This is a genomic window from Stenotrophomonas sp. S4, assembly GCF_054187805.2.
The window spans coordinates 1,415,225-1,527,828 of record NZ_CM196188.1 but is presented as its reverse complement, the minus strand read 5'-3'; the positions used below and the strand labels follow the sequence as shown (position 1 = coordinate 1,527,828).

Annotated in this window: 99 protein-coding genes and 3 tRNA genes (2 of these 102 running past the window's edge); 60 read left to right on the top strand and 42 right to left on the bottom strand. The window is 67.4% G+C overall.

From position 1 onward, the window contains the following. Both rlmKL and ACUZUJ_RS06965 read right to left on the bottom strand, forming a co-directional pair. Positions 1–1,605: the 5' portion of a bifunctional 23S rRNA (guanine(2069)-N(7))-methyltransferase RlmK/23S rRNA (guanine(2445)-N(2))-methyltransferase RlmL gene (rlmKL, locus tag ACUZUJ_RS06970; protein WP_049446164.1), read on the bottom strand. Its footprint begins 534 nt before the window's first position; the window shows 1,605 of its 2,139 coding nt (coding positions 1–1,605); its start codon is at positions 1,603–1,605; the stop codon falls past the left edge of the window. Positions 1,606–1,750: 145 nt separating this feature from the next. Further along, a complete protein-coding gene (locus tag ACUZUJ_RS06965; protein ID WP_014036558.1) occupies positions 1,751–2,278 on the bottom strand; it encodes an alpha/beta hydrolase in 528 nt (175 codons plus the stop codon). Positions 2,279–2,350: 72 nt separating this feature from the next. On the opposite strand from ACUZUJ_RS06965, the gene ACUZUJ_RS06960 reads away from it, so the two are divergent. Continuing rightward, entirely contained in the window at positions 2,351–2,917 is a 567-nt protein-coding gene (locus ACUZUJ_RS06960) for an N-acetylmuramoyl-L-alanine amidase (protein WP_119007591.1), read from the top strand. A gap of 352 nt (positions 2,918–3,269) precedes the next feature. Here the strand turns inward: ACUZUJ_RS06960 and ACUZUJ_RS06955 are convergent, their stop codons facing one another. The 3 genes from ACUZUJ_RS06955 to ACUZUJ_RS06945 form a co-directional block, all read right to left on the bottom strand. Next, positions 3,270–4,172 (bottom strand): sulfurtransferase, encoded by a 903-nt coding sequence (locus ACUZUJ_RS06955; protein ID WP_458220066.1) that lies wholly within the window; start codon positions 4,170–4,172, stop codon positions 3,270–3,272. After that, positions 4,169–4,972: a CoA pyrophosphatase gene (locus ACUZUJ_RS06950; protein WP_049446173.1), complete on the bottom strand. Its 804-nt coding sequence runs from the start codon at positions 4,970–4,972 to the stop codon at positions 4,169–4,171. The genes ACUZUJ_RS06955 and ACUZUJ_RS06950 overlap by 4 nt, the downstream gene beginning before the upstream one ends. A gap of 125 nt (positions 4,973–5,097) precedes the next feature. Then, positions 5,098–5,799, bottom strand: a complete 702-nt coding sequence (locus ACUZUJ_RS06945) for an FKBP-type peptidyl-prolyl cis-trans isomerase (protein WP_005408797.1) — start codon at positions 5,797–5,799, stop codon at positions 5,098–5,100. 167 nt (positions 5,800–5,966) lie between these two features. Between ACUZUJ_RS06945 and ACUZUJ_RS06940 the strand changes: the two genes are divergently transcribed. The 3 genes from ACUZUJ_RS06940 to nth are packed head-to-tail and all read left to right on the top strand — an operon-like array spanning position 5,967 to position 7,799. After that, entirely contained in the window at positions 5,967–6,749 is a 783-nt protein-coding gene (locus tag ACUZUJ_RS06940) for an enoyl-CoA hydratase/isomerase family protein (RefSeq protein WP_458220067.1), read from the top strand. A 4-nt stretch (positions 6,750–6,753) separates the two neighbouring features. Beyond that, positions 6,754–7,107 carry a hypothetical protein gene (locus tag ACUZUJ_RS06935; RefSeq protein ID WP_075674892.1) on the top strand — a complete coding sequence of 118 codons (354 nt, stop codon included), beginning with the start codon at positions 6,754–6,756 and terminating at the stop codon, positions 7,105–7,107. Beyond that, complete coding sequence (gene nth / locus ACUZUJ_RS06930) at positions 7,107–7,799, top strand: endonuclease III (protein WP_101765206.1); 693 nt, start codon at positions 7,107–7,109, stop codon at positions 7,797–7,799. Before ACUZUJ_RS06935 ends, nth begins: the two co-directional genes overlap by 1 nt. Positions 7,800–7,880: 81 nt before the next feature. Here the strand turns inward: nth and ACUZUJ_RS06925 are convergent, their stop codons facing one another. Next, a complete protein-coding gene (locus ACUZUJ_RS06925; RefSeq protein WP_014036551.1) occupies positions 7,881–9,113 on the bottom strand; it encodes a porin in 1,233 nt (410 codons plus the stop codon). A 139-nt stretch (positions 9,114–9,252) separates the two neighbouring features. Beyond that, positions 9,253–9,456 carry a hypothetical protein gene (locus tag ACUZUJ_RS06920; RefSeq protein ID WP_458220068.1) on the bottom strand — a complete coding sequence of 68 codons (204 nt, stop codon included), beginning with the start codon at positions 9,454–9,456 and terminating at the stop codon, positions 9,253–9,255. A gap of 197 nt (positions 9,457–9,653) precedes the next feature. Here ACUZUJ_RS06920 and pstS (ACUZUJ_RS06915) point away from each other — a divergent pair, with 197 nt between their 5' ends. From pstS (ACUZUJ_RS06915) to rnt, 11 genes are all read left to right on the top strand, one after another. Continuing rightward, positions 9,654–10,670 (top strand): phosphate ABC transporter substrate-binding protein PstS, encoded by a 1,017-nt coding sequence (pstS, locus tag ACUZUJ_RS06915; RefSeq protein WP_014036550.1) that lies wholly within the window; start codon positions 9,654–9,656, stop codon positions 10,668–10,670. 592 nt (positions 10,671–11,262) lie between these two features. After that, positions 11,263–12,351, top strand: coding sequence for a phosphate ABC transporter substrate-binding protein PstS (gene pstS, locus ACUZUJ_RS06910; protein WP_075674896.1), 1,089 nt, complete (start codon positions 11,263–11,265; stop codon positions 12,349–12,351). 82 nt (positions 12,352–12,433) lie between these two features. Continuing rightward, on the top strand, positions 12,434–13,402 hold the full coding sequence (pstC, locus tag ACUZUJ_RS06905) for a phosphate ABC transporter permease subunit PstC (RefSeq protein ID WP_008267250.1): 969 nt from the start codon (positions 12,434–12,436) through the stop codon (positions 13,400–13,402). Next, complete coding sequence (pstA, locus tag ACUZUJ_RS06900; protein ID WP_006428262.1) at positions 13,402–14,265, top strand: phosphate ABC transporter permease PstA; 864 nt, start codon at positions 13,402–13,404, stop codon at positions 14,263–14,265. Before pstC ends, pstA begins: the two co-directional genes overlap by 1 nt. Positions 14,266–14,284: 19 nt before the next feature. Next, complete coding sequence (pstB, locus tag ACUZUJ_RS06895) at positions 14,285–15,115, top strand: phosphate ABC transporter ATP-binding protein PstB (protein ID WP_005408788.1); 831 nt, start codon at positions 14,285–14,287, stop codon at positions 15,113–15,115. 65 nt (positions 15,116–15,180) lie between these two features. Beyond that, positions 15,181–15,888 (top strand): phosphate signaling complex protein PhoU, encoded by a 708-nt coding sequence (gene phoU, locus ACUZUJ_RS06890; RefSeq protein WP_014036547.1) that lies wholly within the window; start codon positions 15,181–15,183, stop codon positions 15,886–15,888. A 237-nt stretch (positions 15,889–16,125) separates the two neighbouring features. Continuing rightward, on the top strand, positions 16,126–16,479 hold the full coding sequence (locus ACUZUJ_RS06885) for a hypothetical protein (protein ID WP_458220069.1): 354 nt from the start codon (positions 16,126–16,128) through the stop codon (positions 16,477–16,479). Further along, positions 16,466–17,341, top strand: a complete 876-nt coding sequence (locus ACUZUJ_RS06880) for an HvfB family MNIO-type RiPP peptide maturase (protein WP_049446189.1) — start codon at positions 16,466–16,468, stop codon at positions 17,339–17,341. Before ACUZUJ_RS06885 ends, ACUZUJ_RS06880 begins: the two co-directional genes overlap by 14 nt. After that, positions 17,334–18,089, top strand: a complete 756-nt coding sequence (locus tag ACUZUJ_RS06875) for an HvfC family RiPP maturation protein (protein ID WP_049446191.1) — start codon at positions 17,334–17,336, stop codon at positions 18,087–18,089. Before ACUZUJ_RS06880 ends, ACUZUJ_RS06875 begins: the two co-directional genes overlap by 8 nt. A gap of 24 nt (positions 18,090–18,113) precedes the next feature. Continuing rightward, positions 18,114–18,635, top strand: a complete 522-nt coding sequence (locus tag ACUZUJ_RS06870) for an HvfX family Cu-binding RiPP maturation protein (protein ID WP_049446192.1) — start codon at positions 18,114–18,116, stop codon at positions 18,633–18,635. A 115-nt stretch (positions 18,636–18,750) separates the two neighbouring features. Then, positions 18,751–19,401, top strand: coding sequence for a ribonuclease T (gene rnt, locus ACUZUJ_RS06865; protein WP_458220070.1), 651 nt, complete (start codon positions 18,751–18,753; stop codon positions 19,399–19,401). A gap of 226 nt (positions 19,402–19,627) precedes the next feature. Here the strand turns inward: rnt and ACUZUJ_RS06860 are convergent, their stop codons facing one another. The 3 genes from ACUZUJ_RS06860 to ACUZUJ_RS06850 all read right to left on the bottom strand — a co-directional run bounded on the left by ACUZUJ_RS06860 (position 19,628) and on the right by ACUZUJ_RS06850 (position 24,975). Then, complete coding sequence (locus ACUZUJ_RS06860; RefSeq protein WP_458220071.1) at positions 19,628–22,654, bottom strand: two-component regulator propeller domain-containing protein; 3,027 nt, start codon at positions 22,652–22,654, stop codon at positions 19,628–19,630. Between the two features lie 176 nt (positions 22,655–22,830). Next, positions 22,831–24,240: an ATP-binding protein gene (locus ACUZUJ_RS06855; protein ID WP_049446197.1), complete on the bottom strand. Its 1,410-nt coding sequence runs from the start codon at positions 24,238–24,240 to the stop codon at positions 22,831–22,833. Positions 24,241–24,246: 6 nt separating this feature from the next. Further along, a complete protein-coding gene (locus ACUZUJ_RS06850; RefSeq protein ID WP_014036538.1) occupies positions 24,247–24,975 on the bottom strand; it encodes a response regulator in 729 nt (242 codons plus the stop codon). A gap of 204 nt (positions 24,976–25,179) precedes the next feature. On the opposite strand from ACUZUJ_RS06850, the gene ACUZUJ_RS06845 reads away from it, so the two are divergent. From ACUZUJ_RS06845 to ACUZUJ_RS06835, 3 genes are read left to right on the top strand one after another with little or no spacing between them, the layout of a single operon-like run. After that, positions 25,180–26,421, top strand: a complete 1,242-nt coding sequence (locus ACUZUJ_RS06845) for an efflux RND transporter periplasmic adaptor subunit (RefSeq protein WP_014036537.1) — start codon at positions 25,180–25,182, stop codon at positions 26,419–26,421. Further along, complete coding sequence (locus ACUZUJ_RS06840; protein ID WP_014036536.1) at positions 26,418–28,376, top strand: MacB family efflux pump subunit; 1,959 nt, start codon at positions 26,418–26,420, stop codon at positions 28,374–28,376. Before ACUZUJ_RS06845 ends, ACUZUJ_RS06840 begins: the two co-directional genes overlap by 4 nt. Before the next feature lie 2 nt (positions 28,377–28,378). Further along, positions 28,379–29,815: a TolC family protein gene (locus ACUZUJ_RS06835; RefSeq protein WP_424143731.1), complete on the top strand. Its 1,437-nt coding sequence runs from the start codon at positions 28,379–28,381 to the stop codon at positions 29,813–29,815. A gap of 94 nt (positions 29,816–29,909) precedes the next feature. Here the strand turns inward: ACUZUJ_RS06835 and rlmB are convergent, their stop codons facing one another. The 3 genes from rlmB to rnr all read right to left on the bottom strand — a co-directional run bounded on the left by rlmB (position 29,910) and on the right by rnr (position 33,896). Continuing rightward, the gene (gene rlmB, locus ACUZUJ_RS06830; protein WP_005408775.1) at positions 29,910–30,653 is read right to left on the bottom strand and encodes a 23S rRNA (guanosine(2251)-2'-O)-methyltransferase RlmB; all 744 of its coding nucleotides are present in this window, start codon (positions 30,651–30,653) and stop codon (positions 29,910–29,912) included. Positions 30,654–30,809: 156 nt separating this feature from the next. Next, entirely contained in the window at positions 30,810–31,292 is a 483-nt protein-coding gene (locus tag ACUZUJ_RS06825; protein ID WP_119007014.1) for a GFA family protein, read from the bottom strand. A 144-nt stretch (positions 31,293–31,436) separates the two neighbouring features. After that, entirely contained in the window at positions 31,437–33,896 is a 2,460-nt protein-coding gene (rnr, locus tag ACUZUJ_RS06820; protein ID WP_119007015.1) for a ribonuclease R, read from the bottom strand. 128 nt (positions 33,897–34,024) lie between these two features. Between rnr and ACUZUJ_RS06815 the strand changes: the two genes are divergently transcribed. Both ACUZUJ_RS06815 and ACUZUJ_RS06810 read left to right on the top strand, forming a co-directional pair. Beyond that, positions 34,025–34,109 (top strand) — tRNA-Leu (locus tag ACUZUJ_RS06815). A 206-nt stretch (positions 34,110–34,315) separates the two neighbouring features. Continuing rightward, positions 34,316–34,400 (top strand) — tRNA-Leu (locus ACUZUJ_RS06810). Between the two features lie 56 nt (positions 34,401–34,456). Here ACUZUJ_RS06810 and ACUZUJ_RS06805 read toward each other — a convergent pair. Continuing rightward, positions 34,457–35,203, bottom strand: coding sequence for a sulfite exporter TauE/SafE family protein (locus ACUZUJ_RS06805; protein ID WP_049446206.1), 747 nt, complete (start codon positions 35,201–35,203; stop codon positions 34,457–34,459). Between the two features lie 98 nt (positions 35,204–35,301). Between ACUZUJ_RS06805 and ACUZUJ_RS06800 the strand changes: the two genes are divergently transcribed. Together ACUZUJ_RS06800 and ACUZUJ_RS06795 are read left to right on the top strand one after the other, a co-directional pair. Continuing rightward, the gene (locus ACUZUJ_RS06800) at positions 35,302–36,201 is read left to right on the top strand and encodes a LysR family transcriptional regulator (RefSeq protein ID WP_049446208.1); all 900 of its coding nucleotides are present in this window, start codon (positions 35,302–35,304) and stop codon (positions 36,199–36,201) included. A 50-nt stretch (positions 36,202–36,251) separates the two neighbouring features. Next, a tRNA-Leu gene (locus ACUZUJ_RS06795) sits at positions 36,252–36,336 on the top strand. Positions 36,337–36,515: 179 nt separating this feature from the next. Here the strand turns inward: ACUZUJ_RS06795 and emrB are convergent. Genes emrB through emrR form a run of 4 tightly spaced genes read right to left on the bottom strand, consistent with a single transcriptional unit; the run spans position 36,516 to position 41,233 of the window. After that, positions 36,516–38,102, bottom strand: a complete 1,587-nt coding sequence (gene emrB, locus ACUZUJ_RS06790) for a multidrug efflux MFS transporter permease subunit EmrB (protein WP_014036530.1) — start codon at positions 38,100–38,102, stop codon at positions 36,516–36,518. A 7-nt stretch (positions 38,103–38,109) separates the two neighbouring features. Beyond that, positions 38,110–39,288, bottom strand: a complete 1,179-nt coding sequence (gene emrA / locus ACUZUJ_RS06785; protein WP_014036529.1) for a multidrug efflux MFS transporter periplasmic adaptor subunit EmrA — start codon at positions 39,286–39,288, stop codon at positions 38,110–38,112. A gap of 11 nt (positions 39,289–39,299) precedes the next feature. Beyond that, positions 39,300–40,793: a multidrug efflux transporter outer membrane subunit EmrC gene (emrC, locus tag ACUZUJ_RS06780; RefSeq protein WP_049446211.1), complete on the bottom strand. Its 1,494-nt coding sequence runs from the start codon at positions 40,791–40,793 to the stop codon at positions 39,300–39,302. Beyond that, on the bottom strand, positions 40,790–41,233 hold the full coding sequence (emrR, locus tag ACUZUJ_RS06775) for a multidrug efflux system transcriptional regulator EmrR (RefSeq protein ID WP_014036527.1): 444 nt from the start codon (positions 41,231–41,233) through the stop codon (positions 40,790–40,792). The genes emrC and emrR overlap by 4 nt, the downstream gene beginning before the upstream one ends. Positions 41,234–41,405: 172 nt before the next feature. On the opposite strand from emrR, the gene ACUZUJ_RS06770 reads away from it, so the two are divergent. Next, positions 41,406–42,287 carry a helix-turn-helix domain-containing protein gene (locus ACUZUJ_RS06770; protein ID WP_042358602.1) on the top strand — a complete coding sequence of 294 codons (882 nt, stop codon included), beginning with the start codon at positions 41,406–41,408 and terminating at the stop codon, positions 42,285–42,287. Between the two features lie 60 nt (positions 42,288–42,347). Continuing rightward, positions 42,348–44,591, top strand: coding sequence for a DNA topoisomerase IV subunit A (gene parC / locus ACUZUJ_RS06765; RefSeq protein ID WP_510468073.1), 2,244 nt, complete (start codon positions 42,348–42,350; stop codon positions 44,589–44,591). Between the two features lie 328 nt (positions 44,592–44,919). On the opposite strand, the gene bfr is transcribed toward parC, so the two are convergent. Then, positions 44,920–45,408: a bacterioferritin gene (gene bfr / locus ACUZUJ_RS06760; RefSeq protein WP_005408763.1), complete on the bottom strand. Its 489-nt coding sequence runs from the start codon at positions 45,406–45,408 to the stop codon at positions 44,920–44,922. Between the two features lie 124 nt (positions 45,409–45,532). Here bfr and ACUZUJ_RS06755 point away from each other — a divergent pair, with 124 nt between their 5' ends. Next, positions 45,533–47,860: a penicillin acylase family protein gene (locus ACUZUJ_RS06755; protein ID WP_049446216.1), complete on the top strand. Its 2,328-nt coding sequence runs from the start codon at positions 45,533–45,535 to the stop codon at positions 47,858–47,860. Between the two features lie 82 nt (positions 47,861–47,942). On the opposite strand, the gene ACUZUJ_RS06750 is transcribed toward ACUZUJ_RS06755, so the two are convergent. Both ACUZUJ_RS06750 and asnB read right to left on the bottom strand, forming a co-directional pair. After that, positions 47,943–49,331: a cation:proton antiporter domain-containing protein gene (locus ACUZUJ_RS06750; RefSeq protein ID WP_458220072.1), complete on the bottom strand. Its 1,389-nt coding sequence runs from the start codon at positions 49,329–49,331 to the stop codon at positions 47,943–47,945. A 99-nt stretch (positions 49,332–49,430) separates the two neighbouring features. After that, positions 49,431–51,122 carry an asparagine synthase B gene (gene asnB, locus ACUZUJ_RS06745; protein WP_049446221.1) on the bottom strand — a complete coding sequence of 564 codons (1,692 nt, stop codon included), beginning with the start codon at positions 51,120–51,122 and terminating at the stop codon, positions 49,431–49,433. A gap of 339 nt (positions 51,123–51,461) precedes the next feature. Between asnB and ACUZUJ_RS06740 the strand changes: the two genes are divergently transcribed. Next, complete coding sequence (locus ACUZUJ_RS06740) at positions 51,462–52,340, top strand: tetratricopeptide repeat protein (RefSeq protein ID WP_049446469.1); 879 nt, start codon at positions 51,462–51,464, stop codon at positions 52,338–52,340. Positions 52,341–52,406: 66 nt separating this feature from the next. Here ACUZUJ_RS06740 and dapE read toward each other — a convergent pair whose 3' ends face one another. Genes dapE through map form a run of 6 tightly spaced genes read right to left on the bottom strand, consistent with a single transcriptional unit; the run spans position 52,407 to position 59,309 of the window. After that, positions 52,407–53,543, bottom strand: coding sequence for a succinyl-diaminopimelate desuccinylase (dapE, locus tag ACUZUJ_RS06735; protein WP_049446223.1), 1,137 nt, complete (start codon positions 53,541–53,543; stop codon positions 52,407–52,409). Beyond that, on the bottom strand, positions 53,540–53,911 hold the full coding sequence (locus ACUZUJ_RS06730; protein WP_182474420.1) for an arsenate reductase: 372 nt from the start codon (positions 53,909–53,911) through the stop codon (positions 53,540–53,542). Before ACUZUJ_RS06730 ends, dapE begins: the two co-directional genes overlap by 4 nt. Before the next feature lie 31 nt (positions 53,912–53,942). Continuing rightward, a complete protein-coding gene (locus ACUZUJ_RS06725) occupies positions 53,943–54,809 on the bottom strand; it encodes a hypothetical protein (protein ID WP_049446226.1) in 867 nt (288 codons plus the stop codon). Positions 54,810–54,811: 2 nt separating this feature from the next. Further along, entirely contained in the window at positions 54,812–55,894 is a 1,083-nt protein-coding gene (gene dapD / locus ACUZUJ_RS06720) for a 2,3,4,5-tetrahydropyridine-2,6-dicarboxylate N-succinyltransferase (protein WP_049446227.1), read from the bottom strand. Further along, a complete protein-coding gene (locus ACUZUJ_RS06715) occupies positions 55,894–58,503 on the bottom strand; it encodes a [protein-PII] uridylyltransferase (RefSeq protein WP_458220123.1) in 2,610 nt (869 codons plus the stop codon). The genes dapD and ACUZUJ_RS06715 overlap by 1 nt, the downstream gene beginning before the upstream one ends. Before the next feature lie 20 nt (positions 58,504–58,523). Further along, a complete protein-coding gene (gene map / locus ACUZUJ_RS06710; protein ID WP_005412748.1) occupies positions 58,524–59,309 on the bottom strand; it encodes a type I methionyl aminopeptidase in 786 nt (261 codons plus the stop codon). 230 nt (positions 59,310–59,539) lie between these two features. Here map and ACUZUJ_RS06705 point away from each other — a divergent pair, with 230 nt between their 5' ends. The 16 genes from ACUZUJ_RS06705 (at position 59,540) to bamA (ending at position 77,319) form a co-directional block, all read left to right on the top strand. Beyond that, positions 59,540–60,070 (top strand): Csu type fimbrial protein, encoded by a 531-nt coding sequence (locus ACUZUJ_RS06705; RefSeq protein WP_049446232.1) that lies wholly within the window; start codon positions 59,540–59,542, stop codon positions 60,068–60,070. Continuing rightward, on the top strand, positions 60,070–60,819 hold the full coding sequence (locus ACUZUJ_RS06700) for a fimbrial biogenesis chaperone (protein WP_101765193.1): 750 nt from the start codon (positions 60,070–60,072) through the stop codon (positions 60,817–60,819). The genes ACUZUJ_RS06705 and ACUZUJ_RS06700 overlap by 1 nt, the downstream gene beginning before the upstream one ends. Positions 60,820–60,826: 7 nt before the next feature. Then, on the top strand, positions 60,827–63,193 hold the full coding sequence (locus ACUZUJ_RS06695) for a fimbria/pilus outer membrane usher protein (protein ID WP_101765192.1): 2,367 nt from the start codon (positions 60,827–60,829) through the stop codon (positions 63,191–63,193). After that, entirely contained in the window at positions 63,190–64,227 is a 1,038-nt protein-coding gene (locus ACUZUJ_RS06690) for a Csu type fimbrial protein (protein ID WP_014036511.1), read from the top strand. Before ACUZUJ_RS06695 ends, ACUZUJ_RS06690 begins: the two co-directional genes overlap by 4 nt. Before the next feature lie 172 nt (positions 64,228–64,399). Continuing rightward, the gene (locus tag ACUZUJ_RS06685; RefSeq protein WP_458220073.1) at positions 64,400–64,645 is read left to right on the top strand and encodes a hypothetical protein; all 246 of its coding nucleotides are present in this window, start codon (positions 64,400–64,402) and stop codon (positions 64,643–64,645) included. After that, positions 64,645–65,343 carry a fimbrial biogenesis chaperone gene (locus ACUZUJ_RS06680; RefSeq protein WP_458220074.1) on the top strand — a complete coding sequence of 233 codons (699 nt, stop codon included), beginning with the start codon at positions 64,645–64,647 and terminating at the stop codon, positions 65,341–65,343. The genes ACUZUJ_RS06685 and ACUZUJ_RS06680 overlap by 1 nt, the downstream gene beginning before the upstream one ends. Positions 65,344–65,563: 220 nt before the next feature. Beyond that, positions 65,564–66,370 (top strand): 30S ribosomal protein S2, encoded by an 807-nt coding sequence (gene rpsB / locus ACUZUJ_RS06675; RefSeq protein ID WP_005408748.1) that lies wholly within the window; start codon positions 65,564–65,566, stop codon positions 66,368–66,370. Positions 66,371–66,496: 126 nt separating this feature from the next. After that, positions 66,497–67,372, top strand: coding sequence for a translation elongation factor Ts (tsf, locus tag ACUZUJ_RS06670; RefSeq protein ID WP_049446244.1), 876 nt, complete (start codon positions 66,497–66,499; stop codon positions 67,370–67,372). A gap of 256 nt (positions 67,373–67,628) precedes the next feature. Beyond that, positions 67,629–69,167, top strand: a complete 1,539-nt coding sequence (locus ACUZUJ_RS06665; RefSeq protein WP_014036507.1) for a GGDEF domain-containing protein — start codon at positions 67,629–67,631, stop codon at positions 69,165–69,167. A gap of 121 nt (positions 69,168–69,288) precedes the next feature. Further along, complete coding sequence (gene pyrH / locus ACUZUJ_RS06660) at positions 69,289–70,017, top strand: UMP kinase (protein WP_005415854.1); 729 nt, start codon at positions 69,289–69,291, stop codon at positions 70,015–70,017. Between the two features lie 96 nt (positions 70,018–70,113). Further along, the gene (gene frr / locus ACUZUJ_RS06655; protein ID WP_014036506.1) at positions 70,114–70,668 is read left to right on the top strand and encodes a ribosome recycling factor; all 555 of its coding nucleotides are present in this window, start codon (positions 70,114–70,116) and stop codon (positions 70,666–70,668) included. Positions 70,669–70,673: 5 nt separating this feature from the next. Next, entirely contained in the window at positions 70,674–71,441 is a 768-nt protein-coding gene (uppS, locus tag ACUZUJ_RS06650) for a polyprenyl diphosphate synthase (protein WP_032956844.1), read from the top strand. Continuing rightward, the gene (locus ACUZUJ_RS06645) at positions 71,438–72,274 is read left to right on the top strand and encodes a phosphatidate cytidylyltransferase (RefSeq protein ID WP_014036504.1); all 837 of its coding nucleotides are present in this window, start codon (positions 71,438–71,440) and stop codon (positions 72,272–72,274) included. Before uppS ends, ACUZUJ_RS06645 begins: the two co-directional genes overlap by 4 nt. A 2-nt stretch (positions 72,275–72,276) precedes the next feature. Then, complete coding sequence (locus ACUZUJ_RS06640; RefSeq protein ID WP_014036503.1) at positions 72,277–73,467, top strand: 1-deoxy-D-xylulose-5-phosphate reductoisomerase; 1,191 nt, start codon at positions 72,277–72,279, stop codon at positions 73,465–73,467. A gap of 55 nt (positions 73,468–73,522) precedes the next feature. After that, positions 73,523–74,881, top strand: coding sequence for an RIP metalloprotease RseP (gene rseP / locus ACUZUJ_RS06635; protein WP_458220075.1), 1,359 nt, complete (start codon positions 73,523–73,525; stop codon positions 74,879–74,881). 74 nt (positions 74,882–74,955) lie between these two features. Continuing rightward, positions 74,956–77,319, top strand: a complete 2,364-nt coding sequence (gene bamA, locus ACUZUJ_RS06630; protein WP_049446256.1) for an outer membrane protein assembly factor BamA — start codon at positions 74,956–74,958, stop codon at positions 77,317–77,319. A 303-nt stretch (positions 77,320–77,622) separates the two neighbouring features. On the opposite strand, the gene ACUZUJ_RS06625 is transcribed toward bamA, so the two are convergent. Continuing rightward, positions 77,623–78,168, bottom strand: a complete 546-nt coding sequence (locus tag ACUZUJ_RS06625; RefSeq protein WP_458220076.1) for a hypothetical protein — start codon at positions 78,166–78,168, stop codon at positions 77,623–77,625. A gap of 540 nt (positions 78,169–78,708) precedes the next feature. Between ACUZUJ_RS06625 and lpxD the strand changes: the two genes are divergently transcribed. From lpxD to ACUZUJ_RS06585, 8 genes are all read left to right on the top strand, one after another. Continuing rightward, positions 78,709–79,731, top strand: a complete 1,023-nt coding sequence (gene lpxD / locus ACUZUJ_RS06620) for a UDP-3-O-(3-hydroxymyristoyl)glucosamine N-acyltransferase (RefSeq protein ID WP_458220077.1) — start codon at positions 78,709–78,711, stop codon at positions 79,729–79,731. Continuing rightward, positions 79,728–80,186 (top strand): 3-hydroxyacyl-ACP dehydratase FabZ, encoded by a 459-nt coding sequence (gene fabZ / locus ACUZUJ_RS06615; RefSeq protein WP_005415845.1) that lies wholly within the window; start codon positions 79,728–79,730, stop codon positions 80,184–80,186. The genes lpxD and fabZ overlap by 4 nt, the downstream gene beginning before the upstream one ends. A gap of 16 nt (positions 80,187–80,202) precedes the next feature. Continuing rightward, complete coding sequence (gene lpxA / locus ACUZUJ_RS06610; RefSeq protein WP_014036498.1) at positions 80,203–80,994, top strand: acyl-ACP--UDP-N-acetylglucosamine O-acyltransferase; 792 nt, start codon at positions 80,203–80,205, stop codon at positions 80,992–80,994. A 53-nt stretch (positions 80,995–81,047) separates the two neighbouring features. Beyond that, a complete protein-coding gene (gene lpxB, locus ACUZUJ_RS06605) occupies positions 81,048–82,250 on the top strand; it encodes a lipid-A-disaccharide synthase (protein WP_235434952.1) in 1,203 nt (400 codons plus the stop codon). Then, positions 82,247–82,912, top strand: a complete 666-nt coding sequence (gene rnhB / locus ACUZUJ_RS06600) for a ribonuclease HII (RefSeq protein ID WP_049446262.1) — start codon at positions 82,247–82,249, stop codon at positions 82,910–82,912. The genes lpxB and rnhB overlap by 4 nt, the downstream gene beginning before the upstream one ends. Positions 82,913–83,179: 267 nt before the next feature. Beyond that, positions 83,180–86,770 carry a DNA polymerase III subunit alpha gene (gene dnaE, locus ACUZUJ_RS06595; RefSeq protein WP_458220078.1) on the top strand — a complete coding sequence of 1,197 codons (3,591 nt, stop codon included), beginning with the start codon at positions 83,180–83,182 and terminating at the stop codon, positions 86,768–86,770. A gap of 64 nt (positions 86,771–86,834) precedes the next feature. Further along, on the top strand, positions 86,835–87,704 hold the full coding sequence (locus tag ACUZUJ_RS06590; protein WP_101765186.1) for a hypothetical protein: 870 nt from the start codon (positions 86,835–86,837) through the stop codon (positions 87,702–87,704). 113 nt (positions 87,705–87,817) lie between these two features. Continuing rightward, entirely contained in the window at positions 87,818–88,777 is a 960-nt protein-coding gene (locus ACUZUJ_RS06585; protein WP_049446267.1) for an acetyl-CoA carboxylase carboxyltransferase subunit alpha, read from the top strand. A gap of 313 nt (positions 88,778–89,090) precedes the next feature. Here ACUZUJ_RS06585 and ACUZUJ_RS06580 read toward each other — a convergent pair whose 3' ends face one another. Next, positions 89,091–89,546 (bottom strand): CopD family protein, encoded by a 456-nt coding sequence (locus ACUZUJ_RS06580; RefSeq protein ID WP_014036492.1) that lies wholly within the window; start codon positions 89,544–89,546, stop codon positions 89,091–89,093. 149 nt (positions 89,547–89,695) lie between these two features. On the opposite strand from ACUZUJ_RS06580, the gene ACUZUJ_RS06575 reads away from it, so the two are divergent. Both ACUZUJ_RS06575 and ACUZUJ_RS06570 read left to right on the top strand, forming a co-directional pair. After that, the gene (locus ACUZUJ_RS06575) at positions 89,696–90,286 is read left to right on the top strand and encodes a class I SAM-dependent DNA methyltransferase (RefSeq protein WP_049446269.1); all 591 of its coding nucleotides are present in this window, start codon (positions 89,696–89,698) and stop codon (positions 90,284–90,286) included. Between the two features lie 93 nt (positions 90,287–90,379). Next, a complete protein-coding gene (locus tag ACUZUJ_RS06570; protein WP_164118833.1) occupies positions 90,380–91,687 on the top strand; it encodes a polyhydroxyalkanoate depolymerase in 1,308 nt (435 codons plus the stop codon). A 115-nt stretch (positions 91,688–91,802) separates the two neighbouring features. Here the strand turns inward: ACUZUJ_RS06570 and ACUZUJ_RS06565 are convergent, their stop codons facing one another. Together ACUZUJ_RS06565 and ACUZUJ_RS06560 are read right to left on the bottom strand one after the other, a co-directional pair. Then, complete coding sequence (locus ACUZUJ_RS06565; RefSeq protein WP_049446272.1) at positions 91,803–92,792, bottom strand: sensor domain-containing protein; 990 nt, start codon at positions 92,790–92,792, stop codon at positions 91,803–91,805. Further along, the gene (locus ACUZUJ_RS06560; protein ID WP_010486360.1) at positions 92,789–93,154 is read right to left on the bottom strand and encodes a PadR family transcriptional regulator; all 366 of its coding nucleotides are present in this window, start codon (positions 93,152–93,154) and stop codon (positions 92,789–92,791) included. The genes ACUZUJ_RS06565 and ACUZUJ_RS06560 overlap by 4 nt, the downstream gene beginning before the upstream one ends. A gap of 136 nt (positions 93,155–93,290) precedes the next feature. Between ACUZUJ_RS06560 and ACUZUJ_RS06555 the strand changes: the two genes are divergently transcribed. After that, the gene (locus tag ACUZUJ_RS06555; RefSeq protein ID WP_049446275.1) at positions 93,291–94,187 is read left to right on the top strand and encodes a peptidylprolyl isomerase; all 897 of its coding nucleotides are present in this window, start codon (positions 93,291–93,293) and stop codon (positions 94,185–94,187) included. A gap of 586 nt (positions 94,188–94,773) precedes the next feature. Here ACUZUJ_RS06555 and ACUZUJ_RS06550 read toward each other — a convergent pair. Next, a complete protein-coding gene (locus ACUZUJ_RS06550; protein WP_032128339.1) occupies positions 94,774–95,646 on the bottom strand; it encodes a DMT family transporter in 873 nt (290 codons plus the stop codon). Between the two features lie 115 nt (positions 95,647–95,761). Here ACUZUJ_RS06550 and ACUZUJ_RS06545 point away from each other — a divergent pair, with 115 nt between their 5' ends. After that, positions 95,762–96,706: a LysR substrate-binding domain-containing protein gene (locus tag ACUZUJ_RS06545; protein ID WP_101765183.1), complete on the top strand. Its 945-nt coding sequence runs from the start codon at positions 95,762–95,764 to the stop codon at positions 96,704–96,706. A 68-nt stretch (positions 96,707–96,774) separates the two neighbouring features. Then, the gene (locus ACUZUJ_RS06540; protein WP_005415831.1) at positions 96,775–97,068 is read left to right on the top strand and encodes a hypothetical protein; all 294 of its coding nucleotides are present in this window, start codon (positions 96,775–96,777) and stop codon (positions 97,066–97,068) included. A 31-nt stretch (positions 97,069–97,099) separates the two neighbouring features. Here ACUZUJ_RS06540 and ACUZUJ_RS06535 read toward each other — a convergent pair whose 3' ends face one another. Together ACUZUJ_RS06535 and ACUZUJ_RS06530 are read right to left on the bottom strand one after the other, a co-directional pair. Beyond that, positions 97,100–97,876: a DUF4349 domain-containing protein gene (locus ACUZUJ_RS06535; RefSeq protein WP_458220079.1), complete on the bottom strand. Its 777-nt coding sequence runs from the start codon at positions 97,874–97,876 to the stop codon at positions 97,100–97,102. Positions 97,877–97,908: 32 nt separating this feature from the next. Next, positions 97,909–98,265 carry a GFA family protein gene (locus ACUZUJ_RS06530; protein WP_458220080.1) on the bottom strand — a complete coding sequence of 119 codons (357 nt, stop codon included), beginning with the start codon at positions 98,263–98,265 and terminating at the stop codon, positions 97,909–97,911. Between the two features lie 112 nt (positions 98,266–98,377). Between ACUZUJ_RS06530 and ACUZUJ_RS06525 the strand changes: the two genes are divergently transcribed. Continuing rightward, positions 98,378–100,186 carry a DUF885 domain-containing protein gene (locus tag ACUZUJ_RS06525; protein WP_014036483.1) on the top strand — a complete coding sequence of 603 codons (1,809 nt, stop codon included), beginning with the start codon at positions 98,378–98,380 and terminating at the stop codon, positions 100,184–100,186. A gap of 89 nt (positions 100,187–100,275) precedes the next feature. Here ACUZUJ_RS06525 and ACUZUJ_RS06520 read toward each other — a convergent pair whose 3' ends face one another. Further along, complete coding sequence (locus ACUZUJ_RS06520; protein WP_049446279.1) at positions 100,276–100,512, bottom strand: hypothetical protein; 237 nt, start codon at positions 100,510–100,512, stop codon at positions 100,276–100,278. A gap of 211 nt (positions 100,513–100,723) precedes the next feature. Between ACUZUJ_RS06520 and ACUZUJ_RS06515 the strand changes: the two genes are divergently transcribed. Further along, positions 100,724–101,722 (top strand): polysaccharide lyase, encoded by a 999-nt coding sequence (locus ACUZUJ_RS06515; protein WP_458220081.1) that lies wholly within the window; start codon positions 100,724–100,726, stop codon positions 101,720–101,722. A 9-nt stretch (positions 101,723–101,731) separates the two neighbouring features. Here the strand turns inward: ACUZUJ_RS06515 and agp are convergent, their stop codons facing one another. From agp to ACUZUJ_RS06500, 3 genes are all read right to left on the bottom strand, one after another. Further along, positions 101,732–102,943, bottom strand: coding sequence for a bifunctional glucose-1-phosphatase/inositol phosphatase (gene agp, locus ACUZUJ_RS06510; protein ID WP_458220082.1), 1,212 nt, complete (start codon positions 102,941–102,943; stop codon positions 101,732–101,734). Continuing rightward, on the bottom strand, positions 102,940–104,772 hold the full coding sequence (gene smrA / locus ACUZUJ_RS06505; protein WP_458220083.1) for a multidrug efflux ABC transporter SmrA: 1,833 nt from the start codon (positions 104,770–104,772) through the stop codon (positions 102,940–102,942). The genes agp and smrA overlap by 4 nt, the downstream gene beginning before the upstream one ends. A gap of 199 nt (positions 104,773–104,971) precedes the next feature. After that, positions 104,972–106,531 carry a serine hydrolase gene (locus ACUZUJ_RS06500; protein WP_510468072.1) on the bottom strand — a complete coding sequence of 520 codons (1,560 nt, stop codon included), beginning with the start codon at positions 106,529–106,531 and terminating at the stop codon, positions 104,972–104,974. Positions 106,532–106,641: 110 nt separating this feature from the next. Here ACUZUJ_RS06500 and ACUZUJ_RS06495 point away from each other — a divergent pair, with 110 nt between their 5' ends. The 3 genes from ACUZUJ_RS06495 to ACUZUJ_RS06485 are packed head-to-tail and all read left to right on the top strand — an operon-like array spanning position 106,642 to position 108,894. Beyond that, positions 106,642–107,085, top strand: a complete 444-nt coding sequence (locus ACUZUJ_RS06495) for a VOC family protein (RefSeq protein ID WP_049446290.1) — start codon at positions 106,642–106,644, stop codon at positions 107,083–107,085. Beyond that, the gene (locus ACUZUJ_RS06490) at positions 107,082–107,912 is read left to right on the top strand and encodes a DUF72 domain-containing protein (protein ID WP_458220085.1); all 831 of its coding nucleotides are present in this window, start codon (positions 107,082–107,084) and stop codon (positions 107,910–107,912) included. Before ACUZUJ_RS06495 ends, ACUZUJ_RS06490 begins: the two co-directional genes overlap by 4 nt. Before the next feature lie 34 nt (positions 107,913–107,946). After that, on the top strand, positions 107,947–108,894 hold the full coding sequence (locus ACUZUJ_RS06485; RefSeq protein WP_458220086.1) for a DMT family transporter: 948 nt from the start codon (positions 107,947–107,949) through the stop codon (positions 108,892–108,894). 30 nt (positions 108,895–108,924) lie between these two features. Here ACUZUJ_RS06485 and ACUZUJ_RS06480 read toward each other — a convergent pair whose 3' ends face one another. The 4 genes from ACUZUJ_RS06480 to ACUZUJ_RS06465 all read right to left on the bottom strand — a co-directional run. Beyond that, positions 108,925–110,085: an AAA family ATPase gene (locus ACUZUJ_RS06480; protein WP_075674952.1), complete on the bottom strand. Its 1,161-nt coding sequence runs from the start codon at positions 110,083–110,085 to the stop codon at positions 108,925–108,927. A 116-nt stretch (positions 110,086–110,201) separates the two neighbouring features. Beyond that, entirely contained in the window at positions 110,202–111,272 is a 1,071-nt protein-coding gene (locus ACUZUJ_RS06475) for a sensor domain-containing diguanylate cyclase (protein ID WP_135967676.1), read from the bottom strand. 135 nt (positions 111,273–111,407) lie between these two features. Then, positions 111,408–112,130 (bottom strand): pseudouridine synthase, encoded by a 723-nt coding sequence (locus tag ACUZUJ_RS06470; RefSeq protein WP_005408708.1) that lies wholly within the window; start codon positions 112,128–112,130, stop codon positions 111,408–111,410. Between the two features lie 34 nt (positions 112,131–112,164). Continuing rightward, positions 112,165–112,604: the 3' end of a sensor domain-containing diguanylate cyclase gene (locus tag ACUZUJ_RS06465; RefSeq protein ID WP_458220087.1), read on the bottom strand. The gene runs 1,225 nt beyond the window's last position; the window shows 440 of its 1,665 coding nt (coding positions 1,226–1,665); the start codon falls outside the window, past its right edge; the stop codon is at positions 112,165–112,167.

Below are 112,604 nucleotides of genomic sequence, written 5' to 3'. Positions count from 1 at the left end.
GAGGAACAGGCCGGTGTCCAGGTAGTCGAACAGGTTCACCTGCAGCAGTGCGTGGTTCTCGCGCACCACGATGAATTCGTCACGCTGCTCGAAGCGGCCGTACTTGCTGCCACCCTTGCCGCGCTCGCGCGACTTCATCGAGACCTGCTCCGGCGGCACGCCGAACACTTCGCGCGCAGCGGCCAGCAGCTCGTTGCGGCGGCGGCGCACGTCGTTCTCCGGAATCGCCGCCGGTGCGGCGTATTCCTGCACATGCAGGAAGGTACGCCGCTTGCCACCGTCTTCCTCGTAGACATCGATGGCCGCTGCGTACTCCGGCAGGTCGGCGTCGTAGGCGCGGAAGCAGGTGATGTCCTCGCGGGCACGCCAGCTCTTGAACTTCTTCAGGTTCTTGCGCAGGCGGTTGGCCACCATCTGCGCACCTTCGCTCAGCTCGCGCGGCTGCGCCGGATCGCGGCCCGGCACGGCGATCGGGTCGCAGACGATCAGCGCGCATTCCAGCGCACCGTTGAACATCTGGTACTTCTTGCCCGCGCGCAGGCCGGTGGCGAAGGCCAGTTCGTCGTTGCCGCACAGCAGGCTGGCGCGCCACTGCGGCACCGCCTTCTGCAGGGCGTTGCCCAGCGCGCGGTACAGTGCCGGATCAGCGGCCAGGCGCTCGTCGTACGGCGGGTTGCAGACCACCGCACCGATCTCCTGCTCCGGCGTGGCCAGGTCAGCCACATCGGCGCGGGTGAAGCGGATCGCGTGGGCGACGCCCGCCACCTCGGCATTCTCGCGCGCCGCCTGGATCGCGGTCGGATCGATGTCGCTGCCGTGGATGACGGGCTTCAACGCGGCCAGGCCAGCCGCTTCGCGGTCACGCGCCTCGCTCTGGAGGGTCTTCCAGGCCGCCTTGTCGAAGCCCAGCCAGCGGCTCGGCGGCAGGCTGCCATGGCGCATCAGGCCGGGAGCAACGTCGGCGGCCATCAGCGCGCCTTCGATCAGCAGCGTGCCGCTGCCGCACATCGGGTCCAGCAGGCCGCCACCAGCGGCGTGCAGGCGCGGCCACTGCGCGCGCAGCAGCAGCGCGGCGGCCAGGTTTTCCTTCAGCGGCGCTTCGTGGGCGGCGCCACGCCAGCCACGGCGATGCAGCGGGCCACCGCCGAGGTCGATCGACAGCGACGCACGGCCCTTGCGCAGCGACAGGTTGACGCGCACGTCGGGCAGATCGGTGTTGACCGAGGGGCGTTCCAGGCCCTCGTCGCGCATGCGGTCGACGATGGCGTCCTTGATCCGCTGCGCAGCGAAGCGGGCGTGGGTGATCTTGTCGCCGGACACGTGCGCGTCCACCGCCAGGGTCATCTCCGGCTTGATGTGCTCGTGCCACGGCAGCGCACGCACGCCGTCGTACAGGGCCTGCTCGTCCGGGCACTCGAACTCGTCGATCGGCCACAGCACGCGGCTGGCCAGGCGCGACCACATCACGATCCGCAGCGCCTGCTCCAGTTCGCCCTCGGCGTTGACGCCGGCAATGGTGGCAGTGGCCTTGCCAAGGCCCAGGGCCGACAGTTCATCGGCAAGCAGGTATTCCAGGCCCTTGGCGCAGGAGACGAAGAATTTCACGGGATCGGTTCGCAGGTGGTCGGGCGCGGCACAGGGGCCGGGCCAGTCGGAAAGGAGGGCCGTAGTCACGGCCGGCAGGCCCGCGCCAGGGGCGGCGGGGCTGCCATTGTAGTCAAAGCGGGCGGGCGCGCCGTGCGCCCAGGCTTCACAGCTGGCGCAGCAGGCGCTCGAAGGCCTGCGCGGAGGCCTCCACGTGGTGCTCCAGGCGGTGGCCATCGTCGACCAGCAGCAGCTGCGCCGAGCGCGCCTGGGCCCAGGCGATCACTCCGGCGGCCGGGACCACGTCGTCATGCCAGGCCTGGACCACGGTGGTCGGTACGGCGGCGGCGTCCAGCGCCGGCATCGGGCCCATGGTGGTCGGCGGCACCATCAGGAACAGGCCGGCCACCGGCACCTGCAGCGAGGCGATGGCAGAGATGTAGGCACCCAGGCTGGAGCCGGCCAGCACCACCGGGCCCTGCCGGGCCGCGATGGCGGTGCGCTCGACCAGGCGGCGCAGCCGGGTCGGCACGTCACCTACGCGGCTGACCTCGCTCATCGCGTCCAGGTCGGTGTAGTCCGGGCGCTCGTGGGTCCAGCCCAGCCGCTGCGCCACGTCGGCCAGCGCGGTGACCTTGGTCGCCTCCGGGCCGCTCTCGAAGCCATGCGACAGGATGCAGTGGCCGCGGCTCATGCGCGTGCTCCGTGCGAGCGGGCCAACGAGGAAAGGGAAGGCAGGTTCATGCCGCAATGCTAGCATCGCCGGATGCCCAACCCGCTCCTGCCCGGCCTGCAGCTGCAGCCCCTGCCCTACGAAGACCGTCTGCCACTGCGCGACCCGGCCACGCTGGAGATGGTGGTGATCCACTGCACCGAGCTGCCCGACCTGGCGATGGCCCGCGAGTACGGTGAGCGCGTGCTGTACGACAGCGGTGCCGGCAACAGCGGCCACTTCTACATCGACCGCAATGGCAGCGTGGTGCAGTACGTGGCACCGGAACGCGTGGCCCACCACGTGCGCGGCATGAACGCGCATACGCTGGGCATCGAACTGGTCAACACCGGGCGCTACCCGCACTGGTTCGACAGCCGCCAGCAGGCGATGGACGAGGCGTACACCGAAGCACAGCTGCAGGCGCTGGAACGGCTGCTGCTGGCGCTGGTGGCGCACTATCCGTCGCTGCGGCGGATTGCCGGACATGACCAGCTGGACCTGGAGCAGGTGCCGGCCAGCGACGATGCGACGCTGACGGTGGCGCGCAAGCGCGATCCGGGGCCGCTGTTCCCATGGGCGCGGATCCTGGCGAAGGTGCCGTTGCAGCCGGTTGGGTGAGGGTTTGCAGGGTTGCGCCCTGCACCTGCAGAAGCCTAAGCCAGAGCAACAGCAGAAGCTGACTTCCTGAGGGGAGGCGGGGTGGGTCCGGTTGCGGGGGGCGCTGCAAGTACGTCCATGTAAGCTCGGTCGCCGCATCCATGCGGCTCACGCCCCCGCAACCGGACCCACCCCGCCTTCGACAGATTCCCGCTGCTGTTGGTGGGTGCCGACCGTTGGTCGGCACGGGATCGAATCGATCGGAATAGACTTTTGTAGAGTCAAGCCGCGCTCGACTGCTCTTTGCGTGCGAATCGGGCACAAAGGGGTCAGAGCCGTTTTCCGTTGGAAAACGGATCCGACCCCGCGTTGCTCAGGCGCCGGTGGCGACCGGGCGGCTCCTGTCGCTCACCCAACCGCTCCACGAATCGGCGTAGATACGCGCGCCGGACAGGCCCGCCGTTTCCATCGCCAGCAGCAGGTGGCAGGCCGTCACGCCGGAGCCGCACATCAGCACCACCTGCTGTGGATCGCGATTGCCGATCACGCCCTGTAGTTCGGCGCGCAGCTCCTGTGGGTCGCGCAGGTGGCCGTCGAGTACGTTCAATGCGAACGGGCGGTTGACCGCGCCCGGCACGTGGCCGGCGACCGGGTCCAGCGGCTCGACCTCACCGCGGAAGCGTTCACCCGCGCGCGCGTCGACCAGCCAACCCGGCGCATGCTTCAGCCGCGCGCTGATCTCTTCGGCATTGGCGATCTGGGTGGTATCGAAACGGCCCGGGTAGGCCGGCAGCGACGCGACCATGCCCTGCCCCGCCGCCAAGGGATGACCGGCGGCCTGCCAGGCGGCGATGCCGCCGTCGAGCACGGCCACCCGGGGGTGCCCGATCAGGCGCAGCAGCCACCACAGTCGCGAGGCAGCCATGCTGCCGTCGCTGCCGTCGTAGACCACCACCTGGGTGTCGGGACCGATGCCCCACTGACCCAGTTTCTCGGCAAAGGCATCGCTGTCCGGCAGTGGATGACGACCATGGCCGGCACGGCCCAGGTCGGACAGATCACGGTTGAGATCGGCGTGCACCGCAGTCGGGATATGCCCTGCCAGGTACTGACCGTCCGCAGCCTGCGGGTCGGCCAGTGAAGCACGCGCATCGACCACGCGCACGGCGGTGCTGGCGGTAGCACGCGCATCAACGACGCGCACGCTTTCGCCCAGCGAAGCAGCAAGCGTGGCGACATCGACCAGGGTGGTCCACGGCGGATCGATCGGCTTCATTGCACTTGCTCCAGGCGGCGACGCAGGTTGTAGAGGATGGCGGCGGTCGCGCCCCAGATGCGCTGGCCCGGCCAGCCATACTCCAGGACGTGGCGGACGCGGCCGCGATGATTGATTTCGACCTGGTGCAGGTTGTCGGCCGCCATCAGGTACGCCAGCGGCACCTCGAACACTTCGGCCACTTCGCTGGGCTGCGGCACCGGCACGAAATCCGGATCGACCACCGCCACCACCGGCGTGACGCGGTAGCCGGTGATGGTGACGAAGGGATCGAGATACCCCAGCGCCTGCACCTGGCCGGGCGCCAAGGCGATTTCTTCCTGGCTCTCGCGCAGCGCGGCCGCCAGCGCGTCGCGGTCATCGGGTTCGGTGCGGCCGCCGGGGAATCCGACCTGGCCACCATGGGTGCGCAGTGTTTCGGTGCGACGGGTGAGGATCACCTGTGCGCCGTTGGCGCGCGGCACGATGCCGGCCAGCACCGCAGCCTCCACCGGGGGCCCGGGCGGCAGCAGGTCGATCAGCTCACTGCGGTTCCAGCCGTCGCCGGACGGCGGTTGGGCCAGGGGGTGCAGCGCGCGCATCAGTCGCTCGTGGTCGGCCAGTGAGCCACGCAGCGATTGCTGCAGCTGTTCGCGCAGGGGCTGCACGCGATGCAGGATGCGGCTGCGTTCCTCGTTGCTCATCGACGACCACCGCGCGATCTCATCGATATGCCGCCCGCAGCCGGTGCATTGCCGGTGCGGATCCAGCGTGCACACTCCGATGCAGGGACTTGCGACAACACGCGCCGTTTCTTCCATTGTTTGCACCCAGCAACAGTAGCGCGATCGGGCTGAATTTGCGCGCGATGTTGCGGCGCGCAGCGCACTGCGCAAACAAAAACGCGCCGGTGGGGTCACCGGCGCGTTTCGTTTGCTGCTTCGATTTACTTGACGCTGACCAGCTTGATCTCGAACTGCACAGCCACGTTCGGCGGGAACGGGGTGCGCGGGTCGGCACCGTAGGCCTGGTCCGGCGGCAGGGTGACTTCCCACTTCGAGCCTGCCGGCATCTGCAGCAGGGTCTCGCGCATGGCCTTCATTTCAACTTCGCTGACCTTGATCGACGGGATCTGCTGGGCCGGGCGGGCTTCGGTCGGGCGCTGGCCGTACGGGAACGGACCGGCCACTTCCAGCTGCACGGTGCTGGCCTGGGTCGGCTTGGCACCCTTGCCGGCTTCGATCACGCGGTACTGGACGCCGCTCGGCAGGGACTGCACGCCGGCCTTGGCCTTGTTCGCCGCGATGAACTGATCGCTCTTGGTCTTGTTTTCGGCAGCAGCCTTTTCGTACTCGGCCTTGGCGGCCTGGGCACGGCCCTGCTCGCGCTTCTGGAAGGCTTCAACGGCCGGCTTCAGCTGCTCGGCAGTGATCGCCGGCTGCTTCTTGGCGTAGGCATCCTGCAGGCCCTTCACCACCGAGTTGATGTCCAGCTGCTCACCACGACCGGTCAGCTCCGCCAGGTTGTTGCCGTAGTCGTAACCGAAGTAGTAGCTCAGCTTGCCCTTTTCGGACGAGACGTCCTGGGCGAAGGCATTGCCCGTCAGGGCCAGGGCCGCGACGGCGACCGCGATAGAACGCAACTTCATCAAACAGTTCTCCAGGGGTGGTAACTCAGGGACGTTCTGCGCCGCCCTGAGGCGACGGGTTAGGATAACGGGCGCAACGTGTAACCGCTACTCACGATGCAGGCTATGACCCGTCTGCGTTTGCAGAGTTCAATATCACTTTTTTTTAACGTTCCAGGAGTTTCCCCGTGGCCGATGCCCTGATCGCTGTCGCCGATGACGGCGCCATCCGCACCGTGACCGTCCAGCGCCCGGACAAGCTCAATGCCCTGAACGCCGCGACCCTGCAGGCGCTGGCCGATGCCTTCAGGGACGCCGCTGCCGATCCGGAAGTGCGCGTGGTGGTGTTGACCGGGGCGGGCCCCAAGGCCTTCGTGGCCGGTGCCGACATCGCGGAAATGAACACCCTCAGCGCCGTTCAGGGACGTGATTTCTCGTTGCTGGGCCAGGCCCTGATGCGCCAGATCGAACGCATGCCCAAGCCGGTCATCGCGCGCGTGAACGGATTTGCGCTGGGCGGCGGCCTGGAACTGGCGATGGCCTGCCATCTGCGCATCGCCGCCGATACCGCCAAGGTCGGCCAACCGGAAATCAACCTCGGCCTGATTCCCGGCTTCGGCGGCAGCCAGCGCCTGCTGCGCCTGTGCGGCCGCGCCGCCACCCTGGAGCTGTGCCTGCTGGGGGCGCCGATCAACGCCACGCGGGCGCTGGAACTGGGCATCGTCAACGAAGTCGTGCCGGCCGACGCGCTGGACAACCGCGTGCAGGACATTGCCCGCCAGCTGGCACGTTCGGCCCCGCTGGCCCTGCGTGGGCTGCTCGATGCGGTGCATGTGGGGGGCGAATGCAGCCTGGAGGCCGGCCTGGAGTACGAGAGTGCGCAGTTCGGCCTGCTGTTCGCTACCGAGGACATGCGTGAAGGCACCAGCGCCTTCCTGCAGCGCCGCCCGCCGGCCTTCCAGAACCGCTGACGCCATGGCATCCCGACCCAACCCCGCGCAGCTGTTCGCCCGGGTCCAGGCAGACGATCTCGATGGCGCCCTGCAGGCCGGGCTGATGGACTACGTCGCCCGTGCCGGCGACGAACAGCTGCTGCCTGGCCACCCGGACCTTCCACGACGCCTGCAGCAGGCGCAACAGCAGCTGCATGCCGCCTGGGCTGCACGCGAACGCTACCGCGCCCGTGCGGTGCGCCTGGCCCGCCGCGAGGCCGAGCGCGATGCGCGCCGCACCCCGGCCCCGGCGCCGGACGTGAAGCCCGCCCTGCCCGCTGCGGCTGCCGCGATTCTCGCCCGGGCCAAGGCCCGCGCCACCGGCAAGGAGCAGTAATGGCCACCGCAAGGAAGACCACCCGCGCACCGGCGCGACGCGGCGGCCGCATGCCGCGCGCCGACGTGGTGGAAATGTTCACCCGCCTGCGCGAGCTCAATCCGCACCCGAAGACCGAGCTGGAGTACAGCTCGCCGTTCGAGTTGCTGGTGGCCGTGGCGCTGTCCGCCCAGGCCACCGACGTGGGCGTCAACAAGGCCACGCGTCGCCTGTTCCCGGTCGCCAACACGCCGGCGAAGATCCTCGCGCTCGGCGAGGATGGCCTGAAGCAGTACATCGCCACCATCGGGTTGTTCAACGCCAAGGCGAAGAACGTGATCGCCACCTGCGCGATCCTGCTGCAGAAGTACGGCGGCGAAGTGCCGCGCGACCGCGAAGCGCTGGAAGCCCTGCCCGGTGTGGGCCGCAAGACCGCCAACGTGGTGCTCAACACTGCCTTCGGCGAGCCGGTGATGGCGGTGGATACGCATATCTTCCGCGTCTCCAACCGTACCGGCCTGGCCCCGGGCAAGAACGTGCGCGAAGTGGAGGACACGCTGGTGAAGGTGATTCCCGCCGAGTTCCTGCTCGACGCGCACCACTGGCTGATCCTGCATGGCCGCTACGTGTGCAAGGCGCGCAAGCCGGATTGCCCGGGCTGCGTGATCGCCGACCTGTGCCGGTTCAAGGAAAAGACCCCGGCCGAGGCGTGACGCGGATCGTGTTGTGACGAAACGAAGACGGCGGGCACAAGGCCCGCCGTCTGTGTTTCAGGACAAGGGTGTTTCAGGAGATCAGAACGACAGGTCGCCCCAGACGCCGAATTCCTTGGTCTTGTCGTTCTTCTTGTCGCCAGCGTTGGCCAGGTGCGTGTACTTGTACACGGTCGACAGCTTGAGGTTCTTCATGACCGGGAACTCGACGCCGACGTTCCAGTACTTGTCGCTCAGGGTCGGGTCCAGGGTCTTGCTGACGTCGGTGTCATCGTAACGACCGAACACGTTGATGCCGCCGTCGGTCACGCGCACGCTGCCCCACACCGACCAGCCACTGGTCTTGTCGGTGGCAACGGTCAGCACGTTGTTGAGGTTCTTGGCCTGGAAGTACTCACCACCGACGCGGAAGTTGCTGTCGGCGTAGGCCACCATCGCGTTGGCGCGGGTGTAGGTGTTCTCGGCGCTCTGGATGTCGGTTTCCTTGCCCAGCTTGCCGCTGTAGCCGCCGACGGCGACCACGAAGTTCTCGTTCGGGGTGTAGGCCACGCGGCCTTCCACGTCCATGCCCTTGCTGCGGGTCGGGTTCTTGTAACCGGCGCCGGACACCACCGAGACGGCGTAGTTGAAGTTGTTGCCCAGGTTGCCGAAGCCATGCAGGCCCCAGTCGGACGAGTTGCCGTACTTCAGGCGGTCGGTCAGGGTGTTCTCGACATAGCGCATGCCGTAGAACTTCTCGACGTACGGGATCCACGGCATGTCGGCGGCACCGACGCGCAGGTTGAAGGCCGGGTCGAAGCTGCCCTGCACGTAGGCCTTCTTGACGAACAGTTCGGTGTTGCCGATGGCCGAGCTGTACTGGAAGTCGGTGGTCAGGTTGGCCGACCAGATGTCGTTGAACTTGTGGTCGACGGTCAGGTAGAAGCGCTTGACGTCCAGACCGGTGCCGCTGGCGGCGGTGTCCTTGCCGTTGCTGGTCTTGTCGATGTTGGTCAGGTCGAAGAACATGCGACCGCCAATCTTGTTGTCATTGACCAGCTTGGCCAGCTTGTCGACGCTGGTCTGGGTCTTCTGTGCACCTTCCAGGGCCTGCGCCTGGGTGATGTTCACTTCGGACTGCGCATCGGACTGCGCCTGCAGCGCCTGCGAATCGTTCTGCAACTGCTGGACCTGGGCCTGCAGCGCGGCGATCTGTGCCTGGAGCTGCTGCAGCTGTGCCTGGGATACGCCCGAGCTGGCGGGGGCTGCGAAGGCGTCGGCGGAAACCAGACCGAGGCTTGCAACGACCGCGGCGGCGAGCAAATGGGAACGCATTTTGGATTTCTCCAGAGGGTTGGAATGGCTTGGGCAGAACGCCACGCCGGCAGGCCGGTCAAGCGTTTTGCGAACGTTCCGTTAAAACCATGACAGCCGAATGACAGATTGAGCCCCAACCACAGATTTCTTCGTGCGGTCATGCGTACGACTCATTTGCGGGCACATGCTCGTCGATCCCTTGCGGCATATGGCGTGCTGTATCCGCGCCGATACGCCAGCAGGCCGCCACACCGCCTTCGCCCGCCTCCCTGGTTTCGTGCGGATGACGCGGCATCGCTGCGGAATGCGCGGCCGCTGCACCCGCCTGCACCATCACCGACATATAGAACGGCACCGGCATGCAACGTCCCGGTCGGCCCGCGGCCGCACCGGGGCACGCGCACCCTTGGCGCGAAACCTTCACGCGCACGGCGGCGTGGCCGCCCGCCAGCGCTGTAACGGATGCGTCATACAACGGTCCCTGCGCTGTCATCGAACCGTTATGGAATGTGCGCCGGGCGGGTAACCCCGCATCCCAATCAACCCAGGAGCCACCCCGTGATCCACGCCTTCAAGTCGCGCGTTGCCGTTGCCGTCTTCGCAGCGTCGTCCGTGTTCGCCGCCAACGCCGCTGAAATCACCGGCGCGGGCGCCTCGTTCATCTACCCGGTGATGTCGAAGTGGTCGGCCGACTACAACGCTGCCACCAGCAACAAGGTCAACTACCAGTCGATCGGTTCCGGCGGCGGCATTGCGCAGATCAAGGCCAAGACCGTTGATTTCGGTTCGTCCGACGCCCCGCTGAAGCCGGAAGAACTGGCTGCTTCGGGCCTGGCCCAGTTCCCGTCGGTGATCGGCGGCGTGGTGCCGGTGGTCAACGTGGCCGGCATCGCCCCGGGCGCGCTGAAGCTGGACGGCACCGTGCTGGCCAACATCTTCCTGGGCAAGATCAAGACCTGGAACGACCCGGCCATCGCCGCACTGAACCCGGGCGTGACCCTGCCCAGCGCCAAGATCACCGTCGTGCACCGTTCGGATGGTTCGGGCACCACCTTCAACTTCGTCAACTACCTGTCCAAGGTCAGCCCGGAGTGGAAGAGCTCGGTCGGTGAAGGCACCTCGGTCCAGTGGCCGGCCGGCATCGGCGGCAAGGGCAACGAAGGCGTTGCTGCCTACGTGAAGCAGATCAAGGGTGGCATCGGCTACGTCGAACTGTCCTACGCACTGCAGAACAAGCTGTCGTACACCGCGATGAAGAACGCCGCCGGCAAGTTCGTGCAGCCGAGCGACGCGTCGTTCGCTGCCGCTGCCGCCAGCGCCGACTGGGCCAGCGCCAAGGACTTCTACCTGGTGATGACCAACGCCCCGGGCGCCGAGTCCTGGCCGATCACCGCCACCAACTTCATCCTGGTGCACAAGAAGCCGAAGAACGCTGCCAACGGCAAGGCCACCCAGGAGTTCTTCCGCTGGGTCTACAAGAGCGGCGACGCCCAGGCCCGCCAGCTGGACTACGTGCCGCTGCCGGACAGCCTGGTCCGCCAGATCGAGACCTACTGGTCGCAGAACCTGAAGTAAGCAAGCGCGTTCCCCCGCAGGAACGGGATCGGCGGGTCCTCTCTCCCCCGCCGATCCCACCCGGGCGCGAGATCCTCGAGATCTCGCGCTCTTCTTGTTTTTTCGGGGTTGGTCGTGAAGAGCGCTGCGCCTTCGCTGATCCATCGGTGAGTCGGTGGGCCAGGACGTGCAGGACACGCCGTAAACCCCGCTCCGCGGTCCGGCCCAGCCGCTGGCGGCTGTGCGTTCGTGCGCTTGCGAGGCAGTGCCTCGCAGGCAAACCGCCCTCACCCATGGGGGCTCGGCCACGGCATCCATGCCGTGGACGGTCCTGCACGCCCTGGCCCACCGCCTCTCGACAGTTCATCGCGGGCGCGGCGGGGTCATGAAAGGCAGGAGCAAAGGCAAGAGCGTTTGTAGAGCCACGGCCGTCATATCGGTGCGCAGATCCGGGGTCTCCGGGCGCCTCCCGGACCGCGGCCAACCCCGTGAAACCCTTGTCAGAACGTGATCCAGGACACCTCTGTCATGGTCGTAATACGGCTGTAACAAAAACATCATTTCATAGCCGCATCCGCCGACGACGTCGGCTCTTCCCCGCTATGGAGTGACCATGAAACTGCACTCGGCCGGCCTTGCCGCCCTTTCCCTGGCCATCGCCCTGGGCCTGTCGGCCTGCGGTGGCGACAAGCAGGCCGCGCAGCAGCCGGCTGCCGACGGTGCCGCTGCCCCGGCCGCTGCCGGTGCCAAGGTGACCGCCGAAGTGTCCGGCGCGGGCGCGTCCTTCATCTTCCCGCTGGTCTCCAAGTGGTCGGCCGACTACAACGCCACCACCGGTGCCAAGATCAACTACCAGTCGATCGGCTCCGGCGGCGGCATCGCCCAGATCAAGGCCGGCACCGTCGACTTCGGCTCCTCCGACAAGCCGCTGAGCAGCGAAGAGCTGGCCCAGGCCGGCCTGGCCCAGTTCCCGTCCGCCATCGGCGGCGTGGTGCCGGTGGTCAACATCGAAGGCCTGGAAGGCGGCAAGCTGCGCCTGAGCGGCGCCCTGCTGGCCGACATCTTCCTGGGCAAGGTCAAGACCTGGAACGACCCGGCCATCGTCGCCGCCAACCCGGGCGTGAAGCTGCCTGACGGCAAGATCACCCTGGTCCACCGTTCGGACGGTTCGGGCACCACCTTCAACTTCTCCAACTACCTGTCCAAGGTCAGCCCGGAGTGGAAGACCAAGGTCGGCGAAGGCACCTCGGTGCAGTGGCCGGACGGCGTCGGTGGCAAGGGCAATGAAGGCGTTGCTTCGTACGTGAAGCAGATCAAGGGCTCGATCGGCTACGTCGAACTGGCCTACGCGCTGCAGAACGGCATGCCGTACACCGCCATGCAGAACGCCGCCGGCAACTGGGTCGAGCCGAGCGCGGAAACCTTCGCCGCCGCGGCCGCCAGCGCCGACTGGGCCAGCGCCAAGGACTTCAACCTGGTCATCACCAACGCCCCGGGCGAGCAGGCGTGGCCGATCACCGCCACCAACTTCATGCTGATGCAGAAGCAGCCGAAGGACGCCAAGCGCAACCAGGACACCCTGGCCTTCTTCAAGTGGGCCTTCGAGAACGGCCAGGCACAGGCCAACGAGCTGCACTACGTGCCGCTGCCGGCCGAACTGGTCAAGCAGATCGAGGCCTACTGGGCGACCGACCTGAAGTGATGGACACGACGGTGCCCGCCCCCAGCGGGCACCGCTTCTTCCACGCCGTGCCACCCCGCCCCTTCCTGGCCCTGCCGTCCCCATGAATGCCATCGCCCAGCCTGTAGCCGCCCCGTCCACGCGTGATGCGCGTGATGCCCGCAACGACAAACTGTTCCGATGGGTGCTGGTCGGCACCGTCATCTTCGTCCTCATCGCCCTGGCCTGCGCCGCGCTGTCGATGCTGTGGGGCGGCCGCCATGCCCTGCAGATGCAGGGCCTTAGCTTCTTCTTCTCCGCCGACTGGAATCCGGTCGAAAACAAGTTCGGCGCCCTCGCCCCGATCTACGGCACCCTGGTCACCGCGCTCATCGCGATGGTCATCGCCGTGCCGGTCAGCTTCGGCATCGCCTTCTTCCTGACCGAAGTCGCGCCGCGCTGGCTGCGTGGCCCGGTCGGTACCGCCATCGAACTGCTGGCCGGCATTCCCTCGATCATCTACGGCATGTGGGGCCTGTTCGTGCTGGTGCCGGTAATGACCGAGTACGTCACCCCGTTCCTCAACGAGACGCTGGGCGAATGGCCGATCATCGGCCCGATGTTCCAGGGTCCGCCGCTGGGCATCGGCATGCTCACCGCCGGTTTCGTGCTGGCCATCATGGTCATCCCGTTCATCTCCTCGGTGATGCGCGAAGTGTTCCTGACCGTGCCGACCCGCCTGAAGGAGTCGGCCTACGCGCTGGGCTCCACCAAGTGGGAAGTGAGCTGGGACATCGTCCTGCCCTACACCCGCTCGGCAGTGATCGGCGGCATCTTCCTCGGCCTCGGCCGCGCCCTGGGCGAGACGATGGCAGTGGCCTTCGTGATCGGCAACAGCGTGCGCCTGTCGCCGTCGCTGCTGGAACCGGGCACCACCATCGCCGCGCTGATCGCCAACGATTTCGGCGAAGCCACTGAAACCTACCGCTCGGCCCTGCTGCTGCTCGGCTTCGTCCTCTTCATCGTCACCTTCGTGGTGCTGGCCATCGCCCGCCTGATGCTGATGCGCCTGTCCCGCAAGGAGGGCAACTGATGTCCACCACCGCTGATTCGCTGTACCTGCGCCGCCGCATCGGCAACGTCGTTGCGATCACCGCGTCCTGTGCCACCGCTCTGTTCGGCCTGTTCTTCCTGGGCTGGATCCTGTTCACCCTGGCCTCCAAGGGCCTGGCCGGCATCAACCTGGATCTGTTCACCAAGATGACGCCGCCGCCGATGCAGGAAGGCGGTCTCGCCAACGCCTTCTTCGGCAGCGCGGTGATGTGTGCGCTGGCGATCGGCATCGGCACCCCGCTGGGCGTGCTGGCCGGCACCTGGCTGGCCGAGTACGGCAACGCCCGCAAGGCCGGCACCGTGGTCCGCTTCGTCAACGACATCCTGCTGTCGGCGCCGTCGATCGTGCTTGGCCTGTTCGTCTACACCCTGTACGTGATGCAGACCGGCGGCAACTTCTCGGCGTTCGCCGGTGCGCTGTCGCTGGCCTTCATCGTGCTGCCGGTGGTGGTGCGCACCACCGACGAAATGCTGCGCCTGGTGCCCTCGCAGATGCGCGAAGCGGCCCTGTCGCTGGGCATCCCGCAGTGGAAGGTGATCGTGCAGGTGCTGTACCGCAGTGCGTCGGCCGGCATCATCACCGGCATCCTGCTGGCCCTGGCCCGCATCTCCGGCGAGACCGCACCGCTGCTGTTCACTGCCTTCGGCAACCAGTACTGGAACAACAACATCTTCCAGCCGATGGCCTCGGTACCTGTGGTGATGAACCAGTTCGCCGGCAGCCCGTATGAATCCTGGCAGGTGCTGGCCTGGGCCGGTGCCCTGGTGCTCACCGTCTTCGTGTTGCTGGTCAGCCTTGCCGCCCGCGGCATCCTGCTGCGCAACCGTATCTCCCATGACTGACCTTTCCGTGGATAACGCCATGAACGACCTTTCCAACGCCGTGCCGATGCAGCGCATCGCCGTGCCGTCCTCGCACGAGAGCCTGCACACGCCGTCGCCGGTGAAGCTGGCTGCACGTGGACTGGACTTCTACTACGACAAGTTCCACGCCCTGAAGGGCATCAACCTGGAGATCCCGGAGAAGCGCGTGACCGCGCTGATCGGTCCCTCCGGTTGCGGCAAGTCGACCCTGCTGCGCATCTTCAACCGCATCTATGCGCTGTACCCGAAGCTGGAAGCGCGCGGTGAAGTGCTGCTGGACGGCGAGAACATCCTGTCGCCGAAGTACCCGATGAACCGCCTGCGCAGCAAGGTCGGCATGGTGTTCCAGAAGCCGGTGCCGTTCCCGATGACCATCTTCGAGAACGTGGCCTACGGCATCCGCCACCACGAGAAGCTGAGCAAGGCCGACATGGCCGACCGCGTCGAGCAGGCGCTGCGCCAGGGCGCGCTGTGGGATGAAGTGAAGGACAAGCTGGGGCAGAGCGCACTGGGCCTGTCCGGTGGCCAGCAGCAGCGCCTGTGCATCGCCCGTGCCGTGGCCCTGCGCCCGTCGGTGCTGCTGCTGGATGAGCCGACCTCGGCGCTGGATCCGATCTCGACCAGCCGCATCGAGCAGCTGGTGGAAGAGCTCAAGCACGAGTACACGATCGTGATCGTCACCCACAACATGCAGCAGGCTGCGCGCGTGTCCGACTACACCGCCTTCATGTACCTGGGCGACCTGATCGAGCACGACCGCACCGAAGTGATCTTCTCGCAGCCGTCGCAGCGGCAGACCGAGGACTACATCACCGGTCGCTTCGGCTGATCGACGCTGTTCCTTCGCCACATGTTCCAGCCAGGCATGGCCTGGCTCTACCCGGATTGCAGACCATGAACCTTCCCAACGACCACATCGTCAAGAGCTACGACGAAGAGCAGCAGCGCCTGGTGGCCGAAATCGTGCGCATGGGCGAAATGGCCGTCGCCCAGCTCGAAGCGGCGATGGACGTGATCGAGAAGCGCGACGAGAACGCTGCCCATCGCATCATTGCCAACGACGAAGCGATCGATGCGCTGGAGCAGCAGATCAGCCACGACGTGATGCGCCTGGCGCTGCGTGGCCCGATGGCGCGCGACCTGCGCGAGATCCTCGCCGGCCTGCGCATTCCGGCCGACATCGAGCGCATCGGTGACTATGCTGCCAACGTCGCCAAGCGCTCGATCGCGCTGGGCAAGGTGCCGCCGCTGCCGCAGATCCAGGGCCTGCGTGCGCTGGGCCGCCTGGCCGCGCAGCAGGTCCGCCGTGCCATTGCCGCCTACCGCGACAACGATGCCGACGCCGCGCTGGAACTGCGCGAGGACGACGCCCGCCTGGACGCGCAGTACACCGCGCTGTTCCGCGAGCTGCTGACCTACATGATGGAAGACCCGCGCAACATTACCCCGTGCACGCACCTGCTGTTCATGGCCAAGAACCTGGAGCGCGTGGGCGACCACGCCACCAACATCGCCGAGAACGTGTGGTTCCTGGTGCATGGCGAGCAGCCGCTGCCGCCGCGTGAAAAGCGCGACGAGACCTCCAGCACCGGCCAGCCCTGACGCTGCGCTGCAACACCGGAGTCGACTCCAAGGTGGCCGCTGTCCTGGTGACAGCGGCCTTCTTTTTTGGGGTGTTCCACCCGTATTGTGGCCGCCGGGCCTGCCCGGTGCAGACCTGCCGGATGCTTCTGTAACAAATCTCACGAAAATTTGAGTTCTTGGCGAGGATTCGTTGAGTAGGATCGCTGCACCATCGATTCACCCCGGGCACCTGCCCACCACCCAGGAGTAAGACCGATGAGCAGTTCCAACAAGACCCTGTCCCTGCTGACCGCTACCGCCCTGGCCGCCGGCCTGGGCATGACCGCCAGCGCCTCGGCGCTGAGCATGAGCGACCTCGCCCAGGGCTACCTGGTGGCCGGCCAGGCAGCCAAGGCCAGCACCGACGCCAAGGCCGCCGATACCAAGATGGCCGCCGACGCGAGCAAGCACGCCGAAGGCAAGTGTGGTGCCGATGGCAAGAGCGGCGAAGGCAAATGCGGGGCCGACAAGGGCAAGGCCGCCGGTGCAGCAGGTGCCAAGGTCAAGGCCGGCGACAAGAAGTCGGCGGAAGGCAAGTGCGGCGAAGGCAAGTGCGGTGGCAAGCACTGACGTCCGCGCCAGCGTCGTCCACCCGCGGTCGCCGCTTCGCGCGGCGGCCGCCGGGTTGGGCCTGCGTCGGGCGCTGCTGCAGGATCTGCATGACGCCCCGGCAGGCGACTTCGACTTCCTTGAATGTGCGCCGGAGAACTGGATCCATGTCGGCGGCCCGGCCGGTGATGCATTGGCCGAACTGGCACAGCGCCATCCGCTGAGCTGCCACGGCCTGTCGCTGTCGCTGGGCGGCAGTGCGCCACTGGATACCCAGCTGCTGGAGCAGGTCGGCCGGTTCCTCGAAAAGCACCGCGTGCCGCTGTACAGCGAGCACCTGAGCTACTGCAGCGACGACGGCCACCTCTACGACCTGCTGCCGATTCCCTTCACCGACGAAGCCGTGCGCCATACCGCGGCTCGCATCGCCCGCGTGCAGGACCTGCTCGGTCGCCGCATCGCGGTGGAGAACGTCTCCTACTACCTGGCACCGGAACCGGCGATGGACGAACTGGCGTTCACCAATGCGGTGCTCGCCGAAGCCGACTGCGACCTGCTGCTGGACGTCAACAACGTCTACGTCAACGCCTGCAACCACGGCTACGACGCCGATACCTTCATCGCCGGGCTGCCCGCACAGCGCATCGTCTGCCTGCACGTGGCCGGGCACCTGGACGAAGCACCGGACCTGAAGATCGATACCCACGGCAGTGCGGTCATCGATCCGGTATGGGCGCTGCTGGCACGGACCTATGCGCGCATCGGCGCGCGCCCGACCCTGCTCGAACGCGACTTCAATTTTCCGCCCTATGCAGAACTGCAGGGCGAGCTGCAGACCATCCGCCGGCTGCAGGCCACGCATGCCGGGGCTGCACATGACTGATGCCGCCGATACCCTGCGCGCGCAGCAGCACGCATTCACCGCGCATCTGCGCGACCCGCAAGCAGTGCCTGCGCCGGCCGGCCTGGATCCACGCCGGGTGGCGGTGTACCAGCACCTGCTGTTCAACAACCTGCTCGGGCTCCTGAGCAACGGTTTCCCGGTCTGCGTTCGCCTGCTGGGCGAACCGGCCTGGAGCGCGCTGGTGCGCCACTACTTCGCCACCCATCGCTGCCAGACCCCCCTGTTCACCGAACTGGCCGCCGAGTTCGTGCAGTGGCTGCAGGCACAGCCGCAGCTGCCGCACCCGGCGCTGGCCGAGCTGGCGCACTACGAGTGGGTGGAAACCGCGCTGTATCAATTGCAGGCCGAGCCGCTTCCTGCCCCTGGCGATATCGATCCGCTGCGGGTGCCGCTGCAGCGTTCGCCGCTGGCATGGCCGCTGCTGTACCAATGGCCGGTGCACCGCCTCGGCGCAGAGGATGCACCGACCCAGCCGCCGCCCGAACCCACCGGCCTGCTGGTCCGCCGCGAAGCCGACGGTGACGTGCGATTCGCCGCGCTCAGCCCGTTGGCGGTGTACCTGCTGTCCAGCATCGGTGAACAGCCTGGGCTGGAAGGTCGTGCCTACCTGCACCAACTCGCCACCACGCATGGGCTGGCCGAAGACGCGCTGGCCGGCCCCGGTGCCGCACTGCTGCGGCAATTCCTGCAGGCCGGCGTGATCGGCCCGCTTACAGCCCCGCCCTGACACCCCCTTCGCGGAGATCCCCTGATGAACCTTCCGACCCTGGCCGCCGCGCGCGGCCAGCTGGACCGTCTCGCCCCCTGGTTGGCCCCGCTCGGCCTGCGCCTGCTGCTGGCCTGGGAATTCTTCGAATCCGGCCGCGAGAAGCTGCGCGGCCAGAACTGGTTCGCCGACCTGCAGGACGCCTTTCCATTCCCGTTCGACCAGTTGCCGGCCGCCCTGAACTGGCAACTGGCGACCTGGTTCGAACTGGTCGGGGCGGCATGCCTGCTGTTCGGGTTCGGCACCCGTTTCGCCGCCGCCAGCCTGCTGGTGCTGACCGTGGTGGCCACCTATGCGGTGCATTGGCCGATGGAGTGGAACTCGCTGGCCGACCTGGCCATGGGCTATGCGATCAGCGACCAGGGCTTCGGCAACTTCAAGCTGCCGGTGCTGTTCATGGCCATGCTGCTGCCGCTGATCTTCACCGGCGCCGGCAAGCTGAGCGTGGACGCGTGGTTGGCCCGGTGGTCTCCCTCGGCCACACCTGCGCGGCCAGCGGTTCGGTAGATGCCGACCTTGGTCGGCGCGCACCGTGCCAACCAAGGTTGGCACCTACCGGGTTCTGCTACCCGTGCACCACGGGCCAGCCGGGCGCTCAGGATCGCTCTGCTAGAATTCACGCATGACTGACCCCACCCCCGCACCTGCCGCCGCTCCCGAATCCGCAGTACCCCAGGCGCAGCGCGCGATGTCACAACGCTTCCGCGGCTTCCTGCCGGTGGTGGTGGATGTGGAAACCGGCGGCTTCGACAGCCAGCGCAACGCGCTGCTGGAAATCGCTGCGGTGCCGATCGAAATGGACGAGAACGGCCTGCTCTACCCCGGCCAGACCGCCAGTGCCCACGTGGTGCCGGCCGAAGGCCTGGAGATCGACCCGAAGTCGCTGGAAGTGACCGGCATCATCCTCGACCACCCGTTCCGGCTGGCCAAGGAAGAAAAAGCAGCGCTGGACCACATCTTCACTCCGGTGCGTGCGGCGATGAAGAAGTACGGCTGCCAGCGCGCGATCCTGGTCGGCCACAACGCCCATTTCGACCTCGGCTTCGTCAACGCCGCAGTGGCCCGCACCGGCCACAAGCGCAACCCGTTCCATCCGTTCAGCGTGTTCGACACGGTTACCCTGGCCGGTATCGCCTACGGGCAGACCGTGCTGGCGCGTGCGGCCACCGCCGCCGGGCTGGGGTGGGATGCGAATGAAGCGCACAGCGCGGTGTATGACACCGAACAGACCGCGCGCTTGTTCTGCACGATCGCCAACGCCTGGCCGCGGTAAGGCAGCCAACGGCGGAGCCCCTCGTAGCGGGAAGCGAATCATCGGTTGGGCCGGGCAGGTTGCTGACCGCCACGGAAAAATCAGAAAAAGCGGAAGCAACGGCGGGTCGCTGCGCTCGTTGCGGGCTGCCGATCACCGCTGTGGTGGGTCACTTCTCTGCTGGGTGCCGACCGTTGGTAGGGCAACACCCGTAGATCCACGCCATGCGTGGATGCTTTGCACTGGATCAACCAATGCTCGTACGATCCCGGCCATCGCTCTTGGCGCGGTACAGCGCACGGTCGGCGCGCTGGTACAGCAACGCCGGGGTGCGGTCGTCGGCATCCAGCTCCACCAGGCCCGCGCTGAAGGTCACGCGCAGGCCCGGCACTTCTGCCCAGTCGGGATGGTCATGGAACAGACCACGCAGGCGCGCGCACAGCTGTGCGGCTTCTTCCAGGCGGGTGTCGTTGAGCAGCAGCGCGAACTCTTCGCCGCCGGTGCGCGCCGGCAGGTCGGAGTCGCGGCAGGCCGCCGCGATCAACGTCGCCACCTGCACCAGCACCGCATCGCCGATGCTGTGGCTGTGACGATCGTTGACGTCCTTGAAGTGGTCGATGTCCAGCACCACCAGGCACAGCGGATGGCCACTGCGCTGCGAACGGGCGAAGTCACGCGCCAGCGTCTCGTCGAAGCCGCGGCGGTTGGCCAGGCCGGTCAGCGCATCCTCGCGGGCCTGGCGTTCAAAGGCCTCGGCCTGCCGCGCCAGGCGCTCTGCCAGTTCGGTCTTTTCCTGGTTCAGCGCCTGCAGGTGCACGGTCTTGGCCTGCAGGTCGAAGGTCGCTTCGTCCACCCGCCGCGCCAGGCGCAGGTTGCTGGCCTTCAGCTGCTGCAGCAGCAGCCGGTACAACGCCACCAGCCCGGCCAGCAGCAACAGCCCGGCCAGCACCTGCACGCTGCGGCGCTGCCACCAGAACGGCTCCACGGTGAAGCTCCATACCGCTTCCTGCTGGCCCCAGGCGCCCCCCGGATGTGCAGCCGCCACGTGCAGGGTGTAGTCGCCCGGCGGCAGGCCAACGAACTCGACGCTGCGCTGCGGGCCACGTTCGACCCAGCCAGCATCGAGGCCATCCAGCCGCGTGCGGTAGCGGATCCGGTCGGACATCAGGTAGCTCAGGCCAACATAGCTCACCGCCAGCCGGCGGCCACCGGGAATGTAATTGCGATCCGGTCCCTCCCAGTGCACCGGCGCACCATCCACCTGCACGCTCTCGATCGCCGCCGGCGGCGATGGCCGTTCACGGAAACGCTGCAGGCGCTGCGGGTCGACCGTGCTCAGGCCACCGGCGGTGACCACCCAGAACGTACCGTCCTGGCGCAGGATCGCCGATGGGCTGGAGCTGCCGTTGGCCTGTGCATTGGCCATGCCGTCGATCTCGTTGTAGCGCTCCACCACCACCCGCGGCGTGCGCCCATCGGCCACCGCATTGAGGGTGCCCATGTCGGTGCGCAGCACGCCACGGTTGCTGCTGATCCAGACATTGCCGAGGCGGTCCGGCACCAGCTGGAATACCGCGTCCACCGGCATGCCCTGCTCCAGGCCGACCCGAGCCAGCGCGCCGTTGCGCCAGCGGTACAGACCACGATCACTGCTGATCCACATCGCATCGCCCAGCTGGTGGAAGCCGAACACACTGCGGCCGCCGCCCAGCGGGGCCAGGTCGATCGACTGCACGTGGTCGCCGCGCAGCACGCGGATGCCCTCGATGGTGCCGATCCACAGGTTGCCCTGATGGTCATGCTCGAGCGCGGTGATCAGGCCGCCGGGCATGCCCGGCACGTTCGAGACCTGCACCCGGTCGCCGTCGATGCGCACCACGCCCTTCTGCGTACCGGCCCAGACCACGCCCTGCGGATCAACGCTGATCGCACGGATGTTGCCACCCGGCATGCCGTCGTCCGCCGCATAGCTGTGGCGCAGGTGGCCGTCGCGGCCCAGCCGGTAGACGCCGTCGCCGAACGTTCCCACCCACAGGTCACCGTCCGGCCCCTGCGCCAGGCTGAGGACCGAGGGTGCCTTGCCGCCACGGTTGTGCAGCGGCATTGCGCGGAAACGGCCGTCGGCGGTCTGCAGGTCAAGGCCACTGGCACTGCCGACCCACAGCTGGCGGTCGCGATCCTCGAACACCGTGCGCACGTAGTCGCCACTGAGCCCGTCGCGCTCGGTGTAGCTGCTGAAGAGTGTTTCGCGCAGGCGGTACAGGCCTCCGTTGGCCCCCACCCAGATGCTGCCCTCAGCATCCTCGCGCAGGCTGACCACGCGTCCACCCGGCAGGTTCAGGCCGGCCGGCAGCCGCTCCAGGCCATGCGCGGAGATACGCAGCAGGCCCTGGTTCTCGGTGCCCAGCCACAGGTCACCATGGCGATCCTGCAGCATCGAGGTCATGTGCAGCTGGCCCGGCAGGCGGTGCACCAGCACCAGCTGGTCGTCCTCCACCCGGTACAGGCGCTCGCCGGCGACGATCCACAGCGCGCCATCCGGTGCCCGGTACGGCCACGACAGGCCACTGCCGGCGCCCAGCCCCCATGCAGCGGGGGCACGCTTGAGCACGCCATCGTTGTCGCGCAGCACCAGCCCGTCGAGCGTGCCGACCCAGACCCGGTCCTGTGCATCGACCACCAGCTTGGTGAAGCTCATCGCCATCGGCAGGTCCGCCGCGGGCGCCTGGTAGACGATGCCGGCATCCGGCGTCAGATAGCCGATGCCCTTGCCTTCGTACAGCAGCCACAGCCGGCCCTGGCTGTCCATCTGCATGGACTGGATCAGCACCTGCGGTGTACCGGCCTGGTGCTCCCAGACCCGCCATTGCCCATCGCTGCCGCGGTGGCTGACGTTGCCGCGCGAATCGCTGATCCACAGCCCGCCCTGGCGGTCGACGAACAGCGCGCCGATGCCGTTGTCGCGCAGGCCCGGGCGCGTGCTGCGGTCGAACACGGTGAAGTCCAGGCCGTTGTAGCGCACCAGCCCTTCCCAGGTGGCGAACCACAGATGGCCCTCCGGCGTCTGTGCGATGTCGCGCAGCGAGTTGTGCGGCACGCCGTTGCGCGAGGTCCATACATCGATGGCGTAGTCGCGCAGCGGGGGCGCGCCCTCCTGTGCAGCCAGCGGCAGCGCGAGGGCCAGCAGCAGCCACAGCAGGCCCTGCCGCAGTGCCCGCTTGAATCCTGATGCGCGGCGCTCCACCCAGCGCCCCTCGTCCCCCTGCCCGCCCATCACCGCAACGGCGGCGGCCAGGTGCGGCTGCAGGGCGCGGCAGCGTGCGGGAACAACCGGGCAGCGCGCAATGGCATGCCGGCGGGAACGGGCTGGCTCATCGGGGGGAGACTGGGGAGATGCGCAGATGATAGGCCAAACCCCGGCCCCGGCGTCACCGTCCGCAGCCCGCCGGCTCAGCCGGCGCGGCCGGGCGCCACCACCTGGGCACTGGCCGGCCACTGCACCACCGCCTCCAGGCCACCTTCGGCCCGGTTGCGCAGCCACAACCGGGCACCGTCCTTCTCGGCCAGGGCGCGGGCGATGGTCAGGCCCAGGCCGGCCCCGCCGGTTTCGCGCGAACGCGAGGTTTCCACCCGCACGAACGGATCGAACACCGCCTCCAGCTGCTCCTCGGCCAGGCCGGGGCCGTCATCGGCCACCACCACGGTGATCGCACCGCCGCTGCGCTCGACCCGTACCCGCGCCCGCTGCGCATACATCACCGCATTGTCCACCAGGTTCGAGAACAGGCGATGCATCGCCAGTGGCCGCAGCATCAGTACCGAACCACTGCCGCCTTCGAAGACCACGTCGGCGCCGCCTTCGGCGGTGTCCTCGACAATGCTCTCCAGCAGCGAATCCAGGTCGAGTGCGGCGCGCTGCTCGGCACTTTCGGCACTGCGGGCCAGTTCCAGGCCCTCGCGCACCAGCGCCTGCATCGCCGCCAGGTCGCCGATCAGGCGCTCGCGCAGGGCTTCGTCGCTGACATTCTCCAGGCGCAGGCGCAGTCGGGTCAGTGGCGTCTGCAGGTCATGGGTGATCGCCGCCAGCATCTGCGTGCGTTCGGCCAGGTGCCTCTGCAGGCGGTGCTGCATGGCATTGAACGCTTCGGCGGCGCGCTGCACTTCACGCGGCCCGCGCAACGGCAACGGGTCGCGCTGCAGATCGTCGCCGAGGTCCTCGGCGGCGGCGGCCAGCTCCTGCAGTGGCGCACTGGCCATGCGCGCAACGATATAGGCCAGCACGGCAATCGCCAGCACCAGCAGGGTCAGGAACCACGGGTCCACGGCGAGGATGCCGTTGTGCGCCACCGCCGGCGAGTCCAGCGCCAGCTTCAGCAGCGTGCCGTCGTTGAGGGTCACGTCCACTGCGCGGCATTTGGGCGGGATGAACGCCGGGTCGCGTTCGCGCGGCGGCCGCCGGTGGCCCGGCGGTGGCGGCGGCAGCAGGTCCTGCAGCTTGGGAATGCAGGAGCGGAACGAAGCGAAATGCACATGCGCGCGCGACACCGGTCCGGGGCGGTCTTCCAGCACTTCCATCAGCGCCGTGTCGGCACGTCCGAGGCGGGCACCGGGCTGCAGCGCGCGCACGCTCGGCCCGCCGATCGCCAGCAGGCGCTCGCGCAGCTCCGGATTGCCGTCCAGCAGGTTGACGTAGCCCTGCAGGCGGTCGGCGATGCGGTTCAGGTTCTGCCGCTCGAACTCCTGCTGGCGCTTGGAGGTGGCCAGCATGGTCGCGCCGATCGCAGCCACCGCCATGCCCAGCAGCAGGATCACGAACAACCGCCCGACCATCGAGGACAGGAAATGGCGCAGGCGCTTCATCGCGGCTTATTCCAGGTTGACCGAGGAGGCCAGCACGTAGCCTTCGTTGCGCACGGTCTTGATCAGTCCGTCCGGGCCACCGTCGTCGCCCAGCTTGTTGCGCAGGCGGCTGACCTGCAGGTCGATCGCGCGGTCCTGCGCCTCGTAGTTGCGGCCACTGCTGAGCGCGACCAGCTGCTCGCGCGACAGCACCTTGTTGGCGTGGGCGATGAACACCCGCAGCAGGCGGAACTCGGCGCCGGACAGCACCACCACGCGGTCATCCGGATCGACCAGGTGGCGATGCTCCAGGTCGAACACCCAGCGCGAGAAGCGTGCGCGGCGTACCGCCAGTGGCTCCAGGTTGGCCGGCAGCGCTTCGGTCCGGCGCAGCACGTTGCGGATCCGCGCCAGCAGCTCGCGCGGTTCGAACGGCTTGGCCAGGTAGTCATCGGCGCCCATTTCCAGGCCCAGCACGCGGTCGATCGGCTCGGCGCGCGCGGTCAGCATGATCACCGGCGTGTTCGAACGCGCACGCAGGTCGCGGCACAGGGTCAGGCCATCCTCGCGCGGCAGGTTGAGGTCCAGCACGATCAGGTCCACGTGCTCGCGGTCCAGCAGCTGGCGCATGGCGGTGCCATCGGCCGCCGTGCTCACCAGGTAGCCGGCGCGGCCGAGCTGCTCGGCCAGCAGCGTGCGGATGTCGTTGTCGTCGTCGACGATCAGCAGTCGATGCATCGGGTTTTCAGTCTCCATGGCGCGATCATCCCGTGTCGGCAGCTGAACCGCATCCGGGGCAATGCGTACCAGTGTATCCACCTACGGGCGGGATACCTGTGGTTACGCGTATTCACCGACAGTGTTACATACAGACATACCCCGAGGATTGAGCCGTCCATCGCCCGGTCTTCACAATGCCCACCAACGCCGCACGCGCGGCCCCGAGAGTGAAGCCACGACGTGACGTTCCGCCTGCTGCCCGCGACCCGACGGAGTCGCCTGATACTGATCGCCCTGCTTGCCCTGATCGTCGCCGCGGCCGCCTGGTGGCTGCTGCGCAAGCCCGCGGCCCCGGCGGTGGCAACCTCACCGGTCAGCCGCGGCGACATCGAACAGACGGTGGATGCCACCGGCGTGATCGATGCCTACAAGCTGGTCAGCGTCGGTGCGCAGGCCTCGGGCCAGATCAAATCGCTGAAGGTGCAGCTGGGCGACACCGTGAAGGAAGGCGACCTGATCGCCGAGATCGACGCCACCACCCAGCAGAACCAGGTGCTCAACGCGCAGGCCTCGCTGGATCAGGTCACCGCCCAGCGCGCCGTTCAGCAGGCCACCCTGCGCCAGGCCGAACTGGAGTTCGCGCGCCAGCAGCAGATGCTGGCTGCCGAGGCCACCTCACGCCAGGAATACGATGCCGCCGAAGCGCAGCTGAAGACCGCCCGCGCCCAGCTGCAGTCCTACGAGGCGCAGATCAAGGGCCGCGAAACCGAGCTGGGCACCGCCCGCGCCAACCTGGCCTATACCCGCATCACCGCGCCGATGGATGGCACCGTGGTGGCGGTGGTGGCCGAGGAAGGCCGCACCGTGAACGCCAACCAGACCGCGCCCACCATCGTCATGCTGGCCCGGCTGGACGTGGTCACCGTCAATGCCGAGATCTCCGAGGCCGACGTGGTCAAGATCAAGGCCGGCATGCCGGTGTACTTCACCACGCTGGGCGACCCGGACCGCAAGTACCACGCCACGCTGCGCCAGATCAATCCGGCGCCGGCCTCGATCGCCAACGAGAGTTCGTCCAGTTCCAGCAGTTCGTCCAGTTCCAGTTCCAGCAGCGCGGTCTACTACAACGCGCTGTTCGACGTGGAGAATCCGGATGGCACCCTGCGCATCGACATGACCGCGCAGGTCTCGGTACTGCTGAAGCAGGCCAAGGGCGTGCTGATGGTGCCGGCGGTGGCACTGGGGCCGAAGCGCCGTGGCGACGAGCGCATGGTGCGGGTACTGGATGACAAGGGCCAGCCGCAGCCGCGCAAGGTCACCGTGGGCATCAACAACGGCGCCTCGGCCGAGATCCTGTCCGGGCTGAAGGAAGGCGAGCGCGTGGTGGTCGGCGAAGCCAGCGCCGCCGCGGCCGGTGCCGGCGGCGGCAACCGCGGCGGCATGCAGATGCGGGTCGGCGGCCCGGGCATGGGGCGACGATGAGCACGACGGCGCCGCTGCTGCGCCTGCGCGACCTGCGACGCGAGTTCCCGGCCGGCGACGATGTGATCGCCGTGCTGCGCGACGTCAATCTCGACATCCACGCCGGTGAGATGGTGGCCATCGTCGGCCAGTCCGGCTCGGGCAAGTCGACGCTGATGAACATCCTCGGCTGCCTCGATCGTCCCACCCGTGGCAGCTACCAGGTGGCTGGCCGCGAGACCGGAAAGATGGAGCCGGACGAACTGGCCGAACTGCGCCGCGAGCATTTCGGCTTCATCTTCCAGCGCTACCACCTGCTGGGCGATCTGGATGCGCGCGGCAACGTGGAGGTGCCGGCGGTGTACGCCGGCAGCCCCGGCCCGGTGCGCAACGCGCGTGCCGAGCAGCTGCTGCAGCGGCTGGGCCTGAGCGACCGCATGCATCACAAGCCGGGCCAGCTGTCCGGTGGCCAGCAGCAGCGCGTGTCGATCGCACGCGCCCTGATGAACGGCGGCGAGGTGATCCTGGCCGACGAACCGACTGGTGCGCTCGACACGAAATCCGGCGAGGAAGTGATGGCGATCCTCGGCGAGCTGCATGCCGAAGGCCACACCATCATCATCGTCACCCACGACATGAGCGTGGCCGAACACGCACAGCGCATCATCGAAATCCGCGACGGCGAGATCATTGCCGACCGCGCCAACCCGAATGCGCCGACCTACCGCGCACAGCGTGAGGCCAGCACCGGCGTTGCCCGCGGCAACAGCTGGCGGGCGGCGCGCGACCGCTTCACCGAAGCATTCCGTATGGCCCTGCTGGCGATGAACGCGCACCGCCTGCGCACCTTCCTGACCATGCTCGGCATCATTATCGGCATCGCCTCGGTGGTCTCGGTGGTGGCGCTGGGCAACGGCTCGCAGCAGCAGATCCTGCAGAACATCAGCGCGCTCGGCACCAATACGATCGACGTCTATCCCGGCCGTGGTTTCGGCGACATGCGCTCGGCACGGGTGCAGACGCTCAAGGCCAGCGATGCCGACGCCCTGGCAAAGCAGAGCTACGTGGACAGCGCCACCCCCAGCGTGTCGACCTCGGTCACCGCGCGCTACCGCAACCAGTCGTCCACCGCCCAGGTCAGCGGCGTCGGCGAGCAGTTCTTCCGGGTCAAGGGCGTAACCCTGCTCAGTGGCAGCTTCTTCGACGCCGATGCGGTCAAGGGCCTGGGCCAGGTGGCGGTGATCGACGAGAACACCCAGACCCAGTTCTTCCCCGATGTCGATCCGGTCGGCCAGGTGATCCTGCTCGGCAACGTGCCGGCACGCGTGGTCGGCGTGGCCAAGCGCCAGAGTTTCGGCTTCGGCGGCAGTACCAGCCTCAGCGTGTGGGTGCCCTACACCACGGTGATGTCGCGCATGCTCGGCCAGAGCCACGTGTCCAGCATCACCGTGCGCGTGGACGACGCCACGCCGATGGATGCCGCGCAGGAAGCGATCACCCGCCTGCTGACCCTGCGCCATGGCACCGAGGACTTCTTCCTCAGCAACAGCGCCGAGATCCGCGAGACCATCGAGCAGACCACGCGCACGATGACCCTGTTGATCGGCGCCATCGCCGCCATCGCGTTGCTGGTGGGCGGCATCGGCGTGATGAACATCATGCTGGTGTCGGTGACCGAGCGCACCCGCGAGATCGGGGTGCGCATGGCCGTCGGTGCACGGCAGAGTGATATCCGCCAGCAGTTCCTGATCGAAGCGGTGCTGGTCTGCCTGCTCGGCGGCGTGCTCGGCATCGGCCTGGCGCTGCTGCTGGGCTCGATGATCGGCCGCTTCGCCAGCGACTTCCAGGTGCTGTTCTCCACCGCCTCGATCGTCGCCGCGTTTGCCTGCTCCACCCTGATCGGCGTGGCGTTCGGCTTCCTGCCCGCGCGCAACGCCGCGCAGCTCGACCCGGTGGAGGCCCTGGCCCGCGAATGAAGATGATGATGATCCGACTCCCCTTCCCTGCTCCCCCGCGCCTGCTGCTGGCAGGTGCTGTACTGCTCGCCTTGTCCGGCTGTGCGTCGGTCGGCCGCTATCCGGTGCACGACCCCGACGTGGCGGCCCGCTACGGGCGCGGCGATGCCACCCTCAACGCACCGGCCGACGACCCGCGCAGCAGCCTGGATACACCGGGCCGCGACATCCGCCAGGACACCTGGTGGACCGGCTTCGGCGATGAACGCCTGGACCGCCTGGTGGCGCAGGCACTGGCGGCCAACAGCGATCTCGCCGCCGCCGGCCTGGCCGTGCAGCGTTCGCGCCTGCAGGCCGGCCTGGCCAGCAACGCGCTGTGGCCGCAGCCTTCGTCATCCGGCGTCAGCGGCAACGCCAGCCGCGCCACCGACCAGGCCGACGACTGGCGCCGCAGCTATTCCACCGGCGTCTCGCTGGGCTGGGAAGTGGACCTGTGGGGCCGCCTGCGCACCCAGCGCGACATCGCCCGCTGGGAAGCCGAGGCCAGCGAGGAGGACCGGCAGAACACCGCCCTGCTGGTGATCAGCGACACCATCACCCAGTACTGGAACCTGGCCTACCTGAACCAGTCGATCGCCACCGGCCAGGCCAACCTGGAGCGGCTGGAACGCACCCGCGAACTGGTGCAGGCCCGCTTCGACGCCGGTGCGGTATCGCGGCTGGAAGTGCGCCAGGCACTGCAGAACCTGCAGTCGCAGCGGTCCTCGCAGAGCGCACTGGAGCAGCAGCGGGTGGAGGTGCGCAACGCGCTGACCGTGCTGCTGGACGGCACGCCCTGGCCCCAGCAGGATGAGCCACAGGACCTGCTGGGTGCACGCAGCCCAGGTATCAGCGAAGGCCTGCCGACCGACCTGCTCGGCCGCCGTCCCGACCTGCGCGCCGCCGAACTTCGCCTGCGCAACAGCCTGAAGACGATCAAGGTCACCGCCACCCAGTACTACCCGGCGCTGAGCCTGACCGGCAGCCTCGGTTCCAGCGCGACCTCGCTGGGCGATGTACTGCGCAACCCGGTGGCCACGCTGGGCGCCGGCCTGTCGCTGCCGTTCCTCAACCTGCAGCGCGCGCAGCTGGATACCGATATCGCCGGTACCGCCTACCAGATCGCCGCCACCAACTTCCGCAAGACGCTGTATACCGCGCTCTCGGAAGTGGACAACGCGCTGTCGGCACGCGAGCAGCTGGTGCGCCAGGTGGCCGCCTCACAGGCTTCATACGATGAGGCGGTGGAAGTGGAACGCGCGCAGGAAGTGCGCTACCGCGTGGGCGCCACCGACCTGCGCACCTGGCTGGAAGCGCAGCAGACCCGGCGTGATGCCGAGCTGTCGCTGGCGCGCGTGCGCCAGGGCCAGCTGAACAACGACGTGACCCTGTTCAAGGCGCTGGGCGGCAGCGCGGGGTAACGTCTTCTGTAGAGCCGAGCCCATGCTCAGCTGCGCTTTGATCGGGAACGTAATAGCCGAGCATAGGCTCGGCTCTACAAGCGCCTCTGGCCGATCAACCGCGCTGGCGCACGGCCTCGAACAGGCTGACGCCGGCGGCGACGGAGACGTTCAGGCTCTCGATCTCGCCCGGCATCGGGATCTTGACCAGGCCATCGCAGTTCTCGCGGGTCAGGCGGCGCAGGCCATCGGCTTCGCCGCCCAGCACCAGCGCGATGTTGCCCTTCAGGTCCAGCTGGTACAGCGAGGCGGTGGCTTCACCGGCTAGGCCATAGATCCACACGCCCTGCTTCTGCAGGTCCTTCAGGCAGCGCGACAGGTTGGTCACCGCCACCACCGGGATGAGATCGGCGGCACCGGCCGAGGTCTTGCGCACAGTGGCATTGACCGTGGCCGACTTGTCCTTCGGGATGATCACCGCAGTCGCCCCGGCGGCAGCGGCCGAGCGCAGGCAGGCGCCGAGGTTGTGCGGGTCCTGCACTTCGTCCAGCACCAGCAGCAGGGCCTTGCCCTCGGCCGCGGTGACCAGGCCTTCCAGCTCGTTCTCGCTGTAGGTGCGGGCGGCGGCATAGCGCGCAGCCACGCCCTGGTGGCGCACCGAACCGCCAACACCGTCCAGCGCCTGGCTGTTCACCTTGCGCACGTCGATGCCCTTGCGACGGGCGTTCTCTTCGATCTCGGTCAGGCGCGGGTTCTTCGCACCGGCCTCGACCAGCACTTCGCGGACGTTCTCGGCGTCGTTCTCGATGGAGGAGGCGACGGCGTTGACGCCGACAATCCACTGGCTGTTCTTGCTCATGCGGGCGGGGACCGGAAAGGGGGTGGCTATGGTAGAGCATCGGCGGGCCGGGCGCTGCGGCCGGCCCTCTGAAGCGCCGAGCCCATGCTCGACTGGCGGCGGCCGATGAAGCCTGGACCCAGAGCAGCCGAGCGTGGGCTCGGTGCTGCAGGTGGGTCATCGGCTGCGCGGCGGCCAGTGCGGGGTGTCGTGGTCGGGGTGCTGGTGGGACACGATGGTGGCCAGGAACTCCAGCGCCGCGATGTCGTCCTCGGTGCGCCGCGCCGGCAGGCCGGACAAACTGTCGACGAACGGCAGCTTGCGCTCCACCCCGTACTGGATCGTCGGTGGCAGGCGTTCCGGCTCGTCGAAGGCACCGGCGGCCACGGCCACGCCATCCGGGGCTTCGTAGGTCAGGGGTGTGCCGCAGTCGGCGCAGAAGCCACGCCGCACCACGTTGGACGACTGGAAATAGCGCGGCTGGCCGCGGGTCCAGCTGAACTGCACGCCGCGCACGGATACCAGCGGCGCGTAATAGGCACCGAACGCCTTCTGGCACATCCGGCAATGGCAGATCGAGCTGTCGGTCAGCGCACCGCGCGCCTGGAAGCGGATCGCGCCGCACTGGCAGCCGCCACTGTATTCGGGTTGGCCCTGCATGGTGAGTTCCTCCGAAACGTCGTGCCAACCAACGGTTGGCACCTACCGGGTGAGGTGGGCACCCACCGGGTGAGGTGGATGCCTACCGGGTGAGGTGGGTGCCTACCGGGTGAGGTGGGTGCCGACCGTTGGTCGGCACGCCTTTCAATATTGCTTCTTGGTGCGCTTGGCCGGCTTGCCACGCTCGGGCAGCGGCGGCAGGCCATCGCCCTCGTCTTCGCCCTTGTGCTCGACCAGGCGGAAGTCGATCTTGCGTTCTTCCATGCTGGCCTTCAGCACCAGGATGCGCACGCGGTCGCCCAACCGGTAGCTGCTGCCACGGCGTTCGCCGGTCAGCGTCTTGCGGGTGGCGTCGAACTTGTAATAGTCCTGCGGCAGCTGGGTCACATGCACCAGACCCTGCACCTTGGATTCGTCCAGTTCCACGAACAGGCCGAAGCTGGTCACGCCGCTGATGACGCCGTCGAACTGGCCGCCCACGTGCTTTTCCATCCACGCCGCGCGGTAACGCTCGTCGACCTCGCGCTCGGCCTCGTCGGCACGACGCTCACGCTCGGAACACTGCAGCGCCAGCGCAGCCATTTCGCGCGCGTTGTAGGTGAACTTGTCCAGCGGCTTGCCGGACAACGCGTGCTTTATCGCGCGGTGCACCAGCAGGTCGGGGTAACGGCGGATCGGCGAGGTGAAATGCGCGTACGCCTCCAGCGCCAGGCCGAAGTGGCCGTGATTTTCCGGGCTGTAGATCGCCAGGCTCTGGCTGCGCAGCAGCACCGATTCCAGCAGCGTGGCATCGGGGCGGTCGCGGATCTTCTTCAGCAGCTTGGTGTAGTCACCCGGGCGCACCTTCGACCACGGCGGCAGGCTCAGCTTGAACTCCTTGAGGAATTCCAGCAGGTCGGCGTACTTGGTTTCCGGCGGCTTCTCGTGGATGCGGTACGGCGCCGGCACATGGCGCGACAGCAGGTACTTGGCCGCCTCGACGTTGGCCGCGATCATGCATTCCTCGATCAGCTTGTGCGCGTCGTTGCGCACCAGCATGCCGGCCTGGGTCACTTCACCGCGGTTGTCCAGCACGAATCGCACTTCACTGCTTTCGAACTCGATGGCACCGCGCTTGGCACGTGCCTTGGACAGCACCTTGTACAGCTGGTGCAGGCGCTGCACCTGCGGCAGCAGGTCGCCCATCCAGGCCTTGGTATCGGCATCGTCCTCGCCCACCGCCTTCCACACCTGGGTGTAGGTCAGGCGCGCATGCGAGTTCATCACCGCCTCATAGAAGCGCGAATGCGTGACCAGGCCATCGCGGTCGATCTGCATGTCGCAGACAAAGCACATGCGGTCGACCTTCGGCATCAGCGAGCAGATGCCGTTGGACAGCGTCTCCGGCAGCATCGGCACCACGAAGCCCGGGAAGTACACCGAGGTGGCGCGCTTCTGCGCTTCCTCATCCAGCGGCGTGCCGGGGCGCACGTAGTTCGAGACATCGGCGATCGCCACCACCAGGCGGAAACCCTCGGCATTCGGCTCGCAGTACACCGCGTCGTCGAAGTCCTTGGCATCTTCACCGTCGATGGTGACCAGCGGCGTGCTGCGCAGGTCGACGCGGTCGCCGATCATTGCCGGCTCGACCACCAGCGGCACCGAGGCCGCTTCGTCCAGCACTTCCTGTGGAAACTCGAACGGCAGCTCGTGGCCGTGGATGGCGGTCTCAACCACCAGCGAGGCGGTCAGCTTGTCGCCGAGCACGGCGATGATGCGGCCGATCGGCGGACGGCGGCTGTCCGGCGCCTGGGTCAGTTCGCAGACCACCAGCTGGCCGTCGCGTGCACCACCGGTCTGGTCCGGCGGCACCTGCACGTTGCGCTGCACGCGCTTGTCGTCGGGCACCACATAGTTGATGCCCATCTCAATGCTGAAGCGGCCGATCAGGCGGGTCATGCCGCGTTCGAGCACGCGGGCGATGCTGCCTTCGCGACGGCCACGGTGATCGATGCCGGTCACGCGGGCCAGCACCTTGTCGCCGTGCATCACCTTGCGCATCTCATACGGCGGCAGGAACAGGTCGTCGCCGCCTTCGACCGGGCGCAGGAAGCCGAACCCTTCCGGGTTGGCGATCACCACGCCGGTGACCAGGTTCAGTGTCTGGATCGGAGCGAAACCGCCCCGGCGGTTCTGCACCAGCTGGCCATCGCGGACCATGGCGCCGAGCCGGCGCGACAGTGCTTCGGCCCGGTCCGGCGCGGTCAGGCCCAGGCGCGCGCCCAGTTCTTCGGCGGTCTGCGGCCCTTCGCAGCGCTCCAGCAGGGCCAGGATGGCCTCGCGGCTGGCGATGGGCTGTTCGTATTTCTCGGCTTCGCGGGCGGCATAGGGATCGTCGATCACCTTGCCGGTCGGCGGCAGCTTGCGGCCCGGTGCCGGGCCGGGGGCGTCCGTACCGCGAACCTTGCGGCCACGCGGCGCGGTGCCACCTTCATTCAATTCGGGGAACCAGCCCGGCAACGGCTTGCCCGGCTTGGGGGTGCGGGCTGCGCCCGCCTTGGCGCCCTTGTTCGGGGCCTGGCTGCGGGACTTGCTCCCGCCCTTGCTTGGTTTTTTGGTAGTCATCGCCCTACATGGTAGCCGCTGACAGCGTGCAGAACGGGTCAGCGGCCGCCTTGAAGGCCTTGCATGAAAAATATTCAGGAAGTCGTTGACAGCCTGCGGATTCATCTTCACAATTGCGCCTCTGGAACGCCCAGGTGGCGGAATTGGTAGACGCACTAGTTTCAGGTACTAGCGGGTAAAACCGTGGAGGTTCGAGTCCTCTCCTGGGCACCAACGAAAAAACTCCTCGCTTCGGCGGGGATTTTTTTTGCCTGCGATCCGGCGCCGGGGTCGGATTCCTCTCCACAGGAAAAGGCTCTGGCCCCAACGCGAGCCCCATGGGGTCAGAGCCCGTTTCGCAGGCGAAACGGGATCCGACCCCGGATCCACGAAAGGTGTTGACACCCCCGTCACAGCACCCCATAATCTCGCTCCTCGACGCCCAGGTGGCGGAATTGGTAGACGCACTAGTTTCAGGTACTAGCGGGTAAAACCGTGGAGGTTCGAGTCCTCTCCTGGGCACCACGTCGAGAATGAGAAAAACCCGCGAAAGCGGGTTTTTTCATGCCCGGAATGCGGCATCAGAACAACGGCCGCAGCACCAGCTCCAGGCCGAGCAGCAGCAGGAACCCCAGGAAACAGGCGCGGAACACCCGCGCACTGATCCGCTGCCGGATCACCTGGCCCAGCCACATGCCCAGCAACGCCGGCAACACCGCCAACGCACTCAGCCCCAGCTGCTGGATGCCGAACGCACCGTGCAGCACCAGGCCGGTGGTCAGCGCAATCGTCGACACGGTGAACGCCAGCCCGAGCGCCTGCACCAGCTCCTCGCGCTGCAACCCCAGCGACTGCAGGTACGGCACCGCCGGCATCACGAACACACCCGTCGCACCCGTCACCACACCGGATAGCGCACCCACCAGCGGCCCCAGCCAACGCTCGCGCCGCTGCGGTACGCGGAACACCGGCGCGAGCAGCGCATACACCGCGTAGACCACCAGTGCCACGCCCAAAGCCACGCGCGACCAGGTGCGATCGACCCGCACCAGCAATGCTGCCGAACCCAGCGTCACCACCACCACTGCCAGCATCATCGGCCACAGGCGTCGCACGATGTGGCCAAGTGACGGCCCGGACAGCAGCTGCCACGCATTGGTGACGAAGGTCGGGATGAACAGCATCGACGCCGCCGCCACCGGCGACAGCGCGCCACCGAGCAGGCCCATCGCCACCGTCGGCAACCCCATCCCCGTCACGCCCTTGACCACGCCGGCCAGCACGAACACCACCACCAGCAGCACGTAGAAGTACATCGATTCATTCATGCCTTCATTGGATCGGGCCGCCGCCCGGCGCACAATGCGGTCTTCCCGGCCGAGCCTTCGGCTGACCCGAAGGCGCCGGATCAGCAATGAGGCACGACATGCGGATGGACATCGCCGACCTGCGCCTGTTCCTGGCCATCGCCGAAGCGGGCAGCATCACCGCCGGCGCGGCGCAGGCAAACCTGGCATTGGGTTCAGCCAGTGAGCGCCTGCGCACGATCGAAGCCGATGCCGGTACCCCGCTGTTGAACCGGCACCCACGCGGCGTCAGCCTGACCGAAGCCGGCGCCGCCCTCGCCCACCATGCACGGCTGATCCTGCAGCAGCAGGCACAGCTGCGTGGCGAACTGCAGGCGTTCGCGCATGGCGCGCGCGGCACCCTGCACCTGTATGCCAACACCGCCGCGCTGACCAACTACCTGCCCGCGCGGCTCGCACCGTGGCTGGCCGAACGCCCGCGCCTGCATGTCGAACTGATCGAGCGCACCAGCCCCGAAGTCGTACGCGCGATCAGTGCCGGCCAGGCCGAGGCCGGCATCATCAGCGACGCGGTCGACGCGGCCGGCCTGCAGCAGCACGTGGTCGCCGAAGACCCGCTGGTGATGCTGCTGCCGGCCGATCACCGCCTCGCCTCGCGGCGCAGTGTGACCTTCGCCGAGGTTGCCGGCGAGACCTTCGTTGCCCTGGCCGATGGCAATGCACTGCAGACCTACATCGAGGACCAGGCGCGCGACATCGGGCGCCGCCTGGATGTGCGCATCCGCATGAAGACCTTCGAAGGCGTGTGCATCATGGTCGGCCACGGCATCGGCGTCGGCATCGTGCCGCGGACCATTGCACGCCAGCATCGGCGCAGCACGCACACCGTCGCCGTACCGCTCGCCGATGCGTGGGCACAACGGCGCCTGTGCGCCTGCTTTGCCGAGTGGACGCGACTGTCACCGGCGATGCGCAGCCTGCTGCATCACCTCGGCGTGCAGCCGCAGAAAAAAGTGTGAAATGTTGTTGACACATCTTCTGCCGCTCCCCATAATTCATCTCCTGAGTCGCCCAGGTGGCGGAATTGGTAGACGCACTAGTTTCAGGTACTAGCGGGTAAAACCGTGGAGGTTCGAGTCCTCTCCTGGGCACCACGACTCAAGATGATCAAACCCGCGAAAGCGGGTTTTTTCGTTTCCGGGGTCTGCCATGTCAACGCGATGGCGACGCTCATCCACGCATGGCGTGGATCTACCGAATTGCACAACGCTCCAAACAAAAACCCCGCCTTCCGGCGGGGTTTCTGCATTGGCGCTACCGAATGGCAGACCGGTCAGTGCCCGCCACCGGCGGCTGCACCCGCACCCGCGCCGAACGGCGGTTTGGCCAGCCACAGGAACGCGATGATCGCCAGGAAGATCCAGCCCAGCAGGAAGAAGATGTCGTTGAAGCCCATCTGCGACGCCTGGTGGTTGATCATGTTGTTCAGTACCGCTGCGCCGTGTTGCAGGTCGCCCTGCCCCATCGCCGTGACCTGGTCCTGCATGCCCGGCTGATAGGCCGAGATGTGCTCGGTCAGGTCGGCATGGTGCACCTGGGTGCGCCGCGCCCACAGCCACGTCGTCAGCGACGCCGCGAAACTGCCGCCCAGCGTTCGCAGGAACGTGGCCAGGCCGGAGCCCGCCGCAATCTCGCGACCATCCAGGTCCGACAGCAGGATCTGCAGCACCGGCATGAAGAACAGCGCGACGCCGATGCCCATGATCAGCTGTACGCCAGCCACGTGCATGTAGTCCACCTGCAGGTTGAAGTTCGAACGCAGGAAGCTGGTCATCGACAGCACGATGAAGGCGACCGTGGCCAGCATGCGCATGTCGAAGCGCGATGCATACTTGCCCACGAACGGCGTCATGATCACCGGCAGGATGCCGATCGGCGCGGTCGCCAGGCCTGCCCAGATCGCGGTGTAGCCCATGTCACGCTGCAACCACTGCGGAATCAGCAGGGCCACGCTGAAGAACGCGGCGTAAGCCACCACCATCGCCAGCGTGCCGGCGCGGAAGTTGCGATGACGGAACAGCTTCAGGTCGACGATCGGATCCTTGTCGGTCAGCTCCCAGATCAGGAACACCGTCAGCGTCACCACCGCCACGCAGGCCAGCACCACGATCTTCATCGACGAGAACCAGTCCTCGTCGTTGCCCAGATCGAGCACCAGCTGCAGCGCACCGACGCCGATCACCAGGGTGATCAGGCCGACGTAGTCCATCTTCGGCTTCTCGATCTGCTCCGGGCGCCCCTTCAACTGGTTGCCCACCACCAGCGCGGCGAAGATGCCCAGTGGCACATTGATCAGGAAGATCCATTCCCAGCTGTAGTTGTCGGTGATCCAGCCACCGAGGATAGGACCGCAGATGGGCGCCACCACCGTGATCATCGCCAGCAGCGCCAAGGCCTGTCCGCGTTTCTCGCGCGGATAGATCGAGACCAGCAACGACTGCGTGATCGGGTACATCGGGCCGGCCACGAAACCCTGCAGCGCACGCGACAGCACCAGCATGCCCATGCTCTGCGCCAGGCCGCACAGCAGCGAGGTGATGACGAAGGCCAGCGTGGCCCAGACGAACAGCTTGCGTTCGCCGAAGCGGCGGCTGAGCCAGCCGGTCAGCGGCAGCGCGATGGCCGTGCTGACCGCGAACGAGGTGATGACCCAGGTCGCCTGCTGCGAACTGGCGCCGAGGTTACCGGCGATGGTCGGCAGCGAGACGTTGGCGATGGTGGTGTCGAGCACCTGCATGAACGACGCCATCGCCAGGCCCACGGTGCACAGGGCGACGCTGGGTGGCAGGAACCCGGAGGCCGCACCCGGCGCCGCCGGTGCGCCCGGAGCGCCGGGCGCGGCTGGAGCTTGTGCGGACATGGCGACCTCAGCCCACCTTCGCCTGCTGCGGCAGGTTGCCCTGGATGATCGTGTGGATCACCTCGTCGGCATCATGCAGCTGCTTGGCATACACGTCGGTGTCGAACACCGTGCCCTTGGCCGGGGTGCTCGGCAGCACTTCGCCCTTCTGGTCGCGCAGGCTCACTTCGGCCTTCATCGACAGGCCGATGCGCAGCGGGTGTTCGGCCAGCTGCTTGGCATCGATGGCGATGCGCACCGGCACGCGCTGCACGATCTTGATCCAGTTGCCGCTGGCGTTCTGCGCCGGCAGCAGCGAGAACGCCGAGCCGGTGCCCAGGCCCAGGCTCTGGATGCGGCCCTTGTACTTCACGTCACCGGCGTACAGGTCCGACTTCAGCTCCACTTCCTGGCCCAGGCGCATGTGGCGCAGCTGGGTTTCCTTGAAGTTGGCCTCGACCCACATCTGCTCGGTCGGCACCACGGCCATCAGGGCATTGCCCGGCTGCACGCGCTGGCCCACCTGCACCGAACGACGGGCCACGTAGCCGGTGACCGGCGCGACGATGCCGGCGCGGGCGTTGTTGAGGAAGGCCTGGCGCAGCTGCGCGGCGGCCGCCTGCACGTCCGGCTGGGTGGCGATCACGGTGTCGTCGACCAGCGCGCGGTTGCGCTCGACGGTCTCGCGCGAACCGGCCACGGCCGCTTCGGCCGCAGCCAGCTCGTCGCGGGCGTGGGCCAGTTCTTCGTTGGAGATGGCGCCGGTGGCGGCCAGGTCCTTGCGGCGAGCGAAGTCGTCGCGCACGCGCTTCAGGGTCACCTGGCGGGCGTTCAAGTCCGCCTGCGCGCCTTCCACGCTGCGGTACAGGCCACGGGTCTGGCGCACGGTCTTGGCCAGGTTGGCTTCGGCCTGCTGCAGCGCCACCGACGTGTCGGACGGGTCCAGCTGCACCAGCAGCTGGCCGCGCTCCACGCGCATGCCGTCATCGGCATTGATGGCGACCACGGTACCGGCCACCAGCGGGGTGATCTGCACCTGGTTGCCCTGCACGTAGGCATCGTCGGTCTCTTCGAACCAACGGCCGAACATGAAGTACCACAGCGCCAGTGCGGCAAGCAGCAGCACGACGATCACGAACAGGCCGCGCAGCAGGTTGCCGCGGCGGTTGGGGGCGGCCGGGGCCGCGGTGTCTTGGGTCTGGCTCATGGCGGGCGTCTTCAGGAATGCGAGGAATCGGAATGGGAGGCGATCGGTGCGCGGTCGGCGTCAGCGGGCTGGAAACCACCGCCCAGCGCCTTGCTCAGGCGCACCGAGGTCTGCACCTGCTGCGACTGCAGGCCGGCCAGCTGCTGCTGCGATTGCAGCAGGGTGGACTGCGCGGTCAGCACGTCCAGATAGCTGCCGATGCCGGCGCGGTAGCGCTGCTGGGCCAGGTCGAAGGCCGAGCGTGCGGTGTCCACGGCCTGCTGCTGCGCGTGCGCCTGCTGTGCCAGCGAGCGCACCGCGTTGACCTGGTCGGCGACGTCGCGCAGTGCATCGAGCACGGCCTGGTTGTAGTTGGCCACCGCCAGGTCGTACTGCGCGTCGGTGTTGGCCAGGTTGGCGCGCAGCTTGCCGCCTTCGAAGATCGGCAGGCTCAACGCCGGGCCGATGTAGGCGAAGGTGGAGCTGCTCTTCAGCAGGTCACCCACGTTCGGGGCAACCACGCCGGCCAGCGCGGTCAGGTTGAAGCTCGGGTAGAACTTGGTCTTGGCAACCTTGATCTGCTTGTCGGCCGCTTCCACGCGCCAGCGCGCAGCCACGATGTCGGGGCGACGGCCCAGCAGTTCGCTGGGCAGCACGCCCGGCAGCTGCAATGCCATCGGGTTCAACGGCTGCGGGCGCTGGATCGACAGGCCACGATCCGGACCCTTGCCGACCAGGGCGGCCAGCGCGGTGCGGGCGGCATCGATGCGCTGCTGCGCGGCCAGTACCTGCTGCTGCGCGGCCGGCACGCGGGCCTCGGCCTGGCGCACCTGCAGATCGCTGTCGATGCCGGCGCTGCGGCGTTGGCGGGTCAGCTGCAGCGACTTCTGCGAGCGGGTCAGTTCTTCCTCGGCCACGTCGTTGAGCTGCCACGCGTAAGCCAGATCGGCATAGGCCTGGGCAATGCCGGTGGACAGGTTCAGGCGTGCGGCCTGGGCTTCGACGGTGGCGGCATGCGCGCCATCCACGGCGGCTTCCCAGGCGGCGCGCTTGCCGCCCCACAGGTCCACGCCGTAGCTGAAATCGAAGGCGACCTGGCTGCTGCCGCCATAGCGGCCGCCCATCTCGCTGCCGACCATCGACTCGGGCAGGCGCAGGCCGGTGTAGCCACCGGACACCGACAGGCTGGGCAGCTCATCGGCACGCGCGGTGCCAACCTGGGCCTGGGCCTGGCGCAGGCGCGCATCGGCGGCGTCCAGGCTCGGGTGACCGGCCAGGCCCTCGGCAACCAGCGCGTCCAGCTGCGCATCGCCCAGTGCCTTCCACCAGTCCTGCGCCGGGAAGCCGGCGGCGCTCAGGTCGGTGTCGGCCAGCGTGCGTTCGCTGTGCAGGCTGTCCACATCAAGCACGTGGCCCTGCGGATTGAGGCCACGGCTGCTGGCGCAGGCGGCCAGGGCCAGGGCCAGCGCTGACACCAGCAGCGCGCGCCCGGACCGGCGGAGAGTGGAATGCGGGATCGGGTTCATGGGGTCGTCAGTGAATCGCGGATTCGGGTAAGGAGGGACAGCAGCAGCGTGCGCTCATCGGCGGAAAGATCGCGCAGGGCGTAATCCATCACCGCGTCGCCGCGCAGCTTCAGCCGCGCCCACAACGCGCGGCCTTCATCGGTCAGTACGATCTGCAGTGCCCGCCGGTCCTGCGCATGCGGCTCGCGGCGGACGCAGCCCAGCGCCTCCAGCTTGTCCAGCAGCCGGGTCACCGCGCTGGGCACCTGGTCGATGGCCTGGGCCAGTTCGTTGGCGGTGCACGGCGCCATGCTGGATAGCACCTTCAACCCGATGTAGTGGGTGAAGCCGATGCCCAGATCTTCTTCAGCCATGGACGCGTCGAGTTGGCGGACCAGGCCGTCGCGCACCTGGCGCAGCAGCAGGCCGAAGCTGGGGGGAGTGGTTGCAGGACAGATCATGGGGGAGCATTCTCTTCCAAAAAAAATATTTCTCAATGGAAATATTCGATCTGGCATCGAATGCTGTGTTGCAGCAGCGGGCTCGATCAGTGAAGGCGCCTACCTTAATGATCTGGTCAGGTGGCCCGGTAGTACAATCCAGCCAATGGATGACACATTTCAGCCAGTGGACATGATGAACAAGGCAGAAATTCAGGTTCCCAAGCGCCTGCTCAGGGATGACGCACTGGACTGGTTCGAGCGCAATGACGGCCCGCCGGTCATCGCCTTCCGCTTCGACAGCCAGCAGGGCCTGGCCCGTGAGGTGGACTGGCACCACCACCAGCGTGCCCAGCTGATCTGCGTCGAACGCGGCCTGCTGACCACCCGCACCTCGCATGGCACCTGGTCGCTGGCGCCGGGCTCGGCCGGCTGGATGCCGCCGCTGGAACCGCACACGGTCACCCTCGACGGCCCGCTGCGCGGCTGGGGCATGGCGTTGGCCGCACCGGCCTGCGCCACCCTGCCCGCCGACCCCTGCGTGCTGGGCCTGTCCAAGCTGGCGCAGGCGCTGGCCGACCGCGTCTGCGAATGGCCGCTGGGCTATGACACCACGCCCGAGCGCCAGCACATCATCGACGTGCTGCTGGACGAGATCCGAAGCGCGCCGCGGCAGCGCATGCACCTGCCGATGCCCCACGACCGGCGCCTGCTGAAGATCGCCTCGCAGTTGCTGGCCGACCCCTCCGACGAGCGCAGCCTGGCCGAATGGGCGCATTGGGCCGGCCTGTCACCGCGCAGCCTGACCCGTCACTTCCGCGACGAGACCACGCTCAGCTTCGCCCAGTGGCGGCAGCAGGCCCGCCTGTCCGAGGCGCTGCGCCAGCTGACCGACGGCCGCAGCGTGGCCGACATCGCCCACGCGCTGGGCTTCAGCAGCGCCAGCGCCTTCGTCACCGTGTTCCGCCGCCACTTCGGGCTGCCGCCCGGGCGCTACCTGGCACGGGCCGGGCACGGCCTGGAAACCGGGCTGGACCCTGCACGTGGCTTGGCATCCCCGGCCGCATCCGGATAATCACAGGATTGCGAGCGGCGACCGCCGTCGCCGCCTCCCGACAACAGGTAACAACGCCGCATGACCGAACTTGCCCGCCCCGTGTTCCACGGATTCGAACAACTGCCGCTGCGCGAGTACGCCGAACGCGCCTACCTCGACTACTCGATGTATGTGGTCCTGGACCGCGCCCTGCCGTTCATCGGCGACGGCCTGAAGCCGGTGCAGCGCCGCATCATCTATTCGATGAGCGAGCTGGGCCTGAACGCCGCGTCCAAGCCGAAGAAGTCCGCGCGCACCGTCGGTGACGTCATCGGTAAGTACCATCCGCACGGCGACAGCGCGTGCTACGAGGCGCTGGTGCTGATGGCCCAGCCGTTCTCGTACCGCTACCCGCTGATCGAGGGCCAGGGCAACTTCGGCTCCAGCGACAACCCGAAGTCGTTCGCGGCGATGCGTTACACCGAATCCAAGCTGACCCCGATCGCCGAAGTGCTGCTGGGCGAACTGGGCCAGGGCACCACCGACTGGGCACCGAACTTCGACGGCACCCTGCAGGAGCCGACCTGGATGCCGGCGCGGCTGCCGCACCTGCTGCTGAACGGCACCACCGGCATCGCCGTGGGCATGGCCACCGACGTGCCGCCGCACAATCTCAACGAGATCGTCAGCGCGCTGCTGCACCTGCTGGACAACCCCGATGCCAGCGTGCGCGACCTGTGCGAGCACGTGCAGGGCCCGGACTACCCGTCCAGCGCCGAGATCATCACCTCGGCCAACGACCTGCGGAACATCTACGAGACCGGCAACGGCAGCGTGCGCGCACGTGCGACCTTCACCAAGGAAGCGCACAACATCGTGGTCACCGCGCTGCCGTTCCAGGTGTCGCCGTCGAAGGTGATCGAGCAGATCGCCGCGCAGATGCGCGCCAAGAAGCTGCCGTGGCTGGAGGACATCCGCGATGAGTCCGACCACGCCAACCCGGTGCGCGTGGTGCTGGTGCCGCGTTCCAACCGCGTCGACGCCGACCAGCTGATGGGCCACCTGTTCGCGACCACGGACATGGAGCGCAGCTACCGCGTCAACCTCAACGTGATCGGGCTGGACGGCCGTCCGCAGGTGAAGAACCTGAAGATGCTGCTCAGCGAATGGCTGACCTTCCGCAGCAACACGGTCACCCGCCGCCTGCAGCACCGCCTGCAGAAGGTCGAGCGCCGCCTGCATCTGTTGGAAGGCCTGCTGGTCGCCTTCCTCAACCTGGACGAGGTGATCCACATCATCCGTACCGAGGACGAACCGAAGGCGGCGCTGATCGCGCGCTTCGGCCTGTCCGACGACCAGGCCGAGTACATCCTGGAAACCAAGCTGAAGCAGCTGGCCCGCCTGGAAGAGATGAAGATCCGTGGCGAGCAGGACGAGCTGGCCAAGGAGCGCGAAAAGATCCTCGGCATCCTCGACAGCAAGGCCAAGCTGAAGAAGCTGATCCGCGACGAACTGACCGCCGACGCCAAGAAGTTCGGCGACGCCCGCCGCTCGCCGCTGGTGCAGCGCCAGGCGGCACAGGCCATCGACGAGACCGAGCTGGTGCCGAGCGAGCCGATGACCGTGGTGCTGTCGGAGAAGGGCTGGATCCGTGCGGCCAAGGGCCACGACGTCGATGCCTCCGCCCTGTCCTACCGCGACGGCGACGCCCTGCAGGGCGCGGTACGTGCGCGCAGCACGCAGCAGGTGGCGTTCCTCGACAGCGAGGGCCGCGCCTACTCGACGCCGGTGCATACCCTGCCTTCCGCGCGTGGCAACGGTGAACCGCTGACCGGCCGCTTCTCGCCGGCACCGGGCACCAGCTTCGTGACTCTGGCCAGCGCCGAGCCGGACACCCGCTTCGTGCTGGCCTCCACCCACGGCTACGGCTTCGTCACCCGCTTCGAGAACCTGATCGGCCGCAACAAGGCCGGCAAGGCGATGCTGAACCTGTCGGCCGGTTCATCGGTGCTGACCCCGTCGGTGGTCGCCAACGTCGCCACCGATCGCATCGTGGCGGTGACCAGCTCCGGCAACCTGCTGGCGATCGCCGCCAACGACCTGCCGGAACTGGACAAGGGCAAGGGCAACAAGATCATCGAGATCCCGAAGGCCAAGCTCGCCACCGAACGCGTGGTCGCCGTGGTTGCAATCAGCCCCGGCCAGACCCTGCAGGTACGCAGTGGCCAGCGCACCATGGGCCTGAAGTTCAACGAACTGGAAGCGTACCTCGGCGCCCGCGCCACCCGCGGCCACCTGCTGCCGCGCGGCTGGCAGAAGGTGGAAGGGTTGTCGGTGGAGTGAGGGGTGCGGGGTCGGATCCCTTTCCAGGGGAAAGGGCTCTGACCCCGGGAATCCGCTCCTGGTAGGTGTCAACCTTGGTTGACGCACCTTGCCGGAGATCAGACACGAAAAAGCCGGGGCATTCCCCGGCTTTTTCGTTGTCGGCTGGCGGGCGGTAGAGCAGCTGGCGGGCGAAGGCTGGCTGGCGGTGCTCTGGTGCTGGCTGGCGACAGAACGCTGTGCTTTTTCTGGTAGAGCCGACCGCTGGTCGGCTGCTTTTTGCAGAGCAGCCGACCAGCGGTCGGCTCTACCGGGTGGTCACCGGGCATGGCCCGGCGCCACCTGCGGCTCAGTGCGCCGGAGCGCCGTTGCCGTCGATCTTGCTCAGCTGGTACAGCTCCAGGCCGATGCGCTTGATCAGGCCCAGCTGCTGCTCCAGCCACCAGGCGTGGTCTTCCTCGGTGTCCTTCAGCTGTGCAAGCAGGATGTCGCGGCTCACGTAGTCACCCTTCTCCTCGCACAGCTTCATGCCGGCGGCGAGATTGTTCCGAACGGCGTATTCAGTATCGAGATCCTTCTGCAGCATCTCCTCCACGGTCTTGCCCGGCTCGGTGGCATGCGGGCGCATGTCCGGGTCGCCGCCCAGGAACAGGATCCGGCGCAGCAGCGCATCGGCGTGCTGGGTTTCCTCTTCCATCTCGTGGTTCAGGCGTTCATACAGCGCGAACAGGCCCTGGTCCTCGTAGCGGCGGGAATGGATGAAGTACTGGTCGCGGGCAGCAAGCTCGCCGCGCAGCAGTTCCTTCAGGCAGGCGATGACGTCCGGGTTGCCTTTCATGGGGGGGCTCCTGTGAATCGATGTGACATAGGGTGCCGCATTTCAAAATACGGTGATCTAATCGGAATCAGTCGCAGTTGCGCCTGCGGCTACAATCAGCCCACGAGTTCGGAAAGGACGTGCGATGCGACGTACATGGCGTTGGGTGCTGGGCGTGTTGATCGCCATCATGCTGGTCACCGCCCTGGTGCTGTGGCTGCTGCTGCGCGGCAGCCTGGCCGACCTGGATGGCGAGCATGCGCTGCCGGGCCTGGCCAAACCGGTCACCATCGAGCGCGATGCGCTGGGCGTGGTCACCATTACCGCCAGCAGCCAGGCCGACGCGATGCGTGCGCTCGGCCGCGTGCATGCGCAGGAACGTTTTTTCGAGATGGACCTGATGCGCCGCAGTGCCGCTGGCGAGCTGTCGGCGCTGTTCGGGCCGAAGGCCATCGATGCTGACAAGCGGATGCGCGTGCATCGGCTGCGCGCGCGCACCGAGGCGAACATGCAGGCTGCGCTGGGCGACAACATCGAAGCCGTGAGCGCCTATATCGGTGGGGTCAATGAGGGCTTGGCCGATCTCTCCGTGCGCCCGTGGGCCTACCTGCTGCTGCGGCAGTCACCGCAACCGTGGCAGGCCAGCGACAGCGTACTGACCGGGCTGGCCATGTACGCCGACCTGCAGGACCCGGACAACCAGACCGAGCTTGCGCTCAGCCGCATCCGCGCGGTGGTGCCGCCGGCGCTGTACGCACTGATCGCCCACGACGGCACCGAATGGGATGCACCGCTGTTCGGCGAACCCACCGGCAACGCCGCCCTGCCCGATGCCAGCCAGCTGGACCTGCGCACGTTGAAGGGAAAAACGGGCACCGAGCAGGAAGAGGCCGACGTCATCGGCAGCAACAACTTCGCGGTGGCCGGTGCACTTACCGCCGACGGCCGCGCGATCGTCGCCGACGACATGCACCTGGGCCTGCGTGCACCCGGCCTGTGGTTCCGCGTGCGCCTGCGCTACCCCGACCCGCAGGCCGCCGGCGGCCAGGTCGATGTCACCGGCTTCTCGCTGCCCGGCCTGCCGGCAGTGATCGTCGGCAGCAACGGGCACGTCGCCTGGGGCTTCACCAACAGCTACATCGACACGGCGGACTACCGCGCGGAACCGGCCAACGCCGCGGTGACCGTGCACGAAGAACGCATCGCCGTGGCCGGCCAGGCCGACGTGCTGTTCCCGGTACGCGAAACCGCCTGGGGGCCGATCCTGCATACCCATGCCGATGGCAGTGGCGATGCGCTGCGCTGGGTCGCACACCTGCCCGGCGCCGTGCGCTTGGACTTCGCTGATCTGGCCCGCGCCGGTGACCTGGACGGTGCACTGCACTTCGCCGACCGTGCCGGCATCCCCGCGCAGAACCTGGTGGTCGGTGATCGCAGCGGGCGCATCGCCTGGCGCCTGATCGGCGCCCGCCCGGACCGTGGCCCTGGCTGTGCACCGGCCGGCTTCAATGCCGCCAGCAACCAGGACTGCGCGCCGTGGCCGATCCGCAGCGATGCCTCGCCGGCATTGATCGATCCCCCCAACCATCGCCTGTGGACCGCCAATGGACGCGTCCTCGACGGCGAGGCACTGGCCAGCGTCGGCAACGGCGGCTATGACCTCGGTGCCCGGGCGCGGCAGATCCGCGACCTGCTGGCGATCCAGGAGCGCTTCGACGAGCACGACCTGCTGGCTATCCAGCTCGACGACCGCGCCGTGTTCCTGCAGCGCTGGTGGGCTCTGCTGCACGACGTCATCGAACGCAGTGACGACCCTGCGCTGAAGCGTTTGAAGGAGGTCAGCCATCAATGGGGCGGGCGCGCCTCGGCCAGTTCAGTGAGCTACCGGGTGGTGCGTGAATTCCGCACCCAGGTGATGGAGACCCTATCCGATGCACTGCTTGCCCCGGCCAACGCGCAGCTGGGCGATGCCTATCTGGATCCGCGCCTGGCACAGCTGGAAGGCGTGGCCTGGCCGATGCTGCAGCAGCGTCCGGCCAACCTGCTGCCACCGGCCTTCGACAGCTGGGATGCGCTGCTGATCGACGCCGCGCGCCGTACCGAGCGTGAGCTGGCCAAGCAGGGGCCGTTGGCCAAGCGCAGCTGGGGCGAACGCAATACCGCGGCGATCTGCCATCCCATCGCGCGGGCACTGCCGGACATCGCCAAGCGCTGGCTGTGCATGCCGGCCGACCGCCTGCCCGGCGACCGGGACATGCCGCGCGTGCAGACGCCGAACTTCGGCGCCTCCGAGCGCATGGTGGTCTCGCCCGGCCACGAGGCCGACGGCATCGTGCACATGCCCGGCGGCCAGAGCGGCCACCCGCTGTCACCGTACTGGGGCGCCGGCCACGAGGACTGGGTGCATGGGCGCCCGACGCCGTTCCTGCCCGGCAAGGCGCAGCACACGATGACGCTGGTGCCGGCCCGGTAGTGCCGGCCGCTGGCCGGCAACCTCATGATGCTGGACACACTTGCCTGGATGCCGGCCAGCGGCCGGCACTACCGTCCAGCACTCAGACCCTGCGCCGCTCGATCAGGTTCAGCAGCGGCCCGGTCATCGCCGTGGTCACCAGCGCCATGATCACCAGCACCGCAAACAGGCGGTCGCCGAGCAGGCCCAGCTCGTAGCCCAGGTTGAGCACGATCAGCTCCATCAGGCCGCGGGTGTTCATCAACGCGCCCAGCCGCCACGCTTCGCGCGTGGGCATGCCGGCACTGCGCGCGGCACTGAAGGTGCCCAGCAGCTTGCCTGTCGTGGCCACCGCGATCACCACCACGCACAACACGATGTCGCTGGCCTGCAGCGCATCGGCGCGCATGCGCAGCCCGGTCATGGCGAAGAACAAAGGCAGCAGCAGGGTGACCGCGAACGGCTCGACACGGGCCATCAGCAGGTCACGCAACTGCGCATTGGACGATACCGCGACGCCCGCAGCGAACGCCCCGAACAGCGCGTGGATGCCCAGCATCTCGGTGACCAGCGCACTGCCCAGCGACAACAGCAGGATGCCGAGCAGCCAGCGCCCCTCACGGCCCGGCGCAACCTGCTGGCGCGCGAACCACGGCTTCACCAGCCCCAGCATCAGCGCCACGAACGCGACCACGCACAACAGGTTGAGGCTGGCCGGCAACCAGCCGCTGGCCTGGGCGGCGGCCACGATCAGCGCCAGCAGGCACCACGCGGTGGCATCGCCCAAGGCAGCGCAGGCGATCGCGGTCTGCCCCAGTGGCGTCTGTATGATCCCGCGATCGGCCAGGATGCGCAGCAGCACAGGGAAGGCCGTGATGCTCATCGAGATACCCACGAAAAGTGCGAATGCGGTGAAGCCCACACCCTGTGGTCCGTGCTGCGGATACAACCAGATCGCCAACGCGACGCCGAGCACGAACGGCACTGCAATGCCGGCATGGCTGACCGTGAAGGCGAAACGCCGGCGGCCACGCAGCGCCGCCAGGTCCAGCTCGGCACCGGCCACCAGCAGGAACATCAGCACGCCCAACTGGCTGAGCATGCCCAGCGGACCCAGCGAACTGGCCGGGAACAGCGCACCATGCAGCTGCGGCAGCAGGCTGCCGAGCACCAGCGGCCCCATCATCAGGCCGGCGGCCATCTCGCCGATCACCGCCGGTTGCCCGAAGCGCTTGAGCAGCGCACCCGCGCCCTTGGCCACCAGCAGCAGCACCAGCAGCTGCAGCAGGAACAGGCCCAGCGGAGACGCCAGATGCTGTGTCCAGCTGCCTTCGGCCGCAGCCGTGGCACGGGCAACCGCCTCGGGCGCCGCCGGCCCGGCATACCGCGCCAGCAGCACGCCAGCCAGCAACGGCACCCCGGCCCAGGCCAGGTAGCGCCATCCCCACTTGATCGGCGGCGCCCGGCCCCCGGTCTGTACGTCCATGAACATTCCCCAATGTGCAGGGGGCGATGATACAAAAAGGGGACGGAGGGGATTAAGGCGTTAATGGCACAAACGACTTGATCTCCTCCGTCCCCTTTTTGGCGCTTAGGCCAGTGCCTGCGCGTGCACGCCGGCGATCGCGCGACCCGACGGATCTGCAGCCGCGGCGAAGCTGGCATCCCAGGCAATGGCCGCCGGCGACGAACAGGCGATCGACTTGCCACCCGGCACGGTCTCGGCAGCCGCACGGCTCGGGAAGAACTGCTCGAACAGGTGGCGGTAGTAGTACGCCTCCTTGGTCTGCGGCGGGTTGTGCGGGAAGCGCTTGTCGGCCGCTGCCAGTACGCGGTCGCTCACCTGTGCTTCGGCATGTGCCTTCAGCCCATCGATCCAGCCGTAGCCAACGCCATCACTGAACTGTTCCTTCTGCCGCCACAGGATGCTGTCCGGCAGGTAGCCGTCGAATGCCTCGCGCAGCACCGCCTTCTCGATGCGACGGCCACCAAAACCGGCACCGACCATCTTGTGCGCGGCATCGAAGCGCATCGCCACATCGAGGAACTCACGGTCGAGGAACGGCACGCGCGGCTCCACGCCCCAGGCCATCATCGACTTGTTGGCGCGCAGGCAGTCGTAGTTGTGCAGGGCGTCGAGCTTGCGTACCAGCTCGTCGTGGAATTCACGCGCATCCGGTGCCTTGTGGAAGTACAGGTAGCCACCGAAGATCTCGTCGCTGCCCTCGCCGGACAGCACCATCTTCACCCCCATCGCCTTGATCCGCCGCGCCAGCAGGAACATCGGCGTCGAGGCTCGGATGGTGGTGACGTCGTAGGTCTCGATATGGCGGATCACTTCCGGCAGCGCATCGAGGCCTTCCTCGAAGGTGTACTCGAAGCCGTGATGCACGGTGCCCAGCGCTTCGGCGGCGATCGCAGCGGCGGCCAGATCGGGCGAGCCCTTCAAGCCGATCGCGAACGAGTGCAGGCGCGGCCACCAGGCTTCGGTCTGCCCCCCATCCTCAATGCGGCGACGTGCATAGCGTGCGGCCACCGCTGCCACCAGCGACGAGTCCAGGCCACCGGACAGCAGCACGCCGTACGGCACGTCGCTCATCAGCTGACGCTCCACCGCATGCTCGAACGCCTGGCGCAGTTCGGCCAGATCGGCCTGCCGGCCCTGCACGTCGGCGTAGTCGCGCCACGGTTGCTGGTAGTAGCGCACCAGCTCACCACTGGCACTGTCGAAGTAGTGCCCCGGCGGGAACTGCGCGACGTCGGCACAGGTATCGACCAGTGCCTTCATTTCCGAGGCCACGCGCAGGCGCCCCTGGGCATCGTGGCCCCAGTACAGCGGCACCACGCCGACCGGGTCACGCGCCACCAGCACGCGCCCGCTGTCGCGGTCCCACAGCGCGAAGGCGAAGATGCCGTTGAGCTGTTCCAGCCACTGCGCCGGCGCGCCCCCCTGGCGGTACAGCGCGTTGATCACCTCGCAGTCCGAGCCGGTCTGGAAGTCGTAGGCGGTGGTCAGTGCCGCCTTCAATGCCTGGTGGTTGTAGATCTCGCCGTTCACCGCCAGCGCCAGCTGGCCATCGGCCGACAGCAGCGGCTGCGAACCACCGGCCGGGTCGACGATGGCCAGCCGCTCGTGAACCAGCAGCGCACCTTCGTCGAGGTATACGCCGCTCCAGTCCGGGCCACGGTGGCGCTGGCGCTGCGACAGTTCCAGCGCATGGCGGCGCAGGGCTGGAAGATCGTCACCGGCCTGCAGGCCGAAGATTCCGAAGATCGAACACATGGGAGAGCTCCTGTTGGGGGATTTCACGGGTGGGAAGGTGTTCGACCGGCCATCCAGGCCCGGGTGGGGCTGCGCCCGGGCACAAAAAAACCCGCATCGGCTGATGCGGGTTTTCTGGTGTCCGGGCGTGTGTTGCTGTCTATCTACCCAGGGCGCAGTCCCGCATCGGCCGCGCACGATTATTCGCGCGCAGATTATTGCGGTTGTTGTTATTGACGGCGGTGGCCAGGCGGATCGACATGGCATCGACCCTACCCCGGTTTCCGGCACGGCGCAACCGTTGCGTTGGCAACCACTCCACGGCGCGCATAATGGCCCGCCGTGAAACGTGTAATGGAAATGCAACACCGCACTGGACGCAACGCGGCGCTGGCCGCCCTGCTCTGCCTGGGCCTGGCCGCCTGCCAGACCCTGCCCCCGCCGTCGCCCCTGCCGCCGGCTCAGCTGCAGGGCCTGGAACAACGCGGAACCGACGGCAGCTTCGAGGGTGCCTTTGATACCGCGCAAACCTTCGAGCGCTTCAACGATCCGCGCGCCATCGCCTACTACGAGCGTGCCGCAGCGGCCACACCCTGGACCTTCCACAACACCAGGGCGGAAGAAGCACTGGGCCGGATCTGGATCTCCGGCACGCTGCGGTATGCCGACAGCCCCCACATCAACCCGGCTCCGGTGCTGCGCGCGTCCTGGCGACGCGGTGAACGCTGGTCTCTGGCTGCCGCCAACCACGGCAATCCGTATGCGTTCTTTGACCTGGCCAAGGCCTATCGCGAGCGCGGTGATGCCCAGCGAGCACTGCGCTGGGACCTGCGCGCGATGGTCTACCAGCGCTATGCGTCGTCATCGTCGGGACTGCCCGGCGCGGTAGCGGCCACAGGCGATACCGTGCATCCGCTGGTGGCGAGGATCCAACGCCGTGCCGCTGCGGGTGACGCCGGCGCACAGGTCGATCTGGGCGCGCTGCTGGAAAGAGGCGTAGGCCTGCCACGCGATCCCGCGCGCGCGCTGCAGCTGTACCAGCGCGCCGGCGAGCAGGGCAATGTGTTCGGCCAGTACTTCGCCGGACTGCTGCTGGGCCGCGGTGCGCCGGGCGTGGAGAAGGACACCGACGCAGCGACGCACTGGTTCGCCAGGGCCGAAGCGCAGCACTTCTACATGGCCGCGCCGAGTTACTGGAAAAAAGCGGTCGAGCCGCCGTTCTTCATTTTTTCGGAGTAGAGAAGCGGCCCCGGCGGGAGGCGTGCCGACCAACGGTCGGCACCCACCCTCGCGGAATTCATTCCGTCATGGGGTTCCCACCAGCAGCCGTTCCACCAGCCGCTGGTACAGCCCCGGCAATGCCTCCAGATCGTCCACGCGCACGTTCTCGTCCACCTGGTGGATGCTGGCGTTGACCGGCCCCACTTCGATGCACTGCGCGCCCAATGGCGCGATGAAGCGGGCATCGGACGTGCCGCCACCAGTGCTTTCCTCCGGTGCACGGCCGATGTGCTCGGCCAGCACCGCACGCGCCGTGGCGCGCAGCGTGCCTTCCGGGGTGTAGAACGGCTCGCCGCTGCGATGCCACTTCAGCGTGTACTGCAGGCCATGCCGATCCAGCAGCGCGGTGATCTCCGCTTCCAGCTTCGGTGCATCCCAGTGCGGGTTGTAGCGGATGTTGAAATCCACTTCGAGCTCGCCGGGAATCACATTGTTGGCACCGGTACCGGCATGGACGTTGGAGATCTGCAGGCTGGTCGGCGGGAAACTTTCGTAGCCTTCATCCCAGCGCCGCGCACTCAACTCGGCCAGGGCCGGCGCCGCCTGGTGGATCGGGTTGCGTGCCTTCTCCGGATACGCCACATGGCCCTGCACGCCCTGCACCCGCAGCTTGGCCGACAGGCTGCCACGGCGACCCACGCGCAGCAGGTCACCCAGCGTCGCGGTCGACGACGGCTCGCCGGTGATGCACCAGTCGATGCGCTGGCCGCGCTCGGCGAACAGCCGTGCGACGTGGCGCACGCCATCGATGGCATCGCCTTCCTCGTCGCTGGTCAACAGCACCGCCAGCGTGCCGGGGTGATCAGGATGTGCGGCGATGAACTGCTCGGCCGCCACCACGAACGCCGCCACGCTGCCTTTCATGTCGGCGGTGCCACGGCCGTACAGCACGCCGTCACGGATCTGCGGCGTGAACGGGTCGCTGGCCCAGGCCTCGCGCGGGCCCGTCGGCACCACGTCGGTGTGGCCCAGCAACACCAGAACCGGCGCGCCCTGTCCATGGGTCGCCCACAGATTGTCGACCTCGCCCAGCCGCAGATGGTCGCAGTGGAACCCGGCCTGCTTCAGCCGTGCCGCCAGCAGCGCCTGGCAGCCGGCGTCGTCCGGCGTCACCGAGGGCCGAGCGATCAGCTCGCAGGTCAGGTCGAGAACCGCGCTCACGCGCCACCCACGCCGAAGCGTGCTTTGAAGCCGTTGTCACTGAAGCCCTGGCTGACCGTACCGTCGGAGGTGACCACCACGGGGCGCTTGATCAGTTGCGGATACTCGCGCAGCAGCAGCTTCCATTCGGCCTCGGAGTCGGCGGCCTTGCGGTTGTCCGGCAGCTGCCGCCAGGTGGTGGAGGACTTGTTGACCATCGCGGCCAGGCCACCCAGCTGCGCCGCCCATGCCAGCAGCGTTTCCGGGCTGGGCTTGTTGTCGCGGTAGTCGACGAAGGTGTACGGCACGCCGAAGCGGTCCAGCCACTTGGTCGCCTTCTTGCAGGTATCGCAGTTCTTCAAACCGTAAACAGTGGTGCTCATGGCCATCTGTGATGCTGGAAAACAGAGGGCCAGAATCTCACAACAGGCGCTCGGACACGACCCGGAACGGTACCCTTGGCAGCCGGAAGGCCAGCCCCTCGTGCAGCGCCACGCCCATTGCCTGCAGGCGCGGGCAATGTGGTTCGCCCTCCAGCTGCAGCGGTTGCAGCTGTGCGATGTCCACCGGCAGAGCGATGCGGGTGCTGGCCCAGCGCTGGTCGCAGGTACGGGCGATGGCCTCGTCCTGGCAGGTCAGGAAACGCAGCAGGGCCTGATGGCTGCCGAAGGCCGCCGCCCACCCGGCATCGTCCCAGCCCGCAGCGGCCTGCCACTGCAGGTGCAACGCCGGGGCACTGCCCTGCCCGCCCTCGATCCGCGTGTGGCCACTGCCTTCGGCATCCAGCGCATGCGTGAAGTGCACCGACAGGTGCGGCTGCATGGCATCACTGAAAGCGCGCGCGCCGGCGACGAAGGCCAGCTGGTCCATCACGTTGCGATCGAACAGCACCACCGGCGCCCCATCCGGAGCGTCGTCGCGACGCAGGTACCAGCGCCAGTTGCTCTGCCTGGGAGACGGCATCAGCGAGCGCAGCGGCCCGGCCAGCGCGGGCCCGAAGTGCCCGTGCCGGTAGCTGAGGATGGTGTAGGGCGTGCGTCCGGCGTGGACCACGTAGTGATGGCCTGGTGGTGGCATCGGCGCGTGGCGCACGTCGACCCACCAGCTCACGTAGACCACGTCGCGTACATCGCTGACCAGCGCCGGCATCGGCCAGCGCCGCGACAGCGCGCGGCGCAGCCGGGTCCAGCGCGGGGCGTGCAGCAGGCGCGGCAGCATCCGCCCGAACAGGGTGTCGGACGGATGCTGGTAGATCGCGGACTGCGCCAGATCCTCCGGCGCCGTCATCCTCAGTCGGCCAGGCCGCGCAGCAGGTCGTTGACGCTGGTCTTGCTGCGGGTCTTGGCATCAACCTGCTTGACGATCACCGCGCAGTACAGCGAATGGGTACCGTCCTTGCTCGGCAGCGAGCCGGACACCACCACGCTGTACGGCGGGATGTAGCCGTAGGTGATCTCGCCGGTGGCGCGGTTGTAGATGCGGGTGCTCTGGCTGAGGAACACGCCCATGCCGATCACGCTGTGGTGGCCGACCACCACGCCTTCCACCACTTCCGAGCGCGCACCGATGAAGCAGTGGTCCTCGATGATGGTCGGGCTGGCCTGCAGCGGCTCCAGCACGCCGCCGATGCCGGCGCCGCCGGACAGGTGGCAGTGCTGGCCGATCTGCGCGCAGGAACCGACGGTGGCCCAGGTGTCGACCATGGTGCCTTCGCCGACATAGGCGCCGATGTTGGTGAAGCTCGGCATCAGCACTACGTCCTTGCCGAAGTAGGTACCGCGGCGGGCGATCGCGCCCGGCACCACGCGCACGCCGCCACGGCGGAACTTCGCTTCGTCATAGCCGGCGAAGCGCGATTCGACCTTGTCCCAGAACGGTGCGGGGCGCGCATCGACCACCGCCATGTCGTTGACGCGGAAGTACAGCAGCACCGCCTTCTTCAGCCACTCGTTGACCTTCCAGCCACCCTGGCCGTCCGGCTCGGCGACACGGAATTCACCGGTTTCCAGGCCATCGATCACACGGTTGACCAGCGGACGGGTGGAACCTTCCAGCTCGTGCAGGGTCAGCGTCGCACGGCGCTCGAAGGCGCTCTCGATGCCGAACTTCAGCTCTTCCACGCCCGGTGCCGACGGCTTGCGCAGCGACTTGCGGGCGATGGTCTCGGCGCGGACCGCTTCGGCGCTCTTGGCCGGGGCCTTCTTCATCGCAGCCGTTTTCTTCACCGCCGCCGTTTTCTTTGCCGGGGCCTTCACCGCAGCAGCCTTCTTCGGCGCAGGGGTCTTCTTCGCGGCCGGGGCGGCGGCAGCAGGTTTCCGGGCCGCTGCGCTCTTGGGGGTCGCGGCGGTCTTCTTGGCGGGCTTGGTGGCCATCAGGCGGGGTCTCCGGCGTTTCGATCAGGGTCCAGGCAGGCCAGCATCGCGTCATGCAGCTGCTGCCGGGCAGGTTCAGTCAGGGGGAGGTCGTGTTCGTCACTGATCACGAAGGTGTCTTCGGCGCGTTCGCCGAACGTTGCAATGCGCGCATCATGCACGCGCAGGCCCTGGTTGCGCAGCACGAACGCCACATCGGCCAGCAGGCCGGGACGGTCGGGGGCGACCAGGGCAAAACGGGTTGCGCCTGGCTCATCGCGGAACTCGATGCGCGGGGCGAAGCGGAAGTGCCGCAGCTGCCGCGGCACGACCCGGCGCGACGGCCGCAGCCGCGACAGGTCACCGCTGAGTGCCTCGCGCAGGGCCGCCTCCAGGTTGGCGCTGCTGCCATCGGCAAAGGTGTCGGCCGGGTTCACTTCGAAGGTATCGAAGATGGTGTCGGCCGGACCGTCCAGCACGCGTGCGCGGTGGATGCCGTAGCCCTTGCGGTCCAGGGTCATCACGATCGCGGCAAACAGGCCGTCGCGGTCCGGCGAGTGCACGAACACTTCCAGCGCCGGGTCGTCGACGCTGATCCGGCGAACCTTCACCAGCGCCTGGCCCTGCTTCACCGGCACCAGCGCGGCAGCCTGCCAGGCCAGCTGCTCCGGGCGCAGGCGGATGAAGCCCTCATCGGGCATCACCGCGAACTGGCGGTCGATGGTGGCATCGTCGTAGCCCTGCTCGCGCACCAGTGCGCGCACGCTGTCACGTGCCTCGGCCACGCGCTCGGCGGCCGGTACCGGGTGCTCCAGCCCCTCGCGCAGCGCGCGCCGGGTAGCGAAGTACAGGTCGGCCAGCAGGCGATCCTTCCAGGCATTCCAGAGCTTCGGGCTGGTGCCGGCGATGTCGGCACAGGTCAGCAGGTACAGGTAGTCCAGGCGGTCGCGGCTGCCGACCAGGGTGGCGAAGCGGTGGATCACCACCGGATCGGCGATGTCCTGCTTCTGCGCGGTCACCGACATGCGCAGGTGCTGTTCGACCAGCCATGCCACCAGCTCGGTATCGGTGCCACTGAGCGCATGCGCCTGGCAGAACGCACGCGCGTCCACCGCGCCCAGCTCCGAGTGGTCGCCGCCACGGCCCTTGGCGATGTCATGGAACAGGCCGGCCAGCAGCAGCAGTTCCGGCTTGCGCAGGCGCGGCCACACTTCGTGCGCGATCGAGAAGCGCTCGTCGGCGCGGCTGCTGGCGAACTGGCCGATGTTGCGCAGGACCATCAGCGTGTGCTGGTCGACCGTATAGACATGGAACAGGTCGAACTGCATGCGCCCGCTGACCTGGGCGAACGCGGGAATCCACTGGCCAAGCACGCCCAGCCGCGCCATGCGCGAAAGCGTATCGACCGGACGCTGGCCGCGCAGCAGGGCCAGGAACTGCTCGCGCGCATCGGTGTCGGCCTGGTCGTAGGCCGGCAGCAGCGGCAGCGACTCGGCCAGTGCACGCGCGGTCAGCGAGTGCAGTCCGCGCACCTGCGGGTTGTTGGCCCAGCTGGAAAACAGTGCGAACACCTGGCCGATGTCGCCGCGCGGCCAGTCGGCCTCGTTGGCGGCTAGGTAGCCACGGCGCAGGGAAAAGCCCACGGTCAGCGGTTCCGGCTGGGCCTCGCCATCGAATTGTTCCTCGAAGCGCTGCAGCAGGCGGTCGCTGATCCGGCGCACCACCAGCGCGGCGCGGTAGAAGCCCTGCATCATTTTCTCGACACCGAGATTCTCGGCATCGTCCTCGAAGCCCAGGCGCGCGGCCAGGGTCTTCTGGTAATCGAAACGCAGGCGCTCTTCCGGACGGCGCGCGACCAGGTGCAGGCCGAAGCGCAACCGCGCCAGCACGGCACGTTCGCGCTTCAACGCCGCGGCTTCGTCAGCGCCCAGATGGCCGAGCCCGACCAGGGCCTCCAGGTCGCGCACGCCGAAGGCACGCAACGCCATCCAGCCCAGCGTGTTGAGATCGCGCAGGCCGCCGGGGCCATCCTTCAGGTCCGGCTCCAGGTTGTCGGCGGTATCGCCGAAGCGCTGGTGGCGGTTGCGCAGCTCTTCCAGCTTGGCCAGGAAAAAGCTGCGTGCCGGCCACAGCTCGCGGTCGTCGATGGCCTCGCGCAGCGCGCGGCGCGCGGCATCATCGGCCAGGATCGGACGCGCCTCGATCAGCGCGGTCAGCACGGTCTGGTCAGCTGCCGCCTCGCGGCACTGCGATGCCGAACGCACCGCATGGCTGACGGCCAATCCGCAGTCCCACAGCAGCGCGAACAGGCGCGCCAATGCCGCTTCGTGCGCCAGCTGTGCCGGCGGATCGCCGAACACCAGCAGGTCGATGTCCGAACGCGGGAACAGTTCACCGCGGCCATAGCCACCGACCGCGAACAGCGCCAGGCCACTGTCGGCCGGCAGGCAGCGCTGCCAGGCCAGGCGGATCAGATGGTCGGCAGCGCGCGCGCGCAGCGCCAGGAGGCGCTCGATGTTGTCGCCCTGGTCGAAGCGGCGGTACAGGCGCGCGTCGGCCTGCTGCAGCGCCTGGCGCGCGGCAGCAGCCCAATCCGGGTCGTTGAGCGACGCGGCCGGCGTGTCCAGCAGCGAACTCGCCGGCAGCATCTTCAGGAGACCTGCGACTCGCCTGGCGACAGGGTCAGCACGTCCACGCCGGTCTCGGTGACCGCGATCATGTGCTCCCACTGCGCCGACAGCTTGCGGTCCTTGGTCACCACGGTCCAGCCGTCCGGCAGCACCTTGTTGTAGCGGGTGCCCTCGTTGATCATCGGCTCGATGGTGAAGGTCATGCCCGGCTGCAGCACCAGGCCCTGGCCCGGACGACCGTAATGCACCACCTGCGGCTCGTCGTGGTAGACCTTGCCGATGCCGTGGCCGCAGTACTCGCGCACCACGCTGAAACGCTCGCCTTCGGCATAGCTCTGGATGGCATGGCCGATGTCGCCCAGGGTGGCGCCCGGACGCACCGCACGGATGCCGCGCCACATGGCTTCGTAGGTGGTTTCCACCAGGCGGCGGGCCATCACCGACGGGGTGCCGACGAAGTACATGCGGCTGGTGTCGCCGTGCCAGCCGTCCTTGATGACAGTGACGTCGATATTGATGATGTCGCCATCCTTGAGCACCTTTCCTTCACTGGGGATGCCGTGGCAGATGACATTGTTGACCGAGGTGCACACGGTCTTCGGGAAGCCGCGGTAGCCGACGTTGGCCGGAATGGCGCCCTGCACGTTCACGATGTGGTCGTGGCAGATGCGGTCCAGTTCCTCGGTGGTGACACCGGGCTTGACGTGGGGGGTGACGATGTCGAGCACTTCGCTGGCCAGGCGGCCGGCGATGCGCATCATCTCGATTTCCTGCGGGGTTTTCAGATTCACGCTCATGGCACCCATTATCGCCGATCCGGCCGCAATCTGAACGAACGCCACCCAACTGGCGATCCGGGCCATGCACGGTTCCGGCAAGGAAAGTGAAAGCGTGATGCCCTCCACTCTTTCGCCTGCCTATTTATCACGGATTACAGACACTTACGCCTCCTAAGCTGGACCCACTGTCGTCAAAGCGGCGCCGAACGTGCCGTCTTCGCCTTGTTCAACAGACCTTCGGGTCAGGGAGGTTGTCCATGCGATCCCCAGTTCGATCCCCGCTGACATGGGTCGTGGCCGGGCTCCTGCTGTCCAGCCCGGCGTTGGCCGCCGACACCACCACCTTCAACGTCACCCTGGTGGTCACCAAGGCCTGCACCATCACGGCGGCGGCCGCCACCAACGTCGACTTCGGCACCGCCGCCTCGACCACCGCCACGCCCACCCTGGGCCAGGGCACGGTGACCGCGCAGTGCTCGGCACTGACGCCCTACACCATCTCACTGAATGCGGGCGCCAATGCCAGCACGGCCAATGACGTCACCACCCGGCGGATGAAGAACACCAATGCTGCGGTGACCGCCAACAACTACGTCGGCTACCAGCTCTACCAGGACGCCGCCCATACCCTGGTCTGGGGCGCCACGTCCGGCACCAATACCCAGGCCGGCATCGGCACCGGCCTGGCCGTGCCCTACATCGTCTACGGCCAGATCCTGAACCTGAGCACCAACAACCCGGCCACCGGTAACTACCTGGATACGGTTACCGCCACGATCACCTATTGATGGAGCACGCCCGCATGGCCGTACCCCGCCCGTGGCGCGCCACCGGCGTGGCGCTGCTCGCCCTGTGCCTGCTGGCCGCCGCCACCGCCGGGGCCACCAGCCTGCAGGTCGCCCCGACCAGCCTGCAGCTGGAAGCCCGCCAGCGTGCCGGCGAGTTGTGGCTGACCAACAGCGGCACCTCGCCGGTGAAGCTGCAGGTGCGCGTGTTCCGCTGGGTGCAGCAGGACGGCCAGGAACAGCTGCTGCCCACCGATGAAGTGATGGCCACGCCGCCGATGCAGGAACTGGCCGCCGGCCAGCAGCAGCTTGTGCGGGTGATGCGCCCGGACCGGGAACCGCCGCCGGCACAGCGGTACTACCGCCTGATCGTCGACGAGGTGCCCGATCTGGCCACGCGCGCCGGCGGCATGCAGTTCGTCCTGCGCTATTCGATCCCGGTCTTCGTGCAGCCCTCGGCCGGCACGCTGGCACCGCGGCTGCAGGCCCGCCTGGTGCAGTTGGCGGACGGCCGCAATGGCGTGGAGGTGGCCAATTCGGGCAACGGCTACGCGCAGATCGCCGATCTCGCGCTGGGCAGCGCCACGCGCCCGCGCATCGTCCACCCCGGGCTGCTGGGCTATGTGCTGCCCGGCCAGGTGATGCGCTGGCCGATCGAACGCACGGCAATCGACCGCGACAACGACCAGATCACGGCCAAGCTCAATGGCGAGTCGGAACAGACGCCACTGTCGCCCCCACCGGCTCGCTGAGGCGTTGATGGGCGCGCTGTTGGCTGCCCTGGCTCCCGCGGCGACCGAGGCCGCCGATGTGTCCGGCGCGGCGGCTGATGTATCCGGCGTGTCGGCAGATGCCATCCTGCCGCCACCGACCCCGCTGACCGCCAGCCAGGCGCTGTACCTGGATGTGTCGCTCAACAGCACGCCGCGCGGCCTGCTGCCGTTCACCGAGAACCGCGGCCGGCTGCAGGCCAGCCCCGACGTGCTGCGCCAGCTGGGCTTCAATGCCAGCGGCGACGCACCGGTCTACCTGGACCAGATCAGCGGCGCGGTGGTGCGCTACGACGCACACATGCAGACGCTGGCGCTGGACGTCCCGCTGGACCAGCTGACCCTGCCCACCACCGTGCTCAGCCGCCCGCAGACGCGCGCGCCCACCGGCAACGCCTCGCCGGGCGTGTTGCTCAACTACGACGTCTACGGCAGCCGGGTTGACACGCTCGGCAACCTCAGCCTGAGTTCGGAACTGCGGGTGTTCGGCATCGGCAACGGCACCTTCGAGAACACCGCCATCAGCCGCCGCTACCAGCAGCCCGGCGACCGCCGTTGGCGCGGCGAGAGCGTGCGCCTGGACACACGCTGGAGCCTGGATTTCCCGGACAGTGCAACCACGCTGGAGGTCGGTGACTTCTACAGCGGCTTCGTCGACTGGACCCGCCCGGTCCGCCTGGGCGGCCTGCAGATCGGCCGCAACTACGGCCTGCAGCCCTACCGCGTACTCACGCCCACGCCGAGCTTCCTCGGCCAGGCCGTGGTGCCCTCCACGGTCGAGCTGTATGTCGATGGCCTGCGCCAGTACAGCGGCCAGGTGCCGGTCGGGCCCTTCCAGCTGGCAGCGCAGCCCGGCATCAGCGGCACCGGCAATGCGCAGGTGGTGGTGACCGATGCGTTCGGCCGCATGCAGACGCTGGATTTCAGTTTCTACGGCACCCAGCAGCTGCTGGCCAAGGGCCTGTCGGACTGGTCGGTCGGCGTCGGCCAGCTGCGCAGGGATTTCGGCGAACGTTCCTTCGCCTATGACGATCGCACGGTGGCCAGTGCCAGCTGGCGCGGCGGTGTCACCGACACGTTCACCGGCGAAGCGCATGCCGAAGGCGGCGGTGGCCTGGCCCAGGCCGGCATCGGTGGCTGGTGGCTGCTCGGCGCTGCCGGCGTGTTCAATGCCGCCTATGCACACAGTGATTATCATGGCCTGCAGGGCGGGCAATGGGCGCTGGGCTACAGCTGGAACAACCGTCGCTTCAACGTCAATCTGCGCAGCGTACGCAGCCACGGCGACTACCGCGACCTGGGCGCGCTGCAGGGCAACCTGCCACCGAGCATCAGCGAGCAGGCCACGCTCGGCCTGGACCTGCTGCGGCTGGGCACGCTCAGCGCCAGCTATCTGCGCCTGCGCTACCCCGACGGCGACGACAACCGCTACGCGAGCCTGTTCTGGTCGCGTACCTGGAGCCAGCGCTGGTCGGCCTACCTGTCGGTGAACCAGAACCTGGACCGCAGCGACGACCGCAGCATCTACCTGTCGGTAACCGCCAGCCTGGGCAACAACCGCCAGGCCAGCCTTTCGAGCCAGCGCAACGGCGACAGCCAGAGCTGGGTGGCCGACGTGACCCAGCCGGTGCCGGGCGATGGCAGTGCCGGCGGCGTCGGCTGGCGCGCGCAGCTGCGCCACGGCGAGGACGGCAACGGCGGCCTGGCCGAGGTCGGCATCCTCAACGATGTCGGCCGCTATTCGTTCGGCGCCTCGCGCCAGGGTGGACTCAACTATGCCTACGCCAGCGCCAGCGGCAGCCTGGTGTGGATGGGCGGGCACGCCTTCGCCACGCGCGAGGTCTCCGATGCGTTCGCGGTGATCAGCACCAATGGGGTCGGCGGCGTCCCGGTGCGGCTGGAGAACCGCCTGATCGGCGTCACCGATGATCGCGGCCTGCTGCTGGTCAGTCCGTTGCTGTCCTGGCAGCGCAACCGGGTCTCGATCGACACCCTGGACCTGCCCGAAGACATGCGCGCCGACCGCATCGAGGACTGGGTGACCCCGCGCCAGCGCGCCGGCACCCGCGTGACCTTCCAGCTGCGCTCGCGGCCGTCACTGAGCCTGACCCTGCTGGCGATGGACGGCCAGCCTCTGGAGGTGGGCAGCGAGGTGCAGCTGCCTGACGGTCGCCAGGCCACGGTCGGCTACGACGGCCTGCTCTATCTGGAAGATGTCGCCGCCGGCAGCGTGCTGTACGTCACCACCAGCCATGGTCCCTGCCGGGTGAAGGTGCCGGACCTGCCCAAGGTGGTGGCGTCCGGCGCCCGGCCGAAGCCGGCACCGCAGCAGTGCATCCCGGAGGTCGCGCCATGAGGGTACTGCTGCTCGTCCTGCTGCTGTGGGCCGGCCTGCTGGCAGCGGCGCCTGCCAGTGCCACCGCGGTCTGCACGGCGGTCGCCAATCCGACCCTGCCGTTCGGCAACATCAACAGCAATGCACCCGGCCCGAGCACGGCCAACCTCAACATCACGGTGACCTGCACCACCGCTGCGCTGAGCCTGCTGGCCACCACCGGCGTGCGCGTCTGCGTGGGCATCGGCGCAGGCAGTGGCGGCGGCAGCAGTTCCACGTTCCGCACGATGGCCACCTCCACCAGCGACACGATGAATTTCCAGCTGTACAACAACGCCAGCTTCGGCCAGGTCACTGGCCTGGCTCCGCACGGCACGCCCCCGGCGCAGGAACTGACCATGAGCTACAACGTGCCGCTGCTGACCGGTGGCAGTGGCGCGCAGACCGTGCAGCTGTTCGGGCAGATTCCGGCCAACCAGGTCCTGGCCTCCGGCGCGTACAGCAGCACCTTCAGCGGTGCCAGCGTGGTGCTGACCTGGGCCTGGAACGAAGTCCTGCTCGGCACTGCCACCATTCCCGCCACCTGCAACGGCGGCGCCACCGGTACCAACAGCGCGAGTGCGGCCTTCAGCTTCACCGCCACCGCCAATGTGCTGCCGCAATGCGGCAGCTACGTCACCACCAACATGAACTTCGGCAACGTCACCGGTGGCATCCCGGCCAACATCGACCAGACCGCAACCCTGACCCTGACCTGCCTGAAGAACACCGCCTTCCAGGTCGGTCTCAACAACGGCCAGAACAATCCCACCGCCACCACCACCCGGCGCATGGCCACCACCATCGGCGGCAGCACCTACTACCTCACCTACGAGCTCTACCGGGACTCCGCACGCAGCCAGCGCTGGGGCAACACGTTGACCGTCGATACGGCCAGCAGCACCGGCACCGGCAGCGCGCAGCAGCTGACCATCTATGGCCGGGTACCGCCGGTCACCGGCCAGCCTCCGGCCGGCACCTACAACGACCTGGTGCAGGTGACCATCACTTATTGACCTGCGTGCCGACCAACGGTCGGCACCCACCGGGGGGGCGATCCGCGTGCCGACCAACGGTCGGCACCCACCGGTGGATGCGGGCATACGGATGCCGGGCAAGCGCGACGCTACAGTTCCGGCGCATCCCGCCGATACCGCGCAGCGAGTCTTTCAGTACGGTGGATGGCAGGTGGTTCGTGCATTTCTGATCGGGGCGATGCTGGTCGCCAGCCTGCCGGCATGGGCCGAACCCAGCAGCAGCACCCTGCAGATCCGGCTGACCGTGGTCGAATCCTGCAGCGACGATGGCGGTGGCGTCCGCTGCCCGGCGCCGCACCAGCGCAGTGACGCGCCCCAGGTGCCGCCCCAGGTCCGCGAGCTCGCGCCACCGGCAACGGACGTGAACGCAACACCCTCCGTGACCCTCATCTACTGATGCGCGCGCTGCTGACCCTGCTGGCAATGCTGCTGGCACTGCCCGCCGCGGCGCTGGAGCTGTTGCCGACCACCCTGCAGCTGCCGGCCCAGGGCGGCCGCGCCGAACTGTGGCTGCACAACCCCGGGCCCGGCCGCTGGCAGGGCCAGGTGCAGGTGCTGGCCTGGGATCAGCAACTGGATGCCGAACGGCTGCAGCCAAGCGACCGGATCCGGGTCAGCCCGGCGCGCCTGGACCTCGCCCCCGGCACTACCCAGCGTGTCTGGCTGCTGCCAGCCGAGCCGGCGGCGGCGGTCGGTGAACAGGCCTATCGGATCGTACTGGCGCCGGCGCTGGCGGGGTTGCCGCGCTATTCCCTGCCGCTGTTCCGCGGGCCAGCGGCAACACCGCTGCATGCCCGCCTGCAGGGCCGCGTCGAGACCCAAGCGTCGCAGCCCACACTGCGACTCAGCAATGCGGGTACCCTGCACGGCCGCCTGCACGATCTGCGCTTCATCACGGCGGACGGCCAGTCAACGCTGCTGACGGCTGGCCTGGCCGGCTACATCCTGGCGGGCCATGAACGCCGCTGGCCCCTGCCTGCCCGCGCCGATGGCTATGCTGGAGGCCGCTTCCAGGCACGCCTGCAGGACGGCCGCGAGGTCGATCTGGCCACAGCTGCCCCTGCAATTGCAGCAAGCGCCCCCAGCGGGCTATAATCGACCGGATTCCTGCCGCCAGCGTGCGCGGGAACCCGTCCACACCGGACGTCACCGGTGAATCCACACCTGCTGCCCCCATCCGTGCCGGGGTGCTCCGCAAGGAGTTCGGCCACGGAGGCAACAGGGAAGCCCAACCCCGGAACCGATCGCGCTTCCACGCGTCCCGCATACCTATCCCCGCGGGCGGAATCGCTGGTTCCATATCAGGAGTATTGCAATGCCCCAGGTCACCATGCGTCAGATGCTGGAAGCCGGCGTCCACTTCGGCCACCAGACCCGCTACTGGAACCCGAAGATGGCTCCGTACATCTTCGGCGCCCGCGGCAAGATCCACATCATCAACCTGGAAAAGACCGTCCCGCTGTTCAACGACGCGATGAACTTCATCTCGTCGGTTGCCCAGAAGCGCGGCACCGTCCTGTTCCTGGGCACCAAGCGCAGCGCCCGCGAAACCATCAAGGAAGAAGCCGAGCGTTGCGGCATGCCGTTCATGAACCAGCGTTGGCTGGGCGGCACCCTGACCAACTTCCGTACCGTCAAGCAGTCGGTTGCCCGCCTGAAGGAACTGGAAGCCGGTGAAACCGACGGCACCTTCGAGAAGCTGGTCAAGCACGAAGTGCTGGGCCTGCGTCGCGAGCGCGACAAGCTGGAAGCCTCGCTGGGCGGCATCAAGGACATGAACCGCCTGCCGGACGCCATCTTCGTGATCGACATCGGCCACGAAGACATCGCGATCAAGGAAGCCAAGAAGCTGGGCATCCCGGTCATCGCCGTGGTCGACACCAACTACAACCCGGAACTGGTTGATTACGCCATCCCGGGCAACGACGACGCGATCCGCGCTGTGCAGCTGTACGCCCGCGCCGCTGCCGACGCCGTGCTGGAAGGTAAGGCCGCTGCGCCGCACGCCGCTTCGGTGCGCGAGGAAGAGTTCGCTGAAGCCGCTGCTGAAGGCGAAGAGAAGCCGGCCCGCCGCGCTCCGGCCAAGAAGGCTGCCAAGAAGGGCGACGACGCCCAGGCCTGATCCAGGCCCCGGGGTGGACGCCCGGCGTCCACCCTCCCTGCACGCCGCCCTTGGCGCGTGACAGGACCGTGTCACACGGGCCGGCCACCATGCCGGCCCAACCCCTTTCTTTCGTGAGGTAATCCCGTGGAAATCACTGCTTCCCTGGTCAAGGAACTGCGCGAGCGCACCGGCGCCGGCATGATGGAATGCAAGAAGGCGCTTACCGAAGCCAACGGCGACATCAACGCTGCTGCTGAAGCCATGCGCAAGTCCGGCGCTGCCAAGGCCGACAAGAAGGCTGACCGCGTGGCCGCCGAAGGCCGTCTGGGCCTGGCCCAGGACGGCGGCAAGGCCGTGCTGGTCGAAGTCAACTCGGAAACCGACTTCGTCGCCAACGACGACAACTTCAAGTCCTTCGTCAACGCCGTCGCCGCCGCTGCCCTGGCATCGGGCGCCACCGACGTCGAAGCCGTGAAGGCTGCCAAGCTGGCCGACGGCCGCACCGTTGAAGAAGCCCGCGCCACCGCCGTGCAGACCCTGGGTGAGAACATCCAGATCCGTCGCATGGTGAAGGTGGATGGCAACAACACCATCGGCGCCTACGTCCACACCAACGGCAAGGTCGGCGTTCTGGTCGATCTGGTCGGCGGCGACGTCGAGCTGGCCCGTGGCCTGGCCATGCACGTGGCCGCGCTGAAGCCGCCGCACAACAAGGCTGCGGACGTCCCGGCCGAGTTCGTCGAGAAGGAAAAGGAAATCGAGCTGGCCAAGATGTCCGAGAAGGACAAGGCCAAGCCGGCCGACATCCTGGAAAAGATCATCAGCGGCAAGATCAACAAGATCGTCAGCGACGTGACCCTGTACGGCCAGACCTACGTGCTGGGCGACACCACCGTCGAGCAGGTGGTCAAGGCCGCTGGCGCCGACGTGGCAGGCTTCAAGCTGCTGATCGTCGGCGAAGGCATCGAGAAGGTGGTGGAAGACTACGCCGCCGAAGTCGCCAAGGCGATGCAGGTCTGATTCCAGCCTTCCGGCTGTGAAGCGACCAGAAGGAGCCGCGGGAAACCGCGGCTCTTTTTTTATGCCGGTGAACCTGTGGGTGCGCACCGTTGGTGCGCACAGCCTCCGTTGGTGCGCACAACCGGCACCTTTGCGTTGCGCGCGAATCAAGCCGATACTCGGCGCAGGGAATCCACAGTCACATAGCAGGAACGAAAATCGCGGACTGTGATGCATTCCTAGGTATTCTTGTCCTAATGGAATTGAACGACCCGACATGCCTCCCGAGCTGACAGCTGCCCTGGCGCTCTGCCGCAACCTGCCTTCGCCACCCGGTATTGCCCTGCGCATCATCGAACTGGCCCAGGACCCGGAAGCGGACATCGCCACAGCCGCCGACATCATCGCCATCGACATGGCGCTGAGCGCTCGCATGCTGCGCATCGCCAATTCGCCGCTGTATGCCAGCCGCCGCCGCATCGAAAACCTCGGCCAGGCGCTGACCATGCTGGGCCTGAACGCCACGATCAGCCTCGCCCTGGGTTTCACCGTCACCCAGGGCCTGACCGGCGGCACCGGCGCCGACCATGACCTGCGCCAGCGCGCGTGGAAGCGCAGCATCCTCAGCGCCCTGGCCGCCAGCCAGCTGGGCCAGGCGCGCGGTCTGCGCCGGCTGGAGGAACTGATGCTGGCCGGCCTGCTGCAGGACCTGGGCGTGCTGTGCCTGGCCCAGGCCGAGTCGGAGCGCTACCTGCCGCTGCTGCGCGAGGCACGCGACAACATCGACCTGGTCGCCCGCGAGCGCGAGGAACTGGGCTGCAGCCATGCCGAGGTCGGCGCCTGGGTGGCCGAGCAATGGGGCCTGCCCCGCTACCTGGTCGAGAGCATCAGCCACAGCGAGGACGAGGACGCCGCCGAATCGCCGTTCCAGGCCTGCGTGCAGCTGTCCGGCGCGGTGGCCGACATCTGGCTGGATACCGACGCCGATGCCGCGCGTGAGCGCGCCCTGCAGCAGGTGCACGACCGCCTGGAACTGGACAGCGCGCGCTTCGACCAGGTCCTGGCCCGCATCAGCGAGGCCCTGCCCGATATCGCCAGCCTGTTCGATGCCGGCCTCAATTCACCGTCCCGGGTGCGCGAACTGATCGATCACGCGCAGGAGCTGGCCACGCTGCGCAACCTGCGCGAACTGCAGGATGCCGACCAGGCACGCCGCCGCGCCGACGAGTTCGAGGCACGCGCCAAGCGCCTCGCCGACCAGGCCCATCGTGACGCGCTGACCGGCGTGCTCAACCGCCGCCAGCTGGAAGCGGTGCTGGAGCAGGAGTTCCTGCGCGCCGGCCGTCAGGGCTGGCCATTGTCGGTGGCCTTCATCGACCTGGACGACTTCAAGAAGATCAACGACGCCCACGGCCACCTGACCGGCGACGAGGTGCTGCGCGCCTTCGCCGGCAAGCTGCAGGGCCAGCTGCGCAACAGCGACACCGTCGCCCGCTTCGGCGGCGAGGAATTCGTCGCGCTGCTGCCCAATACCAGCGAAAGCGTGGCCCTGGACGTGATCCGCCGGGTACTGGCCAACATCGTCGCCACGCCGATGGCCGAGCTGGAAGGGGGGCCGCTGTTCGTCACCTTCTCCGCCGGCGTGGCCACCCAGGGTGGCTACGAGCGCTTCGCCGACGTGCAGGACCTGCTGCGCGCGGCCGACGATGTGCTGTACCGCTCCAAGAACCTGGGCCGCAACCGGGTGATCGCCCGCTCACCGGGCGCCCTCGGCCACGACGAGCTGTCGGCCACCGCCGGCGCCGAACTGGGCTGAAGGGGAAGCCCCGGTTGACCGGGGCGAATCACCGGATTCTGCGCCGCAGTGCACAAAACACTTTGGCACGACGCCGCATGCGCGTAGAATCGCCCGCGATTTCCACGCACCCGAGGTCCCCATGTCCAAGCTCGCCTATCGCCGCATCCTTCTGAAACTGTCCGGGGAGGCGCTGATGGGAGATGAGGACTACGGCATCGACCCGAAGATCATCAATCGCCTGGCCCGCGAGGTCATCGAAGCCCAGCAGGCCGGTGCCGAAGTGGCGCTGGTGATCGGCGGCGGCAACATCTTCCGCGGCGCTGGCCTGGCTGCTGGCGGCATGGACCGGGTCACCGGCGACCAGATGGGCATGCTGGCCACGGTCATCAACGCCCTGGCCATGCAGGACGCCCTCGAGAAGCTGGGCGCCAAGGCGCGCGTGATGAGCGCGATCAAGATCAACGACGTGTGCGAGGACTACATCCGCCGCCGCGCCATCCGCCACCTGGAAAAGGGCCGCCTGGTGATCTTCGCGGCCGGCGTCGGCAGCCCGTTCTTCACCACCGATTCCGGCGCAGCCCTACGCGCGATCGAGATCGGCGCCGACCTGCTGCTGAAGGCCACCAAGGTCGATGGCGTGTACGACAAGGACCCGAACAAGCACAGCGATGCGGTCCGCTTCGACAGCCTGAGCTACGACGAAGTGATCCGCCGTGGCCTGGAAGTGATGGACACCGCGGCCTTCGCACTGGCCCGCGACAGCGACCTGCCGATGCGCGTGTTCGACATGGGCCAGCCGGGCGAGCTGCTGAAGATCCTCAACGGCGCGAACATCGGCACCCTGGTCCAGGGCCGCGACCCGGCCTGAGCCTGAGCGCAAAGCGACGACCGGGCCGATTCAGGCCCGGCAGCGTCCCGTATTCGCCTATAATCGCCCGATTCCAGATACATCCAGGACCGGGCGATGCTCAACGACATCAAGAACAACGCGCAGACGCGCATGGCCAAGAGCATCGACGCTCTGAAGCACACCCTCACCTCCATCCGGACCGGGCGTGCCACGCCGGCCCTGCTGGACCGCGTGACGGTCAGTGCCTATGGCAACGCCAGCACCCCGCTGAACCAGGTTGCCTCGATCTCCAACGCCGACGCGCACTCGCTGCTGGTCACGCCGTTCGACAAGAGCATGATCAAGGAGATCGAAAAGGGTCTCTACAACGCCGAGTTCACCCCGAACACCCTGGGCACCGCGATCCGCATCAACATGCCGCCGCCGACCGAAGAGCGCCGCAAGGAGCTGGCCAAGCAGGTGCAGAAGGAAGGCGAAGGCGCCAAGATCGCGATCCGCAACATCCGTCAGGACGCGAACAAGGAAATCGCCAAGCTGGTCAAGGACAAGGCGATCAGCGAAGACGAGAAGAAGCGCGGCGAAGACGACATCCAGAAGCTGACCGACGCCAACATCAAGGACGTCGACAAGGTCGTCGCCGACAAGGAAAAAGAACTGCTGTCGGTCTGAAGTCGATGCCTTCAGCCCCGCCTCCGTTGCCGGCCGCCCTGCCCCGCCACATTGCCATCATCATGGATGGCAATGGGCGCTGGGCACAGCAGCGCCGTCGCCCCCGCGTGATCGGCCACCGTGCCGGCGCCCGCGCGGTCAACCGCACCATCGAGCGCTGCCTTGAACTGGGCATTCCGGCGCTGACCCTGTTCGCCTTCTCCAGCGAGAACTGGGGCCGGCCGCAGGAGGAAGTGGATGCGTTGATGAAGCTGTTCCTCGGCGCACTCGACCGCGAAGTGGACGAGCTGCACCGGCGTGGCGTGCGCGTGCGCTTCATCGGCGAACGCGAGCGCTTCGGTGCCGGGCTGGTCAGCCGCATGCAGCTGGCCGAGCAGCGCACCGCCGACAACACCACCCTGACCCTGTCGATCGCCGCCAGCTATGGTGGCCGCCAGGACATCGCCCGCGCCGCGCGCGCCCTGGCCGTCGAAGTGGCGGCCGGTCGCCTGTTGCCCGAGCAGATCGACGAATCGCTGCTGGGCAGCCAGGTCGCCCTGGCCGACCTGCCGCCGCCGGACCTGTTCATCCGCACCGGCGGCGACACCCGCATCAGCAATTTCCTGCTGTGGCAGCTGGCCTACACCGAGCTGTGGTTCACCGAGGCCCTGTGGCCGGACTTCGATGCCGGGCAGCTGCAGCAGGCGCTGGACGCCTATGCCGGCCGCGAGCGTCGTTTCGGCCTGACCAGCGCCCAGATCGCCGCACTGGCCACCGAGACTTCCAGCCCATGACCAAGACCCGAGTCCTCGCCGCGCTGATCATGGCGCCGGTTGCCATTGCGGCGATCCTGCTGCTGCCCACGCAATGGCTGGCCGCCGCCGCCGCCGCGGTGCTGCTGATCGGCCTGTGGGAATGGCTGAAGCTGGCCGGTATCGAAGACACCCTGGCGCGCACCGTGCTGCTGGTGCTGAACCTGCTGCTGATGGTGCTGCTGGTCTGGGCCGATGGCAGCACGCTGGTGCTGTTCCAGATAACCACCCTGGCCGGCGTTGCCTGGTGGCTGGCCGCGCTGGTCTGGCTGCGCTTCTTCAACTTCGGTGCACAACCGTCGGCGCCCTCGCGCATCCTGAAGATGCTGGCCGGCACCCTGGCCATCGTCCCGGCCTGGGCCGCGCTGGTGCTGATCCATGCCGGTGGCGATCCGCCGGGCAAGCAGGGCCACCTGTGGCTGCTGGCTGCATTGGCGCTGGTGTGGGCGGCCGACTCGGGCGCCTATTTCGCCGGCCGGCATTTCGGCAAGCACAAGCTGGCCCCGCGGATCAGCCCCAACAAGACCTGGGAAGGCCTGTTCGGCGGACTGCTGGCCGGTGTCGCCGTGGCCGTCGGCCTGGGCTGGCTGGCCGGCATCGATACCGCACACCTGCCGGGCCTGCTGATCACCTCGGTGGTAGCCGTGTTCGCTTCGGTGCTGGGTGACCTGTTCGAGAGCCTCATCAAGCGCCACGCCGGCGCCAAGGATTCGGGCCACCTGATCCCGGGCCATGGCGGCGTGCTCGACCGTGTCGACGGCGTCCTGGCCGCCGTACCGGTGTTCGCGCTGGGCAAGGAAATCTTCGGGTTCTGACCATGAATGCTGCTGCAGACCTGCGCCGGGTCGCCGTATTCGGCGCCACCGGCTCGATCGGTGCCTCCACGCTGGACGTGATCGCCCGCCACCCGCAGCGCTACCAGGCCACCGTGCTCGCCGCCGGCCGCCAGGTGCAGGCGCTGCTGGCGTTGTGCCGCCAGCACAAGCCGGCACACGCGGTGATCGCCGACGAATCGCTGTTCGCCGAGCTGCGCGATGGCCTGCGCGACGCCGGACTGGCCACCGAGGCCCATGCCGGCCAGGCCGCGCTGGACCAGCTGGCCGCCAGCGACGCCTGCGATACCGTGGTCGCGGCCATCGTCGGCGCTGCCGGCCTGTCCTCGACCCTCGCCGCGGCCGCCGCCGGCAAGCGCATCCTGCTGGCCAACAAGGAATCGCTGGTGCTGGCCGGCGAACTGCTGACCCGCACCGCCGAGCGTGCCGGTGCCGAAATCATCCCGATCGACAGCGAACACAGCGCGATCTTCCAGTGCCTGCGCTCGCGCGACGCCAGCGTCGACGGCGCCGGCGTGCGCCGGATCCTGCTGACCGCCTCCGGCGGCCCGTTCCGTGGCCGCAGCCGCGCCGAACTGGCCCAGGTCACCCCGGCGCAGGCCGTTGCCCACCCGAAGTGGTCGATGGGACCGAAGATCTCGGTCGATTCGGCGACGTTGATGAACAAGGGCCTGGAAGTCATCGAGGCCCACCACCTGTTCGGCGTGCCCGGTGAACGCATCGAGGTGCTGGTGCACCCGCAGAGCCTGGTCCATTCGCTGGTCGAGTTCGTCGACGGCTCGACCCTGGCGCAGATGGGCCTGCCGGACATGCGCACCACCCTCGCCGTCGGCCTGGGCTGGCCGCAGCGCATCGAATCAGGCGTGGCCGGGCTGGACCTGCTGGCCCAGGGCCGGCTGGATTTCGAGGCCCCGGACACCGACGCCTTCCCCTGCCTGGCCCTGGCCTGGCAGGCGATGCAGGCCGGCGGCACCGCACCGGCGGTGCTGAACGCCGCCAATGAAGAGGCGGTTTCAGCGTTTCTTCAGGGCCGGATCGGTTTCCTGACCATCCCGGAGCTGGTTGCTAACGCTCTTTCAACACTGCCGACGCAAGCAGCCGATACACTGGAGGTCCTGTTGTCCGCCGACCAGCGGGCACGCCAGCTCACCCTGAACGCCATCGACGCCGCCTGAACGACCGCCTCGCCCAGCATGACGCCGCCGCCCCTGCCCGCCACTGTGAGCCCGCATGACTGACTTCATCGGATCGGTCTGGTGGATGATTGTCAGCCTCGGGCTGCTGGTCACGTTCCACGAGTTCGGGCATTACTGGGTCGGGCGCCTGTGCGGGGTCAAGATCCTGCGTTTCTCGGTCGGCTTCGGCCGGCCGCTGTGGTCGCGCCGCGACGGGCACGGTACCGAGTTCGCCATCGCCGCGATCCCGCTGGGTGGCTACGTGAAGTTCCTCGACGAGCGCGAGGTCGAAGTCCACCCGCACGAGCGCGGCCAGGCCTTCAACCACAAGACCGTCTGGCAGCGCATCGCGATCGTTGCCGCCGGCCCGATCGCCAACCTGCTGCTGTGCATCCTGCTGCTGTGGGCGATGTTCGTGATCGGCAAGCAGGATTACTCGCCCACCATCGGCCGCGTCAGCGGCATCGCCGCCAGTGCCGGCCTGGCCAGCGGCGACCGCGTGCTGCGCGTGGACGAGCGCCAGGTGGTCACCCTCGGCGAGGCCAGCATGGCGCTGACCGCTGCCGCGATGGACCGCCGCGACGTGAAGCTGGAGGTGCTGGATGCCGCCGACCAGGTGCGCATGCGCACCCTGCCGCTGTCGCAGCTGCCGGCCGGTTTCGATGAACGGCGGGTGCCGATCCTGGCCGGCCTGTACTGGCAGTCGTGGCTGCAGCCGGCGCGGGTCGATTCACTCACCGCAGACTCCGTGGTGGCCGGGCAGCTGCAGCCAGGCGACCTGATCGTGGCCATCGATGGCCAGCGCATCGACAGCGTCGACCAGGTGATCGGCGAGATCCAGGCCCTGGGCCGCGCCGGCGGACCGGGCATGATCGAGGTCCTGCGCGGCGGTGAGCGCCTGGCGCTGGAAGTCACCCCGCGCCAGGGCAAGGACGGCAAGGGCAACCCGGTCTGGCAGATCGGCGTCGGCTTCCCCACCACCTACAGCCCCGCCTACGACACCCTGCTGCGCTACGGGCCGCTGGACGCGGTGACCGTCGCGGTGCGCGAAACCGGCCGCCTGGCGGCCGACTCGCTGGGCATGATGGGCCGCATCGTCACCGGCAAGGCCTCGCTGCAGAACGTTTCCGGGCCGGTCACCATCGCCCGCGTGGCCAATGTCTCGGCCAAGCGCGGCCTGGACTGGTTCCTGCAGTTCCTTGCCCTGCTGTCCCTCAGCCTGTGCATCATCAACCTGCTGCCGATCCCGATCTTGGACGGCGGCCACCTGCTGTATTACCTTATCGAGTTGGTCAAGGGCAGCCCGCTGAGCGAGCGTGCCATCGCCGCCGGCCAATACATCGGCCTGGCGTTGCTGGCCGGGCTGATGGGGTTGGCGTTCTACAACGACATCCTCGGCCTGGTCCCGCGATGAACTTTTCCACGTTGTTGCCGTCTACAGCGTCGGCATCCCGCACCAATGAAATCGACCTTCCTACCGGACGTGACATGACGCGACTCCCCAATCGCCGCCTGCTGGCCCTCGCCCTCGCCGCCGTCACCGGCGCTCCCGCCCTGGCCCAGGCAGCCGAGCCCTTCACTGTCAGCGACATCCGCGTCGATGGCCTGCAGCGCATCAGCTCGGGCACGGTGTTCACCTACCTGCCGGTGGAACGTGGCGAGACGGTCACCGACAACAAGGTCGGCGAGACGATCCGCGCCCTGTACAAGACCGGCTTCTTCGAAGACGTGCAGCTCGACCGCCAGGGCACGATCCTGGTGGTGACCGTCAAGGAACGCCCGGCGATCAACAAGCTGACCGTGACCGGCAACAAGGACATCAAGTCCGACCAGCTGCTCAAGGGCCTGTCCGACATCGGCCTGACCGAAGGCGGCACCTTCGATCGCCTGAGCCTGGACCGCGTGACCCAGGAACTGCGCCGCCAGTACAACGACCGCGGCAAGTACAACGTCGACATCACCCCGACGGTGAGCCCGCTGGACCGCAACCGCGTGGACATCGCCATCGCCATCAAGGAAGGCAAGGCGGCCAAGATCCGCCACGTCAACCTGGTCGGCACCGAGAAGTACGAGAGCAAGGACATCCTGGAGACCTGGGAGTCCAAGGAGCACAACTGGGCCTCGTGGTACCGCCGTGACGACCAGTACTCCAAGGAAAAGCTGTCCGGCGACCTGGAAAAGCTCAACTCCTGGTACCTGGACCGCGGCTACGTCGATTTCAGCATCGATTCCACCCAGGTCTCGATCAGCCCCGACAAGCGCGACATGTTCCTGACCGCGGGCGTGACCGAGGGTGCGCAGTACAAGATCTCCGAGATCAAGGTCAGCGGCGACACCATCCTCCCGCAGGAGGACGTCGAGCGCATGGTGATCCAGAAGTCCGGCGACACGTTCTCGCGCGCCCTGCTGGAATTCAGCTCGGACACCATCACCAATTCGCTGTCCAACATCGGCTACGCGTTCGCCAAGGTGAACCCGATTCCGACCACCAACCGCGCCGAGCAGACCGTCGCCATCAACATGCAGGTCGTGCCCGGCCCGCGCGTGTCGGTGCGCCGCATCCTGTTCCGCGGCAATACCCGTACCTCCGACGAAGTGATGCGTCGCGAGCTGCGCCAGTTCGAGAACAGCTGGTACTCGCAGGCCGCGATCGACCGCTCCAAGATCCGCCTGCAGCGCCTGGGCTACTTCGAATCGGTGGAAGTGGAAACCCCGGCCGTCAGCGGCAGCAACGACCAGGTCGACGTCGTCTACAACGTCAAGGAAACCACCTCGGGCAGCTTCGTGTTCGGCCTGGGCTACTCGCAGTCCTACGGCATGACCACCTCGGTGCAGCTGTCGCAGAACAACTTCCTCGGCGGCGGCAACCGCGTGTCGGTCGAAGCCTCGCGCAGCAGCTACCTGCAGCGCTACGGCTTCAGCTACACCAACCCGTACTTCACCGATGACGGCGTGTCGCTGGGCTACAACCTGTCCTGGCGCGAACTGGACTACTCCGACTTCAACACCGCGCAGTACAACAGCACCAATGGTTCGGCGCAGGTGGTGTTCGGCGTGCCGCTGACCGAGACCGACACCGTCTCGCTGATGTTCGGCATCGACAGCAACCAGATCACCACCTACGAAGGCTCCACCCCGCCGTCGATCATCGACTACATCAATGCGGTCGGTAAGCGTACCTTCCATGCCTGGCGCACCGAGCTGGGCTGGGCGCGCGACTCGCGCAACGACTATTTCATGCCGACCCGCGGCACCTACCAGCGCATCGGCCTGGAAACCACGCTGCCGGGTTCGACCATCGAGTACTACAAGCTGAACTACCAGATCAGCAAGTACTGGCCGATCATGCCGTCGCTGGTGATCAACACCCGCGCGGAGATCGGCTACGGCGATGCCTACGGCAAGGACTACACCCGTGTCATCGACAACGGCGACGGCACTACCCGCACGGTCACCGCCAGCGGCCTGCCGTTCTTCGAGAACTTCTACGCCGGTGGTACCAACTCGGTGCGAGGCTTCGAGGACAACACCCTCGGCCCGCGCGAAGTCACCCGCGGCTACCCCGAAGGGCAGCCGCTGGGTGGTTCGCTGAAGACCGTCGGTTCGGTCGAAGCCTACTTCCCGCGCCTGTTCGACAGCCCGTCGGCACGCGTGTCGGCCTTCGTCGACTTCGGCAATGTCTACAACGGCACCAAGAACTTCAAGGCCAACGAGCTGCGCGTGTCCACCGGTGTGGCCCTGCTGTGGCGCGCCCCGGTCGGCCCAATCTCGATCAGCTACGCCTTCCCGCTGAAGAAGGAAGACGATGACAAGATCGAGCGTCTGCAATTCACGTTCGGTGGCCAGTTCTGAGGAACTCTGTTCCTCAGAACTGATCCACCTCCGGTGAATTGCCCCCGCATTTCACCTATCCCCCGCGCCGTTACGCATGCCATCCATGGCATGCGCCCTTCGGGCCGTTGCATCGCAACGTTGGGAATCGCTCCTGCGATTCCCAGCGGCGCGCCCCCCTTAACAAAGGGGGTCTCTCCACCAGACGGGGTGCGAAGCGCCGGGCATTGCCCGGCGTTTTCGTTTCCATCAATTCTTCGCCACTCCAAGTAGCAATTTGAGTCCACCGACAGTTTGAGAACTGAAAGAAGACCTCAAATGATTCTAGAGAAAGACGTAGCCCAGAACAGCGCCAGTGCCACCCACTCCTTCACAAGCGAAATCGCGGCTGTCGAAATGGCGAATCTTGCCCTGCCATATGAAGCCACAACGGTAGAGGGGAACTGACCCAGGAATCTGAACAGTGGAGATATATCCAAGATTCCAGTCTCCCGGCAGCACTACCCCCCCAGTTGACGCCTCGCAATTCGGGTCCAGCGATGTGAAATAATTCCATGAATGTGGTCCCACACAATTTCGGATCAGGGCGCTGTTCTCGAAGGGTGTCGCCGAAATAAAACCTAACGTCCCTTCATACTTGTACCCGATACCCTCCCAATTTTCGGGCCAGTAGAAGTGCGTGACATGAGTATTTGTTGCAGGACGATAGATCCTGAATATCTCTCGCAAGACAACCCCCGAGGGAAGCGACAGTCCCGAGTCTTCGGGTGCAATGGCTGGCCTCGCCACAGTCGATTCAAATGAAGGGGTAGCCGATGCACCTCCGGCGCACAGCAGCAATGAAACAAGACCTACGATCTTTGCATTCACTATGAATTCCATCCAATGGGCGCAGGCATCTTGCCTGCCATTGCGATGCTATCAATACATTTTCTTTGTCACGGAATTCACGGCATATTTCGAATTTTTCTCAAAGCCGAACACGACTATTCTCCGCAACGTTAATCTTCTATGGCTATCGCTGCAGCCGCTTACCAGGACAATTTTGTTTCGCCGGGGTTTACAGGGGACGCTCCCGTTTGTGCGCGGTCGTTTGGGCTTGGCTTCAGAGGAAGCAATCGACGTTGCCGCAGGCCAGCTGCGCCCCCCATCCAACGAATTTGCAAGGGGGCAGACTAGCTCCGCAACAACCTCGAATGACCTCATCGAGCCCCTGGTGATGAGGACGCCCTGCTGCAGAGGCAGGATTTCACAGCGCCCGAACCCATGGCCGCCAACGGCAGGGCCGGACCGCAAACGTGGTTCAAAACGTGTCCCAGGCAGCTCCCTGCGCCATCACCCCGGGACATCAGGCAGGCGCCGCTTCTGCCCCCGCATGACCGCAATGGCGTCACACGTTAAACTCCCGCCGTGAATACTCCCACCTACACCGCCCAGCAACTCGCCGAGCAGTTCGGCCTGCAGGTCCATGGCGACCCCGCCACCGCCATCCATGGCGTGGCTACCCTCGCCCATGCCGGTCCTGGCCAGCTGACCTTTCTCGCCAATCCACGCTATCGCGCCCAACTGGCCGACAGCCAGGCCTCGCTGGTGGTCCTGCGTGCCGACGACGCCGAGGCCGCCCCGGGCACTGCGCTCGTCGCCAAGGACCCATACACCACCTTCGCCAAGATCGCCGCGCTGTTCGACATCGCGCCGACGCGGCCGCCGGGGATCCACCCCAGCGCCGTCATCGATCCCAGCGCACAGGTCGCCGCCAGCGCCCATATCGGCCCGTTCGTCTCCATCGGCGCACGCAGCGTGGTCGGCGAGAACTGCATCATCGGCACCGGCAGCGTCATCGGCGAAGACTGCAGCCTGGACAATGGCTGCGAACTGATCGCCCGGGTCACCCTGGTTACCCGGGTCAAGCTCGGCAAGCGCGTGCGCGTGCACCCGGGTGCCGTGCTCGGCGCCGATGGCTTCGGCCTGGCGATGGACGCCGGCAAGTGGATCAAGGTGCCGCAGCTGGGCGGCGTGCACATCGGCGACGATTGCGAGATCGGCGCCAACACCTGCGTTGATCGTGGCGCACTGGAAGACACCATCCTCGCCGAGGACGTGCGCCTGGATAATCTGGTACAGATCGCGCACAACGTGCAGATCGGCGCGCACTCGGCCATTGCCGGCTGCACCGGTATCGCCGGCAGCGCCAAGATCGGCCGCTACTGCCTGCTCGGCGGCCACGTTGGCGTGGTCGGCCACCTCGAAATCTGCGACAAGGTCGTGATCACCGGCAAGTCGGTGGTCCGCAATTCCATCCATGAGCCGGGCGAGTATTCGTCCGGCACCCCGTTGACCGACAACCGCACGTGGCGCAAGAACGCCGCGCGCTTCAAGCAGCTGGACGCATTGGCTCGCCGTGTCCTGGCTGCTGGCAAGGAGAAAGAATGAACGATTCGCTGCAGCTTCCGATCGACGTCTGCCAGATCCAGGAACTGCTTCCGCACCGCTACCCGTTCCTGCTGGTGGACCGGGTGCTTGAACTCGACGTCGAGGCCAAGCGCATCCTGGCGCAGAAGAACGTCAGCATCAACGAGCCGTTCTTCCAGGGCCACTTCCCGGGCCGCCCGATCATGCCCGGCGTGCTGATCATCGAAGCGCTGGCGCAGGCCGGCGGCGTCATGACCCAGCTCACGCTCGGCCGCGATGCGCAGTCCAAGCTGTTCTACATGGTCAAGGTGGAAAACGCCCGCTTCAACAAGCAGGTCGTGCCCGGCGACGTGCTGATGCTGGATGTGCAGATGAAGCGCCTGATCCGCAACATGGGCTGGTACTACGGCGAAGCCAAGGTCAACGGCGAAGTCGTCGCGTCGGCCGAGGTCATGTGCGCCGGCGCCAAGGGCTGATCCACTGGAGGCAGCAATGACTGACAACGCACCGCGGATCCACCCCACCGCCGTCATCGATCCGGCCGCGCGCCTGGCCGACGATGTGCAGGTGGGCGCCTTCACCCTGATCGGCCCCGACGTTGAAATCGGCGCCGGCACGGTGGTGGGCCCCCATTGCAGCATCCACGGCCCGACCCGGATCGGCCGCGACAACCGCTTCGTCGGCCATGCCGCGATCGGTGGCGAGCCGCAGGACAAGAAGTTCGCCGGTGAGCGCACCGAACTGGTGATCGGCGACCGCAACGTGTTCCGCGAGTTCGTCACGCTCAACCGTGGCACCGGCGGCGGCGGCGGCATCACCACCATCGGCAACGACAACTGGATGCTGGCCTACACGCACGTGGCGCACGACTGCCATGTCGGCAACTTCTGCGTGTTCTCCAACAACACCACCCTGGCCGGCCACGTCACCGTGGGCGACTACGTGATCATCAGCGGCTTCGCCGGTGCCCACCAGTTCTGCCGCATCGGTGCGCATGCCTTCCTCGGCATGGGCGCGCTGACCAATGGCGATGTACCGCCGTTCACCATGGTCGGTACCGATTCGCTGGGCCGCCCGCGCGGCATCAACAGCGAAGGCCTGAAGCGCCGCGGCTTCGATGCCGACCGCATCTCGGCCATCAAGCGTGCCTACCGCACGCTGTACGTGGCTGGCCTGCCGCTGGCCGAAGCCAAGGTGCAGCTGACCGAACAGGCGCGTGACAGCGATGACGTGAAGGCCATGCTGGACTTCATCGAGCACGCCGAGAGGCCCTTGCTGCGATGAGCAGCACGACCGGCCAGGCGCCGGCCGGCGCCGCGGTGATTCCGCTGGCCTCGATGGCCGGCAGCGTTCCCGCGCAGCGGGTGCTCAGCGAGCGCCCGTTGCGGATCGCGCTGGTTGCCGGTGAAGCGTCCGGCGACCTGCTCGGTGCGGGCCTGGTGCGTGAACTGAAGGCGCGCTTCCCGAATGCCGAGTTCGCCGGCATTGGTGGCGATGCCATGCGCAGCGCTGGCTGCCAGACCTGGCACGATGCCAGCGAGCTGGCGGTGATGGGCCTGACCGAAGTGCTGCGCCACCTGCCGCGACTGCTGAAGCTGCGCTCGGCGTTCCGCCAGCGCGCCCTGGAATGGCAGCCGGACGTGTTCGTCGGTATCGACGCACCCGACTTCAACCTGGGCATCGAGCGCTGGCTGAAGCAGCGCGGCGTACGCACCGTGCATTACGTCAGTCCCTCGGTCTGGGCCTGGCGCGAGAAGCGCGCCGAGAAGATCGGCAGCAGCGCGGACCTGGTGCTCTGCCTGTTCCCGATGGAGCCACCGATCTATGCCAGGCACGGCATCGATGCGCGTTTCGTCGGCCACCCGATGGCCGATGACATTCCGCTGCAGGGCAACCGCGAGGAAGCACGCGCCGCGCTCGGCCTTCCGACCTCGGCCAAGGTGCTGGCGGTATTGCCGGGCAGCCGCCTGGGCGAGATCTCGCGCCTGGGCGAACCCTTCTTCGAAGCCGCCTGGCAGGTTTCCGAACGCATTCCGGGCCTGCATGTGGTGGTGCCGGCCGCCAACCCGGCCTGCCGGCAGCTGATCGAAGAACAGCTGTCGCGCTCGGCGTTGCCGGTGGCCTATTCGCACGTGCTGGATGGCCAGGCGCGCAACGCGATGATCGCCGCAGACGTGGTGGTGCTGGCCTCCGGCACCGCGACCCTGGAAGCCATGCTGGTGAAGCGCCCGATGGTGGTCGGTTACCGCGTCAATGAACTGACCTACCGGCTGGTCAAGGCGCTGGGCCTGATCAAGGTCGACCGCTTCGCCCTGCCCAACATCCTGGCCGGCCAGGACCTGGCGCCGGAGCTGATGCAGCACGACTGCACGCCGGACAGGCTGGCCGCGGCCATCCAGCAGTGGTTCGACCACCCGCAGCGGGTGATCGACCTGCAGGACACGTACGTGCGCCTGCACGAGCGCCTGCGCCGCAACGCTTCGGCGCGTGCCGCCGATGCCGTCGGCGAGCTGCTGATGCGCGACCAGGCGCAGGCATGAGCCGCCGTCACGCCGCTGCGGCCAGCCTGGCCCTGTTCGACGGCGCGACGGTGGTCGAGCCGGAGCGCCTGGTCGCCGGTGTCGACGAGGCCGGGCGTGGCCCGCTGGCCGGACCGGTGGCGGTGGCGGCGGTGGTATTCGATCCGTCACGGCCACGCATCAACGGCCTGGACGATTCCAAGCAGTTGACCGCGGCCCGCCGCGAGCAGCTGCATGACCGCATCGTCGAGCGCGCCCTGGCCTGGCATGTGGTGCTGGTGGACGTGGACACCATCGACCGCCTGAACATCTACCAGGCCACCCTGCAGGGCATGCGTGACGTTGTTGCAGCGGTGGCCCATGTGGCCGGCTTCGCCCGCATCGATGGCAACGTGGTACCCAAGGGCCTGGTGCTGCCGGCGCAGGCGCTGGTCGGCGGCGATGGCATCGACCGCGCGATCATGGCCGCCTCGATCCTGGCCAAGGTCTCGCGCGACCGTTACATGCTGGACGTGCATACCCGCCACCCTCAGTACGGCTTCGAGCAGCACAAGGGCTACGGCACCCCGGCCCACCTGGCCGCCCTGCGCGAGCACGGCCCCTGCGTGGAGCACCGGCGCAGCTTCGCCCCGGTGCGTGAATGCCTGGAAGCGGCGCAGGCGGCCACCATCGCGATCGCCTGAACGGCTGCCACAACCCAGCTGGGAAACCGTCCCCCTGAGTCAGGGGGACGCGCCCCTGGCGGGAGGGTGTGGAAGCGTGGTGAGACGGGGCCCGCGGTTCGCCTGCGAACCATGGGCAGCGAGAGCGCGAATGCGATATCGCGTGCCGTCAAGAGCTTGTCGCCTCCCCCTGCCCTCGCTACCCTGACCGGGCACTCCAGCGCATCCCGACCCCGGCGACGATCTTCCGTCAGCACCCGGGGCCCGCGCGCTCCAACCTGGTCCGGCATGTCCAATTCCCGCTTCGTACATCTCCACGTCCACACCGAGTTCTCGCTGGCGGACTCGACCATCCGCGTGCCGGCCAAGCCCGACCAGGCGGATCCGAAGAAGGCCAAGCAGGCCAACCTGCTGTCGCGCTCGGTCGAACTCGGCCTGCCCGCGCTGGCGGTGACCGACCTCAACAACCTGTTCGCCCTGGTCAAGTTCTACAAGGCGGCCGAAGGCGTGGGCATCAAGCCGATCGCCGGCGCCGACGTGCTGATCGCCGAGGAAGGCCAGGACCCGTGGCGGATGACCCTGCTGTGCCGCGATCGCGAGGGCTACCTGAGCCTGTCGCGCCTGCTGACCCGCGCCTGGATGGAAGGCCATCGCCCGGAAGGCGGCGTGGCCGTGCACCCGGACTGGCTGAAGGCCGGCAACGCCAACCTGTTCGCGCTGGCCGGCCGGCAAAGCCTGGCCGGGCGCCTGGCGCTGGACGGCAAGCATGAACTGGCCGAGCAGCAGCTGGCCGACTGGCAGCGCGTGTTCGGCGATGGCCTGCACCTGGAGCTGACCCGCACCGGCCGCGAGGGCGAGGAAACCTTCAACCAGTTCGCGCTGATGGCCGCCGGCCAGCGCGGCCTGCCGGTGGTGGCCAGCAATGATGTGCGCTTCCTGTCGCCGTCGGACTTCAGCGCGCACGAAGCGCGCGTGTGCATTTCCACCGGCCGCGTGCTGGACGACCCCAAGCGTCCGCGCGAATACAGCGACCAGCAGTACCTGAAGTCGGCCGAGGAGATGTGCGCGCTGTTCGCCGACATCCCCGATGCGATCGACAACACGCTGGCGCTGGCCGAGCGCTGCAACATCGAGATGCGGCTGGGCACCTACTTCCTGCCCAACTACCCGGTGCCGGACGACGAGACCCTGGACACCTGGATCCAGAAGATGTCGCGCAACGGCCTGGAAGAGCGCCTGGAGAAGAATCCGCTGGCGCCGGGCAAGACCCGCGAAGAGTATTTCGAGCGCCTGGAATTCGAGCTCAACACCATCATCAAGATGGGCTTCCCGGGCTACTTCCTGATCGTGGCCGACTTCATCCAGTGGGGCAAGAACCAGGGCATTCCGATCGGCCCCGGCCGTGGTTCGGGTGCCGGTTCGCTGGTGGCGTGGGCGCTGAAGATCACCGATCTGGACCCGCTGCCGTACAACCTGCTGTTCGAGCGATTCCTCAATCCCGAACGCGTGTCGATGCCCGACTTCGACATCGACTTCTGCATGGACCGCCGCGACGAGGTGATCGACTACGTCGCACGCAAGTACGGGCGCGAGCGCGTCAGCCAGATCATCACCTACGGCACCATGGCCGCCAAGGCGGTGGTGCGCGACTCCGGCCGCGTGCTCGGTTTCCCGTACGGCCTGGTCGACGGCGTCTCCAAGCTGATCCCGAACATCCTCGGCATCCACCTGAAGGATGCGCTGGGCAAGGGCAAGGAAGGCCCGAGCTCGGAAATGGCCTCGGCCGAACTGATCCAGCGCTACGAGACCGAGGACGATGTCCGCGACCTGATCGATCTGGCGCTGCAGCTGGAAGACCTGACCCGCAACGCCGGCAAGCACGCCGGTGGCGTGGTGATCGGGCCCGAGCCGCTGAGCGAGTTCTGCCCGCTGTACGCCGAACACGACGAGAACGGCCTCGGCAAGAACCCGGTCACCCAGTTCGACAAGAACGACGTGGAAGAAGTGGGCCTGGTGAAGTTCGACTTCCTGGGCCTGCGCACACTGACCATCATCGACTGGGCGGTGAAGGCGATCAACAAGCGCCATGAGCGCGCCGGCATCCCGCCGGTGGACATCGCCGCGATCCCGCTGGACGACACGCCCACCTACAAGGACATCTTCGCCAACGGCAATACCGGCGCGGTGTTCCAGTTCGAATCCTCGGGCATGCGCCGCCTGCTGAAGGACGCGCGCCCCGACCGTTTCGAAGACCTGATCGCGCTGGTGTCGCTGTACCGCCCCGGCCCGATGGACCTGATTCCCTCCTTCAACGCGCGTAAGCACGGCCAGGAAGAAATCATCTATCCCGATCCGCGCACCGAAGCGATCCTGAAGGACACCTACGGCATCATGGTGTACCAGGAGCAGGTGATGCAGATGGCGCAGATCGTCGGCGGCTACTCGCTGGGCGGCGCCGACCTGCTGCGCCGCGCGATGGGCAAGAAGGTGCCGGCGGAAATGGCCAAGCACCGCGAGATCTTCCGCGAAGGCGCGGCCAAGGACGGCGTGGACGAGGCCAAGGCCGATGCGATCTTCGACCTGATGGAGAAGTTCGCCGGCTACGGCTTCAACAAGTCGCACGCCGCTGCCTACGCGCTGGTCAGCTACCAGACCGCCTGGCTGAAGCGCCACTACCCGGCCGAGTTCATGGCCGCCACGCTGTCCTCGGACCTGGACAACACCGACAAGGTGGTCGGCTTCCTCGACGAGGTGCGCAACCTCGGCCTGACCGTGCTGCCGCCGAAGGTTAACCAATCGGCCTTCATGTTCGAGGCGGTGACGCCGGACACCATCCAGTACGGGCTGGGCGCGATCAAGGGCGTCGGCCAGGGTGCCTGCGAAGCGGTGGTGGACGAACGCCTGAAGGGCGGGGAGTACAAGGACCTGCTCGACTTCTGCACCCGCGTCGGTTCGGCCAAGCTCAACCGGCGCACGCTGGAAGCGATGATCAACTGCGGCGCACTGGATGAGCTCGGCCACAACCGCGCCTCGCTGATGCTGCAGTTGCCGGAGGTGATCAAGGCCACCGACCAGATGGCGCGCGAACGTGCGTCGGGCCAGAACTCGCTGTTCGGCGGCCCCGACCCGAGCGCGACCACGATCCAGCTGGACCTGCCCGAGGCCGAGGAATGGCCGCTGTTGCAGCGCCTGAACGGCGAGCGCGACACGCTGGGCTTCTACCTCAGCGGCCACCCGTTCGATCCCTGGCGCGACGATGTGCGCGACCTGGTCGGCAACGACCTGGGCGCGGTGGAGAAGATCTGGAGCGCCAACAGCGGTGGCGGTGGTGGCGGCGAAAAGCGCTGGCGCCCGGAAGTGCAGACCGTACTGGCCGGCCAGGTGGTCGGCGTGCGCCGCAAGGGTGAGAGCCAGATCTTCATCCAGCTCGAGGACGGCCGTGGCCGCGTCGAGTGCAGCGCGTTCTCCGACGCGATGGCCGAATTCGGCCACCTGATGACCAAGGACCGCATCCTGGTGGTCAAGGGTGGCCTGCGCGAGGACGAATTCAACGGCGGCTTCGCGCTGCGCATCCGCCAGTGCTGGGACTTCGACGAAGTCTGCGCCAACTACGCCACGCGGCTCTCGCTGCGCCTGGACCTGCGCCAGCAGCGCCCGGTCTGGGAGCGCATCGACGCCCTGCTCGACCGCCATCGCCCCGGCCGCACGCCGCTGCGCCTGGACCTGCTGCTGAAGGGGCCGCACGGCGGCGTCGCCGGCATGCTCGATGTGTCCGGGCAGAGCGCGGTGCGCATCGATTCCAAGCTGATGGAGGCGCTGCGCGCCGACCCGGCCGTGCGCACGCTGAAGGTGCGCTACAGCCCGCCCTGGGCCAGCTGAGGCTGGCTCCCTGGTTTTCCTGTCCCCCCTGTTTCCCCGTTCCAAGTATCAAGGACGATTGCCGATGAAGACCCTGCTGTTCCCGTTCGCTGCCGCACTGGCCCTGGCCGCCTGCTCCCCGTCGAAGATCGAGTTCCAGATCGACAACCCGACCGACACGCCGCTGGCGTTGAGCATCGACGGCCAGGACCTGCCGGTGGCCGCGCAGGGTTCGCGCCCGGTCTCGCTGGCCATCGGCGAGCATCGCCTGCACACCGACAAGCTCGGTGATGTGCGCTTCATCGTCTACGTCGACGGTCGTGGCGGGCTGATCAACCCGACCCTCAGCGAGTACGTGATCGCCCGCGAGATCTATGTCACCGACGAAAGCAAGGTGAAGAACTTCGGCGTCGGCAATTCCGGTATCCAGCTGGGCGGCGTCGACTTCGAAGGCCCGTTCGAGAAAAGCCACGCACTGTTCATCGACAAGACCTGGACCTACGGCGTGCGCGAACCGTTCCCGAAGGAAAAAGTGGTGGCCCATGTTGATTCCAGCGGCGGCCAGATCGTGGCCAAGGTGTTCACCGCGCCGGACTTCATCGCCTACGTCGAAGACGGCATGGGCGAGCCGGGCGCGTTCAAGCGTGAACAGCCGGCCGGCTACGTGGCCCCGGCCTTCAAGCTGGAACCGGCCCCGGCCAGCCTGCCCGCGCTGGTACCGGCCTTCGAGGCGCATGCCGCGCCGCTGCGCGAGGTCTATGCCCGCTGGCTGAAGGCCACCACCGCCGATGAACAGAAGGCCCTGCGCAAGCAGGATTTCGCCGCACAGATGGCCTTCACCTCGGCCACCGCCAGCCTCGGCAGCGGCCTGGGCCGGGAGGCCAACGAGGCCTACAACGACTTCGTCTCGCAGCGCAGCCAGCTGATGGGCCGCAGCGCCCTGGTGGTGCCCTGAGCTGACTGGCGCCCCCTGCCCGGCTGCGCTACCGTCGCCTTCCAGACGAGGGCGTACGGGCGGTTTGCACGCATTCGGCTAGAATTCCCCTCTTCTTTACACGACGGCTTCCGATGAATCCGAACTACCTCGACTTCGAGCAACCCATCGCCGACCTGGAAGCCAAGATCCAGGAGCTGCGCAACGCCAGTGCCGGGCCGGCGGTCAATGTCGAGGCCGAAGTGCACGCGCTGCAGGACAAGCTGCGCATGCGCACCGCGCAGATCTTCCGCAACCTGACCTCGTGGCAGGTGCTGCAGCTGGCCCGCCACCCGTCGCGCCCGTACACCGCTGACTACATCCGCATCATCTGCGATGAGTTCCAGGAACTGGCCGGTGACCGCGCCTTCGCCGACGACAAGGCCATCATGGGCGGCCTGGCCCGCATCAACGGCCGCGCGGTGATGGTGATCGGCCACCAGAAGGGCCGCGACACCAAGGAAAAGATCAAGCGCAACTTCGGCATGCCCAAGCCGGAGGGCTACCGCAAGGCCCTGCGCCTGATGAAGATGGCCGAACGCTTCGGCCTGCCGGTGCTGACCCTGATCGACACCGCCGGCGCCTGGCCGGGCATCGACGCCGAATCGCGCGGCCAGTCCGAAGCGATCGCGCGCAACCTGATCGAGATGGCCGAACTGAAGGTGCCGATCATCTGCACCGTGATCGGTGAAGGCGGCTCCGGCGGCGCGCTGGCGCTGGGCGTGGGCGACCGTACCGTGATGCTGGAATACGCGGTGTACTCGACCATCACCCCGGAAGGCTGCGCCTCGATCCTGTGGAAGGATGCCGGCAAGGCCAAGGATGCCGCCGAGCAGCTGGGCCTGACCGCGCCGCGCCTGAAGAGCCTGGGCCTGGTCGACAAGGTCGTGCGCGAGCCGACCGGCGGCGCCCACCGCAACCCGACGCAGATGGCCAAGCGCCTGAAGGCCGTGCTGCTGAACGAACTGGACGCGCTGGACAAGCTGTCCACCGAGCAGCTGCTGGAACAGCGCTACACCCGCCTGCGCAGCTACGGCACGTACGAAGCGGCCTGATTCATCGGCTTGTTACTTTCTTGCTCGTGCAAGAAAGTAACCAAAGAACACGCCGCCGAACGCGAGCCGGTGCCATGCACCGGTTCCCTGCGCTTCTCGGTGAATCAGGGGACGGCGCCGAACTCGCTGCGCTCAGACATCGGCGCCTCTTCGCCCCTGATTCGCCTGCGATGCTCGGCTCGCTCATGGCGGACCTGAACATCAAAAGCCACAGCTGCACCCAGTAGATCCACGCCATGCGTGGATGCCTCTGCTTTGGCGAAGAATCACGCGAACCCGTAGAGCCAAGCATGGCTCTACGGATAGCGGGATCTCAGAACGGCTTGGCCAGCACCAGCCACACGATCGGAATGAACGCCAGCAGCGGGATCTCGTTGATCCAGCGCAGCGCGCGCGACGACGGCAGCGCCCTGCCCTTGGCCACGCCCTTCAGCAGCCGCCCGATCCAGATGAAGTACGCCAGCAACACCACGACCAGCCCCAGCTTGGCGTGCAGCCAACCGGCACCGCCCGGGGCGACCATGGTCGGGAAGTCCGGAATGACCTTGTAGCCCAGCCACAGCACCAGCCCGAGCAGGAATGCCAGGCCGAACATCGAGTGGCCGAAGCGGTACAGGCGCAGGCCCATCAGCTGCAGGCGCTCGGTCACCGCCGGCTGGCCTGCGGTCTCGGCCAGGTTGACCAGGATGCGCGGCAGGTAGAACACCGTGGCCATCCACGCCACCACGAACACGATGTGGAAGGTCTTGACCCAGTAGTAGCTCTGCATGCGCTCGCTCCGGCGGCTGGCGTAGGTTGGCGGCCATTCTCGCATGCCATGGCAAGGCGGCCGCAGGCACGCACGCCGCGACACATCGACGCATGGCGCGCCGCAACACCGTACGATAGGCGCCGTTTTCCCCGATCGCGCACCACCCCATGGACAAGACCTACGACGCCGCCTACTTCCAACGCTGGTACCGCCGCGCCGACATCGGCGGCAGCGCCCGCCTGGCGCGCAAGGTCGCGTTGGCCGTGGCCAGCGCCGAGTACTATCTGGAGCGGCCGATCCGCAGCGTGCTGGACATCGGCTGCGGCGAAGGCGCCTGGCGCGCGCCGCTGCTGAAGCTGCGTCCGAAGGTCGAATACCTCGGCTTCGACAGCAGCGAGTACGCTGTGCGCCGCTACGGCCGCACCCGCAACCTGCACCTGGCCCGCTTTGGCGACTTCGCCTGGCTGCGGCCCTGCGCCCCGGTCGACCTGCTGGTCTGCTCGGACGTGATGCACTACGTGCCCGACCGCGAGCTGCGTGCCGGACTGGCCGGCGTGGCGGAGCTGACCGGCGGCGTGGCCTTCCTGGAGACCTTCGCCGCCGAAGACGCGTTCGAGGGCGACCACGAGGGCTTCCAGGCCCGCCCGGCGCGCTGGTACCGACGGACGCTGGCCCGGCAAGGCCTGCAGCCGGTCGGGTCGCACTGCTGGCTCGGCCCCGCCTTGGCAGGCGATGCGGCCGCGCTGGAACGGATGTGAATCCGGATTCATTATTTTCAGCCGACTTAACCTGCGGGACACCCGGATGGGATATGCTGCGCGGCAACATATGACCATACATATTCGGTCGTCATGCTCTATCAACTGCACGAACTGACCCGCAACCTGCTCGCCCCCTGGGTGCACCAGGCCCAGGCCAACGCCAAATTCTTCGCCAACCAGGGCCACTGGTGGTCGCAGATGCCCGGTGCCGATCGCCTGGCAGCGGTCAATGAACTCTTCCACCGCATCGGCAAGGATTACGAGAAGCCCGAGTGGGGCATCAACGAAATCGACGTCGATGGCGAGCGCGTGCCGATCGTCGTGCACGAGGAAGTGAGCAAGCCGTTCTGCAAGCTGCTGCGCTTCAAGCGCCACAGCAATGAAGCCGACCAGCTGCACACCATGCTCAACCAGCCGTTCGTGCTGGTGGTGGCGCCGCTGTCCGGCCACCACGCCACGCTGCTGCGCGATACCGTGCGCACGCTGCTGCGCGACCACCGCGTGTACGTCACCGACTGGGTCGACGCGCGCATGGTGCCGTCCAGCGAAGGCGAATTCGGCCTGGACGATTACATCGCCTATATCCAGGAGTTCATCCGCCACCTTGGCGTGGAGCGCCTGCACGTGGTGAGCGTGTGCCAGCCGACCGTGCCGGTACTGGCTGCGGTTTCGCTGATGGCCAGCCGTGGCGAACCCACGCCGCGCACGCTGGTGATGATGGGTGGCCCGATCGACGCCCGCTGCAGCCCGACCGCAGTGAACAACCTGGCCACGCAGAACCCGCTGTCGTGGTTCGAGAACAACGTCATCCACACCGTGCCGGCCAGCTATCCCGGCGCCGGCCGCCGCGTGTACCCGGGCTTCCTGCAGCACGCCGGGTTCCTGTCGATGAACCCGAGCCGCCACTTCAGCTCGCACTGGGATTTCTACACCGACCTGGTCAAGGGCGACCTGGAAGACGCCGACGCGCACCGTCGTTTCTACGACGAGTACAACGCGGTGCTGGACATGCCGGCCAAGTATTACCTCGACACCATCCGCGTGGTGTTCCAGGACTTCCTGCTGCCGCGTGGCGAGTGGGTGGTCAACGGCGAGAAGGTCGATCCGTCGGCGATCCGCGATACCGCGCTGCTGAGCATCGAAGGCGAGCTGGACGACATCGCCGGCCTCGGCCAGACCGAAGCCGCGCAGGCGCTGTGCACCGGTATCGCGGCTGACCGCCGCGAGCATTTCATCGTCGAAGGTGCCGGCCATTACGGCATCTTCAGCGGCCGTCGCTGGCGCGAAGTGGTGTACCCGAAGGTGCGCGACTTCTTCGCCGCACATGCCGAAGCCCCGGCGGCGAAGGCCACGAAGAAGAAGAGCAACGTGACCCCGTTGCGGCGCAAGGCGGGGTAATGCCCCGCCCGACCCGGGGTCGGACCCCTTTCCAACGGAAAGGGCTCTGACCCCAGCACGATCGGATCCGGGGTCATAGCCCTGTTCTGCGAACAGGGCTATGACCCCTGACCGCTTACAACCGCACCAGCAGGTTCTTGGCGATCAGCCCATGCAGTTTGCCGATGCCGCGTGCCAGGTGCATCGTCAGCAGCAGCAGCAACGCGCCCACGGCGGCAACCACGATCGCTACCAGCGGCGAGGCCGCCATCGGCAGCACGTTCACGCCGTCGACGTAGACGCCCGGAATGTCGCCGCTGAAGATCGCCGCGACCGGCGCCCAGATCAGGCCCAGCGACAGTGACAGCAGGGTCACCGCGATGGTGAAGTAGACCACGCCCAGCGGCAGCATCAGCACGAAGTACAGCAGGGTCAGCCAGGTGCGGCCATCGGTGAACATGTCGCCGACGCGCTGCAGCCAGGTGCGGCTGCGGTCGGTATAGCGCGGACGGCGCGGCATGCGTTCGCCCAGCAGCGCTTCCACCAGCCGCCCTTCCAGCAGCGCCAGCCCGCGCACCGAGCCGAAGAACAGCACGGTCAGCGGAATGCCGATGATCAGGACCAGCAGGCCCAGCGACAATGACAGGCCGGTCACCACCCAGGTGAAGAAGAAGATGCCGGTGGCCAGCGACAGCAGCATGTAGAACAGCGCGCCATAGGTGTGCGGATCGGCCACCACGCCGAAGAAGCGGGCCAGCAGCGAGCGCTGTACCGGCGCCGGTGGCGGCGCGGCGGGCTCGACACCACTGGCTTCGGCCGCCGCACGCAGCACCGGCGCGGTATCCGCACGCGGTGTACGCAGCGCGCGGTTCACGGTCACTTCGGTCTCGCGGTAGATCTCGGCCACTTCGTCCGGTGCGCCATAGCTGCCGGCGACGTCGGCGATCACCTCGGCCTCGCTGCGGCCCGGCTGCGCGGCCAGCTCCGAACGCAGGTACTCCTCAGCGTCGTACAGCGCGTCCTGCACCATCGCCGGATCGGCGCCCTCCAGCGCCGCGCGCAGCTGCGTCAGGTACTGTGGAATGGTGGTCGGCAGGGCTCGGCCTGCCAGGCTCGGGTCGTTCATTGCGGTACCCCCTCCAACACGGAATCGACGGAATCGCGGGTGGCCTGCCAGGCCTGGCGCCACTGCGCCAGCACGTCGCGGCCACGTTCGTTGATGCGGTAGTAGCGCCGCGGCGGCCCGCTGCTGGACGGCTCCACATGGCTTTCCAGCAGCCCGGCGCCCTCCAGGTTGCGCAGCACCGGGTACAGCGCGCTCTGCTTGCCGCTCAGCACGCCCTCGCCCACCCGCTCCAGTTCCTTCGCGATCAGATACCCGTACAGCGGCTCGCCGGCCCGGGCCAGCACCGCCAGCAGGGCCAGCGACACCGTTCCGGCGCTCAGCTCCTTCTGGAACTTCTTCAGGTGGACATCGTCCTCGGACATGGCCGGCCCTCCACTACGTTGAAGTCCACACTAGTACGAAGTTCGGTATAGCGAATGTGTCGTTAGTCATCGTGCCGGTTGGCGTGGCCGGGCCGCTCGCGCAGAATCGAAGCCTCGTTCATGTTCCGGGGTTCCCATGCCGCACCATCGTCGCCTTGCCCTGACCGCCCTCGCCTGCCTGCTGCCCGCCCTGGCCAGCGCGGCCACGCCCTACCGCAGCCCGCAGCAGATCCTCGACGCGTCGGCGGCCAGCGACTGGCGCACCCCGGACCCGGCCAACCTGCTGTACATGGACCTGCCGGCCGGGCGGGTGATCATCGAGCTGGCGCCCCAATTCGCCCCGCGCCATGTCGCCAACATCCAGACCTTCGCCCACGAGCACTTCTGGGACGGCACCAGCATCTACCGCTCGCAGGACAACTTCGTGGTGCAGTTCGGTGATGCCGACGCCGATGACGCCGCCAAGGCCAAGCCGTTCGGTAGTGCCGCGCGCAAGCTGCCGGCTGAATTCGAACGCGCCAGCGCCGGCCTGAAGGTCAGCGTGCTGCCGGATCGCGACGGCTGGGCCGCGCAGACCGGTTTCGTCGACGGCTTCCCGGTCGGCCAGGACCCGCAGGCCGGCAAGGCCTGGCTGGCGCACTGCTACGGTATGCTCGGCGCCGGCCGCAGCAACGAGGAAGACAGCAGCATCGGTGCCGAACTGTACGTGGTGACCGGGCAGTCGCCGCGCCAGCTGGACCGCAACATCACCCTGGTCGGCCGCGTGCTGAAAGGCATGGAACTGCTCAGTGCAACCCCGCGCGGCCCGGCGCCGATGGGCTTCTACACCGACCCGAAGCTGCGTACGCCGATCGTGTCGATCCACCGTGCCAGCGACGTGCCGGCAGCCGAGCGCACCCCGATCCAGGTGCTGCGCACCGATTCGAAGACCTTCGCCGATACGGTGGAGGCCCGTCGCAATCGCGTGGATGATTTCTACAAGCGCCCGGCGGGGCATATCGATCTTTGCAATATTCCGGTGCCGGTGAAGTAGCGCCGTCGCAGGTTCTGCGCGTGGCGCCTGCTGAAGGCGCTTCATTGTTCATGGGCGTCACTTTTCTTTTCGCGCGAAAAGAAAAGTAACCAAAAGAAACGCGCCGCCAGGTTGCGAGCCGCCGTGCTTCGCACGCCGGTCCCCTGCGCTTCTCGGTGAATCAGGGGACGGTGCGAGGAAGTCAGCCGACTAACAGTCGGCTCTACAGGACATCGGCGCCTCTTCGCCCCTGATTCCCCTGCGATGCTCGGCTCGCTCAAAGCGGACTGGAAGGTCAAGATCAACCGCAAAAGCATCCACGCATGGCGTGGATCTACTGGGTGCAGCTGTGGCCTTTGATCTGGGTCCGCCTTGAGCGAGCCGAGCACCGCAGGTCCGGCGAGGGCGAAGAGGCGCGGGTGTCTGAGCGCAGCGAGTTCCCGCGCCGTCCCTCGACGGGCCGAGGAGCACAGGGCACCGATGCGTAGCATCGGCTCGCGGCTGGCGGAACGTTTCTTTTGGTTACTTTTCTTTGCGTACAAAGAAAAGTAACACCCATGAACGATGAAGCACCTTCAGCACGCGCCACGCGCAAAACGCCAACGCCTCAGCCCTTCTGACTCACCGCCACACTCCCCAGAATCAACGCACCGGCAATCAGCATCTGCAGCGTCACCGGCTCACCCAGGAACAACCACGCAAACGCCGCGCCGAACAGCGGAATCAGGTAGGTCACCGTGGATGCACGCGAGGGGCCAATACGCCCGATCAGGCGGTAGAACATCAGGAACGCCAGGCCGGTACAGGCCACGCCCAGGGCAATCGCCGCGCCCCAGGCCTTGGCTGGAATCGCCGCCTGCGGCCAGTGGCTCACCGCCATCGGCAGCATCCACAGCGAGGCACACGACAGCGTTGCCGCCGCAGCTGCCGCCGACGGCAGGCCGGTCATGTGCCGCTTCACCAGGTTCACGCCCAGGCCGTACAGCAGCGACGCAGCGGCGCCGGCCAGCACCGCGGTGCCGATGCTCAGGCCCGAGACCTTGGCCGTGGCCAATACCACTACACCGGCAAAGCCGACCAGCAGCGCGCCCGCACGGCGCATGCCGATCTTCTCGCCGAAGAACAGGAAAGCGATCAGCGCGGCGAACAGCACCGTCATCGCATTGCAGATCGCACCGATCGCGGCCGGTGCCTGTTCGGCGGCATAAGCGAACAGCACGAACGGCAGCGCCGAGTTGATCAGGCCGATCGGTGCCAGCCACAGCCAGCGCCGCGGCGGAAACTGTGCGCGGGCGCGCCACAGGAACGGCAGCAGCACCAGCGCGCCCAGCACCAGCCGCACCTCGACCAGCGCGAACGGGCCGAACGACGGCACCGCTACCCGCATGAACAGGAACGAGCAGCCCCAGATGGCGCCCAGCAGGGTCAATTCCAGCGGTGTGCGCCAGTCGCGCTCGGCCGCCTGTGGGACCGCATTCATGCCCTGCCTCCGTCCATCGTCTGTTCCTCGCCAAGGCAGACAGGATCGGGCGCAGACGCCTGCCGCACAAGCGCGTAGTATCGCTGCCAGCCACAAATATGGTTTGAGGCTCGACATGCAGCTACGCCCTTCCCTGCTCCCCGCGCTGGCCGTGTTCGCGGTCGCCGCGCGCCACCAGAACTTCGCCCAGGCCGCCCAGGAGCTGCACCTGACCGCAAGCGCGGTCAGCCATCACGTGCGCCGCCTTGAGGAGGTGCTGGATACCCGGCTGTTCCTGCGCCATGCCCGCGGCGTGCGCCTGACCGCCGAGGGCCGGCAGCTGGCCGACGCCGCCAGCGCTGCCTTCACCGATGTCGCGGCGGTTGCCCACCATCTGCACCCGGATGCGGACAGCGTGCCATTGCGGATCACCACGCTGCGTTCGCTGTCGTACTGCTGGCTGCTGCCGCGGTTGCCGCGTTTCACCCAGGCCCATCCGCACATCCGCATCGAGCTGCATACCGGCAGCGGCCTGGACCGCTACGACGACAACGGGCCGGAAGTCGGCATCCGCTACGGGCTGGGCCAATGGCCGGGCCTGCGTGCGCAGCACCTGATGGACGACTACCTGTTCCCGGTGGCCTCACCGGCGCTGGCCGGGGTCGAAACGCTGGTCGATCCGGCGCGCATCGCTGACCTGCCGCTGCTGACCGACCTTTCGCCACAGGGCTGGCGTGACTGGTTCCGTCATGCCGGCGTGCGCCCGCCCTCGCCGCTGCCGCCGATGCATACCTTCGCCGACAGTACCGATGCGATGCGTGCCGCGGTGTACGGCATGGGCGCGGTGCTGGCACGCACCCACATCGCGCAGCCCTACCTGCAACGCTACGAGGTGGTGCGCCTGCCCGGCCCGGCGCTGAAAGCGCGCTACGCGTATCACGTGGTGCATGCCGAAGGACAACCGCCTAGCCACGCCGCGCGCCTGTTCATCGACTGGTTGCTGGAGCAGGCGCAGGACGAACGCACGCCGATTCCCGCGTTGCCGGAAAGCCTGCTCGGGCGCCCGGCCACGCACGGCTGACTGCGCCCTCACCCGTTCTTTGCTTCACGCTGGCTAGGCTGCAGGCAACCCCACACCGTATCGACGCCATGGCCATGCTGCGACTGCGCATCACCGGAACCGAAGACGACGCCCGCGCGATCAGCGACCTGCTGCTCGGCCTGGATGGCATCGAACATGTCGAGGAAACCGACGACCTGATGCCGCACATGGACGACGACGATTCCAGTTCGGCCGGGCTGTCCGATGACATCGGCCCAGGCATCCACGAACTGGAAGTGGAAGTCGGCAATGAAAGCACCGCGCAGAAGGTGCGCGATGCCGTGCAGGAACTGGCGCTCGAGCTGGACGTGTTCGTGGAATACGAAACCGACGAGGGCTGATGCCGGCGGGTTGCCGGCATCAACCTTCACCTCAAAGGCTGGGCGGCAGCCTGCGGCGGCGGCGCCACCACACCCGCACACCCCAGGCCGCGATCAGGGCCAGCACCGCCACCGGCAGCAGCGCGGCCGCGGCGCGGATCAGGAACGCAATACTGGTGCTGAGGATGCTGCCCGACTCGCTCAGCGCCTCACCGATCTCGCTGCGGCTGCGCTGGCCCGAGGTGGTGTCGAAGTGGATCGTCACCAGCTGGGTATCGATGCGCCGGCGCTGCTGGGCGGCATCCTTGTTGGCCTGCTCGACGCCCGCTTCGATCTCCGACAGGCGCGTGGTGATCGCCATCAGGTCTTCGATCTTCAGGTCCTTGCGGTCCTGGTAGGACAGCAGCCGCGCATGTTCCTTCTCCAGCCGCGCCTTGGTCAGTGCCGTATCGGCCACGGCTTGCGCGAGATCTTCGGCGCGCGTGTTGCGCGACTGCAGTTTTCCACCTTCACCGGCCATCGCGATCAACGGCTCGGCGCCCTTCGGCGCGATGCGCACCTTGACCTCGCCGCTGGGCTGCTCGCCGCTGCGCTGGTCAACCTGCAGCACCGCACAGTCGCCGAACTTCGCACTCTGGCAGGCCTGTGCGATCTGCTGGATGCGCGGTGCGATCTGCGCCGCCTCCAGCTGCACCTGCACGTCATGTTCGTAGGCGAGGAACGCGCCTTCCGGCGACGCGACAGCGGCATCGGCCGCAGTGGCGCCGGCCTCTGCCGCGCGCTCGCCGTTCCTGGCGCAGGCCACCAGTGCCAGCAGCAGTACCGGCATCGCTATCAAGCGCGTCCACGCGCGCAGCGACCTCACAGAGCGGCCCCGTTGTAGGAGGTCACCGAAAGACCGGCCAGGTCCACCTGCGGCACGCAGCGCACGTTCACCGCCACCATCGGCGAACCGGTGCGCGGGTCGACCGCTTCGCTGTACGGCGCGATGCCGCACTCGCGGCAGTGGTGGTGATCGATGTGCGCCTTGTTGAAATGATAGGTCGCCACGTCCGCCGGATCGGTGGTCAGCTGGAACGCCTCACGCGGCGCGAACCACAGCAGGCTGCCGCGGCGGCGGCACATCGAGCAGTTGCAGTCGATGACGTCGCTGATCGGCGTCCCGGCCTGCACGGTGAATGCGATCCTGCCGCAATGGCAGCTTCCCTGGTATTCCATGTCCTGCGCTCCGCTGGAGAGTCCCTGTCTGCGCCCATGGTAATCCTATGGCACGGGGACAAAGCAGCCCCGGGGGCCTATGCTCTGGGTTTGACCCTGTACAGGAACGCCGATGCGCCCGCATCTCCTTGCCCTCGCCCTGGTCGCCGCCCTGGCCGGTTGCCAGCCGGCCGACGCCCCGACCAACGGTTCCACCCCGGCCGCCAGCCAGCAGGCTGGTGACGCGGCGGTCGATGCCGCCTTCGCCGACCTGTCCAAGCGCGCCCTGGACACCTGGATGCAGCTCTCGCCGGTCAGCGCCACCCAGATCGGTGACCACCGCTACGACAGCGAGCTGGATGACCTGAGTGCCGCCGGCCAGCAGAAGACCGTGGCCGCCTACAAGGCATTGCTGGGCGAGCTGGACAAGATCGAGGTGGCCAAGCTGGGCCGCGAGAACCAGGTGGACGCAGCGATCCTGCGCAACCAGCTGCAGTCGGAGATCTGGAACGCCGAAGTGCTGCAGTCCGGCAAGTGGGACCCGCAGCTGTACAACGGCATCGCCGGCAGCGCGATCTACGGCCTGATGGCCCGCGAGTTCGCGCCGCTGCCGGAGCGCCTGAAGTCGGCCACCGCGCGCATGGAAAAGCTGCCGGCGATCTTCGCCCAGGCCCGCGAGAACCTGGATCCGGCCCGCGTGCCGAAGATCCACGCCGAGACGGTGGCCAAGCAGAACAAGGGCATCCTCAGCATCGTCGATACCTTCATCACCCCGCACATCGGTGAACTGCCGCAGGCCGACCAGCAGCGCCTGCAGGCCGCCATCGACGGCCTGAAGAAGGCCGTGGACGAACAGCAGACCTGGCTGGACAAGACCCTGGTGCCGAATGCCAAGGGCGACTTCCGCATCGGTGCGGAAAAGTACGACCAGAAGCTGAAGTTCGCACTGAGCTCCTCGCTGTCGCGCCAGGAGATCGGTGAGCGTGCACGCGCCGAACTCAAGCGCGTGCGCGAAGACATGTACGGCATCGCGCAGACCGTGCTGAAGGACAAGCCGGGTGCGCCGGAAATGCCGGCCCAGCCGACCGACGAGCAGCAGCAGAAGGCGATCGAGGCCGCACTGGAACTGGCCTACGCTGACAAGCCGGCGCGCGACAAGGTGGTCGACGACGCCAAGGCCGCGCTGGAGCAGTCCACCGCGTTCGTGCGCGAGCACGACCTGGTGACCCTGCCCGATGCGCCGGTGGACATCATCCTGATGCCGGAATTCCAGCGTGGCGTGGCCGTGGCCTACTGCGATTCGCCGGGCCCGCTGGACAAGAACCTGAAGACCTTCTACGCCGTGTCGCCGATTCCGGACGACTGGAACGAGAAGCAGGTCGACTCGTTCCTGCGTGAATACAACTCGCGCATGATCCACCTGCTGAGCATCCACGAAGGCACCCCGGGCCACTACCTGGAAGGCTGGCACTCGGCCAAGTTCCCCTCGACCCTGCGTGCGGTGCTGCGTTCGGGCCTGTTCGCCGAAGGCTGGGCGGTCTATACCGAGCGCATGATGCAGGAGCAGGGTTACCTCAACAACGACCCGCTGTTCCACCTGGTGCAGCTGAAGTTCTACCTGCGCACGATCTCCAACGCGATCCTCGACCAGGGCGTGCACGTGGACAACTGGGATCGCGAGAAGGCGATGCACCTGATGACCCACGACGCGTTCCAGCAGGAAAGCGAAGCCGCCGGCAAGTGGGTGCGCGCGCAGCTGACCTCGGCGCAGCTGCCGACCTACTTCGTCGGTGCGCAGGAACACTTCGACACCCGCAAGGCGGTGCAGGAGAAGCTGGGCGACAAGTTCAACCTGAAGGCGTACCACGACCAGGTGCTGTCCTACGGCGCCCCGCCGGTGCGTTTCGCACGCCAGCTGATGCTGGACCAGCCGATCGAGTGATCGGGCGCGGGGCTGAATGCCCCGCGGCTCTGGCAGCATCTCACGGCCCGGGCTTCCCGGGCCGTTCTCGTTTGAAGCACCCAACGGCCTCACATCCGGTGTATGTACAGCTTCCCGGCATGGCTGCGGATATCAAGAAAGTACTTCACCTTGCAGCCCCGGCATGCCGCCGGATGCATTTCATCAAACCCACGTTGGTTCTCCAGCGCGACGGCCAGTATGGGATACCCGCAGTCGAAACAGCAGAATGCAATGTTGTTGCCATGGGGATCGGCGTCGATCTGGTCGCCATAGTGATCCATTACCAGAAAGTCCGTGATTTTCATGGTCGATCTCCAGAGTAGGTGAATCACCCGCAGACTACATCGCAACCCCGCTGCCCAGAAGGGCACGCGTCGCCTACAGCGCAACGCATCCTTCCCGCCACGCTGGAGCCGCTCCGGTCCTGAACCGTTGCACATCGGGCGTGCGTGACCTCACACTTGGCGAACAACTCCGGGCGCATCTTTCGCCGGGTTCCCCCTTCCGCCGGCGTCCATGTCTCTCCCCCTCTTGCGTCTTGCGCTGCTGCCCGCGCTGTTGGCCTGCGCTCCTGCCTACGCTGCCTGCCCGCCGCCACCGGCCGGACACCCCGACATCCGCGCCCTGGGCTACTACACCGACAAGGCCGGCTCGGTGATCGACCCGGTACTGCACCAGCAGAACAAGGACGCCACTGCGCCGCTGGACCGCTATGCCGCCGACGTGGCGCGCATGAGCGACGACTACCTGCGCGACGGTAACCCGGCAGCGGCACAGTGCACGCTGGGCTGGCTGGGTGCGTGGGCCGACGATGGCGCCATGCTCGGGCAGATGATCCGGGTCAACAACGATCAGTCGTTCTACATGCGGCAGTGGATGCTCGATGCGGTAGCGATGGCCTACCTGAAGGTGCATGACCAGGCTGATACCCGGCAGCGCGCGCGCATTGACCCCTGGTTGCAGAAGCTGGCACGGGCCAATCTGGCGTATTGGGACAATCCGAAACGGCGCCGCAACAACCACTACTACTGGGGCGGCCTGGGCGTGCTGGCCACCGGCCTGGCCACGAGTGACGAGGCCTTGTGGCAGGCCGGCCACGCCGCCTTCCAGAAGGGCATCGATGACATCCAGGACGATGGCAGCCTGCCGCTGGAGATGGCGCGCGGGCAACGTGCCCTGCACTACCATGACTACGCATTGGCACCGCTGGTGATGATGGCTGAGCTGGCGCGGCTGCGCGGCCAGGACTGGTACGCCAGCAGGGATCACGCCATCGACCGCCTTGCCCGCCGCGTCGTCGAAGGCAGCAAGGACCCTGCATGGTTCAACCAACACACCGGCGTTGCACAGCGGCCCCTGCAGGCCAGCGGCTGGGTCGAGTTCTACCGGTTGCGATCACCGGATGGCGGCCTGTTCGACGCCGCGCATGCACGCGGCCCGTTCCACTCGCCACGGCTGGGCGGCGACCTTACGCTGATGGCCACGCATGGCATCGTGCGCGCGCCGCTGCGTTAGCGGCGAAACTCAGCGCGCTGCTGGATGCAGCAGGCGTTGGAACTCGGCGACGGTGCAGCCCTGCGCCGCGCACCCCGGCACCCGAAGCGCGACGCGGCCCGGCGGCTGCGCGTTGGTCAGCGGCAGCGCATCGCGCAGCTGCGCGGTGGTCGGGTAGACGTAGGCCAGGCGGATCCGTTCCTCGCCGCTGTGGCGGTCACGCCAGCGCTCGAACTGCAGCAGGCCGCCGATCGGCGTCTTCTCGTACTGGCCCGGCAGGCTGTAGTCGCTGATGCCCAACGCCGCCAGCACCGAACCGATGTTGGAATCGTGACCGACCAGCAGGCTCACTTTCGGCGATGCGGGATCTTCCAGCAACGCGTCCACGCGTGCCAGCAACGGTCCGGCCACATCCCGCGCCACCTCGGGTGTTCCGAACAGGATGTCCTGGTAGCGGTTGCGGATCTGCGCCAACGCCTGCCATTGGCCTTCCGTGTTCAAGCGGCCCCAACCTTCGCGCGAAGTACCGCTTCCCTGGTAGTGCTCCATCAACAGGGCATCGACCAGTCCACTGGCCAAGGCCAACGAACCGGACGCGCGTGGCTCTTTGCCCGGGGCTGCACTGAAGCAGGTGTCGGCCAGCGCCAGATGGCAGTCGCTGCGCCCCTTGCATGCCGCCGACTGCGGATAGCGGGTGATCGCCTCCACGACGGACAGCGCCGGAGCCAGATCGGATGCGGCCAGCGCCTGCTGCATCGCCGACACCGCACGTGTGCGGAACGCCGCGTCATCGCGGTGGATCACCGGATTGAACAGCGGGTCCATCGTGCCCAGCGGCATGCGCTGCTCGACCGCAACATGACAGCCCGGGAAGGCACCGGCAACAAAGAACTGCGCGGTGGCCTGGGTGCGCTGCAGGCTGTTGGCATGGGCGTGGAAGTCACCCGGCTGCGGGCAATCCGACGGCGGCAGCAGCTGTGCCTGGCGCAGCCACTGGCCGATGTAGCGGCCCATGTAGACCTCCAGCACGCCGCCCTTGGTGGTCAGCTCGCCTGAGGCGACGTCCCAGCCTGGCCAGCGCTCTGGCGTGGCATTGGCCAACGCGCCCGATGCCACCACCGGCGCGCGCAGGTTGTGGCGGCTGAGCAGGACCACCTGCTCGAGCTGGTCGCCTTGCATGGGGACCGGCGCCGCAGTTGCGGCCGTGGTCGCCAGGCTGAGTGCCAACAGCAGCGCAATCATTGATCGGCGGCCACGAAACCACCGGTCTGCCGCGCCCACAACCGTGCGTACAGGCCACCGGCCGCAATCAATTCGGCGTGGCTGCCGGTCTCGACGATGCGCCCCTGGTCCATCACCACCAACCGGTCCATGCGCGCGATGGTCGACAACCGGTGTGCGATCGCGATCACCGTCTTGCCGCCCATCAGCTGGTCGAGGCTGTCCTGGATCGCCGCTTCGACTTCCGAGTCCAGTGCCGAGGTCGCTTCGTCCAGCACCAGGATCGGTGCGTCCTTCAGCAGCACGCGGGCAATGGCGATGCGCTGGCGCTGGCCACCGGACAGCTTCACGCCACGCTCGCCGACATGTGCGTCGTAGCCACGACGCCCCTGCCCGTCCACCAGCGTATCGATGAAGGCTTCGGCACGCGCCTTGGCCACGGCAGCGCGCAACTGCGCATCGGTCGCGTCGGGGCGACCGTACAGCAGGTTGTCGCGGATCGAGCGATGCAGCAGCGAGGTGTCCTGGGTGACCACGCCGATCTGCTGGCGCAGGCTTTCCTGGGTGACGTAGGCAATGTCCTGGCCGTCGATCAGGATGCGGCCGCTTTCCAGGTCGTACAGGCGCAGCAGCACGTTGACCAGGGTCGACTTGCCGGCACCCGAGGGACCGACCAGGCCGATCTTCTCGCCCGGCTTCACCACCAGGTCGAGGCCGGCGATCACGCCGCCCTTCTTGCCGTAGTGGAAATGGATGTCCTGGAAGTGCACGCCACCACGGGTCACCTGCAACGGGACCGCATCCTCGCGGTCCTGCACGGTCAGCGGCTGGGCGATGGTGGTGATGCCATCCTGCACCGTGCCGATGTCCTCGAAGATGCCGTTGATGGTCCACATGATCCAGCCGGACATGTTGTGGATGCGGATCACCAGGCCGGTGGCCAGGGTGATCGCGCCGACGGTGATGTGCCCGCCGTTCCACAGCCACAGCGCCAGCCCGCAGGTACCGGCGATCAGGAAGCCGTTGACGATGGCGATGGTCAGGTCCATGCCGGTGGTCACCCGGGTCTGCGCGCGGTGCTTGACCGCCAGTTCCTGGATCGATTCGGCGACGTAGGCCTGCTCGCGTCCGCCATGGGCGAACAGCTTCAACGTGGGAATGTTGGTGTAGCCATCGACGATGCGGCCCATCGCCTTGGAACGTGCCTCGGACGCGATCCAGGCCCGTTCCTTCGCGCGCGGCACGAAGTAGACCATGATCACCGCATAGGCCAGCAGCCACAGGATCAGCGGCACCATCAGCCGCCAGTCGGCCTGCGCGAACAGGTACAGCGCGGTGCCGGTGTAGACGACGATGTACCAGAGCGAATCGACCATCTGCACCGCCGATTCGCGCAGCGAGGTGCCGGTCTGCATCACCCGGTTGGCGACGCTGCCGGCGAAGTCGTTCTGGAAGAAACTCAGGCTCTGCCGCACCACGTAATTGTGCATCAGCCAGCGCGAGCGGTTGCTCAGGCCGGGCACGATGGCCTGGTTGACCAGCAGGTTGTGCAGGCCGACCAGGATCGGCCGCGCGATGACCGTGATGAACAGCATCCAGCCCAGTTCATTGGCATGGCGCTTGAAGAAATCAGCCCCGGGCTGCTCGGCGACCATGTCGACGATGCGGCCCAGGTAATCGAACATCGCCACTTCCACCAGCGCCAGCAGCAGGCCAGCGATCAGAGTCGCCAACAGCACCGGCCACACCGGGCGCAGGTAGTGCAGGTAGAACGGCAGCACCTTGCGCGGTGGCATGCGCCCATCCACGGGGGGGAACACCGGGATCAGGGATTCAAACCAACGGAACATCGCACTCCCTCGCCTCTTGCAAGCGGCGAAGTATCCCACGCCGGATGTGTACGCCAGCCGATGATCGCCACGGCTCCGGTAGTGCCGGCCGCTGGCCGGCACCCTTGCGACGCATCCGGGGATCATGAGGTTGCCGGCCAGCGGCCGGCACTACCCATCGGATTCGTCAAACGTCAGCGCCGGGCCACGCCCGGCGGCGTCATTTCACCGGGGTGAACAGCAGGTCCTGGAAATCGAAGCTGAAATCGGTCAGGTCGGAGATCGACTGCATGCGCACCTCGCTCACCTTGCCGTCCGGGTCCAGGCTGAAGTTCACGAACGCATCGGCGTTGAGCGAACGGTTGTCCCAGCGCACGATGAAGGTGTCGTGCTGCCAGTGCTCCAGGCGGCCGCTCAGCTGCGCGGTCTTCATGAAGCGCAGGCGCAGGCCCCTGCCCTCGGCACTGATCTGCATGTCGCCATACCAGCGGTCGCGGAACGTGCCGGTGTAGCCGGCCAGCGGCAGCGACGGCTTGCTGCCCTTGTCGCGCGCGCCCTGGTGCTTGGCCCAGGCCTCGTCGGCCTTGTCCTGGCCCTTGGCCACGGCCTTGGCATAGGCGTCTACCCAGTCGTGCTTCTCGCCGCCCAGATAGGCATCAAGCACGCTCAGGGTGATCGCGTTGAACGCCGCACCCACTTCCTGGTTGGTCAGCACCACCACGCCCAGCTTCTCGCCCGGCACCAGGGTCAGCCGCGAAACCATGCCCGGCCAGCCCCCGGTGTGCCAGACCAGCTTCTGCCCGTGGTAATCGCTCAGGCTCCAGCCTTCGCCGTAGCCGGCAAAGTTGGCCCGCGCCGGTGCCAGCTCCGGCACGCTCGGCGCCGGGATCGACTGCGGGGTGATCATCCGCCACATCTGCTGCTGGCTCTTTTCGCTGAACAGCGCGGTGCCGTCGGCCAGCTTGCCCTCGGCCAGCTGCACCTGCATCCAGCGTGCCATGTCGTGCGCACTGGAATAGATGCCACCAGCGCCGGCATTGTTCGACCAGGTCAACGGCGCGACGGTGCGCAGGTCCTTGAAATCGTACTTGGCGTGGCCGACCGCCGCCTTGTCGCCCGGCTTCAGGTGGTCGGCGTTGTAGCGCGTGCCGGCCATGCCCACCTTGTCGAAGATGCGGGTCTGCAGGAACTGCTGGTAGCTCATGCCGGAGACGTGCTCGATCACCTGTTGGGCGACCGCGTACAGGATGTTGTCGTAGGCGTAGCTCTCGCGGAAGCCGCCTTTCAACGGCACTTTGCCCAGCCGCTGTACCACTTCGGCGTTGCTGTAGGAGGTGGTCGGCCAGAACAGCAGGTCACCGGCGCCCAGGCTCAGGCCGCTGCGATGCGACAGCAGGTCACGAATAGTCATCTGCCCGGTCACGAACGGATCGGACATGCGGAACGACGGCAGGTGGTCGATCACCTTGTCGTCCATCTTCAGCTTGCCGTCCTCGGCCAGCAGGTTCAGCGAGGTGGCGGTGAACGCCTTGGTATTGGAGGCGATCGCGAACAGCGTGTCGGCCTGCACCGGCTCCGGCTTGCCCTGCTCGCGCACACCCCAGCCGCGCTCCAGCACCACCTGGCCGTCCTTGACCACGGCCACGGCGATGCCGGGCACGTCGAACTGCGCGCGCACGCGCTCGACGGTCGCATCCAGGTCCTGCAGCGGCGGCGGGGTCGCCGCGCTCGCCATGGTCGTGCACGCCAGCAGCACGGCACCTCCGATCCAGGTTTTCATCCAGCACGATCTCCGAACAGGGGTAGCGGCCGTGTGCAGGCCGTCACCGGGGTTTCGCGGGATGGTAACGGTCCGCGGCGCACCCTGCCCTGTGCCATAGGAGGGGTGTCATGGGCGAGAACGGCCAACCCAGCAGCGGCTCCACCATCATTCCGTGCCTGCGCTACCGCGACGCGCAGGCCGCCATCGACTGGCTGCAGCGCGCCTTCGGCTTCCATGCCCAGGCCGTCTACGCCGATGGCGATACGGTCTTCCATGCGCAGCTCACTTTCGGCCACGGCATGATCATGCTCGGTTCGGTCAACAAGGAAAGCGAGTGGAACCAGCATGCCGTGATGCCTGACGAGGTCGGCGGACGCCAGACCCAGAGCGCCTGCGTGATCGTCACCGATGCCGATGCGCACTATGCCCGGGCCAAGGCCGCCGGCGCGCGCATCGTCATCGACATCGCCGACCAGGACTACGGCGGCCGTGGCTACGCCTGCGCCGACCCGGAAGGCTACCTGTGGTGGTTCGGCAGCTACGATCCGTGGCGCGCGGACCACGGCCAATGACCACAGCTGCCGGCCAGGCGGCCATCCGCTGCGGCATCGGCGGCTGGGTGTTTCCCGAATGGCGCGGCGGCATGTTCTATCCGCCAGGCCTGCCGCAGCGCGAGGAACTGGCCCATGCCAGCCGCGCCCTGCGCTGCATCGAGATCAACGGCACGTTCTACCGCACGCCCACTGCGGCCCAGTGCGCGCAATGGGCTGCACAGACACCCGGCGGTTTCCGCTTCTCGTTGAAGGCGCCGCGCTACCTGGTGCAGCGCCGCGACCTGTCCAGCACCGTGGAGGCCGCCGCAGCGTTCCTCGAGGCGGCGTTGGCGCTCGGTGACCGGCTCGGCCCGTTGCTGTGGCAGTTCGATCCGCGTCATCCGGCCGATGCCGATGCATTGGGCGCGCTGATGGCGCAGCTGCCGAAGCAGCTGGAGGAGGTGCCGCTGCAACACGCGCTGGAGGTGCGCAACGCCCAGGCGCATGGCCCGGCGTTGGTCGCTGCCGCGCGCCGACACGGCGTGGCGCTGGTGATCGAGGACAGCGACGAGGCGCCCCTGCATGGTGATGTCAGTGCCGGCTTCGTCTACGCGCGGATCAAGCGCAGCCAGGCCCGCTTGAACGAAGGCCTGCCAGCGCCGCTGCAGCAGCGTTGGGCCGAACGTGCCCTGCGCTGGTCACGCGGCGAGCCGGTGGATGACCTGCCCTGCCTGGCAGGGCCGGCCCCGGAAACCCCGCGCGAGGTCTACCTGCTGTGCATCGGCGCAGGCAAGGCGCGCAACCCGGCGGCGGCGATGGCACTGCAGCGGCGGGTGGACGCCCCCCGCAATTCCTCACGCGGATAGCGCTGCGGTCATCGCCTTGCCTCACAATAGGCGGATGAGCACACCCGACACCCGCAAAGCGCTGTGGCAGATCCATTTCTGTGTCCTGCTGTGGGGCGTCACCGCCATCCTCGGCAAGCTGATCACGCTGCCCGCGCTGCCGCTGGTGTGGTGGCGCATGCTGCTGGTAACGGCGATGCTGGCCCTGCTGCCGCGGGTCTGGCGCGGACTGCGTACGCTGCCGCTGCGGCTGGTAGCCGGTTATGCCGGCATCGGCGCCCTGGTCGCCCTGCACTGGCTGACGTTCTACGGTGCGGTGAAGCTGGCCAATGCCTCGGTGGCCGCCACCTGCATCGCGCTGGCGCCGGTGTTCACCTCGATCATCGAACCCTGGGTGGCCAAGCGGCCATTCCAGCTGCGTGAACTCGCCTTCGGCCTGGCCGTTCTGCCGGGCGTGGCACTGGTGGTCGGTGGCGTGCCCGATGGCATGCGCCTGGGCGTGTTGATCGGCGCGATCTCGGCATTGCTGGTAGCGGTGTTCGGCTCACTCAACAAGCGCATGGTCAGCCACGCCGATCCGCTCACGGTCACCGCGCTGGAGCTGGGTGCGGGCACCCTCACCCTGACCCTGCTGGCGCCGTTGATGCCCTACCTGCTGCCTGCGCTGGCCAGCCCGCTGTGGGTGGTGCCGGACCTGCACGACGGCATCCTGCTGCTGGTGCTGGCCGGGTTCTGCACGCTGCTGCCGTTCGCCCTGGCGCTGGTCGCGCTGCGCCACCTGAGCGCCTACACGGTGCAGCTGGTGACCAACCTGGAGCCGGTCTATGCGGTGGTACTGGCGGTGGTGCTGCTGCGCGAGCAGCGCGAAGTCACCCCGTGGTTCTACCTGGGCGTGGCGATCATCGTCGGCGCCGTGTTCCTGCATCCGCTGCTGAACCGCCGCAAGCCGGTGCAGCACCCGGAGATTCTCGGTACGGCCGAGGCGCGCAACATCGCCGATTGAGCGCGTCCACGCCGGACGTGGGTGGCCGTATCAACGCTGCGGCCAGTGCCATGCCGGGGCATCCAGCAGGCCCTGCCCGCTCAGCAACGTGCGGCCCTGTTCCTTGTGCAGGTGCAGCGAATGGCACCCGGGCGCCTGCTCCAGTGCTGCGATCAGGCGGCTGGCATGTGACACCACCCAGACCTGGCTGCGCGCACTGGCCGCGATGATCAGCCGTGCCAGCGCCGGCAACAGGTCCGGGTGCAGGCTGGTCTCCGGCTCGTTGAGCACCAGCAGCGGCGGCGGACGCGGCGTGTGCAGCGCTGCGGCAAGCAGCAGGAAGCGCAACGTGCCGTCGGACAGTTCGGCCATCGACAAGGGCCGCAGCAGCCCGGGCTGGTGGAAACGCAGCGCCAACCGGCCATCCAGTTCCTCGAAGCCGACCGAGGCGCCCGGGAACGCATCGTCGACACTGCGTGCCAACGCAACCGGGTCACCGATCTCGAGGATGGTGACCCAGGCCGCGGCCAGATCACGGCCATCGTGATGCAGCACCGGCGTGCGCGTGGCCATCGCCGGCTGCCGCGCCGGTGCATCGGCATCGCTGCGGAAATGATCGTAGAAGCGCCAACGGCGGATGTACTCGCGCAGGGCAATGGTTTCCGGCATGCGCTGCGGATCGCCGACCTGGGTGAACAGGCTGTCGAACAGCGACAACCGGTCATCCACGAGATCCCAGCCGCGCGCATGGCGTTGCCGCACCATCGCCCCACGGCGGTCGACCAGCAGGTTGGCGCTGCGCAGGAACGGGCCCGCCCAGATCGCCTCGGCCTTGATCTGCGGGTCCAATGCGAAGGCCGATCGGCTGGGCGGCGGGTAGCCCAGATCGATGGCGTAGCCGAATTCGTCAGTGGTGAAGCCCAGCTTCAATCCCACCGATTCCTGGCGTGGGCCGCCCTGCAGGGGGATCTCGCCGGCAGCAACCCGACGGTCCATTTTTTCCGGGCCCGCCCACAGCGCCGAACCCAGCCCGCCTTCGCGGGCCAGCACCGCCGCGACGCCACCCTGCGCGGTCTCGGCCAGCAGGCGCAGCGCGCGGTACAGGCTGGACTTGCCACTGCCGTTGTCACCGGTCACCACATTCAACTGCTGCAGCGGCAATACCAGCCCGTGCAGCGAGCGATAGTGGGCGATGGCCAGGGTCTGCAGCATGGTCGGTGTCCGTGGGAACAGGGAGGTCATGCTGCCCGGTTCTGATCGCAGGTGCTGCGACGCGATGTGAATCGGGAACAGCATCCACGCATGGCGTGGATCTACCCGGGGGTGCTTCAGCCCGCCCGTTCCACCCGGTTGCGGCCATTGCCCTTGGCCCGGTACAGCGCCTTGTCGGCACGTGCCAGCGTGTCATCCACGCTTTCACCAGGCTGGTGCTGGGCCACACCAATACTGATCGTGACCGGGAATCCCAGCGGCAGGTCAGCCACCGCCAGGCGCAGGAACTCGCACTGCAGTTCGGCGGTGCGCAGGTCGGTCGCCGGCATCACCGCCACGAACTCCTCGCCGCCATAGCGCGCGGCCATGCCGCGACCGGCGAAATGGGAACGCAGGAGCACGCCCAGTTCGGCCAGCACGCGGTCGCCGGTGGCGTGGCCCTGGAAATCGTTGATGTGCTTGAAATGGTCGATGTCCAGCAGTGCGACGCAGGCCACACCGGGCTGGTCTCCGTTCACCGCCACCGCCTCTTCCAGCGCCGCCGCCATCGCACGGCGGTTCGGCAGGCCGGTCAACGCATCGGTGCGGCTCTGCTCGGCCAGGTCCGCATTCTGCGCCAGCAGCACGTCCTGGTACTCCGACAGCAGGCGCTCGTAGTCATCGCGCTCCAGCATGTGTTTCTGGATGTCGAGCGCGAAGCGGCGCAGTTCCATCACCAGCATCACCTGCCGCGACAGCGCGGCCAGCGCTTCGGCCTTGTCGCTGGCCAGGTGCTGCGGCTGCGCATCGAATACGCACAGCGTGCCCAGCGGCAGGCCATCTGAGCTGATCAGTGGCGCGCCCGCATAGAAGCGGATGTGCGGGTCGCCGGTCACCACCGGGTTGTCGTGGAAGCGGATGTCCTGCAACGCGTCCTCGACCACCATGACCTGCTGCGGTTGCAGGATCGCGTGGCCGCACATCGATTCGCTGCGCAGGTTTTCCGCCGCATCGATGCCCTGGATCGACTTGAACCATTGCCGCTCGACATCGATCAGGGTCACCGCCGCCATCGAGGTGCCGCAGACCGCCTTGGCGATCACCACCAGGTCGTCGAAGGATTTTTCACGCTCCGAGTCGAGGATCCGGTAGCGGTACAGCGCCTCAAGCCGAAGGGCTTCATTGGCAGGCTTGTCGGGCTTGATCATGCAGCGTCACGTTCCGGCAGGTCACCGCGAAGTCTAGCCGATGCCGGCGCGCAATCCGCACAACGGGCAGTGCCGGCCGCTGGCCGGCATCCCGGGTCCATCGCACGCCCATTGCAGCCGGCCAGCGGCCGGCACTTACCAGTCCAGCTGCTTCGGCAGCAGGCCCTGCAGCTCCTGCTCGGTCAGGTTGCGCCACTGGCCCGGCTTCAACGCGCCGATCTTGATGTTGTCGATGCGCACGCGGCGCAGCTGGGTCACCCGATAGCCGAACTCGGCCGCCATCAGGCGGATCTGCCGGTTCAGGCCCTGCTGCAGGGTGATGCGGAAACCGAACTTGGCGATGCGCGAGGTCTTGCACGGCAGCGTCATCTGGTCGTGGATGCGGACGCCACGGGCCATGCCACGCAGGAACTCGTCGGTGACCGGCTTGTTCACCGCCACCAGGTACTCCTTCTGGTGGCCGTTCTCGGCACGCAGGATCTGGTTGACGATGTCGCCGTTGCTGGTCATCAGGATCAGGCCTTCCGACTCCTTGTCGAGGCGGCCGATCGGGAAGATGCGCTGTTCATGGCCGACGAAGTCGACGATGTTGCCCTTGACCGACGTCTCGGTCGTGCAGGTGACGCCGACCGGCTTGTTCAGCGCGATGTAGACGTGGCGGCGGGCGCCGGGCTTGCGGGCCACGCGAGCGCGCAGCGGCTGGCCGTCGACCAGCACCTGGTCTTCCTCGCCCACCACCGCGCCGGTGCCGGCCGGATGGCCGTTGACGGTGACCCGGCGGGCGGCGATCAGGCGATCGGCCTCGCGGCGGGAGCAGAAGCCGGTGTCGGCGATATGTTTGTTGAGTCGGGTGGTCATCGGCCTATTATCCGGCATCGCCGCCCGCAGCGCTTCATGCCAGGCCGGGTGGATCGAGCTCTTCGCCGTCGAATACCCGGTTGCGGCCGGCACGCTTGGCCACGTACATGGCATGGTCGGCCCGTCGCAACAGCGCGGCGAGATCGTCCTCACCCGGTCGCCACTGCGCCAGGCCGATGCTGGCGGTGACCTCCAGGCCGGGTACCTGCAGCACCCGGCCCGCTTCGGTGATGTGCTGGCGCAGGCGATCCAGGCGTGCCGACGCCGCCTCGCGCGGCATGCCCGGCATCAGCAGCAGGAACTCTTCGCCGCCCATCCGCACCACCTGGTCCTGGCTGCGCACCGCGGCACGCAATGCACGAGCCACCGCCACCAGCACCTGGTCGCCCACGGCGTGGCCATGGCGGTCATTGATGTCCTTGAACAGGTCAATGTCGAGGAACCCGATCACCAGCGGGCCGCGCTCGCGATCAA

Bases quoted from the DNA above. Each gene is read 5' to 3' on its own strand.
- ACUZUJ_RS06700 (WP_101765193.1), top strand. From the start codon at position 60,070: ATGGAGCACGCCCGCATGGCCGTACCCCGCCCGTGGCGCGCCACCGGC.
- ACUZUJ_RS06750 (WP_458220072.1), bottom strand. From the start codon at position 49,331: ATGTTCATGGACGTACAGACCGGGGGCCGGGCGCCGCCGATCAAGTGG.
- lpxB (WP_235434952.1), top strand. From the start codon at position 81,048: ATGGCCGGCAGCGTTCCCGCGCAGCGGGTGCTCAGCGAGCGCCCGTTG.
- ACUZUJ_RS06585 (WP_049446267.1), top strand. From the start codon at position 87,818: ATGAATCCGAACTACCTCGACTTCGAGCAACCCATCGCCGACCTGGAA.
- rnt (WP_458220070.1), top strand. From the start codon at position 18,751: ATGACTGACCCCACCCCCGCACCTGCCGCCGCTCCCGAATCCGCAGTA.
- ACUZUJ_RS06645 (WP_014036504.1), top strand. From the start codon at position 71,438: ATGACCAAGACCCGAGTCCTCGCCGCGCTGATCATGGCGCCGGTTGCC.
- uppS (WP_032956844.1), top strand. From the start codon at position 70,674: ATGCCTTCAGCCCCGCCTCCGTTGCCGGCCGCCCTGCCCCGCCACATT.
- ACUZUJ_RS06800 (WP_049446208.1), top strand. From the start codon at position 35,302: ATGCGGATGGACATCGCCGACCTGCGCCTGTTCCTGGCCATCGCCGAA.
- pstA (WP_006428262.1), top strand. From the start codon at position 13,402: ATGTCCACCACCGCTGATTCGCTGTACCTGCGCCGCCGCATCGGCAAC.
- asnB (WP_049446221.1), bottom strand. From the start codon at position 51,122: ATGTGTTCGATCTTCGGAATCTTCGGCCTGCAGGCCGGTGACGATCTT.
- ACUZUJ_RS06520 (WP_049446279.1), bottom strand. From the start codon at position 100,512: ATGAAAATCACGGACTTTCTGGTAATGGATCACTATGGCGACCAGATC.
- emrA (WP_014036529.1), bottom strand. From the start codon at position 39,288: ATGAGCCAGACCCAAGACACCGCGGCCCCGGCCGCCCCCAACCGCCGC.
- nth (WP_101765206.1), top strand. From the start codon at position 7,107: ATGGCCACCGCAAGGAAGACCACCCGCGCACCGGCGCGACGCGGCGGC.
- ACUZUJ_RS06480 (WP_075674952.1), bottom strand. From the start codon at position 110,085: ATGCTGCAGACCCTGGCCATCGCCCACTATCGCTCGCTGCACGGGCTG.
- ACUZUJ_RS06945 (WP_005408797.1), bottom strand. From the start codon at position 5,799: ATGAAGTTGCGTTCTATCGCGGTCGCCGTCGCGGCCCTGGCCCTGACG.
- ACUZUJ_RS06875 (WP_049446191.1), top strand. From the start codon at position 17,334: ATGACTGATGCCGCCGATACCCTGCGCGCGCAGCAGCACGCATTCACC.
- ACUZUJ_RS06690 (WP_014036511.1), top strand. From the start codon at position 63,190: ATGAGGGTACTGCTGCTCGTCCTGCTGCTGTGGGCCGGCCTGCTGGCA.
- ACUZUJ_RS06640 (WP_014036503.1), top strand. From the start codon at position 72,277: ATGAATGCTGCTGCAGACCTGCGCCGGGTCGCCGTATTCGGCGCCACC.
- pstS (WP_075674896.1), top strand. From the start codon at position 11,263: ATGAAACTGCACTCGGCCGGCCTTGCCGCCCTTTCCCTGGCCATCGCC.
- ACUZUJ_RS06840 (WP_014036536.1), top strand. From the start codon at position 26,418: ATGAGCACGACGGCGCCGCTGCTGCGCCTGCGCGACCTGCGACGCGAG.
- agp (WP_458220082.1), bottom strand. From the start codon at position 102,943: ATGATTGCGCTGCTGTTGGCACTCAGCCTGGCGACCACGGCCGCAACT.
- ACUZUJ_RS06950 (WP_049446173.1), bottom strand. From the start codon at position 4,972: ATGGAAGAAACGGCGCGTGTTGTCGCAAGTCCCTGCATCGGAGTGTGC.
- rlmB (WP_005408775.1), bottom strand. From the start codon at position 30,653: ATGAGCAAGAACAGCCAGTGGATTGTCGGCGTCAACGCCGTCGCCTCC.
- emrB (WP_014036530.1), bottom strand. From the start codon at position 38,102: ATGTCCGCACAAGCTCCAGCCGCGCCCGGCGCTCCGGGCGCACCGGCG.
- rpsB (WP_005408748.1), top strand. From the start codon at position 65,564: ATGCCCCAGGTCACCATGCGTCAGATGCTGGAAGCCGGCGTCCACTTC.
- ACUZUJ_RS06825 (WP_119007014.1), bottom strand. From the start codon at position 31,292: ATGCAGGGCCAACCCGAATACAGTGGCGGCTGCCAGTGCGGCGCGATC.
- ACUZUJ_RS06955 (WP_458220066.1), bottom strand. From the start codon at position 4,172: ATGAAGCCGATCGATCCGCCGTGGACCACCCTGGTCGATGTCGCCACG.
- ACUZUJ_RS06965 (WP_014036558.1), bottom strand. From the start codon at position 2,278: ATGAGCCGCGGCCACTGCATCCTGTCGCATGGCTTCGAGAGCGGCCCG.
- frr (WP_014036506.1), top strand. From the start codon at position 70,114: ATGCTCAACGACATCAAGAACAACGCGCAGACGCGCATGGCCAAGAGC.
- ACUZUJ_RS06530 (WP_458220080.1), bottom strand. From the start codon at position 98,265: ATGGAATACCAGGGAAGCTGCCATTGCGGCAGGATCGCATTCACCGTG.
- ACUZUJ_RS06570 (WP_164118833.1), top strand. From the start codon at position 90,380: ATGCTCTATCAACTGCACGAACTGACCCGCAACCTGCTCGCCCCCTGG.
- ACUZUJ_RS06730 (WP_182474420.1), bottom strand. From the start codon at position 53,911: ATGGCCATGAGCACCACTGTTTACGGTTTGAAGAACTGCGATACCTGC.
- emrR (WP_014036527.1), bottom strand. From the start codon at position 41,233: ATGATCTGTCCTGCAACCACTCCCCCCAGCTTCGGCCTGCTGCTGCGC.
- ACUZUJ_RS06590 (WP_101765186.1), top strand. From the start codon at position 86,835: ATGAAGACCCTGCTGTTCCCGTTCGCTGCCGCACTGGCCCTGGCCGCC.
- bfr (WP_005408763.1), bottom strand. From the start codon at position 45,408: ATGAAAGGCAACCCGGACGTCATCGCCTGCCTGAAGGAACTGCTGCGC.
- ACUZUJ_RS06850 (WP_014036538.1), bottom strand. From the start codon at position 24,975: ATGGAGACTGAAAACCCGATGCATCGACTGCTGATCGTCGACGACGAC.
- pstB (WP_005408788.1), top strand. From the start codon at position 14,285: ATGAACGACCTTTCCAACGCCGTGCCGATGCAGCGCATCGCCGTGCCG.
- emrC (WP_049446211.1), bottom strand. From the start codon at position 40,793: ATGAACCCGATCCCGCATTCCACTCTCCGCCGGTCCGGGCGCGCGCTG.
- pyrH (WP_005415854.1), top strand. From the start codon at position 69,289: ATGTCCAAGCTCGCCTATCGCCGCATCCTTCTGAAACTGTCCGGGGAG.
- ACUZUJ_RS06835 (WP_424143731.1), top strand. From the start codon at position 28,379: ATGATGATGATCCGACTCCCCTTCCCTGCTCCCCCGCGCCTGCTGCTG.
- ACUZUJ_RS06485 (WP_458220086.1), top strand. From the start codon at position 107,947: ATGAGCACACCCGACACCCGCAAAGCGCTGTGGCAGATCCATTTCTGT.
- ACUZUJ_RS06725 (WP_049446226.1), bottom strand. From the start codon at position 54,809: ATGACGGCGCCGGAGGATCTGGCGCAGTCCGCGATCTACCAGCATCCG.
- dapD (WP_049446227.1), bottom strand. From the start codon at position 55,894: ATGGCCACCAAGCCCGCCAAGAAGACCGCCGCGACCCCCAAGAGCGCA.
- ACUZUJ_RS06855 (WP_049446197.1), bottom strand. From the start codon at position 24,240: ATGAAGCGCCTGCGCCATTTCCTGTCCTCGATGGTCGGGCGGTTGTTC.
- ACUZUJ_RS06565 (WP_049446272.1), bottom strand. From the start codon at position 92,792: ATGAACGACCCGAGCCTGGCAGGCCGAGCCCTGCCGACCACCATTCCA.
- ACUZUJ_RS06580 (WP_014036492.1), bottom strand. From the start codon at position 89,546: ATGCAGAGCTACTACTGGGTCAAGACCTTCCACATCGTGTTCGTGGTG.
- ACUZUJ_RS06960 (WP_119007591.1), top strand. From the start codon at position 2,351: ATGCCCAACCCGCTCCTGCCCGGCCTGCAGCTGCAGCCCCTGCCCTAC.
- ACUZUJ_RS06490 (WP_458220085.1), top strand. From the start codon at position 107,082: ATGACCACAGCTGCCGGCCAGGCGGCCATCCGCTGCGGCATCGGCGGC.
- ACUZUJ_RS06535 (WP_458220079.1), bottom strand. From the start codon at position 97,876: ATGCCGGTACTGCTGCTGGCACTGGTGGCCTGCGCCAGGAACGGCGAG.
- ACUZUJ_RS06560 (WP_010486360.1), bottom strand. From the start codon at position 93,154: ATGTCCGAGGACGATGTCCACCTGAAGAAGTTCCAGAAGGAGCTGAGC.
- ACUZUJ_RS06475 (WP_135967676.1), bottom strand. From the start codon at position 111,272: ATGATCAAGCCCGACAAGCCTGCCAATGAAGCCCTTCGGCTTGAGGCG.
- parC (WP_510468073.1), top strand. From the start codon at position 42,348: ATGACCGAACTTGCCCGCCCCGTGTTCCACGGATTCGAACAACTGCCG.
- ACUZUJ_RS06870 (WP_049446192.1), top strand. From the start codon at position 18,114: ATGAACCTTCCGACCCTGGCCGCCGCGCGCGGCCAGCTGGACCGTCTC.
- ACUZUJ_RS06805 (WP_049446206.1), bottom strand. From the start codon at position 35,203: ATGAATGAATCGATGTACTTCTACGTGCTGCTGGTGGTGGTGTTCGTG.
- ACUZUJ_RS06860 (WP_458220071.1), bottom strand. From the start codon at position 22,654: ATGGGCGGGCAGGGGGACGAGGGGCGCTGGGTGGAGCGCCGCGCATCA.
- rnr (WP_119007015.1), bottom strand. From the start codon at position 33,896: ATGACTACCAAAAAACCAAGCAAGGGCGGGAGCAAGTCCCGCAGCCAG.
- ACUZUJ_RS06755 (WP_049446216.1), top strand. From the start codon at position 45,533: ATGCGACGTACATGGCGTTGGGTGCTGGGCGTGTTGATCGCCATCATG.
- ACUZUJ_RS06575 (WP_049446269.1), top strand. From the start codon at position 89,696: ATGGACAAGACCTACGACGCCGCCTACTTCCAACGCTGGTACCGCCGC.
- pstC (WP_008267250.1), top strand. From the start codon at position 12,434: ATGAATGCCATCGCCCAGCCTGTAGCCGCCCCGTCCACGCGTGATGCG.
- ACUZUJ_RS06770 (WP_042358602.1), top strand. From the start codon at position 41,406: ATGATGAACAAGGCAGAAATTCAGGTTCCCAAGCGCCTGCTCAGGGAT.
- ACUZUJ_RS06525 (WP_014036483.1), top strand. From the start codon at position 98,378: ATGCGCCCGCATCTCCTTGCCCTCGCCCTGGTCGCCGCCCTGGCCGGT.
- ACUZUJ_RS06495 (WP_049446290.1), top strand. From the start codon at position 106,642: ATGGGCGAGAACGGCCAACCCAGCAGCGGCTCCACCATCATTCCGTGC.
- ACUZUJ_RS06925 (WP_014036551.1), bottom strand. From the start codon at position 9,113: ATGCGTTCCCATTTGCTCGCCGCCGCGGTCGTTGCAAGCCTCGGTCTG.
- ACUZUJ_RS06935 (WP_075674892.1), top strand. From the start codon at position 6,754: ATGGCATCCCGACCCAACCCCGCGCAGCTGTTCGCCCGGGTCCAGGCA.
- ACUZUJ_RS06470 (WP_005408708.1), bottom strand. From the start codon at position 112,130: ATGACCACCCGACTCAACAAACATATCGCCGACACCGGCTTCTGCTCC.
- rseP (WP_458220075.1), top strand. From the start codon at position 73,523: ATGACTGACTTCATCGGATCGGTCTGGTGGATGATTGTCAGCCTCGGG.
- ACUZUJ_RS06920 (WP_458220068.1), bottom strand. From the start codon at position 9,456: ATGCCGGTGCCGTTCTATATGTCGGTGATGGTGCAGGCGGGTGCAGCG.
- lpxA (WP_014036498.1), top strand. From the start codon at position 80,203: ATGACTGACAACGCACCGCGGATCCACCCCACCGCCGTCATCGATCCG.
- dnaE (WP_458220078.1), top strand. From the start codon at position 83,180: ATGTCCAATTCCCGCTTCGTACATCTCCACGTCCACACCGAGTTCTCG.
- ACUZUJ_RS06680 (WP_458220074.1), top strand. From the start codon at position 64,645: ATGCGCGCGCTGCTGACCCTGCTGGCAATGCTGCTGGCACTGCCCGCC.
- ACUZUJ_RS06705 (WP_049446232.1), top strand. From the start codon at position 59,540: ATGCGATCCCCAGTTCGATCCCCGCTGACATGGGTCGTGGCCGGGCTC.
- fabZ (WP_005415845.1), top strand. From the start codon at position 79,728: ATGAACGATTCGCTGCAGCTTCCGATCGACGTCTGCCAGATCCAGGAA.
- ACUZUJ_RS06550 (WP_032128339.1), bottom strand. From the start codon at position 95,646: ATGAATGCGGTCCCACAGGCGGCCGAGCGCGACTGGCGCACACCGCTG.
- ACUZUJ_RS06540 (WP_005415831.1), top strand. From the start codon at position 96,775: ATGGCCATGCTGCGACTGCGCATCACCGGAACCGAAGACGACGCCCGC.
- rnhB (WP_049446262.1), top strand. From the start codon at position 82,247: ATGAGCCGCCGTCACGCCGCTGCGGCCAGCCTGGCCCTGTTCGACGGC.
- ACUZUJ_RS06500 (WP_510468072.1), bottom strand. From the start codon at position 106,531: ATGAAAACCTGGATCGGAGGTGCCGTGCTGCTGGCGTGCACGACCATG.
- phoU (WP_014036547.1), top strand. From the start codon at position 15,181: ATGAACCTTCCCAACGACCACATCGTCAAGAGCTACGACGAAGAGCAG.
- map (WP_005412748.1), bottom strand. From the start codon at position 59,309: ATGGGTGCCATGAGCGTGAATCTGAAAACCCCGCAGGAAATCGAGATG.
- ACUZUJ_RS06665 (WP_014036507.1), top strand. From the start codon at position 67,629: ATGCCTCCCGAGCTGACAGCTGCCCTGGCGCTCTGCCGCAACCTGCCT.
- ACUZUJ_RS06515 (WP_458220081.1), top strand. From the start codon at position 100,724: ATGTCTCTCCCCCTCTTGCGTCTTGCGCTGCTGCCCGCGCTGTTGGCC.
- ACUZUJ_RS06740 (WP_049446469.1), top strand. From the start codon at position 51,462: ATGCAACACCGCACTGGACGCAACGCGGCGCTGGCCGCCCTGCTCTGC.
- ACUZUJ_RS06885 (WP_458220069.1), top strand. From the start codon at position 16,126: ATGAGCAGTTCCAACAAGACCCTGTCCCTGCTGACCGCTACCGCCCTG.
- bamA (WP_049446256.1), top strand. From the start codon at position 74,956: ATGACGCGACTCCCCAATCGCCGCCTGCTGGCCCTCGCCCTCGCCGCC.
- smrA (WP_458220083.1), bottom strand. From the start codon at position 104,772: ATGTTCCGTTGGTTTGAATCCCTGATCCCGGTGTTCCCCCCCGTGGAT.
- ACUZUJ_RS06545 (WP_101765183.1), top strand. From the start codon at position 95,762: ATGCAGCTACGCCCTTCCCTGCTCCCCGCGCTGGCCGTGTTCGCGGTC.
- ACUZUJ_RS06695 (WP_101765192.1), top strand. From the start codon at position 60,827: ATGGGCGCGCTGTTGGCTGCCCTGGCTCCCGCGGCGACCGAGGCCGCC.
- ACUZUJ_RS06555 (WP_049446275.1), top strand. From the start codon at position 93,291: ATGCCGCACCATCGTCGCCTTGCCCTGACCGCCCTCGCCTGCCTGCTG.